The following is a 91,224-nucleotide window of genomic DNA, read 5'->3' on the forward strand; positions in this document are numbered from 1 at the left end:
CCGGTCTCCACCCCCCCCCCCCCGCGGCCCCCGGGGCCCCCCCCCCCCCGCGCCGCCCCCCCCCCCCCCGCCCGGGGGGGGGCCCCCCCCCCCCGGGGGCCCCCCCCCGCGGCCCCGTGGCCGGTTCACACCGGCCACGGGGTTTCCCGTGCCGCGCCCGAGACGAGGTCGCGGGCGCGGGTCCGGCGATCAGGAGTCCGATCAGTCGTCGTCGAACACGAAGCGGCCGTTGGTGTTCCTGTTCGACAGGAAGTTGTTGTTGTTGTTGTGGTTGTTGATCCGTAGCTTGAAGCGCTGGTGGCCGCCGCGGTGGCCCCAACCTCCCCAGCCTCCGCAACCGCCGCCGCCGCAGCCGCAGCGGCGGCCACAGCCACCGCCGCCCCAGGTCGGGAAGGCCGCCGCGGTGATCGCGGCGGTCGACGCGGAGGCGCTCGCGGCGGTGGTCGCCGCCCCTGCGCCGACGACCCCTCCGGTCAGCGCCACGCTGAAGGCGATCCCGGTGATGACACTCTTGAACTTGGGCATTGCTTTTCCCCTCGAAAGGTTCAATTACCCCGATTACCGACATTTCTTGATCAGTCGGAAATCACTAGAGATGGAGACATGTAAGCCATCCCGCTTGTCATACTTTCCTGCCATGTCTGCCCATAAACAGTAATTCAATCCTTTTACGCATCGATTGTCCGTTTATGGCGGTCATTAAACTCTGGCGGATTGTTTTATGGCGAAATGTCCTTTATGTTCCACGAGGGGTTCAACGCCCCTCCGCTGCCGGGCCTCCCGGCTCACGGTCGGCCGGGCCCCCTCCTCTCTCAGGAAGGGCGCGCGTCGATGCCGTAGGCGTGCAGCGCGGAGACCATCCAGCGCGAGAGGCGTACGTGGCCGACGAGGGTGGGGTGGACGCCGTCGGGCAGCACCGCCCCGCGCCCCCAGCCCCGGCCGTGCGGGCCGAGGGCCTCGAACGGGTCGAGGAAGGACACCTCCTGCCGGTCGGCGGCGAGCGCGACGGCCTCCCGCACGCCGTAGGCCCACCGGGGTGCCTTCGTCATCCAGATCGGACCGACCAGCACGATCCTGGTGTGCGGCCACCTCCGCCTGGCCAGCTCCACCAGCCGGACGGCCGCGTTCTCGATCCTCGCGGCCTCGACCCGGCGGTCGTTGCGCCCGCCGGAGATGATGAGCATGTCGGGCTCGGGACGCCAGGAGAGCTCCTTGACGAAGGAGTCCTGGAAGGTCCGGCCCACCCTGCCGGGGTTGACGAAGCCCGTCCCCGCGGCGCCCGCGGTGATCAGTTGCCAGCCCAGCTCCCGCGCGACCCGGGCCGCGTAGCCGTCCCATCCTCGTACCGGACCCGACCCGACCGTGAAGCTGTCACCGACGATCATGACGAGCGGGGCCCGGGACGGCCAGGCGGGCGGGGATTTCGTACCGGCGGTCATCGGCGTGGCCAGACCGCTTCCGGCGCTACATCCCGAAATAAGGGAAGAAATCGCTACAAGGAATGCGGCCGCGAACGCCCACGGTCGGCTACGTACGGGCGCGCGCATACCACCTCAGGAAACGTCAGGCTCCCGACATGATTGCAGATGTCCACCGGTGGCGGGGAGGGGTCAGCTGACATCGGAAGGGCCGACGGACCAGGTGTTGCAGTAGGCGATCCTGGCGTACTTCCAGCCGTGGTCGAGCCAGGCGGCGTAGCGCTCGCCGCTGCCGTGGTCGCGCCGGGCACCGCCGTTCTGGTCGTCACCGCGCCCGTACTCGGTGCGCAGGACCTCCTGCCAGCGTGCGTTGGTGACTCCCAGCGGGACCCGTACGGTGCGGGCGAAGGCTCCGGCGAGGCACTGCGCCTGGAGTTCGCTGCGGCGGGAGTGGGAGTCCTGGGCGGCACGGGACCTGTCGGAGACCTCCCACCACCAGGCTCCGCCGATGCCCGCCATGCTCTGCACGTGGTGCGCGTACTCGTGGGCGAGCACGGTCATGTAGGGCACGTGGTTGGCGGCGGGGTCGAGGTCGCCGCTCTGCTCGATCACATGGCTCAGGCCGATGTACATGCCCCGGTTGGACGGGCAGTAGTAGGCGGAGGCGTTGGCGTCGGGGTACGTCCCGCAGGGCCCTCGCCCCTGACGGGACCAGTAGACCCTGCGGGCCGGGAGGAAGAGCGCGCCGGCCTGGGAGAACTTCGCCGACCACGCCCGGTCCAGGCAGTCGGTGACGGCGTTGAGATAGGAGAGCATCTCGCGGGGCCGGGTCGAGGGCCGCGGGGCACGGCACGAGGTGGGACGCATCAGGCCCGTGCCGTACAGCGGGTTGCGCTTGAGCCGGGCCGCGGTGTCCGAGCGCCGCATCTGGCGGAGGTCGACGGCGGTGCTCCTTCCGGCGGCGTTCCGTTTCGCGGCGACCGGCGTGATCTCGGCGTCGCCCAGCGAGCCGAGGTTCAGCTTCTCCGGCGGGGTGAAGTCCGGCGTGGTGACCTCGCTGTCACCCGTCTGCTGGGGGGCGGCGCTCCTCGTCGCCACCGGGGCGGTCCCCGGCCCGGCGGGAAGCTCGACATCCTTCTCACCGGCCAGGCTCGCGATCACCACGACCGCGGTGAACGCCGTGGCGAGCACCCCGAGCACGCCGAAGGCCAGCGGGTTCGCCCCCCGTGAGCGCATGCGACCGCCCCTCCAAAGAGTTGATCTACGGGCGGCAATCTAGCGGATATAACCACATATAGGTTTATAAGCGGGAAAAAATGGATACGGGGTGGACCGTCACAGGTCGGTGGATCTCGCTAAGCTCCCGGCACATGGCGGCATCTTTCTCGCACCGAGCAGCCGGAACCCTGGCCGCGACGGCGATCCTCGCGCTCACGCTCGGCACGTCCCTCGCCCTCGCGTCCCCCGCCCTGGCGAGCGGCCCGACCGGAGCGGAGTCCTCCCGGACCGTGCGGACCGAGGCGGAGCCCCACTCCTCTCGGACCGAACGGAGCATCCGTGCCGCACGCTCCGCGCAGGCCGTCCGCTCCGCGCAGGACGGCAAGGTGACCAGCACGACCGTCCAGCTGGAGCTCCGGCAGGACGGCGTGCTCCACGTCAGGGAGGAGGTCGTCTTCGAGGGTGACGCGCCGTCGCGCGACCTCGTCGCCCGGACCCGCTACGACGATCGCAGCGACCGCCTCTACCAGGTCACCGGTCTCAAGGGCGACGCCACGCTGACCGGCGAGACCATCACCCTGAAAGGATCGGGAAGCGCCACCCTGGAGTACGACGTCCTGGGCGCCGTCACACCGCTCGCCGACGCCCAGGAACTGCGCTGGTACGCGGTGGGCGCCTGGTCCGTTCCCGTGGAGCAGGCCAGGGTCAGCGTGAGCGGGCCGGCCACGACGCAGAACCTGTCGTGCTTCGCCGGCCCCCTCACCTCGGCGATCGCCTGCACCGAGGCGTCCATGGACCACACGGGCGTCGCCGCCGAGTTCGGGCAGCAGGACCTCGGCGCCGGTGAGGTGCTCACCGTGGTCGTCGGTTACCCCGCCGGCGCCACCAAGGGGGCACCGGTCCTGGAGCGCCGCTTCGAGCTGTCCAACGCCTTCACCCTGAACGCCGTCACCGGCGGCGCGCTGGCCGGCCTGCTCCTGCTGATGCTCGGCGGCCTCGGCCTCCTCTACTGGACCAGGGGCCGCGACGCCCGCGTGGTCGGCCACGAGTCGGGCTCGCTCAGCGGCGTCGAGAACGGTCACTTCGCCCCGCCGGACGGTGTCCGCCCCGGCCAGATCGGCACCCTCATGGACGAGCAGGCCGACGTGATCGACGTGACCGCCACGATCGTCGACCTGGCCGTGCGGGGCTACCTCAGGATCGACGAACAACCCCGGCAGACGTACGAGACCCCCGACTGGAGGCTCGTGCGGATGCCCGCCGCCCAGGTCGCCTCGCTGCTGCCCTACGAGCGGGAGCTCTACGACGCCATCTTCGACGGCCGTGACGCGGTGCTGCTCTCGGAGCTCCAGGGATCGTTCGGCGCCAAGCTGGGCAGGGTCCGCGAGGCGCTCTACCGCGACGTGGTCACGCAGGGCTGGTTCGCCCGCCGCCCCGACACCGTCCGCACACGCTGGACGACCCTCGGGGTGGTCCTCACCGGGCTCGGCGTCCTCGCCACCGTCGGGCTGGCCTGGCTCACCACGTACGGGGTGCTCGGCCTGGCCCTGATCATCGCCGGTGCCGCCCTCGCGGTGGGCGGCCAGTACATGCCCGCCAAGACCGCGAAGGGCGCGGGCGCCCTCGCCCACACCCTCGGCTTCAGGGAGTATCTGTCCAGCGCCGACCTCGGCGGGGACGTCCCCGAGGCCCAGCGGGTGGAGCTGTTCTCCCGCTACCTGCCCTACGCCGTCATCTTCGACAACGTCGACCGCTGGGCCCGCGTGGTCTCCTCGGTCACCGGCAACGGACAGCAGGCCGACAACCTGTACTGGTATCACGGCCCGGCCGAGTGGGACCTGTCCAGGTTCGCCGACTCGATGCGGACCTTCACCATGACCACCTCGGGGGCGATCTCCACCACCCGCCAGTTCCGCTCCCTCTGAGAGCCGCCGTACGCGAGCCCCGGACGGCTACCGCACGCGGACCTCGCCCACCGGACGCCCTCCGCCGAGCACGACCCCGGTGGCGAGTTCGTCGAGTCCCGGGGCCTCGAAGCCGAGGGCGGTCAGGGCCGCGACGGTGACCGGGACGCGGGCGCGCTGGCCACCGTCCTCGATCTTGACGGTTCCCGAGCGCCCGTCGGCGAAGACGAAGGCGTCGAAGGCCTCCGCGCCGGCCTTGACCAGCAGCCCGGGGACCGCCCGCATCAGCCGGGCCTCGGGGCGGGTGGTCCCCGACGTCCACTCGGGGTGGGCGCGGAACGCGTCGGCGACGCGACGCTCCGGGGAGTCGGGATCGGCGAGGACGAGGGCGCGGAACGCCCGGGTCACACCCAGCATCGAGACGAAGAACAGCGGTGCGCCGCAGCCGTCCACCCCGCTCGCGGCGACGCGCTCGCCGGTCAGTTCCTCGATCGTGGCGCGCACGGCCCGCTGCAGCGGATGCGCCGGGTCGAGGTAGGTCTCCAGGGGCCAGCCGTTGGCCACGCAGGTGGCCAGCATCGCCGCGTGCTTGCCCGAGCAGTTCATGTAGACCCTGGCCCGGCCCCCTCCTGAACGCAGCACCTCCTCGCGGGAGGCGACGTCCTCAGGCAGGTCCGCGGGACAGCCGAGCGCGCTCTCCTCCAGCCCCGCCCCGGCCAGGATCCTCCGTACCCCGTCCACGTGGAACGGCTCCCCCACGTGACTCGCGCACGCCAGCGCGAGCAACTCCCCCTCCAGGGGGAGCCCGGCGCGGACCATCCCGAGCGCCTGCAGGGGCTTCATGGACGAACGCGGCGACACCAGGGCGTCCACCGCCCCGTGAACCCTCACCAGCGACCCGTCGGCGGCCACCGCGAGCATCCGCGCCCGATGGGTGGACTCCACGAACCCCGAGCGGACAACCTCGACGAACAATGACTCAGCAGACACCTTTGTCTCCTTTCGCCCGAAGTCTAGGGACGCCCGGGGACACGGGATGATGGGGGTATGCGTGCGGTCGTACAGCGGGTGAGTTCCGCGTCGGTGGTGGTGGACGGCGCGACGGTCGGGGCGATCGACGAACCGGGGCTGCTCGTCCTGGTCGGCGTGACCCATACCGACACGCGCGCCGAGGCGGCCAGGCTCGCCGCCAAGCTCTGGGGCCTGCGGATCCTCTCCGGCGAGAAGTCCTGCTCCGACATCGGCGCGCCACTGCTGGTGGTCAGCCAGTTCACCCTGTACGGCGACGCCCGCAAGGGCCGCCGTCCCACCTGGCAGGCCGCCGCCCCTGGACCGGTCGCCGAGCCGCTGGTGGAGGCGGTCTGCGCCGAACTGCGCGCGCTGGGCGCCCGCGTGGAGACCGGGGTGTTCGGTGCCGACATGAAGGTCGGGCTCACCAACGACGGCCCGATCACCCTGATTCTGGACATCTGACCCCGCCGCGCCCCGGTGACCACGACCGGGGCGCGGCGCCGACGGGCGCCCTCGGGGTCAGCGGATGCGGCGGCGCAGGCTCGGGTCGATCTGGACGTTGCGTCCGGCGTCCGGCGGCACGATGACCTCCTGGGACGCGGCCACCCCCGCGGCCTCCAGCGTGGCGTCCACCGGCACGGTCCGCTTGACCACGGCGAGCGCGACCGGCCCCAGCTCGTGATGGCGCGCCGAACTCCCCACGAAACCGACCTCCGCCCCGTCCAGGGTCACCGGCGCACCGTGCTTGGGCAGGGTGTCGACGCTGCCGTCCAGGTGCAGGAAGACCAGGCGGCGGGGCGGGTGGCCCAGGTTGTGGACGCGGGCCACGGTCTCCTGGCCCTTGTAACAGCCCTTGTTGAGGTGCAGGGCCGAGCCGATCCAGCCCACCTCGTGCGGGATCGTCTTGTGGTCGGTCTCGAAGCCCAGGCGGGGACGGTGCCCCTCGATCCGCAGCGCCTCGTACGCCCAGAGCCCGGCGAGGCCCAGCCCGAGCCGCCCGGCGAGCAGCTCGCGCGGGAGCAGGATGTCCTGCCCCACGGCGACGGCGCCCTCGGGCAGGTCGGGGCGCGCCTCCCCCGCCACGGAGACCACGGCGTAGCGATCCGTCACGTCGGCGACCTCGACCCTGAGCATGAACCGCATCTTGTCGAGGAACGCGGCCACCTCCGCGCCGGTGCCCGGCTCGACGTGCGCCCACACCGCCTCGCCGTCGTCGACGAGGACGAGGTGGTGCTCCACCCTGCCCTGGGCGTCCAGCAGCAGCGTCTCGGTGGGCCGTCCCGGTTTCAGGTCGTCGAGTTTCTGCGAGCTGAGGCTGTTGAGCCAGCTCAGACGATCGGGTCCGGAGATCCGGACGACCTCGCGGTTGCTCCGGTCGACCATCGCCTCCCCGGCGAGCAGCGCGCGCTGCTCGGCGAACGGGTCGCCGTAGTGTCCGGCGACGTCGGCGTCGGGGCTCTCGGCCGCGACCGCGCCGGGAGTGTCCAGCAGAGGGCTTCGCATGAACACAGCCTACGAGGCTCCGCCAAAGAGCACGGCGGCGACTCTTCCCACAGACGGGTCCCGGCCTGCGCGACACACCCCGGCGGCTCGGCTCAGTGGCTCGGCGGCCGAAGCGCGACGAGCCCCGGCCCCGGGGTCCCGCCGGTCCGGCGACGATCTCCCCGGCGGCTCAGCGGCACTTGCGGCAGCGGCCGAAGACCGTCAGATGGTGCACATCGGTGAGGAACCCGAGCTTCTGGTCGAGGTTGGCGACGAAGTCCTCCACCAGGTCGGGGCTCACTTCACTGATCTCCCCGCAACCGCGGCAGACCAGATGAACATGATCGGCCTCGGACGTCAGGTGGTAGGTGGGGGCGCCGTGCCCGAGATGGGAGTGGGTGACCATGCCGAGCTCCTCAAGGAGCTCAAGAGTGCGGTAGACGGTGGATATGTTCACCCCGCGAGCGGTCTCCCGCACCCGGTTGCAGATCTCCTCCGGGGTGGCGTGCTCGCAGGCCTTGACCGCCTCAAGCACCAGTTGGCGCTGCGGAGTGACCCGGTAACCGCGCGCCCGGAGTTCCTCATGCCACGACGTCTCGGTCATATACAGAGTCTATGAGCACCGAGGCTCCCCTCGTCCTCCCACGGCCCGACCGCCTGTACCGGTGGATTCGCCGGTATGGAGGCGGTCAACTCACCGGATAGGTGTCGAGCAGGCCGCACATGCCCAGTCGGCCACGGTCGCGTGGCTCTGCCATCTGGTGGACCTGCGCCTCGGCCAGGTGTGGCGCTTCGCCGCGAGCGAGCGCGTCGAGCTGATGTCCGGTCTCGTCGGCCGCCCGCAACGCGCCGTCGCGCCATTTCCGCCGCCAGTCGTCCACGTGCGGCCGGACGAGGCGGATCGCCGCGGCATGGAACTCGCGCAACGGGGTGAGATCGTCGGCCAACGCGGCGGCCCGCAGCCGCTCGAACCCGCGTACGGCGAGGTCACGCCGAGCATAGGCGGCGGTCACGTCCGCGCCTGGCGCGCCGCCGCCGGGCAGCGCCACGGCGGCGGCGTACGTCGCGGGGTCGGCGAGCAGGTCCGGCGGAAGGGTCAGCACGGCGTCGCCTGCCTCGGGAAGACCGCTGTTCTGCATGAGGACGACGATCTCCAGGCCGCCGTTGTTGACCAGCCGGTGAATCGTGCCCGGAGCGAACCAGACAACGGCCCCCGGACGCAACCGGGTCTCCCGGTATCCGGAAAGCGTGAGCGTCTGCACGAGCCCCGATCCGGATATCACCACGTACGCCTCGGCGCAGGCCAGGTGCAGGTGAGGGGTACCGCCGATCTCGCCGTCCGGAGCGATCGAATCGTAAACGCAGAGCCGGGAGACTCCGACCCCGCCCGGCAGCGGTGTGACTCGCTCCGTCGACATACTCATCGGCATCACCTTTCTCGGAAAGAAATGTCTCAGGAAAGGGCTTTCCAGACTATGGCTCGACGCTATTACCACGCACCGGCACCGTCAACACCGGCCGCCCACTCCCCCGGGCCGCACCGGGTCGCTCATCGAGCCGGTCAAGGTCGCTGCCCGGCCATCGGTCACCGACGGCCACGCCAGAGGTGCGACACGGTGGCCAGCGACGCCAGCGCCAGGCCGGCCACCCCCGCGACCGGGGACCCCGCCACGGTCAACGCGGTCGCGACCAGGCCGGCCGGCAGCCAGGTCCAGGTCGCGACCGGCCGGGGCGACCGGCCGCGCCGACGCCGCCACGCCTCCGTCGCCATCGGGATGATCAGTGGCGGCAGGATCGCCCCGAGCACCGACAACCAGGGCAGCAGCAGGAGGTCGAAGCGGACCGTGGCCAACAGCGCACCGGGTACGGTCACCATCAGCATGGCGGCCGAGTTCGACATCGTCGGACGGACCGCGCGCAGCGCCAGGGCGCCCGAGTAGGTGGTGGTCAGCGCGGGCGCGAAGACCCCGGCCGTGACGAACAGATTGGCGTACGACGAAAGACCGTCGGCGTCCGCCAGCGCCGAGACCACGTCGGTGGAGCCGGTGTGCAACCAGACCCCGGCGCCCGCCGCGATGACCACGACCGCCGGGGCGACCAGCAACAGGACGCACCGGACGAGGTCCCGGCGGGTGGAGAGGCCACGGCTGAAGTCGGGTGCGCGCAGCGCGAAGACCGACACGTAGCCGCCGATGACGGCGATGTCGGCAGCCACGCCCAGGCCGCCCAGCCCACCTGGACCGCCCATCGACAGGGTCACCGGCGGCGTCGCCGGCCGCAGCAGCGCCACGCATACGGTGACCAGGGCGAGTGCCGCCAGCGTGGTGAGCACGGCGATCCGGTTGCCGGCCGCGGGCGAGGCGTAGGACACGGCCAGGACGGCTGCCGCGAGCAGTAGCGCGCCCATCGGTCCGGGGATGCCGAACACCGCGGCCAGGGAGGCGCCGCCCAGCCCGACGTTGAAACCATTCCACCCGATCATCGCGGCGCCGAGCACCCAGCCGAGCAGGAGCCGCCCGGCCGCCGGCAGATACCGGGGCGCGACCTCGGTCAGCGTCCCGCCTTCACCGTACGGCGGCCGTACCCCCAGGGCCCCCTGGCCGAAGAGCAACAGCGCCATCAGCGCGGCGCCCCCGGCCAGGCCGAGCACCGGCACGGCGCCGCCGTGCCGGTGCGCGATCCCGGCGCCCAGGATCAGCGCGGCGGGCGCCGCACCGAGTCCGAGCCACGCCCCGGCGGCGTCGGTCCACCGCCTCGGCGCGTGGCTGTCGATCAGTGGTTGGCTCCCGAGCCGAGGAGTTCGCGGATCTGCGTGGCCAACCGGTCGAACCGTTCGTCGGACATCACCTGCGCGTAGTCCCGGTCGAGGGGCAGGTCGACGGAGAGAGTGCGCACGATGCGGCCCGGACGCGGGCTCATCACCTCGACCCGGGTGCCGAGGAACACCGCCTCGGCGATGGAGTGGGTGACCAGGACGATGGTGGTCCCGGTCTCCTGCCAGATCCGGTTCAACTCGGTGTTGAGCTGCTCGCGGGTCAACGCGTCGAGCGCTCCGAACGGCTCGTCCATGAGGAGCACCGGCGGTTGGTGCAGCAGCGCCCGGCAGAGGGCCACCCGCTGCTGCATGCCGCCCGACAACTCGTGCGGGAGCGCGTTCTCGAAGCCGGTCAGGCCGGTGAGCTCGATCAGTTCGTCGGCCCGGCGGGCAGCCCACGCCCGGTCCAACCCACGCATCTCTGCCTGCAGCAGGATGTTCTTCCGCACACCTCGCCACTCAAGCAGGGCCGCCCGCTGGAAGACGAAGCCGATGTCCTTCTGCGGCTGGGTGACCGGCCGACCGAGGAGGGCGACCGTACCGCTGGTGGGCTTGACCAGACCGGCGATGATTTTGAGCACGGTGGACTTCCCGCACCCGGACGGTCCCACGATCGTGATGAACTCGCCCGCGTCAACCCGTAGGGTGACGTTGTCGACCGCCAGGGTCTGGGATCGTTTCGACTGGAACTGGACGGTCAGGTCGGTGATGTCGATCGCGGTGTCGGTCAGCGTCGCTGCGGCTGTGGTCATCTCCGCCTCACCCGTTGCTGCCGTAGGAGCCGTCCCAGTACTTCGACGGGGCGCCGGGGTCTCCCAGCTCGGCGTACTGGGTCATCAGATTGATGGTTTCGGTCCACTTCGCCTCGGCGTTGACCCCGGGCGTGCCGCCGGCGGCGACGTCGAGCAGCGGCACGGCCAGCGTCAGCTGCTTGACCAGCACGTCCTTCTCAGGCTCGTTCTCGGCCAGTTCGGCCATCGCGTCGACGGCGCCGGGGATGTCCTTGGCCGCCTCGCTCCAGGACCTCTGGGTGGCCCGGACGAACGCCTTCACCATGTCCGGGTCCTTGCTCAGCGTGTTCTCGTTGACCACCAGGCCGGTGCCCAACATGTTCATCCCCCAGTCGGCGTAGAGCAGGTAATCGACGTCCTTGCCGGTTTTGGCCTCGATGGTCGGCGCCTGATCGTGGAAGAAGCCCTGGATGGCGTCGACCTTGCCCTCGGCGAGAGCGGCGATCTTCCCGGCCGCGTCGAGGTTGACCACCTTGACGTCCTGCTCGGAGAGCCCATTGGCCTTGAGCCAGGCGGGGAAGGTGGCGTAGATGGCATCGCCCGGGGTGCCGCCCACGGTCTTTCCCTTGAGATCGGCGGGTGCCTTGATGCCGGTCTCGGCGAGGGATTCGATGGAAGCCGGACCCTTCTGGAGGAACACCCCCACGCTCTTGACCTTCATGCCCGAGGTGATGCCCTTGAGCAGTGGCGGAGTGTCCGCCCAGCCGAAGTCGGTCTGCTCCTGGGCCACCGCCTGGATGGTCTTCCCGGACCCTCCGCCGGGTTTGATCGTCAGCTTGATGCCCTCGGCATCGTAGAAGCCCTTCTTGACCCCGTAGTAGAACGGAGCGTGCTCGCCGTAGGGAACCCAGTTCAGGGTCAGGTTCACCGTTTTGGCGCCGTCGGCGGCGCCTGGCTGTTCGGCGTCGCTGCCGCCGCAGGCGGCCACCGTTCCCACCAGCAGGAGCACGGCGGCGGTATACCCAAGACTTCTCATTGGCGATGCCTCCCGAAGCATCCGGCGGGGGGGTGGGGGTGTGTGGAGCGATTCAGGACGTGGTCAGCGGTACGCCGGTACGACGGCTGGCGTGCCACGGGATGAGCAGGGCCTCCGCCACCTCGACGATGACGAAGAGGACGATGCCGATCAACGACATCAGGAACAGGTCGGCGAAGAGCAACGGGGCGTCCAGATTGCCGTTGGCCAGCAGCAGTACGTAGCCGAGGCCCTCGTCGGCACCGACGAACTCGCCGACGACGGCGCCGACCACCGCCAGGGTCACGGCGACCTTCAACCCGGCCATCAGATGCGGGAGCGCGTTCGGGAATTGGATCTTGCGGAACGTCTTCCACCGGCCGGCGCCCATGGTCGCGGACAGGTCGATCAGCTCCGGATCCGTCGATCGCAGACCGGCCACCCCGGAGATGACAACCGGGAAGAACGCGATGAGAACGGCCAGGACGATCTTCGGCGTGAGCCCGACGCCGAACCAGACCACGAGCAGCGGGGCGATCGCGATCTTCGGAATCACCTGGGCGAAGAGCACGATGGGGTAGATGGCCTTCTCCATCGTGGGTGAGTAGGCGATCAGGACAGCGGTACCCAGACCCAGCAGGCCGGCCAGGATGAAGCCGATGACCGTCTCATACAGCGTCACATACGTGTTCCGCATCAGAAACGCCCAGTCTTCGATCATGGTCTCCCAGACCTGGCCCGGGGTGGGCAGCAGGTAGTTCGGCATCAATCCGAGCTCGGCGACGAGCCACCAGACGGCGAAGACGGCGGCGAGCAGAAGCGCGGGTCGCCAGAGCGCCCCGGCGAAGCGCAGCAGGCGAATGCCAGGACGGTCGGCTCGCCCTGTCGGGGCGGGTGGGCGATTCGCCGGAGCGGTTACCTCGGTGGACGTCCCGGCCCGTGCCCCTGTCGGAGTCGTCGTCGACGCGGACCGGTTCTTCGCATCCAGGTCAATGCCGTGGTCAGCCGCTTGGTTCTGCACAGGCACTCCTTCTCCGGGTCGGATCACCGTGAGGGCGGAAGCTGGGCGCGACCGCCTCGCAGAGCCAGGAAAGGGCTTTCCTAGTCCGATTGCCACGACCGTAACCAGCCGGACACGTACCCGTCAACGGTTCTTTTCACTCGACTCGCCCGAAAAGGAGCACAGTTTCCGAAATGCGCTGGATACGAGCATCCAATCCCTTGCCCGGCCCGCCTCCGCCAACCCTGAGCGACAAAAGGGACATTCACTCGCGAACCACCCTTCGAAGGACCTCTTGACCGCCGCCCTGTCTTCTGTTTACGGTCGAAAGCGCTTTCCTAGGAAAACGCTTACCTGTCCGCTGATCCTGACCGCACGTCCACCCCCCAGCCACTGTGAGGGAAGATGGATCACAGCACGCCCCCGACCACCAGCCGGCCCAGACGCAGGCGACGGTGGTTCGGCGCGGCCGCCACAGCCGCCGCTGCGTTGCTCCTGCCGTTCCTGTCGACGCCACTCCCCGTCCACGCCGTCTCCCAGGCCGACATCCCGCCCCAGGAACCGGGCGTGACGATGCGCGTGTACGACGTGCAGGTCGCCCTGTTCGACTACTGCGTGCTCAAACCAGGCCAGACACCCAACATCGACAAGGTGATGCCGACGATCGACTGGACGACCACCGCGGACTTCGGGTTCGCGAACCAGTTCGTCACCGAAGTGAGCGGCAACCTCAACATCACCACCGCCGGGACCCACGACTTCCGGCTCATCAGCGACGACGGCGCACGGTTCTTCCTCGACGGCACCCAGGTGATCGACCACCCCGGCCGCCACGGCGCCACCCCGAAGGACGGCTCGATCGACCTGACCGCGGGCTACCACGCGCTGCGCATCGAGCACTTCGACGCCCAGTCCACCAAGCGGCTGCGGCTCGAGTGGCGGCCACCGGGCGCGACCGGCTACACCCTCGTGCCGACCTCGGTGCTGAGCACCGACTCCGAGGTCGTGCGGGTCACCTCACCCGGCCGCAAGCAGTGTGAGGGCGTCACCGACGCCCCCGGCGACGGGCTGCCGCTGACCGGTGTGCACCCGGCCTACACGCTGACGAACCTGCGCCCGGACGGCTTCCAGCCGCAGGTCACCGGCATGGACTGGCTGCCGGACGGCCGGCTGGCCATCTCCACCTGGGGCGGTGACCGGGTGACCGTGCTCGGCGAGGTGTACCTGCTCGACGGCGTCACCGGCAACACCGACCCGAGCAAGGTGACCACCAAGCGGATCGCCCACGGCCTGCAGGAACCGATGGGCCTCAAGTACGTCGACGGCACCATCTACGTGTCGGAGAAACACCAGCTGACCGCGCTCGTGGACAAGACAGGCGACGAGGTCACCGACGAGTACCGCAGGATCGCGACCTGGCCGTTCAGCGGCAACTACCACGAGTTCGCGTTCGGCCTGCTGTACAAGGGCGGGTACTTCTACGTCACCACGGGCATCGCGATGGTCCCCGGCGGCGCGACCGCCAACCCGCAGCCCGTTCCCCACCGCGGCAGCACCCTCAAGATCAACAAGAAGACGGGCGAAGTGACCTATGTGGCCAGTGGGCTGCGCACGCCCAACGGCATCGGCTGGGGGCCGGGGAACGACATCTTCGTCACCGACAACCAGGGCATGTGGGTGCCGGCGTCGAAGCTGGTGCGGATCAAGGAGGGCGCCTTCTACAACCACTACGTCAACCCGAGTGGCACGTACGACGACCAGCCGGTGACCGAACCCGTGCTCTGGTTGCCGCACAACGAGATCTCCAACTCGCCGAGCAACCCGATCGTGCTGCCCGACGGCGTGTTCAAGGGCCAGATGGTGTTCGGCGACGTGACCTACGGCGGTCTGCAGCGCGCGTACCTGGAGAAGGTCGCGGGCGAGTACCAGGGCGCCGTGTTCCGCATGACCCAGGGGCTCGAGTCCGGGGTGAGCCGGATCGGCCTCGGCCCGGACAACGCGATCTACACCGGCGGCATCGGCTGGGCGGGCAACTGGGGCCAGGCGGGCAAGCTCAGCTACGGCCTGCAGAAGCTCAGCCTCAACGGCGCCGAGGCGTTCGACATCCGCAAGATGCGGGCCGTCAAGGACGGCTTCGAACTCGAGTACACGCAGCCGCTGTCCGACGAGACCGCGCAGAACCTCGCCGCCAAGTACAAGGTCAAGCAGTGGCGGTACGTGGCGACGCCCCAGTACGGCGGCCCGAAGATCGGTGAGCAGACCCTCGAGGTCACCTCGGCGACCCTGTCGAAGGACCGCAAGAAGGTGACGCTGAAGCTCGCGGGCCTGAAGCCGGGCCACGTGGTGCACGTGCACTCCCCGCGCCCGTTCGACTCGGCGTCCGGTCAGGAACTGTGGAGCACCGAGGCGTGGTACACGCTCAACCGGCTGGCCGACGGCACGACGGCGCCGGCCGAGTACGAGGCGGAGTCCGCGAAGCTGGCCGGTGGGACCGGCTGGAACACCAACCACGCCGGCTACTCGGGCGCCGGTTTCGTCGACCGCAACTGGGAACCGGGCGCCAGCACCACGTTCGCCGTCCGCGCCGACAAGGCCGGCCGCCACGACATCGAACTGCGGTACGCGAACGGCCCCAACTCGATCCCCACCAACCCGCCTTCGAAGTCGATGAGCCTGTACGTCAACGGCAAGAAGGAGAAGCAGATCTGGCTCGCCCCCACCGGGGCCTGGGCCAACTGGGCGACCCAGACGGAGACGGTGACGCTGCGCCCCGGTGCGAACACCATCGCCTACGTCTACGAAGCAACCGACTTTGGACGCGTCAACCTGGACAAGATCACGGTGACGCCGTCGAAGAAGCGGATCACGCTGTTCGACGGCACCAACCTCGACGCGTGGGAGACGACGTCCGGCGGTCCGGCGACGTGGCCCGTGGCGAACGGGTCGATGGAGTCGCTCGGCGGTGACATCCGCACGAAGGAACGGTTCGGCGACTTCCGCATGCACATCGAGTGGTACCAGCCGCACTACCCGCCGGAGGTCACCGGGCAGGCCCGCGGCAACAGCGGCGTGTACATCTACGAGAGCTACGAACTGCAGGTGCTGGAGTCCTACGGGCGACCCCCGGAGCTCAACGGCGCCGGCTCTCTTTATCTGAAGAAGGCGCCGGACGTGAACGCGGCGCGGCCGACCGGTGAGTGGCAGACGTACGACATCGAGTTCCGCGCGGCGCGCTTCGACAACGCGGCCAAGAAGGTGGAGGACGCGCGGATAACCGTGAAGTGGAACGGAAAACTGGTGCACGACAACGTGGCCATCGACGGCCCGACCGGCGCGGGCAGAGCGGAGGACCCCGCCCCGGGCAAGATCAAGCTACAGGACCACGGCGACCCCGGCGACAACCCACGATTCCGCAACGTCTGGATCGAACGGCTCTGACACCACCGAGCCCCTGACCCCGCGATGGTGACCCTCGCGACGCCCGGCGTCGCGAGGGTCACCCTTCACGCATCACCGACGGGGAGACCCGCCTCCCACCGAACAAGGCGCCCGGCACGGGGAAGAGGTGCTACCGCCGCGCCGGGCCGGCGCTCTCCCGGCGGATGAGCTCCGCTCCCACCCGCACGATACGCAGCACGTCATCGCCTTCGGCCGGCTGCAGGGCGAGGATCACGGCGCGGGCGCCCATGTCGGCGAGCGGGAGACGGATGGTGGTGAGCGCGGGGGTGACATCCGACGCGATAGGCATGTCGTCAAAGCCGATCACGCTGACCTCGTCGGGAACAGCGATGCCACGCGAACGCAGCAGCGCGAGGGCGCCGATGGCCATCGAGTCGTTGAGCGCGGCTATGGCGGTCAGCTTCGGCTCAGCGTCGAGCAGCGCCGCGGCGGCGGCCATTCCGCTGGTGCGGTCGAAGTCGCCGTATGCGATACGCCGGGTCGGCAACCTTCGTCCGTGCTCCCGCGCAGCGCGGCGCAGCCCGGCGAGCCGGTCCGTGGTGGTGGTCATCTGCTCAGGACCGGCGATGACCCCGAACCGCCGGTGGCCCAGGGTGTACAGCTCAGCGGCCAGCAGGTAGCCGCCCTTCTCGTTGTCGGGCAAGACGGCGTCGCCGACGTGGTCATGGCGGCCGATGACCACGGTTCGGCCGCCGGTGGCCTGGTAGACGCGCAGCTTGCTGTTCATCTTGGCGGTGAAGGCGTCGTCATGGTAACCGGAGCCGGCGAGAATGATCGCCGCGACCTGATGGGCACGCAGCAGCTCGACGTATTCGAGTTCTCTGTCCGGGTTGCGGTAGCTGTTGCAGGTGATGACGAGTCGCCCGTTTTCGGTAGCGACACGTTGCAGCCCACGGATGATCTCGGCGAAGTACGGGTCTGAGACGTCGTGCACGATGACGCCGATCGCGCTGCGGTGCGAGCGGGCGAGGAGCTGAGCGTGCGCGTTGGGCACGTACTGCAACTCCTCGACGGCGGCCAGCACCCGCTCACGCAGAGCTTCGGCCACGGGCTTGGGGTTGCCGTTGATGATCCGCGACACGGTGGCTGACGATACGCCAGCCAGACGTGCGACATCAGCCAGTGTCGCCACAGATCCAATCCCTCCCCGTGCGGTTTCACCCAGAATAGCCACTCAGGAAAGCCCTTGCCTCAGCGTCGGGAGCGATCAGCGCACCGAGTAAGCGCTTACCTTGCAGCTCGCCGTCCGCGGAGCAAGACGGGTGCCGGTCGGCCGCGACCAGATGAGCCCACAGCGACACACAGGTCTCCCTCGCAGGAAACTCACAATTTTACCTTATATTACATTAAACCCAAATGCACAATAATGTCGTAGCGGCTTTTCGCCACTCACATTTATCGGGAAAGACCGCTTGGGTTCAAGCTGTCGTCGGTCCACGTCGCCAAGGAGATGCGGCTGATGTTCACCTCGCGACCGAGAATTCGTTCGGCCGCTCGCGCCGCGTCGTAGAGCTCGTCCGCGGATCCCACGACGAGAACGTCGATATCACGTGGCGGCGGTCCGGCCTGATTCGCGGATCGAGCAGCCCAGGAGCCGTAAATGTACGCCTCGTCGATGCCGGAGATCGGCTCAAGAAGAGGCGGCGGGACGGCCGCCGGACCGAAGATCACCACCAGTAGATCGGTCAGTGGCCGCGCGACGATCGTGTCAGGATTGGCGCGGACAAGACGAAGGTTGCCGTGTCGCCTCTCCGACGTCAGCCCGGCATCCATGAGCCGGTCCACCTCACGACTCACCGTCGCCCGGGACGAGCCTGTTCGTGCGGTGAGGTCGGTTATCGAATACTCGTTCTCTGGATGCAAATACAGCCAGGCGAGCAACTCCCTTGTGACGTTGGAACGGAGTAGAGGCAGCAGCAGAGGTGGCATTGCCCCATAGATGAATACTGCCATCCACCTGTAGCAAGTAGTTCACTTCAGGCGACCATTCGAACACCTATCGTGGCGATATTCGCACAGGGCGCCGGCGGCGGTCGAACGATCGGCTCCGGCCGCCGTGGCGTCCCGCCAACCCCCTCGCCGAGCCGCATCAGGGCTGGTCAGAGGGCGGGCTCTGGAGGGCAGAGGCGGGTTTGGAAAATTCATTTGCCTCGAGGGCGCGGAGTTTCATAACGTACAGGCACGCCGAAAGGAGGTGGTCCGAACGATGGTTGATCATAGTTGGGCTAGCGAGGTGGCTGTCCGCTAGGACGCCGCGACCGGACTCTGTCCGGGCGTCAGGCGACGTTCGGCGAATCCACGACAATCACCGGAACCCCGGGCCGCCGGAGGCGGGCGATCCCGCCTGTAGTCCACCGGCCCCCCTGCCGAGCAGGGGGAAGTGGCCCGGGGTTCTTCCCTTTCCCGGCTCCTTCTTCTCGATCACCTCTCCCCGTTCAGAAGGAGTCGGTGGGCAAGGTCCACCCGGCGGCGTCACCTCGTACGGCGGGGATCCGACGGTCAGTGCTCGCCGCGTGCGGGGACGCCGAGGGCGGTGCAGGCGTCACGGTAGAGGCGGACGACCTCCGTACGGACCTGGGCGCGTTCGGTCAGCGTGGTGCTCCAGGGAACCCGGACCGTGACGTCCCGCCCGTCGACGACGGCGGCGAACTCGATCGCCTCGGCGTCGACACCGGTCGTCGTCGCGCCGGTGGCCTCGGGTTGCCCGCCGAGGCCCCTGCAGATCAGCAGCGCGTCGTCGGCGTGGTCGTCGTTCATGTGGCGCTTGATCGCCTCGACCACGTCGGGGGTGAAGGGAGTGCTCATGTCCCAGAGCGTAACCAGCGCCCCGCCTCACCCGAGCGCGGGTGCCGGACACTCACCCGAGCGCGGGTGCCGGGCGCCCCGCCTCACGCGCCGTCGGGACGAACCCCACCGGGTGGCCCCACCGAGCGGACCCCATCGGGCCGGCCTCACACCTCGTCGGGCACGAAGTCGCCGACCCTCTTGAGCTCGGCCGAGATGTGGGACTGGAGCGGCTGCCCCATGGAGGCCATGTCGTACGCCCACATCAGGTTGCCGTTGACCAGGCCGTAGAGGCGGTGGCCCGCGGTGTACTCCTTCGCGGTCGCGGTGCGGGCCACCACGTCGGTCTGGAGCTCGATCTTGTTGAAGACCACCTCGCCGACGTAGATCTCCACGATGCCCGTGGGGTGTGACAGGCACACCTCAAGCTGACGGCCGGGAAGCTGGCGCCAGAAACCGGTCTCGGTGCCCAGCGGGCGGACCTTGCCGCCCTCCTCGTCGAGCAGCCAGGTGCGACTGCTGTAGGTCAGGAACGGCTTGCCGTTGTGACCGAAGACGATCTCCTGGCCGAAGTTGAAACTCTCGATCGTCGGATATCCACCGACCCCGGCGCCTTCCCATCGACCCACGAGGAAGGAGATCGGCTCAAGATCGGGATGCAGTTCGGGAACGTCCATGGAAACGAGCCTAGAGCCGCTGCGATATGGTTCGCGCCGGTGATGCCGGGCCGCATAGGCTGCGAACATGGCACGATCACTGGTGATCAAGGTTACCGCGGGCGAAGACTCGCCTGAGCGCTGCAATCAGGCCTTCACCGTGGCCGCGGCGGCGTTGGCGAGCGGCGTTCCCGTCTCGCTCTGGCTGACGGGCGAGTCCGCCTGGTTCGCCCTCCCCGGACGGGCGAAGGAGTTCACCCTCCCGCACGCGGCCCAGCTCGGCGACCTGCTCGACGCGGTGCTCGCGGGCGGCAGGGTGACCCTGTGCACGCAGTGCGCGACCCGACGGGACATCACGGTCGACGACGTGATCGAGGGCATACGCATCGCGGGCGCCTCCACCTTCGTGGAGGAGGTCCTGGAGGAGGGCGTCCAGGCCCTCGTCTACTGAGAGCACCGGAGCACCCGCTGCCGGCGGAGACGCCCCGCCGGCAGGAGCCGCCTGATCAGCGGGGCAGCACCGCGGTGAGGCGCTCCTCGCGAAGCCGGTCGAACCAGGAGTCGTCGATCGGCGGCAGCTGGGCGCCCACCGCCCAGGTGAGCAGCAGGTCGGCGAGGCCGGGGTTGCGGGCGAGCGCGGGACCGTGCAGATAGGTGCCGACGATCTTGCCGGTGTAGCAGCCCTCGGTGCCGTCGCCGTTGCCCGTACCGACCGCCGTCCGGGCCAGCGGCCGGATTCCGGCCCCGAGCCTGGTGACGCCCATGTGGTTCTCGAAGCCGGTGAGCGTGGAGATGCCCAGTGCCGGGTCCGCCTCCCCCGCCAGCTCCCCGACGGCCCGGCCCTGACCGCGCCCGCTGGAGATGTCGATCAGGCCGATGCCGTCGACCGGCTGGCCCTCCTCACCACCGAACGTGGTGCCCATGATCTGGTAGCCCGCGCACACGGCGAGCAGGGCCGCGCCCCGCTGGATGGCCCGGTGCAGGCCGCCGTCGCGCCGGAGCCGCTCGGAGGCGAGGATCTGCGGCCGGTCCTCACCGCCGCCGATGAGGTAGATGTCGCCGCTCTCGGGAACCGGGTCGGCCGAGCGTACGTGCACGGTCTCGACCGGGATGCCCCGGCGCTTGGCGCGCTGCTCCAGGACCAGGACGTTGCCCTGGTCGCCGTACGTGCTCAGTAGGTCCGGATAAATCCAGACAAGGCGCAGGGCGCTGTCAGACTGCACGACCGAACTCCGATCGGATCTGCTGGAAGGCGGTGTAGTTGGCGATCACGTCGACCTTGCCCGACGGTTGCGCGGCGAGCGCCTGCTCGAACGAGTTCGCCAGTTGGAACGGCACGTCGGCCACGTCCAGCCGGAGCGCGAGGTCGAGCCGCCGTTCGCCGGTCACGAAGACCGGCCTGCCGCGCAGCACGCGGTAGTCGACGTCCCACAGCCATGAGGTGTCGCGACCGTCGGGCCCCTGGGCGTTCACCGAGAGGATCACCGGAAGCGAGGCGTCGAGCACGTCGAAGGCCTCCAGCCATCCGGCCGGGTTCTTGGCGAGCAGCAGCCGGGCGTGCCGGCCGTCGCGTTCCACCGTGGTGTATCGGCCGGCGACCGACTTCACCTCGCGCAGCCGGGGCAGCGCCCGCTCGACCGGCAGGCCGAACACCTCCGCGGTGGCGAGCGCGATCGCCGCGTTGGCCCGGTTGGCGCGCCCGGGAAGCTGGATGTCGAGCACCCAGCGCTGCCCGCGCGGGTCGATCACCGCGTCGTCGTCGAGGACCCAGGACGGCTCGGGCCGCCGGAAGGTGCACTCGCGGCAGGCCCAGTCGTTCTCCCCCGCCGTCGAGGCGGCACCGGCGCCGATACTGCCGGGCGGGACGTACTCCATGCCCTTGCGGTCGAGGGGGCCGCCGCACTCGGGGCAGCACCAGGAGTCCTCCTTCCACGGCTGTCCCGCCGACACCCAGGTGACCGAGGCCGCGGTGGAGGCGCCCCAGGTCACCAGCGGGTCGTCCGCGTTGGCGATCACGTGGGTGTTCTTGCCGGCGAGCGCCCGCCGCCATTTCTGGGCGAGCAGCCAGATCTCGCCCGCCCGGTCCATCTGGTCGCGGCTGAGGTTCATCAGGCAGACGACCCCGGCCCCGGTGGTGTCGATCACCTCGGGCAGGTATTTCTCGTCGACCTCCAACACGCCGTACGGGGCGTGCTTGGCCGACGACAGCGCCGAGACGTGCCCGGCGGGCATGTTGGCGCCGAAGGCGTTGGTGGCGACGTCGCCGAGCTCCGACAGCGCGGAGGTGATCAGGCGGGTCGTCGTCGTCTTGCCGTTGGTCGCGCTCACCAGCGCGAGCTTGCGGTCGTGCGCGAGCTTGCGCAGAAGATCGGGCTCCAGGACCAGGCTGACCCTGCCCCCGATCACCGATCCGTCCCCACGCCCGGTGACCCGGGACAGGGTCGCGGCCGTCCGGCCGAGAGCGGTGGCGAGCTGCGCCCGCAGCGGAAGCTGAGTCATACCGTCTCCTCGCTTGGCGACCCGTCACGGGACGACCCGGCGGCCGACCGGCCCGGCCGCGGGACCGGAATCACCGAATCGTTCATGCCGCAGATCTTAGCCCTGCTTCGGCACCGTCACCCCCGGAGGCACGTCACACGCACCCCTCGGTGACGGTGAGATGGGGAAGCCTTCGCACCCGGTGAGAAAGCACCGAAAAAAGCCGACAAACAACACTGTCCTCACCCCTCGGTGAAGACGAGTTCCGCCGACTCCGGCGAATCCTCGTCGAAGGGCTGCACGAACCGGCCTGGCCACGACAGCACACTCTCCAGCCAGCCGGCCCCCATGGCCTGGGACACGTGCCGGAGCCGCTCCGCCGGGTCGAGGCCGATGGTGACCGTGAGGATGTCACGCTCCACGCTCTCGCGGTCGTCGTCACCGAGGATCACCCGCCAGGCCAGCTCCCGGTTCCTCTCCACCTCCATGGACAGCGGGTGGTGGCGCAGCGCCTTGGCCCGGTGGCCGAGCAGCTCGGTGCCCCCGGCCGGACGGTTGAACAGCGCGTACTCCATGACCGGCGCGGAGCCGCGAGGGTTGGGCGCGGGCTGGCCGTGCGGGAAGAGCCTGTCCACCTCGTGCAGCCACCGCACCTGCGGGATCACCCAGGCGGGTCCCGGCCGCTCGCCGGGGTCGCGGTCGGGGCCGAGCAGCCTGGTCGCGACCACGGCGACCTGCTCGGTCAGCGTGGTCGGGTCGTTCACGGTCCGCAGCGACCACGCGCGACGGCCCACGCAGCGTTCCACCGCCGTGGCCAGCAGGCACTCGCGCCGTCGCGGCGGGAGATCCGCCCAGAGGCCGGCGAGCGCCCTGGGCACTCCCGGCAGCGGCCGGTTGGTGCAGAACGCCAGCACCAGCGTGTCGGCCCAGATCCGCAGCCACGCCCAGTCGGAGGCAGCGGCGAGCAGGTCCGCCTCGCGCAGCTCGACCAGCGTGCACGCCCGGCCGGTGCGGCACTCCTGCCCGCAGGCCGCCGAGCGACGGCCACAGATGGGCGGCATCTGGCCGGGGACCGGACGCTCGCGGTCCTCGCCCAGCGGCACCTGGACGCGCAACGGCCGGTCCATGCCGTCGGCGAAGACCGCGGCGACACCGGGAGGGAGCGAGACGACCTGCCGGGACTGCTCCTCGCTCAGGTTCGTCGCCGCGCCGACCAGCTGGCGGTCGTCCTCGGCGGGGAGCCGGTGGATCACCTTCAGCGCGGTGTTCTTCACCACGTCGGAGACGAGCTTCGTGGGGATCTGCTCGGCGACCACGATGCCCTCGCCGTACGCGCGGATCTCGGCGAGCATGCCCGCCAGGAGTTCGACGGCGTGCGTGCTGGCCCGCCCCGCGCCCCGGTCGCGCAGCAGCCGGTGTGCCTCCTCGATCACGATGACGTGCTTGAGCCCGCTGCTGCGCTCCTTCCTGGCCCGCATCCGCAGGTGCTCCACGATCCGGATGATCAAGGTGCCCATCAGGAACGCCTTGTCCTCGTCGTTCGCGACGTCCTCGATCGCGAGCACCACGTTGCGCTGGAGCAGGTCGCCGATGTCGGCGGGGTGCCCGCCCTCGAAGAAGCGGCCCGCGGAGCCCACCCGCAGCGACCGCAGCCGCAGCGAGATGAAGCCCTCCACGTCGGCCTGGACCTCCTTGCCGTAGCCGATCTCCTTGATCACGTCCATCGCGTGCTGCTGGAGCTGTTCGAGGGTCGGCACGGCGGGCCGGACGGCGGCGCCGGGGGCGGCCCAGCCGGTGACCACGTCCCAGCCGTTGGCCTCGTACACCCGCTGCAGGGCGAGCGACATGATCTGCGGGAACGGCTCCTCGGCGTCGAAGGCCGCCATGAACAGGGCTCGGACCATGTCGATGTGCGCCTGGACCGGGTATCCGGGCTCGGGGGCGAGCGGGTTGACGCTGAACGGCACGCTCTCCGGTGCCGACGGGTTGATCACGGTCACCGGGGCGAGGTGCTCGATCCTGCCGCCCATCGAGGCGTACTCGGACTTGGCGGGCTCGATCGCGAGCCACGGGATGCCCGCGCCGGTGAGCTGTTCCAGCAGATGCCTGACGGTCTGCGACTTGCCGGAGCCGGTGGCGCCGGTGATGAACGCGTGCCGGTTGAGGGTGGCCAGCGGGACCTTGAACGAGCCGACCGGCCTGTCCTGGCCGTCGAGGATGGACCCGAGCTCGACGGTGAGCTCGCCGGGCACGGTGTCCGCCTCGCTGGTCACGTCGAAGAAGCCCGCGTCGAGGACCCGTACCCCCGGCACCTCCCGGTGCGGCAGCCCGGCGAGAGCGGCGAGCGCCCCGGCGGTGGCCGCGAACGGGGAGGCCGCGCCGTCCGCCGGGTCCTGCAGGGTGGTCGCGAGCGCCTCGGCGAAGCCGTAGACGGGACCGGACAGCGCGCTGCGCAGGCGGTAGGGGTGGTGGCTCATCTCGGCGGAACCGACGAGCACCGGGGCGATCTGGCGCAGTTCCTCGGGACCCGCGGCGCCGGCGAGCACCCGGACGTTCCAGAGCCCGGCCTCGCGAAAGGCGTCCAGCTCCTGCATGCGCCGCTCGGCCCGTTCCGCGTCGTAGCGGGAACGCTCGGAGGCGTCACCGTACTGCCGCAGCACGTTGAGCTGGGTGCGCAGGTGCGCGACCTCGGCGTCGAGCAGGTCGGTCTGCTCGGCCACCACCAGCCAGGCGAACGGCCGGGACATGAGCGTGACCAGCGTCGACTCGAAAAGCGTGGGCCGCCTGATCTCGTCGGCGTCCGGCTCTCTGCGTCCGCCGAGCGGAGGTGCCTGACGTCCCGGGCAGACGGTCCAGGCGAGGTCGGACAGGTCGCGGAGCCATTCGTCGCCGATCCGGACGCCGCGGGCACCGCTGGGGAAGAGCAGCGGTTCCGGACCGCCCGGGACCTGCTCGGCCTCGGTGGCGGCCCTGCGGGGCGGACGCGGCGGGGTGAGCGGCCCCGCGTTGGTGATCAGCTCCAGCGGGGCGCCCGACCCTCGCGAGAGCCAGCCGACCACGAAGGGCCGGTTGCGCTGGGCCGTGGAGAGCACCGCGGGCAGGACGGTGACGAAGTCCCACTCCGCGGAGGAACTGCGCGAGGGCGCCGTGATCGCCTGGATTCTGTACCAGGGCCCTGTCAGGGCGTTGGGCGGACGGGACACACTTGGCTGCATTTGGTCTCCACCCGGGGGACCCGGCTCCAGGCCGGAGGGTTGACGCTTCACGGATCGCTCCGTTGTACCGGCCGACGCATGATCGAGATCGAGGGTAGGTCACCCCCGCGACCACGGTCGAACCTGACTCGGGGCTCGCACCCTGGTATTGACCATCCCATTACGACATACGGACGCCTCGTTGACGCACCCGGCGAAAACATCGCCGCCCGAACGATCCTCACCCGAGTTCCCACCCCCTGAGCGGGCCCCTCGGCGTGGACCGGAATCTCATCAGCGACGGCGCCAGTCGAGCCGCGCCGGAGGCGGGCCGAGGTTGGGCGGCGCGTCCTCGAACGCGCTCGACGCGCGCGGCTCCGGCTTCTTCTCCTGCGCCTGTTCCAGCGCGGCCTCCTTGATCTCGTCGAACTCGCCCAGCGTCGTCTTGGGGAAGGTCAGTATGGCCGGGTTGGCGTCGGCGAGGCGGACCCTGCGGCCCTCGGCGGTGGCGTCGGTGACGATCACCGAGGTGGTGGGGAGCTGCTGGAGCTGATGGGGCTCGACGAGGAACTCCCTGGAGCGGTGCAACACCCGCTCGGTCTCCCCCATCGCCTTGGTCGCACGGCGGCCCCACTCGGTGGACTCGGTGATGTCCTCCTTGAGGTCCGTGTGGTTCACGTCGCGCTCCTCGTCGCCCTCGTCCGCCTGGCCGACCGTGGAGACGTAACCGCCGTCCATCCCCGCCCCCGCGGCACTGATCGTCTCGGTGAGCTGGGCGAGCTCCAGGCGGTGCTCGGTGCCGACGTGCTCGCTGGCGATCCGGGCGTCCTCGGCGTTGCCGAGCCGCATGAACGTCACCGCCGCGTGCCCGCGCCCGAGCCGCTCCCGTACGGTCGGGGTGAGCGCGCGGTAGGTGAGCACGAGGCCGGTCCTTGAGGTCTCGCAGGCGTCCATCAGCCGGTCGAGCACGTCGCCACGGAGTTTGTCCGCGCCGGCGACGATGATCGTGTGGTACCACGGCCGCTCGGAGGCGGGCGACTGGCGCAGGATGTGGGTGAGCGCGGTCGCGACGTACGTGCCGAGGACCCGGTTGCCGAACACGCCCGCCTGCCGGTCCATCGACACGACCCGCAGGCGCGCGGGCGGCAGGCGCACCGCCTCGGAGCCGAGGGTCTCCAGCTTGCGCAGCTGCGACTCCAGCGCCCACGCCCGCTCGATCACCACCCGGTCGCTCACGCCCCGGCCGAACAGCGTGCCGATCCGCTCCAGCTGGGTGGCGGTGATCAGGCCGAACCGCAGGTCCTCGCGGGGGTCGCCGACCTGGGCGAGGGCACGCAGGGCGGCGGTGACCTGGTTGATCGTGGCACTCTCGCCGAGGACCTCCAGGACCCGCTCCAGGATGGCGTTGTCGAACGACAGATCCCTCGTCGTACGGTGCTCCTCGCTCACGCTCACGACGTGGGCGAGAACGTCGGCGAAGGCCTCCGGGGCGAGCGTGGCGCCCAGGTCGAGCCGGGGCAGGTCGACCGGCAGCACCCAGACCAGCGGGTCGTCGCCACCCCTGCGCGCGAGTTCGATCAGGTCCTTGGCGATCGCACCCTCGGACAGGTCGAGCACGGTCAGGTGGCCGCCGCTGTAGAGACGGGTCGCGCCGAGCAGGGTGATCAACGCCGACCAGCCGGGCAGGGTGCCTCCGGCCACGTCGATCCGGTCGATCTCGTCGGGCACGGCCACGGCGTACCAGGTCAGCTGGCGATCGTGGCGCTCCTTCTTCTCCGCCCACTCCCGGTATCGGGCGGCGTGCTCCTCCTGGGCGAGGAAGAGCTCCCGCTCACGTTCCTCCCGCAGCCGGTCACCCGCCACCTCGCGCTCCTTGATGCGCTGGCGTACCGCCCGGTCGCCCTGGTAGACGGCGTAGCTGCAGAACGCCGCGATGCCACCGGCGGCGATCACCCCGACGGCGGCGAACGACCAGCTGAGCATCTCGGTGAGTCCGAGGACGAGGATCAGGGTGGCGAGCGCGGCCATGAACCCACGGACGATCTTGACCGGCCGGTTCAGCAGGTCCTCGTTGAGGCGTTCCCTGCGCACCCACTCGGGGTCGAGCGGCTCGGGAGGATTCTCGACGGGCGAGGGTCGCTTAGGAGCCGGACCCGGATCAGGGTGCAACAAGGCGTACTGCCAGCCCAGGTAGATCCGGTCCGCCTGGAGCTGCGCATGCTCGGGATGCACGTCCGCCACGGAACCTCCGCCATCGGGCTCATCGAAAGCCTCGGAGACAGCGTAAGAGTTCGCCATCGTATTCGGGCAGCGTTCCCGTCAATCCGCTCCATTTTCCCCAGGTTTACCTGTACTTAAGGGACAGACGGGGCAGATGGGGCGGACATCAGCGTTTAACATCGTTTCTCATGACTGCCCCTCCCGAGGGTCCCACCGGACGGCGCCCCATCGCGGTCCCGCTCGCCGCTCTGGTGACGGTCACCGGTCTGGCAGTCACCACCGTCCTCGGCGGCTTCGCCACCGCCCCGGAGAAGCCTCCCAAGCGGCTGGGCCAGGGCTCGACCGTGGATCAGGAACAGTTCACGACCACGTTCGTCGGCTCCCGCACCGTGAGCGAGCCCGGCCTGTTCGGCGGCCCGGCCAAGCGCCTCCTGGAGATCGAGCTCCTCGTCGTCAACAAGGGCGAGGAGACCGCCGGTACGGGAGTGCCCTACCAGGAAGGTCATGGTGGTGGGTCCTTCGGGACGTCCCTGCTCAAGGTCAGCCCGGAGATAAAGGGCAAGTACGGCGCGTCGGTGTTCACCCCCACGGGAGGGGGCGAAAGCAGTCAACTGCACCCGGCCCTGCCGACCAGCGTCGTGGTCCGGTACGAACTGGAGGACGGACAGCGGCCTCCCAGGCAGCTCACGATCGACGTCGGCACGTACGAGTGGCGCGAAGGGATCACCCTCGCGCCGGGCTGGTTCCTGGTCACGAAGGACGGCGAGGGTGACGAGGGCGGGGAGAAGCCCGTGGTGACGGCCCAGGTCACGCTGCCCGTCATGCCGGGGGGAACGCGTTCGTGAACGTCTCCTTCCAGCACCGGCCCGAGACCCCTCCGCGGTCGGAAACACACTCCCTTCCCGGGGCGCCCACCCCCCACAGGGCCACCGCGCGGCCGAGCCGGTGGCGCACCGCCGGTGCCGTACTGGCCGGGATCACGCTCGCGGCCTCCGCCGTGGGACTGCAGGCCTTCGGCTCGGAGGCCGCCGACCACGACGCGCCCCTCACCTCGACCGGCGCCTTCAACGAGGAGGTCACCGGCTCCCGGATCTCCGCGCGGGTCAAGGCGGTCTACGCGGCCAAGGCCATCGCGACCAGGAAGGCGAGCGGCGAGCAGGAACGCGTGACCGCCAAGGGGATCTTCGTCATCGTCGAGGTGGGCGCCACCGCGACCTGGGAGCCGCAGCGGTTCGGGCCTCCCCGGCTGCTCACGGCCGGCGGGCGCCGTTACGTGGCCTCCGACAGGGTGGACCAGACGCTGACCGTCACCCACCCCTACCTCCAGCCGGGCTGGTGGACCGAGGGCGTGACGGTCTTCGAGATCCCGCCCGGGGAACTCCCTGACTCCCGGATCCTGCTCGCCCCCTCATCGGGTTTCATCGTCGAGCCGAACGGACCCCAGATCGAGATAGACCTGGGCCTGGACGAGACGGCCGCGCGGCAACTCACCTCCACCGCGAAGGACGTCTACGAGTTGGCGAGCAGGACCTGATGAGGACGCCACACCGGAGAGGCCCCGAGGACGATCAGGACCGCGCCTGGTCCGCCTCACGGGAGGAGTGGCCCGCGCACGAGGAACGGCACGCGCGAGAAGATCGGCACGCGTGGGAGAGCCCCACGACGGGAAACCCGCCCATGATGGACAACCGGCCCGCACGGGAGAACCGGCCCGCACGACAGGAGCGGCCCGCCCAGGAAGGTCGCCCTTCCGCACCGTCTCACGACCCCTACCGAGGCAACCCCTGGCCCACCGCCCTCGGCACCTGGCCGGTGTCCCCCGCCGACCGGCAAGCGCGTACCGGACAGCCCCAGGAACCTCCGGCCACGCCCCCGGCCCCCGCCCGGAGCCGTCCCACCCCACCTCAGCGTCGGCAACCTCCGGGCGACGGCCAGTGGACTCCCGCTCCCCTGCGGATATTTCCTGACGAACAGGTCTGGCCTCCCAAGCCACCCGAGGAAGAGCCTGCGGAGGTCTCGACCCAGCCGTTCCCCTCCATCTCCGCTCTTCCGCTCCCCCGACCCTCCGTCACGGGAACGGGAACGGGAACGGGAACGGCTGCAGCCGTCGCCGTACCGGCCGACGACGTGCCCGCCCAAGAACCGTCCGCACCGAAGACCCCGCCGAGGCGGGGCCGCCGTACGGCACTGCGGGTCGGTGGGGCGATCGTGGCCGTCGGGCTCGGCATCGCGGCCTCCACGTGGAGCGGTTACACCGTCTACCGGACCGGCAACCCCGCCGACAGGATCCACACCGTCGCCGCCGGAGATGCCATGACGCTGATGCACGTGTCGTGGAAGGCCTCGGTCGAGCAGGTGGACGACCTGCCCGGCCAGAAGCCCCTCCCGCCCGACCGCCAGTGGCTGAAGATCAAGGTGACGAGGACCGCGCTGGACGCCGAGGGCGTCAGCCTGCGGGGTGATCCCGAGGTCGAGGTGCGGCATTCCGACGGTCGCGTGTGGAAGGTCCTCCCCGAGAGCGACGACATCCCCGACGAGGTCAAGGACCACCGGGTCGGCACCGCCTACTCCTACGACATGATCAGCGTGGTGCCCCGGCATCTGGCCGGGCAGGTCGAGGTCCACGTCCGTCCCGCCACGTTCCACGTGGTGGAGAACCAGCCCGTGGAGGACATCCTCAAGAAGGCGGCGGCACAGAAGGACCCCGTCCAGGACCAGGTGCTGCGCTTCAGGCGGTGAGCGTCCTCCCCGCCTCACGGCCGCGCGTGGCCGCGATGTCGAACGTGGCCGCCAGCAGGCAGACGGTCAGCGTCAGCACCACCAGCTCCCTGACGAACTCGACCGGCCCGGCCAGCGCCACCCAGACGAACGGGTCCTCGTTGCCGATCAGCATCCGCACCCCCCGATCCGCGTAGTCGGTCACCACGCGGATCGCGACGTAGCAGAGGCACAGGGCGCCGAACAGCACGGGACCGCCCTTCGCCGCGAGCCGGAAGGCGTTCGCCGGGGGAACCCAGCGCTCCTGGAATCCGGCCGTGGCGTGGGACATCGTGCTCCGGGTGAGATCGTGGGTCCGCTCCACCCTGGTGGCCACGCCGTCGAGCCTGGTTCCCCGTACGACGGCCCGGGTGTCCTCGGCGAACGCGCCGTAGACGAGCGAGGCGACCGTGAGCCAGGTGAGCGGGACGATCAGCCCGTCGACCACATGGGGCCAGGTGTCCCCGACCGCGTTCCAGAAGGGCTTCCACCACGGCAGGGCCTCACCCGCCGCCTCGGCCCATTCCTTGAACGTCACCACGACGACCCGCTGGTCCAGCCAGTCCGCCCGCGCCTCCGCGAAGGCGAGGAGGGCGTTGATGCTGTAGAAGGCGAAGGCCAGCTCGAAGAAGGTCGCGAGCACGCCGCTGCCCCTGCCCCTGCCGTTGACGTGCCACCGGGCGAACAGCATCCTGAGCAGGTACGCGACCACGGCGACCCCGATGGAGACCCGAACGTCCAGCGTGGAGAGCCCGGTGCCGCCCTCTATCTCGTTCCCCGCGAGGCTCGACGCGAAGTCCTGGTCGACCCGCCTCGCGGTGTCGACGGCGATGAACTCCCTGGCGTCCGCGGCGTGGAAACCCCAGGCGAGGTAGATGGTGGCGAAGACCAGGGTGGCCCGGTTCAGCGCGCCGAACATGCTCTCGTCCGCCTCGCCCGCCTCCCGCCGCGCCCGGATCTCCCGGAGCGCGCCGCGCACCGAGTGCAGCATGCCGACCATCACCACGAGTTCGGTCAGCACGATCAACGTGAAGACGAACATCGTGACGACGAGCCGCACCTGCCGGTGGTCCCCGTGGGAGACCTCGCTGGCGGCCACCATCAGCAGTTCCCTGACCACCCTGCCCACCGAGAACCAGAGGATCAACGTGAGGGCACAGGCGCCGAAGATCTTGAGTGTGTGCAGGGGCAGCGAGGCCGCGGAGAGCGAGGCGGGCCTCCGGTCGACTGCCGGCGACTGTGTGGGCATGACAGGCGTTTCAGGCACCGAGGCATGCTAACGACTCCCCTGCCGGAACGCAGCCCGGCCGGCGAGGCCGAGAGGCCGGTCGAATAAACGACCGCCCCCGTTTGTTGCAGCGGCAATGAAGCGCATGGAAGTCTGGGCCGACATGGCCTGCGCGTGGGCCTACATCGGCAAGCGACGCCTGGAGCAGGCGCGACTCGGCGAGGACGTGGAGATCGTCTGGCGCCCGTACGTCATCGATCCGATGGCTCCGGTGCCGTCGGAGCCGCTGGAGGAGGAGTTTCGCGACCAGGTCGCCGAGGGCGCCCTGCGAGCCCTCACCCCGCCCGCGAACCCGGGCCCACCCTCGCTCTCGCCCCTGACCTCGGCTTCCACCCCGGCTCCGGCTTCCGCCCCGACCGCGACACCGACTCCGGTCCTGGCAGGGAACCGGCCCGGTGACGGCGGGCGACGGGGCGCCGTGTGGCGGGCGAACACGTTCGACGCCCACCGGGTGGTCGCCCTCGCCTACGGGCGGGGCGGCGCCGCGCTCCAGGACACGGTCGTGGAGCGGATCCTGCGCGCCCACTTCGTCGAGGGTTCCGACATCGGGGACCGCGCCACCCTGGCGGCGCTCGCCGCCGAGGCCGGTCTGGACGGTATGGCCGAGGCCCTCGACCGCGGCGACGGCGCGGACGAGGTTCGTTCCTGGCTGCTGCGCGGCAAGGCCGAGGGCGTCACCACCTCGCCGACCTTCGTGGTCGGCGACACGGCGGTCACGGGCGCGCAGCCGCCGGAGGTCCTCGCCGATCTGGTACGGCACGCCGCTCCCCGGCGGGAACTCCCCGACGAGGTCAGGTGGCTGCGCCAGGCCGAGGCCCTGCTGGATGCGCGGGACCCCCTCGGCGCCCTGCGAACCCTGCGTCCGCTGCTGGCCGATCACGGCGACGACCCCGCCGTCCGGCTGCTGGCGGCCCGCGCCTACTTCGGCTCCGCCCAGTTGGGCAGGGCGAGGGAGACGCTGGAGGCGCTGCTGGAGCGCACCCCCGGTGACCACTACGCCCGGTTCCTGCTCGGCAGGACCCTCGAACGCGCCAACCGGCACCCCGAGGCCCTGCCGCACCTGCGTCTGGCCGCGGCCATGTCCCCGGATCCCGACTACGTCGACGCCGTCGACCGCGTCGAGAGCCGCCTCACCGTCTGACGCGAAAAAGCGGAGGTTCGCCCTCTTCCCCGAGGGCGAACCTCCGGGAACAACCGCCCGACACGATCCCCGGGGACGAACCTCCAGGAACAACCACCTGACGCGATCCCCGGGGACGAATCTCCGGGAACATCGGCCCCGGAACGGGCGACCCTCCGGAACAGCCGGTCCGCGGAACCCGCGGACCGCCGGGGACGGCGGGCCTTCGCGCGTCCGGCGCAGCGAAAAGGACCGGCCCTCCCGAGGGAACGCCGGTCCTTTCAACGTGCTGGTTCTTGCTGTTCTCGCTGGTCGAGCAACGTACTGGTTCTCGCTGTGGCGAGGCCGGACCCGAAGGGTCAGACGGCCACGGCGAGCTGGGTGACCTCACCCAGGCGGGCCTGGGCCGGGATGTCCTTGGTGACCCCGCCGCCCGCGATGATGCGGACGGTCCAGTCACCGGGGGCGGCGAAGAAGCGGAAGACTCCCTCCTCGGACACCACGACCTCACCGGTGAACTCACCGGCGTTGTCGAGCAGACGGGCGTAGGCCGTGCCCGCGCCCGTGACCACACCCTGGATGACGGCCTGGTTCGCAAGATCGATCCCGGCCGGAAGGGCAACCGTCTGTTCCGGAGCAGCGCATCCCTGAGTCATTATCGGGCCTCTCCCAGTTCGATCGGCACGCCGACCAGCGAGCCGTACTCAACCCATGAACCGTCGTAGTTCTTGACACCGGCCTGGTCGAGGAGCTCGTGCAGCACGAACCACGTGTGAGCCGAGCGCTCCCCGATGCGGCAGTAGGCGATGATGTCCTTGCTGAAGTCGACGCCCGCGCCCTCGTAGAGGGACTTGAGCTCTTCGTCGGACTTGAAGGTGCCGTCGTCGTTGGCAGCCTTGGACCACGGGATGTTGCGGGCGGTGGGCACGTGGCCGACACGCTGCGCCTGCTCCTGCGGGAGGTGCGCGGGGGCGAGCAGCTTGCCGGTGAACTCGTCGGGCGAGCGCACGTCGACCAGGCTGAGCTTGCCGATCGCGGCGACGACCTCATCGCGGGAGGCACGCAGGGACCGGTCCTGCTCCTTGGCCTTGTAGGTCGTGGCGGGGCGGCTGGGCACCTCCTTGACCAGCTCGCGGGACTCAAGCTCCCACTTCTTGCGGCCACCGTCGAGAAGCCTGATGTTCTCGTGGCCGTACAGCTTGAAGTACCAGTACGCGTAGGCGGCGAACCAGTTGTTGTTGCCACCGTAGAGAACCACGGTGTCGTCGTTCGCGATGCCCCGGGCGGACAGCAGCGCCTCGAAGCCCTCGCGGTCGACGAAGTCACGGCGGACCGGGTCCTGCAGGTCCTGCTTCCAGTCGACCTTCACGGCGCCACGGATGTGGCCCTTGTCATATGCGCTGGCGTCCTCGTCCACTTCAACGAGAACGACACCGGGGGTGTCGAGGTTGGCCTCGACCCAGTCGGCGTCGACCAGGACGGCGGAGCGGCTCATGGTGATCCTCCAGGATCATCGTGCGGCGGGTAGTAAACGGCGAATGATCAAAAACATCTCGCAGCCGAGACAGAAACCAAAACCGGCATTGAGAAAAGCGGCGAAAAGTGCCGCTGCGACGGCGCCGAGGGCCAGCGGCGTTATCTGTGCGACGTATCCGACCAAGCCCACCAGTGCGAAAGCGAGGCCGATCCCCTGCGCGAAGCGCGGTGGGGCTGCGTCCTCGAGTTCCTTCGGCGGACTCTTCACTATCCCTTTGAAAATCATCCCGTACGGCGAGGTGCCGAGAACGCCCTGCGCGAACACGACGGCCTGCGCGACCAGCAGCCATGCGTTCCCCGTCACGAGGACGAGTGCGAGCACAACGGTGGTCACAGCCGCGGAGAAACGGAGAGCTCGGGAATCAACCTGCATCGCTTGATGCTCCTGAAGGGTTGTGCAGATCGGTGCGGCTCGACGGCCGCTTGAGATCGCCCTTAGGAAATGCGACAGAGCGCGGTGGTCACGCGGCAGAAATCAACCGCGCGCCGCTTCGTGAGCAGCTCTGTCGTGGAGTTCATGTCCATGACATTACCCCGGCGTCCCGCCATCTGTCACATCCCTGTCCAATTTCTGAGACATGATCGTTCAATGGCCGATAGGGTGCCCCGCTCATTCGCCCACCGCCAGACCGAGGGCGCCGATGACGTCGGCTTTCCTGGGCTGGCCCGAGGCCCGCTTGACGACCTGACCGGACGCGTCGAGGACGAGGACGGTGGGGGTGCGCAGGATGTTCAGTGATCGGACCAGGTCGAGGCGGGACTCCGCGTCGATCTCCACGTGCGCGACGCCGGGCACCATCTCGGCCACCTCACCGAGGATCCGCCGGGTCGCCCGGCACGGCTGGCAGAAGGAGGTGGAGAACTGCACGAGCGTGGCCCGCTCCCCCAGCTCCGCGTGGATGTCGCCGGACGTGAGCCGCTCCACCTCGCCCTTCACCTCTCGCGCCACGCCGTCTCGCCGCCGCATCGCCACGCCCGTGAGCGTGCCGAGGGCGAGGGTGACGACCACCACCGTCAAACCTGTCACGGAACACGACAACAGACGCACGTCCCAGGCCATTCCCTCGCCGCCCCAACGGTTTCGGCCGGTGGGGGGCCGTGAGCGCCGCCCCGGCAGGCTCGGCGGGCGGAAACCGTGAGCAGCACGCCAACGGGCTCGACGGCGAGGGGGATCGCGAGCGCGACCCCCGGCAGGCTCGGCGGGTGGAGATCCCGAACGCGACCCCGGCACGTTCAGCGGGTGGGGATCGTGAGCAGCACCCGTCCGTCGGCGGTGGTGATCTCGAACGCCGTGATCCGTTCCGGCGGGATCGTGGTGGTGGCCGAGAAAGAGCCCGACCTGTCATAGGCGGCCCGGTTGACGACCCAGTTGCCCGCCGTCTCCCTCAGTCCGCCTTCCCCGATCACCTCCAGCCGGCAGCGCGTCCCCTTGGCCACCCCGGTGAGCACGACCTTGATCGTGGTCGCCCCCTCGCCCGCGGACGCGGTCACCACCGCCCGGACCGTCCCCGTGTCGTCCGCCCCCTCGAACCGCAGCTCGCTCGGGGCGAGCAGGATCTCCGGCGCGGGGCTGGACACCGGGGAACGGGAGGCCTTCGCCCTGGCGTTGCCGTCGGGCGCGGCCGAGTCCGAGAAGGATTGGGCGCTCTCCTGGCTGCCGGCGGCGTCGGCCGGAGCCCCGCCCTCGGTGTCCTCGGTGTCCTCGGCGCCTCCGGCGTCTCCCGCGTCCCTGGCCGACGACGACTGGGGCGCCGACGCGGTGGTGGCCTCCGGAGGTGACTGGGTGACGGCCCACAGGGTCCCGCCGCCGAGCCCGACCACCAGGACCGAGGCGGCGAGCGAGAGCATCAGGCGGTTCGTACGGTGCCGTCTGACCTTCGCGCTGAGCAGCCGGTCGAGCACCACCGTGGGCGGGCTCGCCACCTGCGCCACGTCGCCCTCGGACACCCTGCCGAGGAACGTCGCCACCCCGGCCAGCTCCTCCAGCTCGGCCCGGCACTCGGCGCACTCGGCGAGATGGGCCTCGACGAGCACCCGCTCGTCCGGCTCCAGGGCACCGAGCGTGTAGACGCCGAGCGATATCCGTACTTCTTCACAGGTCATCATGGCGCGAGCCCCCGCTCCTCCAGCGCCAGCTTGAGCGCCCGAAGCGCGTAATACGTGCGCGATTTAACCGTCCCGGCGGGAATGCCGAGCGACTCTGCGGCCTCCTTCACGGATTTCCCCTGGTAGTAGACCTCGGCCAGCACCTCGCGGTGCTCGGGCCTCAGCGCGGCCAGCGCCTCGGCGATCGCCCACGACTCGACGGCCCGCTCCAGCTCGTCGTCGGCGGGCACCACGGCGAGCGCCTCGTCACCCGTCTCCGGGGGGCGCGCCTTGCGCGCGCGGTGCTGGTCGACGACGAGGTTGCGTGCCACCGTGAACAGCCACGCGCGGATGGAGCGGCCGGCGAACGCGTCGGGATGGCGCCAGGCCCGCAACAGCGTTTCCTGCACGACATCCTCCGCTCTCCCCGAGTCGCCCGTCAGCCGCAACACGTAGCCGTACAGTGGCCCGCCGTGCTCGTCGAAGAGCGCCCTCACGAGTTGCTCGTCGGCGGTTCCGGCTTGGCTCACATCCTCACGACGTACGGCGGGACGATCCGGTTCAGGCACGGGCCACGTTCAGCCTCGAAGGGGTACGTCGGAGGCCTCGCCCGAGATGCGCAGCCCTTCCGGAACGACCTTCACCTCGGTCAGCTTGAGGTTGTACGGCAGCTTCCCGATCGGGATGCGGTAGTTGATGAACCGCTCGGGGTTGGGGACGGGGATACCGCCGCCCAGGGTCACCTTCCCCGGGGTGAGCTGCAGGCCGCCCTCGGCGATCTCGACCTTGAGATCGGCCTTCACCGGCACCTTCTGCCCCAGTACGGTGATCTCCCCGCTGATGTTGAGCGCGTCACCCGCGACCTCGACCTTGATCCCGCGAGGTGCCTTCTGGTTGATCGTCTCCACCGGGACGACGACCACCCCCTCCACGCGCTCGGCGCGCATGTCCACCTGTCGTGGACGGAGCACCAGGTCCTCCAGCGGGGCCGTGACGCCGTGCAGGGTGAAGTCGACGCTCGACAGGCGGATACCCGAGACGGTCATCGCGCCCGCGGCGACGTTCACCTCCTCGTAGCGCCCGGCGATCGCCTGGGTGAGAAAGGGGATGCCCTCGATCGTGACCTCGGGCGGGGCCGAGAGGTCGTACTTGGCCGTCGCCTGCGTGGCGATCTCGCGCTGGACACCCGCGACGGCGACCCTGTCGAGGATCACCACGAGAACGAGAAGTACGAGGAGAAAACCGATCAGCTTCCGCATTCGACTCCCTTTTCGTTCTCCGCCCCAAGGGGTGCCATTGGCGTGACCTCCCCCGGCAATCCTGTCCGAAACGCCGCGCCAGCGGTAGCTTCCACCCCCTCAGCCGCCCGCGAACGGGGGAAGCACCTCGACCGTCGCCCCGTCCGTCAGGATGATCGTCTCGTGGGCTCTCCTGCCCACCGGATCCCCGTTCACCAGGAACGACGACAAGGTCAGCACGCGAGCCAGCCTGTCACGGTTCGATGTGATTTTCGTCATCAACTCGGCAAGGTTCGCGGCCTCGGAACGCTCCTCGGCGACCCCCGCCGCTTCCTTTGCCGCGGCCCAATATCTGACAACGACCGACGCCATCCGTGAATCAACTCCCCAAACACACGTAGGGTTACCGCACCATTACGGCGAATTCACCTGGAGAACGGGTGTTCACCAGGTGGACGTTCGCTGGACGCTACGGCCTTGTGGGTTATCCTCACCTACTACGGGACCTGGGCAACGTAGCCCCCGGGTCCTTACGTGTTTGTACGGCTATCGCCGACATGACGCGGGAAGGAGGCATCGTGAGCAATCTCCTGCTGCTCACCAACGCCCTTGAGCCCTCGACTGAGGTGCTTCCGGCGCTGGGGCTACTGCTGCACTCGGTACGGGTCGCGCCCGCGGAGGCATCCGCCCTGCTCGACGCCCCGCCCGCCGACGCGATTCTGGTGGACGCGCGCCGCGAGCTCGTCCAGGCCAAAAGCCTGTGCCGGCTGCTGCGCACCACGGGCGTCGCCTGCCCCCTGGTGGTGATCGTCACAGAGGGCGGTCTCGCCGGGCTGACCGCGGAGTGGGGCGCCGACGACGTCATCCTCGACACCGCCGGACCCGCCGAGGTCGAGGCGCGGCTCAGGATGGCCGTGGGCAAGCTCAACCTGTCCGCCGCCGAGGAGGTGCCGGACGAGATCCGTAACGGTGACCTGTCGATCGACGAGGCCACCTACACCGCGAGGCTCCGCGGCCGCGCGCTGGATCTGACCTTCAAGGAGTTCGAGCTCCTGAAGTATCTGGCGCAGCACCCCGGCAGGGTGTTCACCCGAGCCCAGCTCCTCCAGGAGGTCTGGGGATACGACTACTTCGGCGGCACCCGCACCGTGGACGTCCACGTCCGGCGGCTCCGCGCCAAGCTCGGCGCCGAGTACGAGGCGCTGATCGGCACGGTACGCAACGTCGGCTACCGGTTCGTCCCCGAGCGCGGCAACGAGGCCGTCGAGGAGCGCGAGCCCGTCCGCCACTAGGGATCCCGTTCTCCCCTGGAGCTCCCAGGACTTCCAGGAGTCACCGGGAACGGCGCCGGCACGTTCCCGCCCCCGCGACGGCTCTCGCGAGGGCGGGATTCAGGTGTCCCCGCGCCCGGCTGCCCCGGCCTTGCCCGGTGTGACGAGTCCGGACTCGTAGGCGAGGACGACGAGTTGCGCGCGGTCACGCGCCCCGAGCTTGGTCATCGACCGGCTGACGTGTGTCTTCACGGTGGCGTGGCTGATGGCCAGGTGATCGGCCATCTCCGCGTTGGACATGCCGGTGGCGACAAGGGCGAGGATCTCCAGCTCACGGCCGGTGAGGCGTTCCAGGTCCGGTCCCGCCACGGGCCTGGGCGGGGTGGACACGTACTCCTCGATCAGCCGCCGGGTCACCGAGGGTGAGAGCAGCGCGTCACCGGCGGCGGCCACCCGCACCGACCTCAGCAGTTCGGCCGGTTCGATGTCCTTGAGCAGGAATCCCCCGGCCCCGGCGCGCAGCGCGGCGAAGACGTACTCGTCGAGGGCGTAGTTGGTCAGGATCACCACACGCACCGCGTCGAGCTCGGGGTCGGCGCCGATCCTCCTGGTGGCCTGGATCCCGTCGAGCAGCGGCATCCTCACGTCCAGCAGCGCCACGTCGGGCCGCAGCGCGCGGGACATCTCGACGGCCTCGACGCCGTTGCCCGCCTCACCGACGACGGTGATGTCGCCGGCCAGGTCGAGCAGGGCGCGGAAGCCCGCGCGGATCAACGCCTGGTCGTCGGCGAGCAGCACCCTGATCACGGCCGCCCCGCCAGGGGCAGCTCGGCCCGTACGGCGAACCCGCCCTGCGGGCGCGGTCCCGCGGTGAGCGATCCTCCCGCGGCGACCGCGCGCTCACGCATCCCGATCAGTCCCATTCCGTACCTCGTGACCTCGGCGGACGACTCCCCGTCGTCCTCGACGCGCAACACGATCGTCTCAGGCCGGTACTCGGTCGTCAGCGTGATCGACGCGGGCCCGGCGTGACGGAGCACGTTGGTGAACGCCTCCTGCGCGATGCGGTAGGCCGCCCGGTCGACGTCCTGGGCGAGTTCCCCGCGCTCTCCGACGACGAGGACCTTCACCGGCAGCCCCACCGCCTCCGCCCTCGCGACCAGCCGGGGCAGCCGGTCCAGCCCCGCCTCCGGGCCGTCGGGATCGGACTGCCTCAGCACGCCCAGCGAGGCGCGCAGTTCCCGCATCGCCTCGCGTCCCGACTCCTTGATCACGGCCAGTGCCTCACGGGACAGCCCGGGGTCCCGGTCGAGCAGGTGCATCGCGACGGACGCCTGGACGTTGATGACCGAGATGTTGTGGGTGAGGGTGTCGTGCAGTTCCTGGGCGATCCACAGCCGCTCCTCGTCGGCCCGGCGCAGCGCCGCCTCCTCGCGGGTGCGCTCGGCCTCGACCGCCCGTCTCTCGACCTCGTCGAGGTACGCGCGGCGGCTCCTGGTCGTCTCGCCCAGGATGACCGTCGCGACCAGCCAGCCGCTGAGCAGGGTGAAACCGCCGTCGGGGGCGGGGTCGACGTCGGACAGCGCGATGAGGCCGTAGACCCCCACGCCCATCGCGACGGCGAGCCAGATCGCGAGGCGACGCCGTCCGAGCGACGCCGCCGTGTAGATCGACATCAGGGCGGGCGCCGCGGCGAAGATCCCCGGATACCGCCCGGCGTAGTAGGCCACGACGCAGGCCACCGTGATCGCTCCCGCCTGCGTCGGCGCGCTCCGCCGGAACGCGAGCGCCAGCGACGCCACCGTGATCAACGCCAGGCCGAACGTGTCCAGCGGGCGCTCGGGGGACCCCGAACTGGACAAACCACCATAGGTGCCCCCGACGATCCCGGCCAGCACCCCGGCCGCCGCCAGCGCGTCGGCCCTCCTGATCCTCACCCTGACACGGTAGGTCACCGCATCCGCCTCGCCGACCCCCGCGAGGAGGAGGTCCCCCGTACATCCCCTGACGTACGTCGGCCTGACGCACGAGCGCGGATACCGCTCCTGCGGAGGCAGGTGTACGGCGACACCGCCGAGGCGGCGTGACATGAGGCGGGGCACGGTCGGGCGCCTCGAACGGACCGGGCACGCGGAGGCCGTCGGGCACCCCGAACGAGTCGGGTACACGGGACGTCGCGGGTAGCCCCGAACGAGTCGTGCACCTCGAACGAGAGGCCCACCGGACGCGTCCGGTGGGCCTCTCTCGCGTGTCACACCTTCGCGGATGCGTCACGCGTCACGACATACCGCGACCTCCGCGGCGCGGCGCGCCTTTCGCCCGCGTTACGGTTCGCACCCGCGTCAGGGAACGACCGTGATGTGGTTGGGCACCGGGGGCGTGATCGACGGGTTCGCCGCGAAGTAGGCGGCGAAGGCGTCGATGTCCAGCGGGCCGCTCCACAGGTCGGTGCCGTCCCTGAAGGCGAGGAACGCGTCACCGCCGCCGACGAGGAAGTTGTTGGCCGCGACCCTGATCGTCTGGGTGTCCGTCACCGCGACACCGTCGATCTTCATGTCGGAGACCTTCGAACCCCACGGCGCGCTCGTGCTGTAGGTGTAGGTGAAGTTCGACGACGGCTGCAGGATCTTGGTGAAGGCCTGGGCGTTGGGACCGCCGACGAACTGCTGCTCCAGAACGGTCTTGAGCTGCGCGCCGGTGAGCGTGACCACCTGCATGAGGTTGTTGAACGGCTGGACGGTGAACGCCTCGCCGTACGTCACCACGCCGTCCCCCTCACCCGCGGGCGAGCCCGCGTAGTTGAGGCTGGCCCGCACGCCGCCCGGGTTCATCAGCGCGATCTCGGCGTTGCCGCCGGTCCTGGTCGAGACGAGCTGGGCGTCCGCGATGAGGTTGCCGAGGGAGGACTCCCCCGACGCCACGGCGGTGTTGGTGATGTCCGCGGTGATCCTGCCGATCGGCCTGTTCGCCACCGTCGCGACGCGGTCCTTCCACGTCTGGACGAACGTGGCGATCTCCGGGTCGGGGGTGACCGTCCTGGTCACGACCTGGTTGTCGGCCACGACCGTGGAGCGCACGACGTCGCGGGTCTTGACGTCCACCTGGAAGTCGACCTTGGTGATGACCCGGCCGAAGGAGCCGCCCTGGCTGTAGAGACGGGTGCCGCCCTTGGGGTCGGTCACATTGCACAGGTACGCCTGGTGGGAGTGACCGCTGAGGATCATGTCGATCTCGGCGTCGACCTGCGTGGCGATCCGGTTGCCCGCGCCGGGCTGGGCGCTGCACGCGTCGGGCGACTGGCCCGCGGTGACCTGGTCGCCCTCGTGCACGAGCACGACCTGGGCCTTGATGCCGACGATCTGGAGAAGCTTGGACGCGACGTTCGCGGCCTTCACCTCGTCGATGAACTCAAGATCCTTGATGCCCTCGGAGGTGACGATGTCCGGGGTGGTCTTGGTGACGAGACCGATGAAGCCGATCGGCACGCCGTTCATCCAGCGGATCGCGACCGGGGGCAGCGCGGGGATGCCGTACTCCTTGAGGAGGTTGCGCAGCGAGGCGCTGTTCGTCCCGCCGAGCGCCTCCAGCGCCTGCTTCTCCGCGCCCTTCTCCGGCCGCTTGAAGATGACGTTCGCACCGATGTAGCTGTACTTCGCGCCCTTCCACCTACCGGCGGGCGAACAGCCGTCCACCGGGTGGCAGCCGCCGTTCATGATGCGCTTGAGCTCGGCGTACCCCTCGTCGAACTCGTGGTTGCCCACCGCGGAGGCGGTGACGCCGACCTTGCCGAGGAACTCCACGGAAGGCTCGTCGTGATACGCCGCGGAGATCAGGGGGGTGGCGCCGATCAGGTCGCCCTGGGCTACCTTCAGCGTGTTCTTGTCGGAGAGCTGCTTGAGGTGGGTGGCGACGTACGCGGCACCACCCGCGTCGACCGTCGCACCGGTCTCGTCGACCATGCGGCCGGATGAACCGGTCGGTGGCTCAAGGTTGCCGTGGAAGTCGTTGAGGGAGAGCAGGCGGACCGGCACCGTCTTGGCGGGCTTGGCGGGCTTGTTGCCCGCCTCTGCCGGTCCAATCGCGAGCACGAGACTGGTCCCGGCGAGCACACCCGCCATGACCAACCGCTGGAAGGAACGAGACGTCATGGACCACGACACTAAAGGGACTATCTGTGCAAGGAATGGCCTAGAGGTAACGATTCACCCGGCGAGCGCATGGCGCCTTTTGCCAGTCCCCGGTGAGCTCGGGAAGGACCTGCCCGCTTAGAGTCCACAGCATGAACGTGCGTGTGGAGTACCGGGGAGCGCTCGGCGACCAGGAAGTGTCCGGCGTTCTCTCGGTGGTGGAGGCGGCCACCGAGGCCGACAAGGTCAGACCGCTCAACGAACATGTCATGCTGCACCTGCGCTACGGCGGCGACGAGCGGGCCGGAGCCGTGCTGCTGTACGTCGGGGACGACCTCGCGGGCTACGCCCACGTCGACCCGACCGACCCCGTGGAGGGACCCAGCGGGGAGCTGGTCGTCCACCCGGCGTTCCGTGGGAGGGGATACGGGCGCCGGCTGCTGGAGTCCGTGCTCGACCACACCGGCGGGCACCTGCGCCTGTGGGCGCACGGCGGGCATCCGGCCGCCGAGGCCCTCGCCCGGTCGGCGGGTTTCGACAGGGTCAGGTCCCTGTGGCGGATGCGCCGCTCCCTGTCCTCCGACATCCCCGGCTTCGAGTTTCCCGAGGGGGTGCGGCTGCGCACGTTCGAGCCCGGCACCTCCGACCGGGAGGCGTGGGTGGCGCTCAACGCCAGGGCGTTCGCCCAGCACCCCGAGCAGGGGGCGTGGACGATCGAGGATCTGGAGCGGCGCGAGCGGGAACCCTGGTTCGACCCGGCCGGATTCTTCCTCGCCGTACGTCCGACCGGCGACGGCGACCGGCTGGTGGGCTTTCACTGGACCAAGGTCCACGGCGACGGCGACCACGCGCACGACCCGCTCGGCGAGGTGTACGTCGTCGGCGTCGACCCCGCGGAGCGGGGAGGCGGCCTGGGCAGATCGCTCACCCTCGCGGGCCTGACCTACCTGCGGTCGCGGGGCCTGAGCCAGGTGATGCTGTACGTGGACGAGAGCAACCCCGCGGCGATCCGCCTGTACGAGGGGCTGGGCTTCACCCGCTGGGACGTCGACGTGATGTACCGGAAGTAGGGACATCCCTCGCGTGACACCCGGGGGACGGAGACATCCCCCGGGTACCTGAGGGTGACCCCGGAGGCCCTGTGGCCGAGGGGTGCCCTCGGAGGCAGGACGCGCCGGACCGGGGGCACCCCGGTCCGGCGCGGTCGCCCGAGGACTACTCGATCATCCAGTGGAGCACGAAGTAGGACAGCGCGGCGACGAACGCGGCGGCCGGGATCGTGAGGACCCAGGCGGTCACGATGTTGCCGGCGACGCCCCAGCGCACGGCCGACAGGCGCTTGGTGGCGCCGACGCCCATGATCGCGCTGGTGATCGTGTGGGTGGTCGAGATCGGGGCGCCGAAGCCGATGGCCGCCGTGTAGAGCACGGTCGCGGCGGCCGCCTCCGCGGCGAACCCCTGCGGCGGGTCGAGCGCGATGATCCGGCGCCCCAGCGTCCGCATGATCCGCCAGCCACCCGCGTACGTGCCGAGCGAGATGGCCGTGGCGGCGGCGAGGATGACCCACTGGGGGATCGGGTCACCGTCGTTCTGGTAGCCGCCGACCACGAGGGCGAGGAAGATGACCCCCATGGTCTTCTGTGCGTCCTGGAGACCGTGGCCCAGCGCCATCGCCGCCGCGGACACGGTCTGCGCGTGCCGGAAGCCCCGGTTCGCCTTCGTGGGCTGGGCACGCCGGAACCCCCACAGAATCCCGATCATGATCAGCCCGGCGAGGCTGAAGCCGACCAGCGGCGACAGGATCATCGGGATGACGACCTTCTCCACCACCCCGTCCCAGTGGACGACGCTCGCCGAGGCGAGCGCGGCACCGACGAGGCCGCCGATCAGCGCGTGACTGCTCGAGGAGGGAAGGCCGAAGTACCACGTGACCATGTTCCAGGTGATCGCGCCGATCAGACCGGAACCGACGATGACGAGACCGTGGCTCCCCTGCGGGGCGTCGATGATGCCCTTGCCGACGGTCGCGGCCACCTGCGTACCGAGATGCGCACCCAGGAAGTTCATCGCCGCGGCCATGAACAGCGCGGCCCTCGGCGTCAGCGCCCGCGTCGAGACGGAGGTCGCGATCGCGTTCGCGGCGTCGTGAAAGCCGTTGGTGTAGTCGAACACCAACGCCACGACCACCACGCTGATGACGAGTGCGAGCGTGAGATCCACTTAGCTTTCCTTGACCGCGATCGACTCGATCGTGTTGGCCACGTGCTCGAAGGCGTCGGCGGCCATCTCGAGCTGATCGATGACCTCCTTCATCTTGAGGACGGTCAACGCGTCGTACTCCCCGCCGAAGAGCTTGGCGAGAAGACGGCGGTAGACCTGGTCGGCCTGGTTCTCCAGCCGGTTGATCTCGATCCAGTACTCGTTGAGGTTCTTCATCGAACGCAGCCGCGGCATCGCCTCGGCGGTGAGCTCCGCGGCGCGCTCCAGCACCTCGACCTGTCGGACGACCTCCTTGGGGAGGTGGTCGATCTGGTACAGGACGATGAGGTCGGCGGCCGCCTCCATGTAGTCCATGACGTCGTCGAGGTTCGAGGCGAGGCGATAGATGTCCTCGCGGTCGAAGGGGGTGATGAAGCTCTCGTTGAGTCGATTCATGATCGCGTGAGTACGCTCGTCGCCGGCGTGCTCACATGCGCGCATCTTCTCAGCCAGGGCTTCCCTGTCCGATCCGTCACTGATGATCTCTACCAGCAGGCGGGACGCTGTGACGAGGTTGTTCGCCGAGTCGGCGAACAAGTCGTAGTAGCTGTCCTCACTAGGTGTGAGACGCAGACGCACGTCGTTCTCCAGATGTGCGGGGATGGTCCGCAGAGAAGGGTAAGGGTTACCAGCGGAAATACGAACTTCACCCGCTAGACATGCACTCTTCCCGATGTCGCTACCCAGCGACACGCGGCTTGAGGCAGCCTTGAGGGCATCTTTCCGATGACCGTTTTTACTGGTTTTCGGCCACAGTATGACGAAGACAGGCCAAGTATGGGACTTCTCCGCCCCTGAACGCCATCTGGCATCTTCCCCAGGTTCACGTCGGAAACCTCCGCTTCTGACGTACTTCCCGGGCGGTTCACCGAGATCACCAGAGGCCGTCGCCCCGTCGAGAAACCCCGGAGTGATTTCCGTCACGGCCACCCGCCGAACCGCGTCGTCGCTGGTCACGGCAACCTCGCCCGCGTGTCCGCCCCTTCGGCCTCTCGCCGTCGCGAGCCCCGGGGCCGTCCACCTCCCGACAGGTTCACCCCGTCAGGGCAGCCCGGACCGACAGGAAAGTTCATTTTGAATTCACTGTTAGTTCATCTTTGTCGGGAGTCCGCCCCGAGGCCTCAGATCGGTGTCCGGTGGAAGTTGAGGTAGGAACGGCTCGGGGTCGGGCCCCGCTGACCCTGGTAGCGGGATCCGTACTTCTCCGACCCGTAGGGATACTCGGCCGGAGAGCTGAGCCTGAACATGCAGAGCTGACCGATCTTCATACCGGGCCAGAGCTTGATCGGCAGTGTCGCGACATTGGAGAGTTCCAGCGTGACGTGCCCGCTGAACCCCGGGTCGATGAACCCGGCCGTCGAGTGCGTCAGCAGCCCGAGCCTGCCCAGCGAGCTCTTGCCCTCCAGCCGCGAGGCGATGTCGTCCGGCAGCGTGACGACCTCGTACGTGCTCGCCAGCACGAACTCCCCCGGATGCAGAATGAACGGCTCGTCCTTGTCCGGCTCGACCATCCGCGTCAGATCGGGCTGCTCGACCGCCGGATCGATGTGCGGGTATCGATGGTTCTCGAAGACCCGGAAGTAGCGGTCCAGGCGCACGTCGACGCTGGAGGGCTGAATCATCTCAGGCTGGAAGGGATCGATCCTCACCCTCCCGGCCTTGATCTCAGCGGTGATGTCACGATCGGAAAGCAGCACGTGTTGGAACCTACCAACTCGGAACCCGCCGACGCCGGAGCCGTGAAGCCCGTCCTGCGAATCTTGCTCCCCTTCAGGGGCGAGAGCCGCCCAACTTTCCGCTAGAGTGGTGACGCGCGGTACGCCGCACGCGGGTGTAGTTCAATGGCAGAACATCAGCTTCCCAAGCTGACAGCGCGGGTTCGATTCCCGTCACCCGCTCCACGCTCGAAGGCCCAGGTCAGGATGCGAATCCGAACCGGGGCCTTAGTTGTTTTCGGAGCCTCTTCGATCTTCCGTGCCCGTTACGTGCCCGATGCCGGTGGATCCTCTTTCTTGAGAGCCGCTTCGGCGAGCTTCCCCATGCCGTCCGCGATCATCTGATCCCGCCCGTTCTCGGTGTGCAGATAGATCAGCGCGGCCCGCGTGGTCGAGTGCCCCATCCGGTTCATCAGCTCCCGCAACGTCGCACCCGACTGCGAGGCGAACGTGTTGCCCGTATGGCGAAGGTCGTGGAAGTGGACGCCGGAAAGGTTCGCCTCCTTCAGAGCCCTGGCCCAGATCCGGCTGAAGGCCGGCCGCCGCAGCATCGCGCCCTTCGCACCGAGGAAGACGAACGCCTCGTCATGCTCCTCGGTGTACGTGGCGAGGTGCGCGCGAAGCTCCGAGACCACCACCTCGGGAAGAGCGACCGTCCGCGTACCGGCCACGGACTTGGGCAGGCCGACGGTCACCGATCCGTCCTTGAGTTCGGTGGTGGAGGCCACGACCCGGACCGTCCGGGCGTCCAGGTCAAGCGGCGGCGCGCCGCGCCGCCGTACCCGGCCCTCTGCCGCACGCCGCCCGGGCGTGCGGCCTGGGGGCCGATCCCGGCCAGCGGCGCCCCGGGCCGTAGCCGCACCACGCACCCGCCGTACCCAACCCACGCGCCGACTTCAACGGCGCACCGCCGCTCATAGTCGTTCCGGCCAGCAGCCCCAAGCGCTACACGGGGTCTACGGCGCCGTTCAGATCAGCGCCAGCCGTCCCGCTCTCATCCCGCGTAGAAAGCCGATCAGGGTGCCACGGCATCCACTTCCGCTCGACTTCCGCCTCCAGATCGACTCCGTGATGTCGTGCCATCAGCAGGACCTGAGACAAAACATCCGCCAGCTCGGCTCGGAAGCCCAATTCCAGCTCATCTGGAGAGCATCCCTTATCTCTGGCCTGTCCAGAGCGCATGAGGAACGCCTGCGTCAGCTCACCGACTTCTTCCTGAAGCTTCAGCAGGAACCAGGTCTCATCCCGGGTTATCCCATGCTTGCGGGCATAGGCGCTCGATACCGCTTCGACCTTGTCTGTGAGCTGCCGCAGATCCATGCCGGAAGTGTAAGAGGCAAGGGCGGAAGCCGGAGGCGTCCCAGCTGGGCAGCCAACGAAAAGGGCAGGTACCACCCTCACGATCGCCTGGCGGTGGCTGATCTTCATACAGGGCTGGGGGCGATCGACGGTCCGGGGTTTCGTTCCTCAACCCCGGCCCATCGAGCATCAGGGCGACGAAGGCCCAGAGGTTCCCGTGCTCCCCGCATGCCCGTTGCGTGCCCGTCAGGAGGGTGATCAAGGGGGACTCACGGGAAATCACGGTCGTTCGCCCCGCTCCCCCGCAGGTCAGCGTCTTCCCAGCTCAGCGGCCAGACACGGTAGAGACTTCCCAAGCTGACAGCGCGGGTTCGATTCCCGTCACCCGCTCCTTGGGCGAGCCCTGCTCGGCGCTTTGGCGCCTTCACGGGGTTTTTTGCTTTCTGGGGGCGACCCAATACCCCCGCCGTGAAAGGGCTTCGCCCCCTCACCTCCCCCGGTCCGCTGTCGCGTCCCCGTCATCGCTTTCGCTCTGGGTCGTTTCGCCCCTCGCGAGGGCGCTCCGCCCCTCGTGCTCTCTGGCAGGGCCTCGCTTCGCTTGGACTGCAGCTCGCTTCGCTCGTTGCGTCCATTTTCCGTTACGGCTTCGCATGGCTGGCCGCCCGACTAGCTCTGCCCCCCTCCTGCAGGTCACACCTGCGGAGACTACTGCCGGATCTGCTCCTAGCGACTCGGCGAGCAGCAGTGACGTAGTCACTGGCCAGACATCAACACGGCCCGGAGGCAGTGTCGCCTATATTCGGGCGCCTGCACAGATCAAGCCAACTTGGGTGCTGTTCTCTTAGAAGAGGTGATGGGAGCGCGAAAAATTCCCCTCTTTTCAGTCCATAGGGCATCTTTCCCTCATTCGACACATTTGCGTCATTCTGGCTCGGTTAATGGAACCCATGCCGAAGGACCTGAACCAGATGCGGAGCATCCTGTGGCGACTCTTCAACTGGAAGTGCTCACCCTTTTGCATTTCAGTCGCATGCATCCCCCATTTTCGCGAACATACATGTGCGCAACCACCTACGCTCACACATATAGGTGCGAACTGGTCACCAGCCGCGGAGGCTGGCGAACGGAAGTATGGCCTGCCGAAGGGGCGAGCAATGATCAATCGGTCAACCGCTGAGTTCGACGCTTCGTTGACTCTGCTCGATGGTGACTTGGCCCAACGCGCGGAAGATCTGCGCGCCTACGCGCTGACCGCCTCGAATTGTGCCGGCTGCCGGAGTGTGCGGGAGTCGGTGTGGTTTGCGTTTGACGCCGCGTTCGTCGGCGACCAGGTCTCGGCGGGGCGGATGCTGGCTTCGGCGGAGGAAGCCTCCGGGCATGCACATGTCGGCCCGCCACTCGGCGATGTGAAACCGCGTGTCAGCATCGTTCCTGGATACAAGGGACACGGACCGCTGGTCGCCGCATCGGATGCGGCTTACAAAGGCCGGTACGGCGGTTTGGGGTTCATCGTCAGTAACGGCCATTACGGGATGAAGCAGTGGTTCCCTGACACTGGCCTGCGATTGCTCGACCCGAGCGGCCAATCGAAGGTCTTGGTGGCAGAGTTGCGCGCCGCTGCCATGGCGATTAGAGCTCTCGGCGATCGCGCGGGCAAAGCCTCACTTCTCCTGGACAGCTTGGGGGCCATCAGTTATTTGCGCGCCTGGCAAGGGGGCAACGTCGAGCGTATGCCTAATGGGTACAGCCTCCGGCCTCGTACGAGCGGCGCCCTGCCGACGCTGGTAGGGCTCGCAGCCCAGGTCGCGAAGTTGCCAAGTCTCCGCATTGAGCACGTGAAAGCGCATGCGGGGCATTCGCTGAACGAGGCAGCGGACGCGCTCGCGGATATCGCCATGCGGAATCCCGGAGACAAGCGCGACCGGGCGGAGCGTATCGTCGATGCGTTCCTCAAGACATGGCATGCCAGCGCAAGCGCACGGCCCGCTGATTCTCGATGACCTGCTGTAGAGTCCGGCGACTCGCTAGGATCCGTCAGCATGCATGACCAACACCGAGGCTTCTGCCCACCCTGTCATTAGCGTGCCAATAAGACGGGCGACGAGGAGGCAGCCACGGTCACCCAGGACCGGCCAGCCGCCCGGCTCATGACATCGGGATAACTGCCCGCAGTGCCGACTTCGAGCTATGCGCTCGCAAGCTGTCGGTGATGCACCGTTAACGGCTCGATTTCAGTGGTGTCGTCGACGACGAGCTCGACACGGAACCGAACCCCCATTGCCGCACCAAGGCGCAGCAGTGTCGCTATATCCGGAATGCCACCACCCCCCTCGATGCGAGACAAGGCGGGCTGGGACATCCCGGAGCGCTCCGCTACGACCTTCTGCGACAAGCCCCGGCGCTTACGGATCTCACGCAACTGATCTCCAAGCTCCAGGTCACGGCCCGCCTGCTCGTACTCGGAGTGGGGCTGCGCATCCGCCTCCATCTCGCGCAGACGCTTCGCCTTGCAGGTCTCCCAAAGGCTGTGCCCCATCATGCGCTCCTTTTGAACACGTGCGTGGTGGTTAGCCTCACACCGCTTCTTGGCGGCGATCGCTCGGGCGATGTCGGCGGTCTGCGTCCTCTACTGCGTCTTACGGAAAGAGGTCAAGGGGATCCGCCTGTGTGGTGGTTCGCCGTCTTGGTTAAGCCATCGCCATGGTAGGTGGAGACTTCACCGATCACTCTGGCGCATGCCCCCGTGCCCCTTGCGTGCCCGAGGGCTTCGACGCCTCTTCAACGGATCAGCTCGCCTCACGCAACGGCTGGAACTGGACACTGAGCCGCAGCTCCAATGCCTCCGCAAGCCGCTCCAGCATCGGAATCGTCGGCATCGTCCCGCCTGTCTCGAACCGCGCCACCGCAGGCTGCTTCAACCCAGCGCGCTCGGCCAGCTCACTCTGGGTCAGACCGAGCTGCTCACGGCGCAGCCGTACCGCCTCCCCTAGCTCAAACCGGATCCTGGCGGCCTCATACGCCGCTCCGGCCCCCGGACGGCTCATGACCTCGGCCCGCTTGGCACCCCAGCTCTTACGCTCACCCATACCGCTCACTCCTCATCCGCCGTGTGAGCCTCGGCGATACACCGCTGCATGGCCCGCCACGCCCGCTCGATCTCAGCGGACTCGCGCATCCGCTGCTTGCGGAACACCGTCAGCATGATGATCCGCCGACCCGGTGCGATCCAGTAGGTGATCCGTACCGCCTCCCGGTCGAGGTGGAAACGCAGCTCACGTAACTTGCCGCGGAGCTGACGAGTGTAAGGGTCATCCAGCAGGACACCACGCTTGGCCAGCAGGTCGACATAGAACGCCGTCGTCTCCTGCCCCTCCTGATCAAGCGTGTCGAACCACTCATCGACCTCTGACTCCAGCTCCACCTCTCCCCAATTCATAACACGGACGTTATAGCGACGGCAAGTATCACGTCCTGGAAACGCTCCTGTTCTTCCTGTCGGGAAAGGTCCGCACCGGGACGCTCCCCAGCACACTCCGCCCCAAGGGCAGTCGTCCGGCTTCCCACGCAACGTTGATCACGTGCCAGATCCATGCCAGAACAGGCGGGGAACCACGGTCACTCACGGGGAACCACGGGAACTCGCCCCGCCCTGACCTGCACCCCTGTTTTCCCAGCTCAGGGCGACAAGGTCAGTAGATGATTCCCAAGCTGACAGCGCGGGTTCGATTCCCGTCACCCGCTCCACGCTCGAAGGCCCAGGTCAGAGGTTAGTGCTCGACCCGGGCCTTGATTGTTTCGTAGGTGGTTCCGATCTTCTCGGGCCATCCACGGGCCATTAGCTCGTGATCAGCCCGCAGGGACCATTGCCCCGGCCATACCGTCCCCCTCCTCGTCCTCTCGCTCTCCGAGCCGCCTGTCGATCGCGTCCGTGATCGCCTTGTCGGCCCCGCGTACGGCGTGCTGGTAGATCATGGCCGCTCGGACGTTGTCGTGCCCCATCCGGGCCATCAGATCCTTGAGCCCCGCGCCGGACTCCGCGGCGAGCATGTTGCCCGTGTGGCGAAGGTCGTGGAAGTGCAGGCCAGGCAGCCCCATCTCCTTGACCACATCAACCCAACGGGTACGGGTGTTGAAACCGCTACGGCGCAGCGGGCCGCCCTTCGCTCCCGGGAACATCAGCGCGTCGGGTCCGTCCTTGACGTAGATCTTCAGATGATCGCGCAGCGCCGGAACGATCGCCTTAGGGATGCCCACAGTGCGACGGCCGGCCTTGGACTTGGGAGGACCCAGAACGAGCCCGCCCGTCGAACGCTCGATGAAGGCCGCCCGGATGCGAACCGTCCCGGCGTCGAGATCGACATCCGTACGACGAAGTGCGCTCACCTCTCCCCATCGCAGGCTGGCGAAGATGGCGAGGAGCACCAGGGCGCGGAACCGTCGATCCTGCGTGCAGTCGGCCCGGCCGTCCATGCCCAACTTCCACAGCGCACCATCCGCCGCACCTCGCGTGGCGAAGGTCTCGGGATGCGTACGCATCTCGCCGTTCCGCTGGTATCGCAGACGGTAAGAGCCGGTGCTGAGCACGTCGAGGGCGACCAGATCAAGCGCATCTGGGGGTACGCAATCCCGACAAGCTCCGTCCGTGGACGGCGGCGCCCGAGCGAGCGGCCGGCAGGTGATGGCCTTCGCGGGGGTCGTCCGAATGGGTCGACTGGTTCAACAACCAGCGGCTTCATAGCGCGATCGAAACATTTCCTTCAGCGAGGACGAAGCCATCTACCACGCTCAGCACCCCGACCGGGCGCCGGCAGTCAAGTAACAGAGCCGCTATCGAACCACGTGCGGGCGTACTTGACGTGAAACGGCACGTCGTCGCGGTGGAGGTCGCATTCCTCGATGTGCTGGCGGCCCCTGCTTGCCGTGGTCGTCCGACGCCGCTCCGCCCGTCCGGGTCGGCCTGGGCGGGTGATGCGGCGAGCAGCAGGCGGCCGGCACCGGCGGTAAAAACCACACGTGACCTGGTAATTCCCGTCCCTATGGTCGCTTTGATGCTTGCGGAGTGCTGACAAGGACGAGACGTTCATCCAGAACTCGCATGACTTTCGTCGGTTCACGCAAAGGTTTGGGTGCAATTGAGGCTATCTTTCGCCGGGACTGGCGGTTAGTGTCTGCATTCGAGACCCGGACATTTGTGATATTTAGCCCCGTCGCCCCCAGTTCACACCATCCCCCCACATCTCACAGCGAGGTGAACCTTTGTCTGTGCTGCCCTCGTCTCGTCGGAGCGCTCAAGCAGGCCTGATCACGCTAGGCCTCGCCGACGCGCTGACCATCCATTCGGGCTTCGCCTCTCCCGCGAGTGCGGTCGCCCCCGCCCCGAACGGGGCCGTGCCCCACGCGTCCGCAGCGACCGGAGTAAGGAGGATCACGTGAGATTGCGACAGCAAAGGTCGCGCCACCGGCTGATCCGGAAGGGGAGAGGTGTCGCGGGCCTGGCCCTGGGCGCGCTTCTCTCCGTCTCGTTGGCAGCGACACCCTCCCACGCTGCCGACGAGCAGCTCAACGAGGGGCTGGTGCACCACTTCGCCCTCGACGAGACCAGTGGGACGACGCTGGTCAACTCGGGTAGCGCGGGCTCGGCGGCGAACGCCACGCTCGTCAATCCGGAGAAGGCGACCTTGACCGGCAACGGAGTCAGGTTCAACCCCGACTCCTACGCGAGCGCCCTCGACGGTGCGTACGTGGCGCTGCCGAAGGACATCACCGCCGGCATGTCGAACCTCACGGTCGACTATGACGTATGGATCGACCCGGCGAACGTCGGCGAGCACCAGATGTGGGGCTTCGGCAGGAAGTCCGGCTCGTGCGACGTCGACACCGGCGCCCAGGGCTCCATCTTCGCGTCGAACACCCAGCGGTTCCGCGTCGCGGTGGGCTCGGCGAACCTCCAGCAGAACCGGGTCCGCATGACCGAGGGAGCCTGGACGCACGTCACCTACACCCAGTCCCTGAACGCGAACGGCACGAGCTGGACCGGCACGCTTTACCTCGACGGCGTGCAGCACGCGACGTCAACGAACCTGACCACGCCGCCGTCGGTGAACGCCGCGGGGACCAACTGTAACTTCCTCGCTCGCTCACAGACGTCGGGCCACTACTCATTCCGCGGAACGCTCCGGGACTTCCGGGTCTACGACAGGACAGTGAGCCCCGAAGAGACACTCGCCCTGGCGAAAAAGACCGTCTCCAATGGCGTTAGCGCCGACGCCGCCGCCATCGACCTCGGCCTGACCAGTGCGATCGTACGCGACATCGTTCTGCCCAAGGTGGGCTCCGTGGCGGGCTCGGCCATCACGTGGACGAGTTCGGACCCGTCGGTCGTCGAGGTCTACACCCCGCCGGCCGTCCCCAGCGCACGCAAGGTCGCGGTGACCGGCAAGATCACCCGACCCGCGCAGGGGCAGCCCGACGCGACGGCCACGCTCACGGCGACCGTCCGCAAGGGCGCCCAAGAGGTCACCACACGGGAGATCCCCATTGTGGTGAAGGCCGAGTTCGACGACGCGCAGGCGGTCGACCGTGACGCGTTCGACCTGGCCCTGTACGCCACCGACGACGTGCGCGGAAACATCAACCTTCCGGCCGGCGGCGAGTTCGGATCCACGATCACCTGGAAGTCGACCACCGACCTCGTCACCCCGACGGGTGAGGTGACCCGTCCGGCCTTCGGCCGTGCGGATGTCACCGCCACCCTGACGGCGACCATCACCAAGGGTTCGGCCTCGAAGACGAAGTCGTTCCCGGTGACCATCACCGCGAAGCCCCGTTCCGAGAAGCACGAGCGGTACTTCATGGGGTACTTCAAGGGCGAGGGGATCGCCGACGGCGAGCAGATCATGTTCGCGACGTCCAACGGAAACACCGCTCTGGACTGGACCGGTCTGACCGGGGGCTGGCCGTCGCTCGTCTCCCAGCTGGGCGACCAGGGGCTTCGTGACCCGCACATCGTCCGCTCGCCCGACGGCGACACGTTCTACATGATCGCCACCGACCTGAACTGGTACGACCAGGGCGGATACGCGATCAACGACACCCAGTACATCGAGGTGTTCGAATCGCACGACCTGGTGAACTGGACTCCTCAGCGGCACGTGAAGGTCGCGCCCGACAACGCGGGCAACGCCTTCGCACCCGAGTCGCTGTGGGTCGAGGAGATCGGCGCCTACGCCGTGTTCTGGGCGCAGTCGCTGTGGAACGACCCCGTGAACCGCACCGGTCAGGGGAACGCGCAGATGTGGTACGCCACGACGCGCGACTTCCAGACGTTCTCCGCTCCCAAGGTCTGGCAGGACCCGGCCCCGCTGTCGCGGATCGACACGACCGCGATCCGGGTCGGTGACCACTACTACCGTGTGACCAAGAACGAGGCCGGCAACCAGGGTTCGGACATCTTCTCGGAGAAGCACACCGACTTCCTGGACAGCAACATCAACAACTGGACGTTGCTCGCTCCGGCTCTGGGGCGCACGACGTGGGTCGCCAACCAGGGGTACGAGGGACCGGTCATCTTCAAGGCCAACCCCGGTGACACCTCCTGCCCCGGCCAGTTCTACCTCTGGGGTGACCGGTACACCAACGGTGGTGGGTACCAGGCCGCGTGCCACGAGAACATCGAGGCTCCGACCTGGAACGCCAAGCCGCTCACGATGACCAACGCGGGCGTCGTCCGTCCGCGTCACGGCACCGTGATCCCGCTCACCGTCCGTGAGTGGAACGACATCCGCGGGATCCCGAACAGCGACGTCACGACCACCACCAAGGTGGCCGTCGAGCCGTACGCGAGCGGGGCCCAGACGACCACGGCCACCGCCACCGTCGAGGCCGCCGACGGGTTCGAGACCGGCGGTCAGGTGCGGTTCAGCATCGGCTCGTGGTCGGAGCTCGCCCACCTGAAGGACGGCGCGGCCACGGTCACGCTGCCGGAGGGTCTGCCTGCGGGTACCCGGACGGTCAAGGCCGAGTACCTCGGCTTCGACTATCTGAAGGCGTCGGAAGCTGCGGCGTCGTTCACGGTGCCGGGCGCTCCGGAGCTCGCGCTGACCGTGACCGCCACCGCCCGCTGCGTGGGCACCACGGCGTACGTGGCCGTGACCGCGGTCAACGACGCCGCCGTGCCGGTGAACGTGACGCTGACCACCCCCTACGGTTCGAAGGCCGTGGCCGACGTCGCCCAAGGCAAGCAGGCCTACCAGTCCTTCAGCACCAGGGCCGGGCAGATCGCCACGGGCAGTGCGACCGTGACGGCGACCGCGACGATCGATGGCCGACAGGTCACCTCGACCTATAACCCCTCCTACACCGCCATCAACTGCGCCTAACCCGACCGGCCACGGCGCATTCCCGCTACTGAACCGGGGCCGGTCGCATACCGGTCGGCCCCGTCCCCATAGATCGATGTCGCATGAAGACCCGGTGACCGGAACAATCCACACCGATCACCGGGTCGCGACGATCCCCCATAGCGCGTCGCAGCAGAGCGGCGTCGCAGACATCCGCAGAGCTCCCGATCATGCCGCGTTGCTGGAACTCATCGGCAACCAATGACTCCAGGCGAGCAGGCGCGATGGGCGCCCAGACCAGCGGTCCATCACGCCGCTGCACGAGCAAGCGTTCCGCGAACTGCCAGTCTGGCGCCAAATGGCAGCAACTGGCAGCCCGCCCACCCTCCGCGAGTGGAACGACATCCGCGGGATCCCGAACAGCGACGTCACGACCACCACCAAGGTGGCCGTCGAGCCGTACGCGAGCGGGGCCCAGACGACCACGGCCACCGCCACCGTCGAGGCCGCCGACGGGTTCGAGACCGGCGGTCAGGTGCGGTTCAGCGTCGGCCCGTGGTCGGAGCTCGCCCACCTAGCGGCCACGGTCACGCTGCCGGAGGGTCTGCCTGCGGGTACCGGGACGGTCAAGGCCGAGTACCTCGGCTTCGACCACCTGAAGGCGTCGGAAGGTACGGCGTCGTTCGAGGTGCCCTCCGGCCCGAACGCCGTCAAGGTCAAGGCGAAGGCCGCGCCGGCGTCGGTCGTCCGCAGGGACACGTTCACGCTGAACGTGACCGTTGGGCCGGCGCGCGGGCAGAAGCAGCACGCTACGTCCCGGCAGCTCCACCCGAAAACGGCCGCTGATCAACATGAGTAGCGCCGTACGCTTCTCACCGGTGACCCATTGCGCACGCTCATCGCCACGCGGATGCACGCCCCACTTGATCTCAACACCGTCACTGTGCCGAACATCATCAGTCGGCTTGAAGTGCCCGAGCTGTTGCCCCTCCGGGGTGGGACGAGGCAGACGGGAAGATCCGGCGGGCGCGGTGCGCGCAGTGTGCGAGAAACACCAATTTGCCCAGCTCAATGTGAACCGCTGATCTCAGGACAGCCTGGCGGCTCCGCGATCTCAACGCCGAAGGGCGCCACACTCCCCATCTTCACATCAGGTGTGTAACCGTCGGCCGTCATCCAGAGCAAGGGGGAGCTGGTCGGGAGGACTTCCTCTACTCGCAGCTCTTCCTCCTGCCATTCAAGGAACGACTCATCCAGCGCGAGGTACTCGGCATCTGTGAGTGGCCGCACTCGACAATCCAGCGGGGAGGCGGTGCTGAGCGTCGGCACAGCCGCCAATGCCATGATCAGCAACAAGGCCGTGCTCTTCCTCTTCATGCGCCATTACTCCCAACCGCTCACCACCAGGACCAACGAAGTCAGCAGCATGAAGCATCTTGATCACGAATGGAAGGGTGCCGATGATTAGGAACCGATTCCGCGTGTGCGGACGGTGAGGTGGGGAGCCACCTCGGGAACCACCCGAACAGACGATCACGAACCAAGCCGGACGGACCTGAACGGCCGGAGTCCCGACGAGCAGCAGGACGAACGACTCTGAATGGTCCTGAACACCGTTCGGGGACCTACGAATTAGAAGGTCACGTCGTGCCCGTTGCGTGCCCGTCAGGAGGGTGAACAAGGGGGAACCACGGGTACTCGGCCCGCTCCCCCGCAGGTCAGTGCTTCGCCGGCTCAGGAGCCAAGTGCGTTAGAGACTTCCCAAGCCAATAATGCAGGTCGCTCTATTCCATGCCAGTTTTCCTGGATCATTCAGGGTTCAGCCAACATTGAAAGGATGAACTCGTTGATTTGAGCACGGTAGGATAACATGGCGGCTCAGGCCAGATCTGCAGAAAGTAATGATCACCTGGGTCGACCCAGTTCTCTTCGTCCATTCCTCTGATGTGGTATCGCAAACGATATGCTCCGGGACCGGCGGGCAGCGGAGGAAGGGAATGCGTCCTCCCTCCTCCCCACTCCTGCAGTGAAAGCCGGCCCGATGGGGACTCGTAGCTGATCTCGACGATGTCTTCGTAGCCATCGAGGTCGGCACCCGGATCCCGATCGGCGACAGCCACCGTGAACTCCACCGTTCCCGACTGAGGGCCCACGATCAAGATGGCCTTGCCTGTCTCCACTCGGATGATTCCCACAGGGTGGCCTGGTACGTCGTCGAACCGGCCGGACGTATCACACCCCTCATCCACGAGATAAGCCTGGCTGTAATCCACCCCCACATCCATCTGTTTGATCTGCACGACAGGAGCCTCGTCTCTGGTCATGGACGGGAAGCATAAACTCCGCCACCGACAAGATCAGCTATCAGCGGCAGCGCAACCAGACTGCCGTCAAGGGATGGACGACGAGCGAGTTTCCCGTGCCAGATGCGTGCCAGAACAGGCGGGGAACCACGGTCATTCACGGGGAATCACGGGGACTCGACCCACCCTGACCTGCACTCCTTTTTTCCCGGCTCAGGGCAGCAAGGTCAATAGATGATTCCCAAGCTGCCAGCGTAGGTTCGATTCCCGTCACCCGCTCCACACTTGTCAGGCCAGGTCAGCCAAGCACTTTCGGTAGAAGCGTGAACGCCGGCACATGCTGAGGTCAGATCAAAGTGAAGTCACGTCGGTCCAGCGTCGCGATCTGATGTTCCCCCTTAGCCCCGGACACCGGCGGTGTGTCATCAGGTTCAGTAGGCCCGGCTCAGGACCGGCTCTGGCGGACTCCGCCCCGCCATATCTCCACGATTACCGGGGAGCGGCGATGTCCGTGAGCGGGTCGCCCTCCACCAGCACCAGGTCGCCCCGGAGCCCGGGCGCCGCCGCCCCTTTCAGGAGAGATCTCGCAGCCAGGAGGCGATGGCCGCCCCGATTTGATCGGGAGCGTCTTCTTGAACCATGTGGCCACCCGTGATCGTGATGTGTGCCTGATTCGGCCACGACCGGGCGATGGCCCGGTGTGTTTCAAACATCGTTCCTGGAACCGCCTCGATGAACAGCTTGGGAACCGAAGAATTAGCGAGCCATTTCGCATAACGCGTGACGACATCGTGAACGTCGCGTGGTTCGCCCGCAACGGGAACCTCGCGCGGCCAGGTCAGCGTCGGTCTGCGTGACTCGCCCGGTTCCGTGTAGGGACGACGGTAGACGGCCATCTCCGCCTCCGACAGCCCTCGCAGCACCTCTGCAGGCAAGACGTCATCGACGAAGAAGTTTTGATCGAGGACCATCTCTTCACCCGCAGTGGAGCGGATCGCCTGGAAGAGCGCAACCGCAGGCTCCGGCCAGTCGCTCCACGAGGGGATCGGAGCCACGAACGCCTCCATATAGGCGATACCCCGGAGTGCGGAAGGCTGACGGTACGCCCAATCGAAACCCAGGGCCGAACCCCAGTCCTGCAGCACCATGACCACCCGCTCACGTACGCCGAGGGCCTGAAGGAACGCATCGAGATAGCGGCGATGCTCGACGAAGCGGTATGAGCCCGGCCCGCTGGCCGGAAGTTTCGCGGAATCGCCCATCCCGATCAGGTCCGGGGCGATGCAGCGCCCTTTGTCCGCCAGATACGGGATTACATTCCGCCACACGTACGACGAAGTCGGGTTGCCATGAAGAAAGACGATCGGATCACCTTCTCCCTCCTCGACGTATGCCATTTCAAGACCATCGATCTCAATACGACGCTTCCGATATTGTTCCTCAGTCGAGATCATGACTCTCCTCATTTCCGCGGGTTCTTGCTTCGGTCGGAGATTCTGCAGCACGACCCGGGTCTTGCCACAAGCCCCCCGGTGCGTCATAGTGTGCGACCGCTGTCAGCCTTGGCCTCACGAGGACCCGGCGACCTTCGAGGCACTGTTCCAGGCCGCGGCCGGCGACGTGTACCGCGAGGAGTTCCTGCGCGACGTCTTCGAGCACGCCCTGGAGTCGGGCGACCGCGCGACCGGACAGGAGTGCGACCGGCATCGCGTTCTTCGCCCCCCACCTGCTCCAGGCTGGGATCGACGCCTCGATCGGCAGCGTCGGCGATGCCCTGGACAACGTTTGATGGAGTCGCAGATCGGCTTGTTCAAGACCGAGCTGATCAAACCACGAGGGCCCTGGAAGGGCCTGGCCGATGTCGAACCGGCCACGGCCGAGTGGGTCGACTGGTTCAACCGCCAGCGCCTGCATACCGCGATCGGGAACATCCCACCCGCTGAACACAAGGCCCTCTACTACGCTCAGCACCAGCCCGAACCGGCAGCTGGAGTCACACCGGAGTCTCCACTGATCCCGGAGCGCTTCAGACCTCTTAGTACCGTCGCGAGTACCACCGCGACCTGGAACTCGGCGCACACTACTTCCGGGGCGCCGGCGCCGGTTACGCCCTGCGCGTCGCCTCGGAGCAGGGCTGGAACCTCCACCCGGTGCTGCGCTCGCACCCCCGGCGTCGGCTCCGGCTGCGTCACAACGGCCGGCCACGGCCGGAGCTCAGGGCAGGATGACCTGCCCGCCTTCACCGATCGGCTCTTCGAGCTGGTGAAGTATCGGTTCGGTGTTTCCGCCGAGACGGTGACCGCCGGCGTGGCCACGACATCGTCCAGGCGGCCGGCCTGGAGCATGTCGAGGCGGGCCGCGTCCCGCCGCGACCTCAGCTGCGCGCGCGGATCAGCATGACCAGCCCGGCAATGAACGATCCGAGCAGGACCGGCGACAGGACCGCGAGGCCGCCCCACACGACGATGCCGAAATAGCCGAACGCGGACGAACTGTGTGTCGGGTCGGCATCAGCTGCTGCGAACAACCCCAGGCCGAGGATGACACCGACCACCGTGATCGCGATCGGCGTCCACAGGAGCACGTGAGCCCACACACGGTACCTTCGGCTGTAGGCCCGCCGGGTCGGCCGCACGTTCGGCTGTGGGGGATAGCCGGCGAGTTCGCTCATGCCGTATTTGTACCAGCCCGCGTACCCCGTACCGCAGGGTCGGCCGTGGCGTGTAGAGGTTCGGCGTGTGGCGATCCAGGCAACAAGGAGGAGAAGGTGTTCACGCGGAAGGGCATCCGCGACCTTCTCGACAGCCGCCACCCCGGTGAGGAGATCGCCGACATCCTTCGGTTCACCGGCCCGGCTGACCAGGCGACGTCGCAGGAACGCCTTGCTCTTCGGGGTGATACCCAGCAGGACGGCGACCCGGTTGGGCACGGCCGGCACCGCCGCTTCCAGCACCTCGCCATCGGAGGCACTCTCGGGACCGGCCAGGTACGCCTGTCCGGGGCGAGGCTGTTCCATCGAGGTCCATCCCGCCGGACGGCTACGTACGAAGCGCCCCTTGCCCTGCTGGGAGTCGATCCAGCCCTGTTCGCGTAGCACGCGCAGTGCCGCGGCCACGGTTGACCGGGTGATGCTCTCCAGCATCCTCCGTGCTGGAGAGCACCGCCCCGTCGCGTCCGCCTATCGACCGGCGTAGTCCGGCCAGAACCTTGGCCGCGCCCGTCACATCGTTGAGACGAAGAGTCTTTTAGCCTTGCTTTCATTCAGTCGCCTGGCTGGTTCTTCGAGCTGTTCCTGCATGCCCTGCCGCGACCGAATGAGCTTGTGGTCGGCTCAGATTATTTGATATCCGACCGATATCGGCCACGAGGTGCTGCTGCATTTGGCATTTGATTTAACCGAATTGGCGACCCAAGGGCCGTAAACCGTGGTGTAGCTACCGCCACTGTTCTGACAGAAGAGCACGACCTGCGTCTGAGTCACTCCGGTACCGCTGCACAGCGCCCAGCCAGTGCCGCCGACAATGCCGATCTGCGCGCTAGTGCTGCAGGTCGGCGCCTGGGCGAGTGCGGTCGGTGACATTAGAGTTGTCGCGGCGGTGATCGCGGCCACCGCAGCCGCCGAAACACCGAACTTCTTGATACGGCTCATTAGTCATCTCTTTCGGGTCGATGTTTGCCTCTCGATGGTAGTCACAGCTTTGGCGGATATCCATAGGGGATGGTATGCAATTTGAGTGAACGGTTTACGGGCTGGCCATAGGGCCGCAGATTGAAGTCCAAAACAGGATGGTCGCTGATGGCGGCTAATCCCTGCAAAGGGCTGGGGGCGACCGACGATCCGGTACCTCGTTCCCATCAGAGGGCGTGCGTACACGTGCTCTATCCCTTTGTCCGCCGCATCAATGGGATGCTCATCCCATGAGTGAACAAAAAGATCCTGCCGCACGTCAGGGGAAGACGACTGACGGCACCCAACCAGTGGACGGGTGGGGAAACGCAATGCTTGCCCTGAGTGCAGCAGTTCCCATCCTTGGCTTCATCATCGAAGAAGAGCTCACCACTAACGCTCTCCTTGGAACGCTCATCTTCGCGACCGTCGGAGTCGGGCTACGTATCGAGGCAGCGATCAAGAGTCGTAGGTGACGTACCAATCGTGTGCCGATACAACCGGGGAACAGGGGAGAATCACGGGGAGTCACGGACACGGGAAGGCCGTTCTCTCACCCGCATCGCAGCAGTTCAGGGAGCCGTATACCGAAATCTTTCAAAGCTGAGAGAAATCGGCGGATCAAGCAGACCTCCAACGCCGTTCGGGCGGTAGTTCACCCACCGGTGCAACGGTGTGCGTCCCGCTGCCTGTACAGCTCCACACGGCGATCCCGTCTTCCAATTCGGCGCGCAAGCCCCGGTTGTGCACCGGACAGACGGGCCACGCCCTCCAGAGCACCTCCATGACCACTTCCTGGGTGGCGTCGGCCACGGCCCAGAGCGGCTCAGCCCTGGGACTGATGCCGTTGCCCTGGCAGATGCCCTCGAACTCCACCCATGCCATGCCCATACTGTCCCAGTCAGGGACGATCATCCGAAGAGTCCCGGTGATCCCCGAAGCACGGACGTCCCGCTCCACGTCCTTCAGTGCCTCCTCCAGCGACACCAACAGACTCGGCTCCAGAGCGAAGCTCGGCATGAAGCCGATCCCGCCGAGAAGGGCCTCACCCAGCCGGGCAAGGTCGGCGGCCGTCAACTCGGTAGCGAGACGTTCGAGGAGCTCCCGCGTGACAGGAGTGGACACACCCCAATCCTCCATCAGGCAGGCCAGCTCGATGAGGGGGTCGGCGTCGAGACCACCGTCGCGCAACGCCGTGTAGATGCGGACGCCCAACCCGTCGACGGCCCGGCGGAGCTCATCGGTCTGCTCGTAGGGATGCATGCCGCAGTGTCTCCTTCCTCAAAGACCCCGGCAAGCGAGATTTCACCCGTCATCGATGGACGTTCGAGGGCATGGCCGCGTTCGACATCGACCGCCGCTCCCTCACCGACCTTGTCAAGCGGCCCTCGGACCTCGACCGCGTCATCCGACGGCACCATCGCCGCGAAGCTCTGGCCGAGGAATTCCACAAGCGATGCATCACAGCCCGCAGAGCCCTTACGACACATCACTCCGGGCTACCCGACTAACAGCTCCGTGAGGTCTTACCAGTCTCCGGAGAAGGGTTCTTCGGAATCAGTAACCACCATGCTGCGATAAGGCACCCCATCATGGGAATCACAAACATCGCGCCTAGATCAGGCGACCAGCCCATCACCTTCTGGCCCAACACCAGGAGAAATACGAAGGCCGCCCTCAGCAACACCCCCCACCCGTAGCGACGAGGCTCGTAACGATCACGCCGGTAAACAGGAAGCAAAGGAGGAAGCCGATTGGCCGTCAGCGCGTAGACACCTATCGCGAGGTTGAAAAATCCCAGTGTTAGTACGAATCCCTGAAGTACCGCAAGACTCATTCAGGTCAGCTCCTCCGTCATCTGGAAGAGATCATCCCATGAACACAGCTTGCCGAACCGTTCTCCTGGGTTACCAAGGCTATGCCGCGGCGTGCCCGCTATCCGGGCATGCAGCCTGGGACGGTCCCGAACGGCGGATTCGGAGCCGAGCACCGCACCCAACCACCCCGCCGCGCTGGGACCGCAGCATCGCCCAAGTATCGTCCCCGCGCTCTCCCGGCTTCGGTTGGTCTCATTCGTCATCGAGTAATCGAGGCGATCGACGAGCCGGTACTTCGTCCCTGATGAGGGTGCCTTGGCTCGGCCGGGAGGGCGCCGGCCCTGTTCGTCAGGGAAGCCTTCCCCTTGATCCACTATACGGTGATTCCCATGACCATCCCGTGCGCTTTCCGATTCACCGAAGCCGATGATCTGGACTTTCTCGAAAACATGTTGGTGGAGGCGGTCAACTGGCTCCCGGAAAGAAACCTCTCTCGGGAGCGGATCCTCTCCGATCCCGAACTCGCACATTATGTGGTCGGCTGGCCACGACCCGATGACCTTGGTGTGATCGCGGTCGGTGCGGACAAACAACCGCTTGGCGCGGCCTGGTTGCGACAATTCACCGCCGAGGACCCGGGCTACGGCTATGTGGCGGACGACGTTCCCGAGCTGACAATCGGTGTGCTCGCGGAGTGGCGCGGTCGCGGGATCGGGCGGGCTCTACTGCGCGAGCTCATCCGGGTGGCAGGCAAGCGTGGAATCAGCCGGGTATCTCTCAGCGTCGAGCGGGCGAACCATGCGGCCATGCTGTACACCGACGAAGGATTCACCATCGTCAAGCAGTTCGAGGACTCGGACACGATGCTTTTCAAGGTGAAGTAGCGGCGGTGAAGGCCGGATTTCACCTGCCGTCGATACCGTTACACGCCGCCATTCTCCCCCTGTCAGCTCGACGCTTCATCCGCCCGCCAGGCAGGCAGTGGTGATCCACGATCCGGTGGAACTCGCCGCCGCCCTCATGCGCTCGGGTTTTGTGAGGTGATCCTTTCCAGGAGAGAGCCCTCCCCCGCACTCCGCGCGGCTCAGACCTTGACGACGGTGACGCATCCGCCACACAGTCCTCCGGGGCGGAGGTGAGAACCGTGACGGGGCCGGGGGCATCAAGATCGATGGTCAGGTCTGCTTCAGGAACCCGCCGTCCACGGCGAAGTCCGCGCCGGTCGTGCTGGCCGAGCGAGGTGAGGCGAGCAGGGCGATCACGTCGGCGATCTCCTGGGGCTCGACCAGACGGCCGGTCGACAGCTTCATCATTTCCGGTGCCACCTGGTCGATGACGTTGTCGCGGTCCGTTCCGACCTGGGCGGCGAGGATGTCGGCCGCTCCGCCGCTCTCCGTCCACCATGCCGTACGCACCGGCCCCGGGGAGATGGTGTTCACCCGGATGCCCTGGGGTGCGAACTCCTCGGAGAGAGCCTTGGTCAGGTTGTTGAGACCCGCCTTGGCCGCGCTGTAGTCGACGTTCATGGGAGCGGGCAGGCGGGCGCTGCCCGAGGAGACGTTGACGATCGAGCCTCCGCCTCGGGCGAGCATCGGCGGAATGGCCGCCCGAATGGTACGCACGACCGAGAACAGGTTGAACTCGAACATCACCCGCCAGTCTTCGTCGGTGGGGGTCAGGAACGAGAAGCGCGGCAGGGCCACGCCGGGCGGCGGTCCCCCGGCGTTGTTCACCAGGAGGTCGAGCCCACCGAACTCCGACACGGCCTGTTCCACGATCCTCGCGGGAGCCTCGGCGTCCATCAGGTCCGCCTGAACATGGATCAGGTCACCGCCGAGCGCCTCCAACTCGGGGGTGCTCTTCCGCGAAGCCGCCACGACACGGACGCCTTCGGCGAGGAGGGTGCGAGTGACGGCCAGGCCGATGCCCTTGGAAGCACCGGTGACGACCGCGACCCGACCGGAAAGCTGGAGATCCATATCGTCTTCCCTCGTTTTGGTTTCCATCCGACAAAGCGGATGGTTCTCGTCGCCGAACACGTTACGAGTGGTCATGTGACGAGGGACGGCGTAATTCGGACGAGCAATTCCGGCGGAAATCAGACGCGGCATTCATGTATTCGCGCGTGCTTTACGAGCAGACGCATGCCCCATCGTCCGGAGACCACCCCGAGTGTGGCCCCCCGGGAGTCGTTGGCGACGAACCGCGATAGCTGCTCCCGCTCATTTCCAAGGCCATCGGCCGAGCTTGCTCAGTCCCGCGGTTTGCGCCAGACGATGCTGTAGCGCCACAGAAGGTGACGGCGATACCGGGAGCCGGGCAGGATCTCGGCGGCCAAGGCGCGCATCTGCGGGTATGTCACCGGCGGTGGCCACACTATGGGGGACGGATGTTCCCAGTGCCCCTTCACGGCGCGGTGGAAGGCACCGACGGCGACACCGGCCAGGTCGCGCGGCAGGTCGTTGGGCATGACGCTACGGGCGAGGCCGACGACGGCCAGGACACCGCCGGGGCGCAGCAGCTCGCGCATGCGGGCCAACCCGGCGGCGGCGTCCATGTGGTGCAGGGTGGCCACGGACGCGATGACATCGAAAGAGGCGGGCTCGAAGGGGTGGGTGAGGAAGTCACCGAGGATGTAGTCGACGTCGTCGGGGTGCTCGCGGGCCTGGTCGAGGCCGGCCGCGTGGAGGTCGATCGCGGTGACGCGCGGCACGGTCCGCCGCAGTTCGCGGGCGAGCATGCCCTCGCCGCAACCGACGTCGAGGGCACGCCGGGCACCGTCAGGGATCGCGCGCAGGATGCGGGGGTGGTAATGGATGTTGTGGTTCCATCGCCTGCGGCTCTTCACCGTCATGTGTTCATCCTGCCGAACAGCCGTCGACGGATCCGCTGAGACGAGACGATTCCAGAGCGGCGCCGTTGATCGTGCCTTCGCGGAAGCGGTCGTGATTCAGGGCGAGGTGGGCTCGTTCGGAGGGCTCGTCCGGTCGCGGGCCGCGACGGCCAGGGCGATGAAATCGCGGAAGCGCGCGAACTCCGCCTGATCCATCTTCAGCCTCACCCCGCCCACCACCTGGCCGTCGTCCCGCCTGGCGCCGAGCCGAACCTTGAACCCGTCGCCGTGCGGCTGGACGTCCACCCCGAGAAACGCCACGTGGTAGCGGCTGCTCTCGGACAGGCCCCGGTGAAAGATTTCGAGGGTCCTGTCGTCCTGCACCATGATGTGATCGCCGACCTGAAACTCCGCCGCCATAGCTCCCACTTCGAAACCGGGTAGACCACCGGGTGGACAACAGTGCCCCGACTGTCCCACACGGTCGATGGCCCATGCCGGGTTCGTGGCGTACGTATCGGCTCGTCCTCGACAGGCTCGGGGTCCCAGGGGCGACTTCGGCTAACCGCGCGGGGCGTACATGATGACCAGTACGCCGAGTATGCATATGGCGGCCCCGATGACGTCCCAGCGATCGGGCTGGAACCTGTCCACCACCATGCCCCATCCCAGCGAGCCCGCGACGAACACGCCGCCGTAGGCGGCGAGGATACGGCCGAAGTTGGCATCCGGCTGGAAGGTGGCCACGAGCCCGTACAGGCCCAGGGCGATGAATCCGGCGCCGATCCACAACAACCCACGTTGTTCTCGCACGCCCTGCCAGACCAACCAGGCCCCGCCGATCTCGGCGAGCGCGGCCACCACGAACAGGAGAAGAGAACGTGCGACAGTCACGACTGCGAATGTAGAGGATCGCCTTCGGCTCCTCGGCGCCCCCCTTCGCCCTGGCAGCCGCAGCCGGTTCCGCCCGCGCATCCGCCGGCCTGCTTTCTCCCGCGCAGGAACCACACCAGCCCCCAGGCCGACGCGGCCACGCCCGCCAGGATCAGGGCCACCGTCGGCATGACGCCGGTGAGCGCGACGGCCCCGGTGCCCCCGATCACTCCGGCGGCGAGCAGCAGGGGCAGCGCGCAACACGCGGCACAGGCCACCGCGGCCAAGCCCGTCAGGCCGGCCGGGAACAAGCGCTTACGACGGCCGGGATCAGTCGAGGTCGGCATGTCGGCTCCTGTCCGCCAAGAGGTCGGCATGTCGGCTCCCGTTCGTCAAGACATCGGCATGTCGGCTCCCGTTCCTCAAGACATCGGCATTCCGGCCCTCGTCCGCCAGACCGGGGAACGGCAGCGGGCAGCGCGAACTTTCCGCGCACGCCACCAGGTCGTCGCATCCGGCGTCCATCGCCTGGATGAGTGTCTCGCGGATCGTCCCAAGGTCTGCGATCTTCTGTTCCACCTCGGCGAGCTTGGCCGTCGCCCGTGCCCGCAGACCGCCGTCCGGTCTGCCGTGACGGTGGGCGGTCGCCTCGACCAGGTCGGCCACCTCGTCCAGGGTGAAGCCCAGCCGTTGCGCCACCTTGATCACGCGCAGGACGGTCACGGTCTCCGGTGGATAGAGCCGGTGCCCTCCGTTGCTGCGTCGCGGCTCGCGCAGCAGGCCCCGCCGGTGGTAGTAGCGCAGCGTCTGGGTGTTGACCCCGGCCGCTTCCGCGACCTCTCCGGTGCGGAGCCATTCCCCGTTCACGACGCGATCCGGTTGGACATCTCGGTCGCCCGGACCACCAGGCCGTCGAGCACCTTCGTGTGGACCTCGGGGACCTCGACGTCCACGGCCAGTCCCTCACGGCCGGGAGTGAGGGTGAAGGTGAAGAAGGCGCAGCAACCCGTCTCCCGGGCCGTCAGGTCACGCGCGGTCTCCTCCACCCGTGCTCCGGCATCGAGTGTGAGCCGTAGGTGAGTCGGCCCCACCCGTTCCAGTCCTCGCAGTGCGGAGGCGAACAGTTCGTCGAACTCCGCCACCCTCAGCGGTCGTTCCTCGGTCGGAAGCGTGCATTCGGCCGGTGCCCATTCCATGAGCCCTCCACGTATCGGGAGCGATCCCTACCGATCCGACGGTAAGCCTGTACCCCGGTACAGGATGCAACCCCGAACGGGCGCCCCTTCCCCACCGCCCACCCCGGGAGGCCGCGTGCTACTCTCGGCGCCCCCGTTGATCGATCATGAAGATGCCGAGAACGGGGGCGGTGTCACCGTCCGTCACACCGACACGAGGAGGGCGGAACATGACCGTCGTGAGGGACGTCGAGGCCCGCGGCACGCAGCACTGCGAGACGACGGCGCTGGGAGTGCTGCTGCGGCACGAGGGGCTCGATCTTTCCGAGCCGATGCTGTTCGGGCTGGGCTCCGGCCTGTCCTTCATCTACTGGGACAGCAAGGCCATGGCGTTCCCCTTCCTCGGAGGCCGCGTCAAGCCTTTCGAACTCACCAGGAACCTGGCCGCCAGGCTGGGGCTGACGTTGACGGTCGAGGAGACCACCTCGGCGCGCAAGGCGTGGGAGAACGTGGCCGCCCCCATCGACGCCGGTCGTCCGGTCGGCCTCCAGCTCGACTGCTACCACCTGGACTATTTCCGGTCCAGGGTGCACTTCGGCGGTCATGTCGTCGCGATGTACGGCTACGACGAGCACGACGCCTATCTCGTGGACACCGACCAGCAGGGAGGAGCGGTGCGCAACAGCCGGGCCGGCCTCGCCAGGGCGCGTGCCGAACGTGGCCCGATGACCGCCAGGAATCGGTCCTTCACCATCGCCACGCCGGCTCGTCCGCTCTCCTGGCAGGAGCAGATCATCCCCGCCGTCAGGGACTGCGCCGACGCCTTTCTCTCCGCCCCCATCTCGAACGTGGGGCATCGCGGTATCGAGAAGGCCGGCAAAAAGGTGCCCGGATGGCTGCTACGGGCCGGGGAGCCGAAGCAGGATCTGCCGCAGGTCGCCCTCCTCATGGAGAAGGGCGGCACCGGCGGCGCCCTGTTTCGCGCCCTTTATCGCGACTTCCTCGACGAATGCACCCGGCTGATCGACAACGACGACCTCCGCACCGGTCACCGGCTGTACGCCGAGGCCGCCGTCCTGTGGACGGACGTGGCCACCTTGATCACGAAGGCCGGAGAGAGCGGCGACGCGGAACACCTCAGGCAGGCCGGCGTCATCCTCCACGATCTTTCGCGCATCGAGAAGGACGCCATGCGGGTCCTGCGTCGCCTGTAGCCGAAAACGGCTCATGGCGCACCCGCGGGAACCGGTCCTCGGCATACCTGGCAGGGCCCCGGCACGTTGAGGGCCTACGGAGCTCATCGGCCTGCTCATCGGCCTGCTCGTAGGGATGCATGCCGCAGTGTCCGGACTACTGGAAAAGCTCGGACCGGTCCGATCGCGATCACGAACCTGTGTACAACCGCTCCAGCCCCACCAACTGCACCCGTCCACCGCTGCGCGCCGCCGCGTCCTGCAACGCCGGCATGAACCCCATCCCGCTGAACAGCAGCAGCCGCCCCGGCGCCTCGCCCTTGGCCGCGAGGAGCGCCGCCACCCGCTCAAGCCTCTCCAGGTGCCCAAGCCCTACGACGTCCCCCCACTTGGCCTCCCCGATGGCCAGTAGTGCGCCGTCAGGGCTGTGGACAGCGACGTCCACCTCATGGCCTGTACGGCTGGTGACATCGTGAACAACCCCCGACTGGACACTTCCCGCCATATCACCCAGCGTCTCCTCGGACGCGAAGTCTTCACACCACACCCGACACATTCGCTCGTACACCGGCCCCGCGACGTTACTGCGAAAGCGGGGCTGAGCGGCACGCCAAATCCGCTCGGTACGCCCCTCCCGCGCCCTTTCCAGCTGCGCCCAGTAGGGGCGCATGATCGCGTGATAGAAGCGGACGAGCGGCTCGGTGATCCGATACTCGGAGCGGTTCCGGCGGAAGGCGTCCGGGTCGGCCACGAGGAGGCCGGCGTCCTCCAGAACGGTCAGGTGATGAGAAATGTCGACGGCTTTGCGCTCGATTCTGCTCGCGATACCACTGCGGGTCGCATTGCCCTCGGCGACCGCGGCCAGAACCGTGTGATAAAGGCCGGTGTCGCGCAGCGCCGGGTCCTCGGCCAGCAGGAAACGCACCTCGCGGAAAAGAGGGCTGGCCGGGTTGAGAACGTACTCCACGACCCAGCGGTCGAAGTCGGCCAGACCCGCCGGGGCGATCCCGGCCAGATATTCGGTGCGGTAGGCGGGGGTGCCGCCGACGACGAAGTAGACCAGGGCCGCCAGTCGAGGCTCGGCCGTCAGCCCCCAGAACTCGGCGGCCAACCGAAAGTTGAAGGTGGGCACCACCAGTTCCAACCCGGCCCTCCCGCGCAGCGGCGCCTGCCCGGAGAGCAGGCCGCCCATGAAGGAGATCGACGACCCGCACAGCAGCAGACGCGACCGTGACGCCCCCCGCTGCTTGCGGCGCGGCGACAGAGCCTTCTGGATGACCGAAGGCAGGTCCTTGGCATCACGCACCAGGTAGGGGAACTCGTCGAGAACGACGGGAACGGTCCGTTCATCCCCCAAGGAGAGCAGGCCGTCGATTCCCTCCTCCCAGTTTTCGAACCTGACCCGTCCCGGTGTCCCGGCGAACGCGGAGACGGCCTCCCCGAGTTGGCGCAGCGCCTCCGCCCTGGGCACGGCCTCGGTGGCGGCGTAGTAGAAACCACCGGTCGCCTCACAGACGGCTTCCAGCAGGAACGTCTTGCCCTGCCGGCGTCGTCCGGAGACCACCCCGAGTGTGGCCCCCCGGGAGTCGTTGGCGACGAACCGCGAGAGCTGCTCCCACTCCCACTCGCGGTCGAACATGTCCGACGGCCGCGGCAGTGACATCTTGACCTTCTCCTTTTAGGAGTACAGTACTTAAAAGTGTACTCCTAAAAACGCGCGCGCACGGGCACCATGCGGTTGACACACTTCCCAAGCCGACAGGCGCGGGCTCGATCCCCGTCACTCGCTCCGGGCGCGAAGGGCCAGACGCGAAGGGCCGGGCCAGAGGTCATGTCTCTGCCGAGACCCCATCATTTCCAAGGCCATCGGCTGAGCCTGCCCAGCCCTGCGGTTTGCGCCAGAGGATGCTGTAGTGCACCAGAAGGTGACGGCGACACCGGGGCCACAGATGAATTGGGGGCCGACGCGGAAACGCATTCGGGGACCGAGGCCGCCGTCCTGTGGACGGACGTGACCACCTTGAACACGAAGGCCGGAGAGGACGGCGACGCGGAACACCTCAGGCAGGCCGGCGTCATCCTCCACGATCTTTCGCGCATCGAGAAGGACGCCATGCGGGTCCTGCGTCGCCTGTGGCCGAAAACGGCTCATGGCGCACCCGCCGGAAACGCTCCTCGGCACACCCGGCGGCAGACCCTTCGCGACCCCGTCCCCGACATCGCTCGCCCTCCCCTGGGAGGACGAGCGATGTCGCCGCACAGCGCGACAGGGGAAAAGCCTTCACGGCGAATCGCACCCACTTCCCACACACCTGAATTCAAAAAAGAATATGACAATGGCACGGCAGGCACATTTCGCCGACCGACAGATAATGTCCGATATGCATTGATGTGGGAACTCGGCTTTATTTACAATAAGGAAGGTTCTTCCGTTCGTCCTGGCGGAGTTTTCCGCGGGGTCCCGGCGGAGTTCGATTTCCAAGGCATGGAGAGTGGCATGACGGCTTCATCCGGCACCCGCGGCGGGCTCGACCTGAGCGGGCGGGCCTGCATCGTCACCGGGGCCGCGCGGGGCATCGGGGCGGCCGAGGCCCGGCTGCTGGCGCGGCGCGGGGCGGCGGTGCTGTGCGCGGACCTCGCGGACAGCGGGCCGCTGGCCGAGGAGATCCGGGACGCGGGCGGCACCGCCGTGGCCTGGCGGGGGGACCTCGCGGAGAAGGGCGCGGCCGAGGACGTGCTGGACGCGGCGGAGGGGTTCGGGGTGCCGGTGTCGGTTCTGGTGAACAACGCCGGGATCGTCAGGGACCGGATGGTCTTCAATCTGGACGACGACGACTGGGAGGCGGTGCTCGCGGTCAACCTGACCGCACCCTTCCGGCTGTGCCGGGCGCTCGCCCGACACTGGCGGGCGAACCCGGGGGGCGGGCGCCGGATCGTGAACACGAGCAGCGAGTCGGGCCTGTACGGCAACGCGGGGCAGGGCAACTACGCGGCGGCCAAGGCCGGGCTGGCCTCGCTCACCCTGACCATGGCGGCCGAGCTGGGCCGGTACGGGGTGTGCGTCAACGCGATCGCGCCTCGGGCGCGGACCCCGATGAGCGAGGCGGCGTTCGGCGGTCTGCCCGACGGCGCGCTGCCCGCCGAACGCATCGCGACCGTGGTGGCCTGGCTCGCCGGTCCCGAGAGCGAGGACGTGACGGGACAGGTCTTCGTCGTCGCCGGGAACACGGTGCGGCGGATGCGAACCTGGTCGCCGGTGCGCACGGCCCCGCAACCGGCCGACTGGTCGGCGGAGTCCGCCGCGCGGTTCCGTGACGGGCTGTTCGCGGGGGACGAGACCCGGTACGTGCCCGCTCCGATCGGCGCCCTGTTCACCGAGGGGACCGGCGAAGGGCTCGGCTGAGCGGGCACCGGGGCATGCGAAAGGCTCGGCCGGGCGGGTATCGAGGCATGTGAAGGGCTCGGCTGAGCGGATACCGGGGCATGAGGTCTTCCCGCCGGTCACGGCTGCCCGGAGGCCGGCAGGGGCGGGAAGGAGCGGGCGTCGACCGCGGCGAGCGACTCCAGGGCGAGCCCGTGCGCCAAGCCGAATTGCAGCTCGCGCCGGATCAGCATCGTCAGGCAGGCGCGGGTGTAGCGCAGGGTGAGGGTGGTGTTGCCGGCGAGCTGCCGGGCGAGCTCCCAGGCGCGCTCCAGCAGCCGCTCCCGCGGCAGCACCTCGGCGACCAGGCCGAGTTCCAGCGCCTCGTGGGCGTCGATGGTCCGGCCGGTGAGCAGAAAGTGCCTCGCCCTGTTCATCCCGAGCAGCCAGGGCCAGACGATGTGCACGCCGTCGCCCGGCACCACCCCGGCGACCACGTGCTGGTGGTCGGCGAAGGCGGCCGTCTCGGAGGCGAGCACGATGTCGGAGAGCAGCGCGAGTTCGGCGTGCTCGGTGGCGGGGCCGTTCACCGCGGCGATCACCGGGACCTCGATGTCGAGCAGGTCGAAGAGCATGTGCCGCCCCTCGTGGGCGATCCGGTCCCAGCCCAGCGGGGTGGTGTTGCGCCGCTCGAACGCCATCTCGGTCAGGAAGTCGGGTCCGGTGCCGGTCAGGATGACCACCCGGTTTTCCGGGTCCGTGGCGATCTGCCGGAACGCCTCCGGCAGTTCGCGGTGTGCCCGCTCGCTCCACTTCAGCGATCCGCCGTCGGTGTGCAGCGAGACCTGCAGGATGCCGTCGTGCCGTTCCATCGCGACGTCGGCGAACCGGTCGCGATACTCCTCGAACCCGCTCACCGGCCCGGCACCCCCGCCTCGCGCCCCTCAGGGCGGCGGCCGTCGGGTGCCCAGGGCCGGTAGCCCGGCTCCAGCGGCACCTGGAAGGTGGCCATCAGGGTGGTGAGGGCGCGCCAGATCGCGATCACGTAGCAGATCTCGACGACCTCGCCGTCGTTCGCCAGCCCCGACCTCAGGTCGCCCAGGGTCTCCGGGGAGATCCGGTCGTCGCGCACCATCTCGTCCACCGCGCGCATCACGGCGCGCTCGACGGCCCCGAACTCCGGGTGGTCCGCGCCCTCGCGGACGCCGAGCACGTCGGAGGGGCGCTTGCCCGGCAGGTCGACGTCGACCGTCGGGGAGTAGTGGTGTGCCCACAGGTACTCGGAGCCGGTGGCCCAGGCCACCCGCATGATCGCGAGTTCGCGCAGCCGGGTGGCCTCCGGGCGGACGGTGAGCCGCCCCTCCCACAGGATCCGGTCGTTGATCTCGTTCTCCACCCGGGCGGACTGCGGAGAGTTCATCAGCAGGCGGTAGAAGTGGATCCGCGACATCTCCTCGCGCATCCCCACCTCGACCGCGATCCGCGCGGCCTCCTCCACGGGGAGCATCGGAATGAGCCCCTGGGGTTCGTCGGTCGGCATGGCCGCCCCTTTCTGATCTCCTCGCCGGAATCCGGAATCCGGAATTCCGAATCCGGGATGCCGCGGTGCCCCGACCTCACCCCGGCTGCCGTTATCCCCGCCGTTACCAGGTGGGGGTGACGGGCAGGACGAGCGCCGAAGGATGCTCGGCGTCGTGCAGGATCGTCTGCATCGCGACCCGCAGGTCCCGGTGCGAGGCGGCCGTGCCGTCGGCGGTGTTGGGATGCCGGTCGTACTTGGGGAACGAACTGCTGGAGACCTCCAGCCGGATCCGGTGTCCCGGCAGGAAGACGTTCCCCGTGGCGATCAGGTCCACCTCGACCCGGATCGGGCCGTCCCCCGCCGCCGTGACCTCCGCCGCGGTGATCCGCCGGATGCCGTCGCAGAGCAGGTACGCCCGGCCGTCGGGATGGACGTCCACCAGCTTGGCGGTCACGTCGGTGGCCGGGGCGGTGGTACGCAGGTACAGCACGGCGTGCACCGGGCCGATCACCTCGACCGGCTCGCTCAGCGGGTCTCCGCTGTAGACCAGGACGTCGTCGCGGTCCTCGACCGCGCTCTGGTCCATCGGGCCGGAGTTGGCGGCCGGGTTGGGCAGGTAGACGGCGCCGCCTCGGGTGGGTACCGGGTGGCGCGGGTCGTACAGGAAGGCGTCGTGCGGCTCGTCGCCGCGCGGCGGCTCGGTGCTCAGCCGGCCGTCCCCGTGCCGGGAGTTGGCCGTCCCGCCGCCGCGCAGGTACCACTCGGTGGGGCGGGCGCGGGCGAGCGGCCACTCCTGCTCGTCGCGCCACTCGTCGGCGCCCATCACGAACACGCGCACCGGCGGCAGGTCGGGGCCCGGGCCGTCGGCGAGGTGCCGCCCGAACCAGGCGAGCTGGATCCCCTCCAGGTCCATCCCGACGGGGAAGCGCCGCTCAGGGCCGCAGGAGTCGCCGAACAACGCGGGCGCCCACTGGGTCCACGGGCCGATGACGAGGCGCTGCGCCTCGGCGGCCGGGCCGCCCGCGTCCTTGATCGCCTGGTAGGCGGCGAGGTTGCCGTCCAGGTGCACGTTGTACCAGCCGGCCACGTGCAGCACGGGGAGGTCGGTCTCCGCCAGCGCCTCGCGGGCACTGAGCCGGTCCCAGTACGGGTCGCCCGGCGGGTGGGCGAGCCACTCCCCGTAGTGCGGGGCGACGCCGTCCAGGGCGGGCACGTCGGAGAGCGGGAGGGCGCGGAAGGCGGCGTCCGGGTCGCGCAGGGCGCGCGCCAGGGCGCCGGAGGCCGTCCGGTGGGCGTCCGCGCCGTCACGGACGACGGCGCGGCGGAGTTGGTCGGGGGCGAGGTTGGCGAGGCTCCACCAGAGGTTGAAACCGAGCTGGAACGCGCCGCCGCGCCAGACCCAGCCGCCGTCGAACTCGGACGCGGTGAAGTGCGGCACGATCGTCCGCAGCCCGGGCGGCCGGCGCCGGAGCGCCTGCCACTGCGGGACGCCGTTGTTCGACGCCCCGTACATACCGACCCTGCCGTTGGACCACGGCTGCGCGGCGGCCCACTCCACACAGGCGGCGGCGTCCGCGCCCGAGCCCTCGAACGGGCGGAACGGCTCGTCGCCGCCGGAGCGGAACCGGCCGCGCGCGTCCACCACCACGACGGCGAACCCCTCGTCCACCGCACGCTCGGGGTTGATCACACCGTAGACCGAGGCCCAGTTCGACTTGTCGTAGGCGGTGTACTGGAGCAGCACCGGCCGCGGGCCGAAAGCCGGGTCGCGGTAGACGTCGGCGCGCAGCATCACCCCGTCGGGCAGCGGGATCCGTACGTCCCGCTCGCGCAGGACCGGGGGCCGCATCAGTCCTCGCCCACGGTGGCCCGCACCACGCGGGTCTCCAGCGCGCCGAGCCCGTCGATCTCCAGCCGGACCACGTCGTCCGGCCTGATCCAGCGGTCGATCTCGATTCCCGCGCCGGTGCCGACCGTGCCGGAGCCGAGCAGGTCGCCCGGCAGCAGGGTCTCCCCCGCCGACGCGTGCGCGACGATCTGCTCGATCGACCAGTGGATCGTCGCGGCGGAGCCCTCCGACCACAGCTCGCCGTTGACGAAGGCCCGCATCCCCGCGCCGAAAGGGCGGGGGATCTCGTCGGCGGTGACGAGGTACGGGCCGGTGGCACAGCCCCGGTCGAAGCCCTTGGTCTTGGCCGGTCCGACCCGGGTGCCCATCTCGCGGCCCTGCACGTCGCGGCAGGACAGGTCGTTGAAGATGGTGAGCCCGGCGATGTGCTCCCAGGCCCGCTCCGGCGGGATGTCCCGGCCGCGGCGGCCGATCACGATCGCGAACTCCAGCTCGTAGTCGAGCTTCTCGGTGTAGGCGGGCCACTGGCCGGGCTCGTCGGGGCCGAACACCGAGGCGCTGCGCGTCACGTAGTGCGACGGGGCCTCGTACCACTCCTGCGGGACCTCGCGGCCGAGGTTGCGCAGGGCGTTGACCATGTGGTCCTCGAAGGCGAAGAAGTCGCGCACGGTCGGCGGCCGGTCGACGGGGGCGAGCAGGCGGACCGCGTCGCGCCGGTAGGCGTGCGCGCCGAGCGGGCCCGACCGTCCCAGCGCGGCCTCGGCGTCGCCCAGCGCGTCGAGCAGCCGCCGCGCCTCGTCCTCGGCGCGCCCGCCCGACCCCAGCAGGGCGACGGTGCTTCCGGGAAAGGTCGCACGGGCGAGCTCGGAGGCGCGGCCGGCCTCTCCGCCGTCGGCGAGGATCTCCGAGGCGAGGAGCGCGGCGAGGTCGACGACGATCGGGGCGTCGAGTGCTCCGACCGCGGCTCCCGCGCGTACCTCGGCGTCCGGCCAGCCATGCGGTGTGAAGCGGCAAATCCTCATGGGAACCCTCCGTCGATCGCGACCGAATGGCCGTTCCGTTGTGAAGTGCGGTTTATTGCGGGAGCCGTTAATCCGTCGTTACGGATCACGGAGAACAGCCAGGTAACTGGCCGTCCCGTTCGATATCGGCAGTGGATTCGGTCTGTGACTGCTGAGGAGTGGGACTGTGGGCGTCAAGGCGATCGTTCAGCTGTATCCGGTCATCCCGGTCGAGGGCGGGGCCTCCGGTCGCGCGGCCCGGCGACCGCTGGGGCGCGACCGCGACGAGTTTCAGAAGGTCATGCGGGACTGGGCGAGAATCGCCAAGGCCGCGGAGGACCTGGGGTACTGGGGCATCGCCGGCATCGAGCACCATTTCCACTCCGAGGGGTACGAGATCTCCCCGTCCCCCGGAGTGGTCAACGCCTGGCTGGGCGCGCACACCAGCCGGATCAACATCGGCACCAACGGCTACGTGCTGGGCACCCAGGACGCCATCCGGGTGGCCGAGGAGTGCGCCATGCTCGACCACATGCTCGAAGGCCGCTTCTGGACCGGGGTGAGCCGCGGCTACCAGTCGCGCTGGACCGACGTGCTCGGCCAGCACCTGGGCACCCAGGCCACGCTGTCGGACGGCGGCGCGGCCGACAAGGCGAACCGGGGGATCTTCGAGGAGCAGGTCGACCTGATGCTCAAGGCCTGGACCCAGGACTCCTTCGACTTCAACGGCTCCCGGGTCCAGGTGCCGTTCCCCTACGACACCGGTATCGCCGGCTACCCGGCCGCCGACACCGCGTCGCTGATGGGCGCGGTGGACGAGATCGACGGGGACGGGGTGATCCGGAAGATCTCCGTCACCCCGGCGCCGTACCAGCGTCCGCACCCGCCGGTGTTCGTGGCGTCCTCCAGCTCGGAGGAGTCGATCCGGTACTGCGCGCGCAACGGCTTCGTGGTGTGCAGTTTCTCCCCCTCCTCCCGCACCGAGGAGTTCGCCCGCGTGTACGCGGAGGAGGCGGCCGCGGTCGGCCACCCGCTGCCGCTGGGCGCCAACCAGGCCCCGGTGCGGTGGCCGCACATCACCGACTCCCCCGCGGCGTTCGACAAGGCCCTGCTGGACTACGACGCCGACATCTTCGAGCACTTCTACGCGAAGTTCTTCAAGAAGAAGATGGCGATGGGCGACGACGTGGTGCAGGCCGTCAAGGACTCCGGCCTGTTCCTGGGCGGCACCGTCGACCAGGCGCGGGCCCAGTTCTCCGCGGAGTGGGAGCGGGTCCCCTACGAGTACTCGGTGCTGATCTGGCACTGGGCGCAGCAGCCCGCCGACGACGTGATCCGCGAGATGGAACTGATGGCCACCAAGGTCTACCCGGAGATCGGCGGCATGGCCGGTCCGGAGGAGCGTCCGCTGGCGCAGTGGGCCACGACCTGACCCGGCGCCCGCGTACGACCGCCGCCCTCGACCCGGGGCGGCGGCACGGTGCGCCCGCCGTCCGGTGACGGCGGGCGCACCGGGTAACGCCACCCGTAATGCGGTGGCGCTATCAATATGAACCTCAACCACCAATCTCAGATGCCAGCGGACGAGGGCACATCCGCACGCGTGCGCGTCCGCCGCCCGTCTCGCCGTTTCGCGAGGAGTCGTCGTGTTCGAGTTCTTCCCAGGCGACCATGCCTGGTCGTCAACGGTGAACCTGGCCCTGATGGCCGGCGGTTCACTCGGCGACATGGAGTGCTGGCTGGGCCCGCTCCGCGACCTGCCGGCGGCGGACCCCTCGGCGGCGGACCCGCCCCTGACGAGGTTGGAGGTCTGGGCCGCCGCCTGGGCGGGGATGGCGCACCGGCAGGAGGAACTCGCCGCCCGGGACCTGAAGGCCGGGTACCCGGCGACGGCGGGGGCACGCTACCTGCGCGCCTCGGTGTACCACGCGAGCGGGCAGCGGGAGATCCCGCTGGGGCCCGCGAAGTCGGAGAGCTACGCCGCGGCCCTGCAGGCGTTCGGGAACGCGATGGAGTGCGCGGCCCTGCCGCTCGAGCGTGTCCACATCGACTCCCCCGACGGCATGATGCCCGGCTACCTGATCGCGCCGGACGCCGGCGACCCGCGGCCGGTGGTGATCGTCTACGGCGGCCTGGACCTGACCAAGGAACTGATGTACGCCGTGATGGGCACCGCGTTCGCCCGCCGGGGCGTCACCTGCCTGGTCGTCGACACCCCCGGCACCGGGGAGATGGTCCGGCTGCGCGGCGTGCCCTCGCGCCCGGACTACGAGGTGCCCACCGCGGCGATCATCGACTATCTGGAGACCCGGCGTGACGTGGACGCCCGGCGCGTGGCCGTGCTCGGCATCAGCTTCGGCGGGTACTACGCGGCCCGCGCGGCGGCGTTCGAGCCGCGGGTCTCGGCCTGCGTCTCGTGGGCCGGCAACTGGGACTGCGGCGCGGTGTGGAGACGACGCTGGGACGACCGCTCCGGCTACGAGCCGGCGTCGTGGTTCCTGCCCTGGGTGCTCGGCACACCGAGCGTGGAGCGGGCCCTGGAACGGTTGGAGGAGTGGACGCTCGCGACCGTGTGGCCGCGGGTGACCCAGCCCCTGCTCATCGTGCACGGGGAGGACGACCGGGAGATCCCGGTCGCCGACGCGCGCCGCGCCTTCGAGGCGGCCGGGTCGGAGGACAAGACGCTGCGCGTGTTCGCCTCCGGGGAGAGCGGCGCCGAGCACATGCAGACCGACGACCCGGACCCGACCCTGCGGCTGATCGCCGAGTGGCTGTCGCTGCGGATACCGGCGGAGGCGAGCCTGCCGCCGGAGGCGGGCGACCTGCCCGGGGGGACGAACCTGCGGGCACCCTCGCCGCAGGCGGTCTGACCCCCGGCTCTGTGCCCCGGCCTCTGGCCCGGGGCACCGGAACCGGCCCGAGGCACAGGAACACGGACGATCTCGGGCAGAGGAACACCGACGGCCTCTGACCCCGGGCACCGGAAACACCGACGGAGAAGCGCCCCGCCACCTCGGGGCGCTTCTCCGTCTGTCCGGCCGGGTCTGCGTCGGCCGGGTCCTCACCGGTCGGACACACGCCGACCGAGGTCTGTACCTGTGGGGTTCGCGCCGCCGGCCCGCGCCGACCAGGTCTTCACCCGTCGGTCCGTGGGTCGGCCCCGCTCCGGCCGGGGTACGCCCCCCGGCCGGGTGTGTCGCGTGAGCGGAGTCCGCGTCGGTCGTGTCAGTTCGCGTCAGTCCGCGGGGCGCCAGAACGGCAGGGACGCCTCATCGTTCAGCGGGACGAAGCCGACCTCGACCCGCATCCCGATCCGGACCTCGTCCACCTCGCAGCCGATCACGTTGCCCATGATCCGCGGCCCCTCGTCGAGTTCGACCACGGCGACCGCGTACGGGGTCCACTGGTTGAAGGGGAACGCCCCGTTCTGCCGCACCACGGAGAAGGTGTGCACGACGCCCCTGCCCGCGGTGGTCAGCCAGCCGGGCACGGCGCCGCACTCGACGCAGATCTGCCGGGGGTAGAACTGCCGGTGGGAGCATTCGGGGCACTCCTGCACCAGCAACTCGCCGCGCAGCGTGGCCTCCCAGTACGGCCGGGTGGAGGCGTCGAGCAGCGGTACCGGGCGGCCCTCCATCGGGGGCGCGTCAGCGGGGGTGGTGGCGTTCGTCATGCCTTGTCCTTTCCGAGGATCACGGTGCCCATCGCCGACAGCCAGCCGCCCGAGCCGCACGCCAGGGCGACCTCGGCGCCCTCGACCTGCGCCTCGCCCCCCTGGCCGCGCAGCTGCCTGGTGGCCTCGATGAGCAGGAAGATGCCGCGCATGCCGGGGTGGCAGGAGCTGAGCGCGCCGCCGTCGGTGTTCAGCGGCAGGGCGCCGCCGAGCTGCAGCGCGCCGGAGGCCGCGAACGGGCCTCCCTCGCCCTTCTTGCAGAACCCGAGGTCCTCCAGCATGAGCAGTGCGGTGATGGTGAAGCTGTCGTAGAGCTGCACCGTGTCGACGTCGTCGGGGGTGAGGCCCGCCTGGGCGAAGGCCTCCTTCCCGCTGCGCTCCGCGGCGGTGCGGGTGTAGTCGGGCATCTGGCTGATGTTCCAGTGCGTCTGCGCGGACGCGGCGCCCAGCACGTACACCGGCGGCTGGCGCAGGTCGCGGGCCCGCTCGGCGGTGGTCACGATCACCGCGCCGCCGCCGTCGGAGACCACGCAGCAGTCCAGCAGGTGCAGCGGGTCGGCGATCATGCGGGAGTTGACCACGTCCTCGACCGTCATCGGCTTGCGGTACTGCGCGTTCGGGTTGAGCGCGGCGTGCGTGCGGCAGGCCACCGCGATCGCGGCCAGCTGCTCGGAGGTGGTGCCGTACTCGTGCATGTGCCGCTGCGCGGCCATCGCGTAGGCGCCGATCAGCGAGTTGCCCCAGGGCGACTCGAACTGCAGGACGCCGGGGACCGCCTCGCCGGGCTTCTTGGCGCCGAAGCCGGGGTTGGTGCCCGACTTGGTGTACAGGTCGGAGCCGTAGACGATGAGCACGTTGTCGCACAGGCCGGCCCGGATCGCGGCGGCCGCGTGCTGGACGTGCAGCTCGAAGCTGGAGCCGCCGACGGCGGTGCCGTCGAAGTAGCGCGGGTTGATGCCCAGGATCTCGGCCATGGTGCCGGCGTTGTCGGGCTGCGCGAAGTCCCCCTGGGCGCACATGAACCCGTCGATCTCGCTCTTGGCGAGGCCGCAGTCGGCGAGTGCCCGCTGCGTGGCGAGCACGTGGTGTCCGACCGCGTCGAGATGCGGGGCCTTGGGGTAGTCACTCAGGCCGATCCCGGCGATGACTGGCGTGCGGTCAACCATGGGTGTGGTCTCTCCTCGTGAGGGTGGTCAGCGGTTGGGAGCCGGCTCGCGCGGGAGGCCGAGGATGCGCTCGGCCATGATGTTGCGCATGATCTCGTCGGTGCCTCCGGCGAGGCGCAGGGACGGCGCGCTCAGCATGAGCTCGGCCCAGACGTAGGTGCCCCACTCGCCGGTGTCGGCGGTCATGCGGGCTCCGAGGACGCGGCCGGCGAGCGCGCCGATGGCGCGTACGTTCTCCGAGTCCATCAGCTTGATGATCGAGGCCTCGGCGCCGGGTTCGCCCCCCGCGGCGCGGGCGGCGGCGCGCGCGGCGGTCCACCGGATGATGTCGCGCCGGATCGCGATCCGCGCGAACTCCGACCGGATGCCGGTGTCGCCTTCGAGGCCGAAGTGCCGGATCAGGCCGAGCAGCCGCTCGACCGGGTCGGAGGCGGGCGGGGAGGTCCGGTAGCCCATGGACGCCCGCTCGTTGCCGAGCGTGGTCATCGCCACCTTCCAGCCGTCGCCGGGCTTGCCGAGCACGTGGCTGTCGGGGACGAACACGTCGTCCACGAACACCTCGTTGAACGCCTCGCCGCCGGTCATCTGGCGCAGCGGGCGGACCTCCACGCCGGGGTCGTGCATGTCGATCATCAGCATGGTGAGGCCGCCGTGCTTGGAAGCCTCGGGGTCGGTGCGGACCAGCATCTCGCCGATGTCGCTGTAGTGGGCGCCGGAGGTCCACACCTTCTGCCCGCTCACCCGCCAGCCGTCGCCGTCGCGGACGCCTCGGCTGCGGACCCCGGCCAGGTCGGAGCCGGCCTCGGGCTCGGAGAAGAGCTGGCAGGCGAGCAGGTCGGCCCGGTACAGCGCGCGGAGGTATCGCTCCTTCACCTCCGGGGTGCCCCAGGCGAGCAGGGTCGGCGCGACGATGTGGTGGCCGACGACGAAGCAGGCCTCGGAGGGCAGCTCGTAGTCGGCGGCCACCTCGTCGAACAGCTCCTGGAAGCGCGCCTCCCGGCCGCCGCCGCCGTACTCGGCAGGGCCGGTGAGCCAGCCGAAGCCGGCGTCGAAGAGCTCGCGGCGGAAGGCCGTGGCGGCCTCCACCATCCGCAGTTCCTCCTCGCGGGTCGGCTCGGCGCCGGAGCTCAGCTCGTCGGAGCCGACGCCCCAGCCTTCCTGCGCCTCGGGGAGCGGCTTGGCGTGCGCGTCGAGGAACGCCCGGACGGCGTCCTGGAACGCGGCCTCGCCGGTGGGTGGATTTTCTGTCTGGTCGCTCACGCTTGCTCCCGCAGCAGACGGTGGAGCACCTTGCCGCTCGCGTTCTTGGGCAGGGTGCCGGTGTGGATTCGGATCTCGTCGGGCACCTTGTACTTCGCGAGGCGGTCCCTGCAGAAGCCCTGGATGCCCTCGGGCGTGGCCTCGGCCGCGGCCGTCTCGGTGAGGACGACGTGGGCTCGCACGGTCTGGCCCCAGTGCGGGTCGGGGACGCCGACGACGGCGCACTCGACCACGCCGGGGTAGGCGGACAGGACCGTCTCGATCTCGATCGGGTAGACGTTCTCGCCACCACGGATGATCATGTCGTCCTTGCGGCCCGCGAGGTACAGGTAGCCCTCCTCGTCGAGGTAGCCGAGGTCGCCGCCCTTGAACCAGCCGTTCACCACCACCTCGGCGGTCTTCTCCGGGCGGCCGTGGTAGCCGCTCATCACCATGTCGCTGCGGGTGACGATCTGGCCGACCTCTCCGATCGGCACCTCCCGGTCCTCGGCGTCCCAGATCCGCAGGTCGATGTTGTAGCCGGGGCGCCCCACCGACTTCAGCAGGTGCGGGTGCCCGTTCAGCGCGCGCAGGTGGTCCTCGGGGGTGAGCACGCTCTGCATGCCCGCCTCGGTTCCGGCGCCGAAGCCGTTGTAGAAGTCGCAGTCCATCACCGCCATCGCCCGCACCAGCAGGTCGGGCGACATCGGCGCGGCGCCGTAGAAGACCGAGCGCAGCGCGGCGAAGTCGGCCGGGGCCACGTCCGGCTCCCGCAGCAGCGCGCTGATCATGGTCGGCACCAGGAACACGTCGGTGAGGCCCTTGCGGCACCACCTCAGCAGCTCCGCCGGGTCCCACTGCGGAACGATCAGTGAGGTCGAGCTTCGCTGGATCGCGTTGAGCACCAGGCCGAGCCCGGCGACGTGGTACAGCGGGGAGGCCGAGTAGCGGAACTCGTCCCGCAGGAAGCGGTACTCCAGGACCGCGTTGGAGACCATCGTCTTCCACATGCGGTGCGACTGCATCACGCCCTTGGGCAGGCCGGTCGTGCCGCTGGTGAAGGCGAGCGCGACCACGTCCTCGTCCTCGACCGCGGCCGGTGTCGGGTCGCCGGCCGCGCCGAGCTCCAGGATCTCCTCCAGCGGGACGGTCCCCTCGACCGCCGTGCCGCGGCCGATCACGTGCGCCAGCTGCGGCAGCTCCGGCCGGGACCGCAGCACGTCGGGTGCGTACCGTTCGCCGACGAAGATCCAGGACGCCTCGGCGGTGCGCAGCAGGGTGGTGATCTCGGCGGGCGACAGCCGGTAGTTCAGCGGCACCGCCACCGCGCCGAGCTTGAACAGGGCGAGGAGGATCTCCACGTACTCCGGCGAGTCGGTGTCCAGGATCGCGACCCGCTCGCCCTGCCGCAGGCCCGTCTCCTGCATGCCGCGGGCGAGCCGGTGCACCCGGTCGCGGACCTCGGCGAAGGTGCGTGAGCCTTCCGCGGTGACGAAGCACTCCCGGTTCGGGGAGCGCCGCGCGGCCATGTCGATCCACTCCCCGATCCGGATCCCCGACAGGCGCTGCCCGGTCAGCGGGACCGGGCGGGTGCGCTGCTCGGTCATCTCACTTCCCCAGCATCTCGGCGAGGAGCTCCATCTCGGCCATGCTGTTGCCCGGCACCTGGTAGCCGGTGTCGTCGAAGATCTCGGTCAGGTGGTCGCGGACGTCCTCGGCGCTGAGGGAGTCGTCGACGTAGCCGCGGGTCATGCCGACGAACACCCTGGCCACCCGTCCGGCGCCCGCGCTGAGCACCTCGCCGGACAGCTCGCACGAGTCGTGGCACAGGTAGGCGACCACGGACGAGACCAGCGCGGGGTCCATCTTGTCGGCGATCGGGTTCTCGAAGCCCTCGGTCATCCGGGTGAGCGCCACCGGGCCGATCGCGTTCGCCTTGATGTCGTACTTGCGGCCCTCGATCGCGAGGACCTTGATGAGCCCGATCAGGCCCATCTTGGCCGAGGCGTACGACGCCTGGCCGAAGTTGCCGTAGAAGCCGGCCGAGGACGAGGTCACCACGACGCGTCCGAAGCCCTGCTCGCGGAAGACCCGCCAGGCCGGGCGGGTGACGTTGAAGGCGCCCTTCAGGTGCACGTCCAGCACCGGGTCCACGTCGTCGGGGCCGGTGTTGTGGAAGGTCTTGTCGCGCAGGATGCCGGCGTTGTTCACCACGACGTCCACCTGCCCGAACGCGGAGAGCGCGGTCTGGATCAGGGCCTCGCCGCCCTCGGGGGTGGCGACGGAGTTGACGTCGGCCACCGCGGTGCCGCCGAGCGCCTCGATCTCCTTCACCACGATCGCCGCCCGGCCGCTCTCGACGCCGTCCCCCGACAGGGACGTGCCCATGTCGTTGACGACGACCCTCGCGCCGCGGCGCCCCAGTTCGAGAGCGTGGGCCCGGCCGAGCCCTCCGCCCGCTCCCGTGACCACGGCGACCCGGCCGTCGAAGCTAAGATCCACGGTGACTTCCTCCTCTGGCTGTGGCCCCATACCGGTGTCGGCTCGGCATCGGTAGGAACGATCGCCCATGGGGAGTTACTGTGGGCGTTACGGCTCTCGCCGCTCATGCCGAGTGCACATCCCCCTTCTAACGTCCTGGCCATGAGCGGACTTCAACAACTGGCCGACGCGACCGCGGCGTTCACCGGCCTCGCCGAGGAGCACGAGGAGTTCCGGGACAGCGTGCGGTCGTTCGTGGAGCAGGTCTCCCCGGAATCACAGGTACGCCGCCTGATGGACACCGAGCCGGGTTACGACCCGCGGGTGTGGCGGCAGATGGCCGAACAGCTCGGCCTGCAGGGAATCGCGATCCCCGAGCGCTTCGGCGGCTCGGGGGCCTCCTTCCTCGAACTGGGCGTGGTGCTCGAGGAGACGGGCCGTGCCCTGCTGGGCGGGCCGTTCTTCGCCACCGTGGTGCTCGCCGCCAACGCCCTGCTCCTGTCCGGCGACAAGCGGGCGCAGCAGGACTTCCTGCCGGGGATCGCCGCCGGTGACACGATCGCCTCGGTGGCGATCACCGAGTCGTCCGGGTCCTGGTCGCCCGGCGACATCGCGCTGCGGGCGTCGCACGAGGACGACGTCTGGCGGCTGTCGGGAACCAAGTCGTTCGTACTGGACGGGCACACGGCCGATCTGCTGCTGGTCTTCGCCGGAACCGACGCCGGGCTCTCGCTGTTCGCCGTCTTCGGGGAGGCGTCCCGGCTGACCAGGACACAGCTGCCGACGATGGACAGGACGCGCCGGCAGGCGGTGCTGGAGTTCGACCGGACCCCGGCCCGGCTGATCGGCGAGGAGGGCGCCGCGGGTCCCGTGCTGGAGCGTCTGCTGGACCTGGCCGCGGTCGGCCTCGCCGCCGAGCAGGTCGGCGGCGCCCAGCGGTGCCTGGAGATGGCGGTCGAGTACGCCAAGGTGCGCAGCCAGTTCGGCCGGCTGATCGGCTCCTTCCAGGCGATCAAGCACCGGTGCGCGGACATGCTGACGGCGGTCGAGTCGGCCCGGTCGGCGGCGCACTACGCGATGTACGCGGCCGGGGAGGACCTGCCGGAGCTCCCGGTGGTCGCCGCCCTGGCCAAGTCCTACTGCTCGGAGGCCTACACCATGGTGGCGGGCGAGAACATCCACGTGCACGGGGGCATCGGGTTCACCTGGGAGCACCCGGCACACCTGTACTTCAAACGGGCGGCGTCCTCGGCGCTGCTCTTCGGCGACCCCGACCATCACCGGGCCAGGTACGCCGAAGGGGTGGGACTGTGAGCGCGCAGCCGGTCATCGCGGGCGACGACCTGCGCGGTGTGATGGCCTGCTTCGCCACCGGGGTGGTCGTGGTGACCGCGTCGGGGACGGACGGCCCGGTGGGGATGGCGGTGAACTCGTTCGTCTCGGTGTCGCTCGACCCGCCGCTGGTGCTGTTCTGCGCGGCGCGCACCTCGACCACCTGGCCGGCGATCCAGGCCGCCGGGCACTTCTGCGCCAACGTGCTCACGGCCGACCAGGAAGGGCTGGCCAGGCAGTTCGCCCGCCGCGGCGACCGGTTCGCGGGTGTGCCGCACAGCCCGGGCAGGACCGGCGCCCCCGTGCTGAGGGACGTGCACGCGCACGTGGAGTGCACGATCGTCGAAACCTACGAGGCCGGCGACCACACCCTGGTGCTCGGGCGGGTGCTGGAGCTCGCCGCCGACGACGAGGCCGCGCCGCTGCTCTTCTACCGCAGCGCCTACCGGCTGTTCTGACCACGATCCCGATGGACTCGACGAAGGAGTGACAAGTGGTTGCCGCGATCCGCAATGCCGAGTGGTGTGCCTGGTTCCCCGAGGACTACCGGTGGTCGTACAACGTGATGCTGGTGTTCGCCGTGGTGCCGACCGGTGGTGCCGAGGTCGGTGAGATCGACCGGGTCTGCCGGCGGCTCGCCGGTCACGTGGGTGACGACGAGCGCTGGTTCCGCGAGTGGGGCGCGATGGGCGACCACGTCCGGGGCCTCGCGGAGAAGGCCGAGGCGCGGGGCGACCGCCGCGCGGCCCTCGCGCACTACCGCCGGGCCACCAGCTACTACTTCGCCGCCGAGCGGTTCCGTTTTCCCAAGGACGAGGAGGCACTGACCTCCTACCGGGCGATGACGGACTGCTTCCGGCGCGCCGCCGAGCTGGACGACCGGTACACGATCGAGCACGTGGAGATCCCGTACGAGGACACCGCGCTGCCCGCGATCTTCATCTCCGCCGCCTCCTCGCCCGACGACCGGCGGCCCGCGGTGCTGTTCATGAGCGGGTTCGACGGCAACAAGGAGCACAACTGGTTCCTCGGCGCCGAGGACCTGATCGCCCGCGGCGTCTCGGTGCTGTCGCTGGACAGTCCCGGCGTCGGCGAGGCCGTACGCTTCCGCGGCATTCCGCTGCGGCACGACTACGAGGTGGCCGGCGGCGCGGCGATCGACTGGCTGGAGGGCCGCTCGGACGTGGACGCCGACCGGATCGGCGTGATGGCGCTCAGCCTGGGCGGCTACTACGCCTCGCGCTGCGCCAGCATGGAGCCCCGGTTCAAGGCCTGCGTCGCCTGGGGCGCGATCTGGGACTACCACCGGATCTGGCGCGAGCGGATCGAGGCGGCGTACGCCAAGCAGCTGCCGGTCCCCGGCGAGCACCTGGTCTGGTCCACCGGGACCTCCTCCAACGAGGAGGCTCTACGGCTGCTGGAGGACTTCCGGCTGGCCGACGTGGTGCCCCGGATGACCTGCCCGTTCCTGCTCGCGCACGGCGAGGACGACCAGCAGGTGCCGGTGTCGGACGCCCACCTGCTGTACGACGCCTGCGGCTCCGCGGACAAGACACTGCGGATCTTCACCAACGAGGAGGGGGCCGCGCAGCACTGCCACATGGACAACCTGTCGATCGCGGTGCCCGAGATCAACGGCTGGCTCGCCGACCGGCTCGGCGCCTCCGCCGGATAACGGCCCTGCGAAGGCGCAGGTTCGGATAACGACCGGCTTAACGGCGGGCGGCCTAGCGTGCTCCTGTCGGAGAGCGGTCGCTCCACCCACGATTCACCACGACCGCCGTGCCCGGCACGACCCATCTGGAGATTTCGATGACCACTGGTAAGCCCCGCCCGCTCATCTCGGTCGACTCCCACGTCGTGGAGCCGAAGGACCTCTGGCTCAAGCGGCTGCCGCAGCGCTTCCAGCACCAGGCACCCCAGGTCCAGTCCACCGACAAGGGCGACTTCTTCATCGTGCCCAACACCGGGATGTCGCCCAAGCCGGTCGGCACCGAGGGCGCCATGATCAACACAAAGATCAACAGTGTGATCACCAAGCCCACCGGCTACCGCTTCGAGGACCAGCGGCCCGGCGCGTACGACCCGGTCGCCCGGCTGGAGGACCAGGACAGTCAGGGCATCCTCGCCGAGATCGTCTACCCGGGCTGGCTGATCGTGCACAGCATCCCCGACTTCGAGCTCAAGGTCGCCTGCGTGCGCGCGTACAACGACTGGCTGTTCGAGGAGTTCTGCTCGCACAACCCCGACCGGCTGATCGGCGCGGTCGCGCTCCCGGTCGGCCCCGGCCCCGTCGAGCCCGCGATCGAGGAGGCGAGGCGCTGGGCCGAGCGCGGTGCCAAGACCTTCCTGCTCCCGCAGGCGGTCCCCGGCATGGCCTGGGGCGACGACCACTGGGAGCCGCTGTGGTCGGTGCTGGAGGAGATCGGGCTGCCCGTCGGGTTCCACCAGGCCGCCGGCCAGGTGGCCATGTTCAACGACAAGACCACCCCCGGCGTGTTCTGGACCACCGCCGTCGGCAACAAGATCAGCCTGGGCTGGGTGTTCATGCAGCTGGTCTACGGCGCGGTCCCCGAACGCCACCCGAACCTGCGGTTCATCCTGGTCGAGGGCGGCATCGGCTGGATCGCCTTCCAGCTCAACACCATGGACCACCTGTTCAACGACCACCACCGCTGGACGATCCCCGAGCTGGCGATGAAGCCCAGCGACTACTTCAACCGCAACTTCTGGGCCACCTTCGAGGACGACCGGCCGGGCATCCTCACCCTGCCCATGCTGGACGAGAAGCGGCTGATGTGGGCCGGGGACTATCCGCACACCGAGGGCAACTTCCCCTACTCGCAGGAGCAGGTCGCGCACGACTTCCAGGGCATCGACGAGTCGGTGGTCTCCGCGATCACCCACGACAACGCGATCGACCTGTTCGGCCTCTCGCTGCCGAGGCTCGTCAAGGCCTGACGGTGGTGCCCCGGGCCGTCAGGGCCTGGCGGTGCCCCTGTTCGTCAGGGCCTGACGGCGCTCCTCGCTCGTCAATCCCTGACGGCGTTCCTCGCTCCGTCGAGGCCTGACGGTCTCCCGGCCCTCGATGGCCCCCTCGACGGCTCTCGATGTCCGACGGGCTCCCGGCCCGTCGAGATCCGACGGGCGCGTCCGGATCCGGGGGGGGGGGGGGGGGCCCCCCCCCCCCCCCCCCCCCCCCCCCCCGCCCCCCCCCCCCCGCCCCCCCCCCCCCCCCCGGGCCGCCCCCCCCCCCCCCCCCCCCCCCCCCCCCCCCCCCCCCCCCCCCGCGGAAAAAAAAAGGACCCCCCCACCAAACG

General features: G+C 68.9%; 88 protein-coding genes, 1 tRNA gene and 1 pseudogene. 26 read left to right on the forward strand and 64 right to left on the reverse strand.

The genetic code is table 11. The features are described from left to right. Window positions 1–201 precede the first annotated feature (201 nt). From ACFY3D_RS08305 to ACFY3D_RS08315, 3 genes are all read right to left on the reverse strand, one after another. A complete protein-coding gene (locus ACFY3D_RS08305) occupies window positions 202–525 on the reverse strand; it encodes a hypothetical protein (protein WP_389976397.1) in 324 nt (107 codons plus the stop codon). Between the two features lie 287 nt (window positions 526–812). Then, window positions 813–1,439, reverse strand: a complete 627-nt coding sequence (locus ACFY3D_RS08310) for an SGNH/GDSL hydrolase family protein (RefSeq protein ID WP_350943126.1) — start codon at window positions 1,437–1,439, stop codon at window positions 813–815. A 171-nt stretch (window positions 1,440–1,610) separates the two neighbouring features. Then, window positions 1,611–2,654: a neutral zinc metallopeptidase gene (locus tag ACFY3D_RS08315; RefSeq protein WP_389976400.1), complete on the reverse strand. Its 1,044-nt coding sequence runs from the start codon at window positions 2,652–2,654 to the stop codon at window positions 1,611–1,613. A gap of 134 nt (window positions 2,655–2,788) precedes the next feature. Between ACFY3D_RS08315 and ACFY3D_RS08320 the strand changes: the two genes are divergently transcribed. Beyond that, window positions 2,789–4,561 carry a DUF2207 domain-containing protein gene (locus ACFY3D_RS08320; protein ID WP_389976402.1) on the forward strand — a complete coding sequence of 591 codons (1,773 nt, stop codon included), beginning with the start codon at window positions 2,789–2,791 and terminating at the stop codon, window positions 4,559–4,561. A gap of 27 nt (window positions 4,562–4,588) precedes the next feature. On the opposite strand, the gene ACFY3D_RS08325 is transcribed toward ACFY3D_RS08320, so the two are convergent. Then, on the reverse strand, window positions 4,589–5,530 hold the full coding sequence (locus ACFY3D_RS08325; RefSeq protein ID WP_389976405.1) for an asparaginase: 942 nt from the start codon (window positions 5,528–5,530) through the stop codon (window positions 4,589–4,591). Window positions 5,531–5,587: 57 nt separating this feature from the next. Here ACFY3D_RS08325 and dtd point away from each other — a divergent pair, with 57 nt between their 5' ends. Next, window positions 5,588–6,013, forward strand: a complete 426-nt coding sequence (gene dtd / locus ACFY3D_RS08330) for a D-aminoacyl-tRNA deacylase (protein WP_350943120.1) — start codon at window positions 5,588–5,590, stop codon at window positions 6,011–6,013. Between the two features lie 57 nt (window positions 6,014–6,070). Here dtd and ACFY3D_RS08335 read toward each other — a convergent pair whose 3' ends face one another. The 7 genes from ACFY3D_RS08335 to ACFY3D_RS08365 form a co-directional block, all read right to left on the reverse strand. Beyond that, window positions 6,071–7,054: a YgfZ/GcvT domain-containing protein gene (locus ACFY3D_RS08335; RefSeq protein WP_389976408.1), complete on the reverse strand. Its 984-nt coding sequence runs from the start codon at window positions 7,052–7,054 to the stop codon at window positions 6,071–6,073. A 169-nt stretch (window positions 7,055–7,223) separates the two neighbouring features. Beyond that, window positions 7,224–7,637, reverse strand: a complete 414-nt coding sequence (locus ACFY3D_RS08340) for a Fur family transcriptional regulator (protein ID WP_350943118.1) — start codon at window positions 7,635–7,637, stop codon at window positions 7,224–7,226. A gap of 85 nt (window positions 7,638–7,722) precedes the next feature. Further along, window positions 7,723–8,457: a cupin domain-containing protein gene (locus ACFY3D_RS08345; RefSeq protein ID WP_362906788.1), complete on the reverse strand. Its 735-nt coding sequence runs from the start codon at window positions 8,455–8,457 to the stop codon at window positions 7,723–7,725. A 161-nt stretch (window positions 8,458–8,618) separates the two neighbouring features. Then, window positions 8,619–9,689, reverse strand: coding sequence for a hypothetical protein (locus ACFY3D_RS08350; protein WP_350943114.1), 1,071 nt, complete (start codon window positions 9,687–9,689; stop codon window positions 8,619–8,621). Window positions 9,690–9,805: 116 nt separating this feature from the next. Further along, the gene (locus tag ACFY3D_RS08355) at window positions 9,806–10,600 is read right to left on the reverse strand and encodes an ABC transporter ATP-binding protein (protein ID WP_389976411.1); all 795 of its coding nucleotides are present in this window, start codon (window positions 10,598–10,600) and stop codon (window positions 9,806–9,808) included. Between the two features lie 7 nt (window positions 10,601–10,607). Beyond that, a complete protein-coding gene (locus ACFY3D_RS08360) occupies window positions 10,608–11,615 on the reverse strand; it encodes an ABC transporter substrate-binding protein (RefSeq protein ID WP_389976414.1) in 1,008 nt (335 codons plus the stop codon). 52 nt (window positions 11,616–11,667) lie between these two features. After that, the gene (locus ACFY3D_RS08365) at window positions 11,668–12,615 is read right to left on the reverse strand and encodes an ABC transporter permease (RefSeq protein WP_389976417.1); all 948 of its coding nucleotides are present in this window, start codon (window positions 12,613–12,615) and stop codon (window positions 11,668–11,670) included. Between the two features lie 384 nt (window positions 12,616–12,999). On the opposite strand from ACFY3D_RS08365, the gene ACFY3D_RS08370 reads away from it, so the two are divergent. After that, on the forward strand, window positions 13,000–16,032 hold the full coding sequence (locus ACFY3D_RS08370) for a family 16 glycoside hydrolase (RefSeq protein WP_389976420.1): 3,033 nt from the start codon (window positions 13,000–13,002) through the stop codon (window positions 16,030–16,032). Between the two features lie 130 nt (window positions 16,033–16,162). Here ACFY3D_RS08370 and ACFY3D_RS08375 read toward each other — a convergent pair whose 3' ends face one another. The 4 genes from ACFY3D_RS08375 to ACFY3D_RS08390 all read right to left on the reverse strand — a co-directional run bounded on the left by ACFY3D_RS08375 (window position 16,163) and on the right by ACFY3D_RS08390 (window position 19,514). Beyond that, window positions 16,163–17,185, reverse strand: coding sequence for a LacI family DNA-binding transcriptional regulator (locus ACFY3D_RS08375; protein WP_389976423.1), 1,023 nt, complete (start codon window positions 17,183–17,185; stop codon window positions 16,163–16,165). A gap of 263 nt (window positions 17,186–17,448) precedes the next feature. Further along, entirely contained in the window at window positions 17,449–17,934 is a 486-nt protein-coding gene (locus ACFY3D_RS08380) for a hypothetical protein (protein ID WP_389976426.1), read from the reverse strand. A 618-nt stretch (window positions 17,935–18,552) separates the two neighbouring features. Beyond that, entirely contained in the window at window positions 18,553–18,858 is a 306-nt protein-coding gene (locus ACFY3D_RS08385) for a DUF2470 domain-containing protein (protein WP_350943100.1), read from the reverse strand. Window positions 18,859–19,004: 146 nt separating this feature from the next. Next, complete coding sequence (locus tag ACFY3D_RS08390; protein WP_350943099.1) at window positions 19,005–19,514, reverse strand: FABP family protein; 510 nt, start codon at window positions 19,512–19,514, stop codon at window positions 19,005–19,007. A 67-nt stretch (window positions 19,515–19,581) separates the two neighbouring features. Here ACFY3D_RS08390 and ACFY3D_RS08395 point away from each other — a divergent pair, with 67 nt between their 5' ends. Then, complete coding sequence (locus tag ACFY3D_RS08395) at window positions 19,582–19,944, forward strand: DsrE family protein (RefSeq protein WP_350943097.1); 363 nt, start codon at window positions 19,582–19,584, stop codon at window positions 19,942–19,944. A 55-nt stretch (window positions 19,945–19,999) separates the two neighbouring features. On the opposite strand, the gene ACFY3D_RS08400 is transcribed toward ACFY3D_RS08395, so the two are convergent. The 4 genes from ACFY3D_RS08400 to ACFY3D_RS08415 form a co-directional block, all read right to left on the reverse strand. After that, entirely contained in the window at window positions 20,000–20,716 is a 717-nt protein-coding gene (locus tag ACFY3D_RS08400; protein ID WP_389976430.1) for a type 1 glutamine amidotransferase, read from the reverse strand. Then, window positions 20,706–21,992 carry a MurT ligase domain-containing protein gene (locus ACFY3D_RS08405; protein ID WP_386208520.1) on the reverse strand — a complete coding sequence of 429 codons (1,287 nt, stop codon included), beginning with the start codon at window positions 21,990–21,992 and terminating at the stop codon, window positions 20,706–20,708. The genes ACFY3D_RS08400 and ACFY3D_RS08405 overlap by 11 nt, the downstream gene beginning before the upstream one ends. A gap of 221 nt (window positions 21,993–22,213) precedes the next feature. Continuing rightward, a complete protein-coding gene (locus ACFY3D_RS08410; RefSeq protein WP_350943093.1) occupies window positions 22,214–25,186 on the reverse strand; it encodes an ATP-binding protein in 2,973 nt (990 codons plus the stop codon). A gap of 273 nt (window positions 25,187–25,459) precedes the next feature. Then, window positions 25,460–27,406 carry a hypothetical protein gene (locus ACFY3D_RS08415; protein ID WP_389976434.1) on the reverse strand — a complete coding sequence of 649 codons (1,947 nt, stop codon included), beginning with the start codon at window positions 27,404–27,406 and terminating at the stop codon, window positions 25,460–25,462. Window positions 27,407–27,573: 167 nt separating this feature from the next. On the opposite strand from ACFY3D_RS08415, the gene ACFY3D_RS08420 reads away from it, so the two are divergent. Genes ACFY3D_RS08420 through ACFY3D_RS08430 form a run of 3 tightly spaced genes read left to right on the forward strand, consistent with a single transcriptional unit; the run spans window position 27,574 to window position 30,124 of the window. Beyond that, a complete protein-coding gene (locus ACFY3D_RS08420) occupies window positions 27,574–28,230 on the forward strand; it encodes a hypothetical protein (RefSeq protein ID WP_350943090.1) in 657 nt (218 codons plus the stop codon). Further along, complete coding sequence (locus tag ACFY3D_RS08425) at window positions 28,227–28,919, forward strand: hypothetical protein (protein ID WP_389976437.1); 693 nt, start codon at window positions 28,227–28,229, stop codon at window positions 28,917–28,919. Before ACFY3D_RS08420 ends, ACFY3D_RS08425 begins: the two co-directional genes overlap by 4 nt. Next, the gene (locus tag ACFY3D_RS08430) at window positions 28,919–30,124 is read left to right on the forward strand and encodes a hypothetical protein (RefSeq protein WP_389976440.1); all 1,206 of its coding nucleotides are present in this window, start codon (window positions 28,919–28,921) and stop codon (window positions 30,122–30,124) included. The genes ACFY3D_RS08425 and ACFY3D_RS08430 overlap by 1 nt, the downstream gene beginning before the upstream one ends. On the opposite strand, the gene ACFY3D_RS08435 is transcribed toward ACFY3D_RS08430, so the two are convergent. Next, window positions 30,114–31,409 (reverse strand): hypothetical protein, encoded by a 1,296-nt coding sequence (locus tag ACFY3D_RS08435; protein ID WP_389976443.1) that lies wholly within the window; start codon window positions 31,407–31,409, stop codon window positions 30,114–30,116. The genes ACFY3D_RS08430 and ACFY3D_RS08435 overlap by 11 nt on opposite strands. 97 nt (window positions 31,410–31,506) lie before the next feature. Here ACFY3D_RS08435 and ACFY3D_RS08440 point away from each other — a divergent pair, with 97 nt between their 5' ends. Next, the gene (locus tag ACFY3D_RS08440) at window positions 31,507–32,571 is read left to right on the forward strand and encodes a DsbA family protein (RefSeq protein ID WP_389976446.1); all 1,065 of its coding nucleotides are present in this window, start codon (window positions 31,507–31,509) and stop codon (window positions 32,569–32,571) included. 338 nt (window positions 32,572–32,909) lie between these two features. Here ACFY3D_RS08440 and ACFY3D_RS08445 read toward each other — a convergent pair whose 3' ends face one another. The 9 genes from ACFY3D_RS08445 to ACFY3D_RS08485 form a co-directional block, all read right to left on the reverse strand. After that, a complete protein-coding gene (locus ACFY3D_RS08445; protein WP_350943081.1) occupies window positions 32,910–33,206 on the reverse strand; it encodes a DUF1416 domain-containing protein in 297 nt (98 codons plus the stop codon). Continuing rightward, complete coding sequence (locus ACFY3D_RS08450; RefSeq protein WP_350943079.1) at window positions 33,206–34,045, reverse strand: sulfurtransferase; 840 nt, start codon at window positions 34,043–34,045, stop codon at window positions 33,206–33,208. Before ACFY3D_RS08450 ends, ACFY3D_RS08445 begins: the two co-directional genes overlap by 1 nt. A gap of 15 nt (window positions 34,046–34,060) precedes the next feature. Then, complete coding sequence (locus ACFY3D_RS08455; RefSeq protein WP_389976448.1) at window positions 34,061–34,459, reverse strand: DUF4395 domain-containing protein; 399 nt, start codon at window positions 34,457–34,459, stop codon at window positions 34,061–34,063. Window positions 34,460–34,521: 62 nt separating this feature from the next. Beyond that, window positions 34,522–34,635, reverse strand: coding sequence for a putative leader peptide (locus tag ACFY3D_RS08460; protein WP_362503376.1), 114 nt, complete (start codon window positions 34,633–34,635; stop codon window positions 34,522–34,524). 61 nt (window positions 34,636–34,696) lie between these two features. Then, window positions 34,697–35,053 (reverse strand): thioredoxin family protein, encoded by a 357-nt coding sequence (locus tag ACFY3D_RS08465; RefSeq protein WP_350943562.1) that lies wholly within the window; start codon window positions 35,051–35,053, stop codon window positions 34,697–34,699. Window positions 35,054–35,319: 266 nt separating this feature from the next. Then, a complete protein-coding gene (locus tag ACFY3D_RS08470) occupies window positions 35,320–36,192 on the reverse strand; it encodes an anti-sigma factor family protein (RefSeq protein ID WP_389976453.1) in 873 nt (290 codons plus the stop codon). After that, window positions 36,189–36,701: a sigma-70 family RNA polymerase sigma factor gene (locus ACFY3D_RS08475; protein ID WP_350943074.1), complete on the reverse strand. Its 513-nt coding sequence runs from the start codon at window positions 36,699–36,701 to the stop codon at window positions 36,189–36,191. The genes ACFY3D_RS08470 and ACFY3D_RS08475 overlap by 4 nt, the downstream gene beginning before the upstream one ends. Before the next feature lie 48 nt (window positions 36,702–36,749). Further along, on the reverse strand, window positions 36,750–37,430 hold the full coding sequence (locus ACFY3D_RS08480) for a DUF2993 domain-containing protein (RefSeq protein WP_389976456.1): 681 nt from the start codon (window positions 37,428–37,430) through the stop codon (window positions 36,750–36,752). A gap of 99 nt (window positions 37,431–37,529) precedes the next feature. After that, a complete protein-coding gene (locus tag ACFY3D_RS08485; RefSeq protein ID WP_389976459.1) occupies window positions 37,530–37,781 on the reverse strand; it encodes a MoaD/ThiS family protein in 252 nt (83 codons plus the stop codon). 206 nt (window positions 37,782–37,987) lie between these two features. Between ACFY3D_RS08485 and ACFY3D_RS08490 the strand changes: the two genes are divergently transcribed. Continuing rightward, the gene (locus tag ACFY3D_RS08490; protein ID WP_350943069.1) at window positions 37,988–38,701 is read left to right on the forward strand and encodes a response regulator transcription factor; all 714 of its coding nucleotides are present in this window, start codon (window positions 37,988–37,990) and stop codon (window positions 38,699–38,701) included. Between the two features lie 99 nt (window positions 38,702–38,800). Here the strand turns inward: ACFY3D_RS08490 and ACFY3D_RS08495 are convergent, their stop codons facing one another. The 3 genes from ACFY3D_RS08495 to ACFY3D_RS08505 all read right to left on the reverse strand — a co-directional run bounded on the left by ACFY3D_RS08495 (window position 38,801) and on the right by ACFY3D_RS08505 (window position 42,828). Further along, complete coding sequence (locus ACFY3D_RS08495; RefSeq protein ID WP_389976462.1) at window positions 38,801–39,487, reverse strand: response regulator; 687 nt, start codon at window positions 39,485–39,487, stop codon at window positions 38,801–38,803. Next, on the reverse strand, window positions 39,484–40,617 hold the full coding sequence (locus tag ACFY3D_RS08500) for a sensor histidine kinase (protein WP_389976465.1): 1,134 nt from the start codon (window positions 40,615–40,617) through the stop codon (window positions 39,484–39,486). Before ACFY3D_RS08500 ends, ACFY3D_RS08495 begins: the two co-directional genes overlap by 4 nt. 405 nt (window positions 40,618–41,022) lie before the next feature. After that, window positions 41,023–42,828 (reverse strand): bifunctional metallophosphatase/5'-nucleotidase, encoded by a 1,806-nt coding sequence (locus tag ACFY3D_RS08505; protein ID WP_389976468.1) that lies wholly within the window; start codon window positions 42,826–42,828, stop codon window positions 41,023–41,025. A 131-nt stretch (window positions 42,829–42,959) separates the two neighbouring features. On the opposite strand from ACFY3D_RS08505, the gene mshD reads away from it, so the two are divergent. Then, a complete protein-coding gene (gene mshD / locus ACFY3D_RS08510) occupies window positions 42,960–43,877 on the forward strand; it encodes a mycothiol synthase (RefSeq protein WP_389976471.1) in 918 nt (305 codons plus the stop codon). 145 nt (window positions 43,878–44,022) lie between these two features. Here the strand turns inward: mshD and ACFY3D_RS08515 are convergent, their stop codons facing one another. From ACFY3D_RS08515 to dcd, 3 genes are all read right to left on the reverse strand, one after another. Further along, entirely contained in the window at window positions 44,023–45,027 is a 1,005-nt protein-coding gene (locus tag ACFY3D_RS08515) for an inorganic phosphate transporter (protein WP_350943060.1), read from the reverse strand. Continuing rightward, window positions 45,028–45,645, reverse strand: a complete 618-nt coding sequence (locus ACFY3D_RS08520) for a DUF47 domain-containing protein (RefSeq protein ID WP_030924556.1) — start codon at window positions 45,643–45,645, stop codon at window positions 45,028–45,030. It lies immediately after the preceding gene. Between the two features lie 542 nt (window positions 45,646–46,187). Further along, window positions 46,188–46,763, reverse strand: a complete 576-nt coding sequence (dcd, locus tag ACFY3D_RS08525; RefSeq protein WP_350943058.1) for a dCTP deaminase — start codon at window positions 46,761–46,763, stop codon at window positions 46,188–46,190. Between the two features lie 130 nt (window positions 46,764–46,893). Between dcd and ACFY3D_RS08530 the strand changes: the two genes are divergently transcribed. Further along, a tRNA-Gly gene (locus ACFY3D_RS08530) sits at window positions 46,894–46,967 on the forward strand. An 80-nt stretch (window positions 46,968–47,047) separates the two neighbouring features. Here ACFY3D_RS08530 and ACFY3D_RS08535 read toward each other — a convergent pair. Beyond that, on the reverse strand, window positions 47,048–47,509 hold the full coding sequence (locus ACFY3D_RS08535; protein WP_389976474.1) for a tyrosine-type recombinase/integrase: 462 nt from the start codon (window positions 47,507–47,509) through the stop codon (window positions 47,048–47,050). 217 nt (window positions 47,510–47,726) lie between these two features. Further along, on the reverse strand, window positions 47,727–48,101 hold the full coding sequence (locus ACFY3D_RS08540; protein WP_389976477.1) for a pyrophosphatase: 375 nt from the start codon (window positions 48,099–48,101) through the stop codon (window positions 47,727–47,729). A 1,133-nt stretch (window positions 48,102–49,234) separates the two neighbouring features. Between ACFY3D_RS08540 and ACFY3D_RS08545 the strand changes: the two genes are divergently transcribed. After that, window positions 49,235–50,080 carry a ribonuclease HI gene (locus ACFY3D_RS08545; RefSeq protein ID WP_389976480.1) on the forward strand — a complete coding sequence of 282 codons (846 nt, stop codon included), beginning with the start codon at window positions 49,235–49,237 and terminating at the stop codon, window positions 50,078–50,080. 185 nt (window positions 50,081–50,265) lie between these two features. Here ACFY3D_RS08545 and ACFY3D_RS08550 read toward each other — a convergent pair whose 3' ends face one another. The 4 genes from ACFY3D_RS08550 to ACFY3D_RS08565 form a co-directional block, all read right to left on the reverse strand. Beyond that, entirely contained in the window at window positions 50,266–50,619 is a 354-nt protein-coding gene (locus ACFY3D_RS08550) for a helix-turn-helix domain-containing protein (RefSeq protein WP_389976484.1), read from the reverse strand. Window positions 50,620–50,866: 247 nt separating this feature from the next. After that, complete coding sequence (locus tag ACFY3D_RS08555) at window positions 50,867–51,166, reverse strand: helix-turn-helix domain-containing protein (protein ID WP_389976487.1); 300 nt, start codon at window positions 51,164–51,166, stop codon at window positions 50,867–50,869. 5 nt (window positions 51,167–51,171) lie between these two features. Continuing rightward, window positions 51,172–51,516, reverse strand: a complete 345-nt coding sequence (locus ACFY3D_RS08560; RefSeq protein WP_389976489.1) for a type II toxin-antitoxin system RelE/ParE family toxin — start codon at window positions 51,514–51,516, stop codon at window positions 51,172–51,174. Between the two features lie 410 nt (window positions 51,517–51,926). Next, entirely contained in the window at window positions 51,927–52,616 is a 690-nt protein-coding gene (locus tag ACFY3D_RS08565) for a site-specific integrase (RefSeq protein ID WP_389976492.1), read from the reverse strand. 893 nt (window positions 52,617–53,509) lie between these two features. On the opposite strand from ACFY3D_RS08565, the gene ACFY3D_RS08570 reads away from it, so the two are divergent. The 3 genes from ACFY3D_RS08570 to ACFY3D_RS08580 all read left to right on the forward strand — a co-directional run bounded on the left by ACFY3D_RS08570 (window position 53,510) and on the right by ACFY3D_RS08580 (window position 57,278). Continuing rightward, the gene (locus ACFY3D_RS08570; RefSeq protein ID WP_389976495.1) at window positions 53,510–56,458 is read left to right on the forward strand and encodes an immunoglobulin-like domain-containing protein; all 2,949 of its coding nucleotides are present in this window, start codon (window positions 53,510–53,512) and stop codon (window positions 56,456–56,458) included. A gap of 76 nt (window positions 56,459–56,534) precedes the next feature. Next, window positions 56,535–56,684 carry a hypothetical protein gene (locus tag ACFY3D_RS08575; RefSeq protein ID WP_362503502.1) on the forward strand — a complete coding sequence of 50 codons (150 nt, stop codon included), beginning with the start codon at window positions 56,535–56,537 and terminating at the stop codon, window positions 56,682–56,684. A gap of 93 nt (window positions 56,685–56,777) precedes the next feature. Further along, on the forward strand, window positions 56,778–57,278 hold the full coding sequence (locus tag ACFY3D_RS08580; RefSeq protein ID WP_389976498.1) for a hypothetical protein: 501 nt from the start codon (window positions 56,778–56,780) through the stop codon (window positions 57,276–57,278). Window positions 57,279–57,487: 209 nt separating this feature from the next. On the opposite strand, the gene ACFY3D_RS08585 is transcribed toward ACFY3D_RS08580, so the two are convergent. The 3 genes from ACFY3D_RS08585 to ACFY3D_RS08595 all read right to left on the reverse strand — a co-directional run bounded on the left by ACFY3D_RS08585 (window position 57,488) and on the right by ACFY3D_RS08595 (window position 60,176). Continuing rightward, window positions 57,488–57,796, reverse strand: a complete 309-nt coding sequence (locus ACFY3D_RS08585; RefSeq protein ID WP_389976501.1) for a hypothetical protein — start codon at window positions 57,794–57,796, stop codon at window positions 57,488–57,490. Window positions 57,797–58,227: 431 nt separating this feature from the next. Next, window positions 58,228–58,743, reverse strand: a complete 516-nt coding sequence (locus tag ACFY3D_RS08590) for a hypothetical protein (RefSeq protein WP_389976504.1) — start codon at window positions 58,741–58,743, stop codon at window positions 58,228–58,230. Window positions 58,744–59,294: 551 nt separating this feature from the next. Further along, window positions 59,295–60,176 (reverse strand): haloalkane dehalogenase, encoded by an 882-nt coding sequence (locus ACFY3D_RS08595; protein WP_389976507.1) that lies wholly within the window; start codon window positions 60,174–60,176, stop codon window positions 59,295–59,297. Window positions 60,177–60,448: 272 nt separating this feature from the next. Here ACFY3D_RS08595 and ACFY3D_RS08600 point away from each other — a divergent pair. Next, window positions 60,449–60,687, forward strand: a pseudogene (locus tag ACFY3D_RS08600) (integrase core domain-containing protein); the annotation flags it as partial. Between the two features lie 409 nt (window positions 60,688–61,096). Here ACFY3D_RS08600 and ACFY3D_RS08605 read toward each other — a convergent pair. Next, entirely contained in the window at window positions 61,097–61,864 is a 768-nt protein-coding gene (locus ACFY3D_RS08605; protein ID WP_389976510.1) for a hypothetical protein, read from the reverse strand. Between the two features lie 189 nt (window positions 61,865–62,053). Further along, window positions 62,054–62,371: a hypothetical protein gene (locus ACFY3D_RS08610; protein ID WP_389976513.1), complete on the reverse strand. Its 318-nt coding sequence runs from the start codon at window positions 62,369–62,371 to the stop codon at window positions 62,054–62,056. A gap of 269 nt (window positions 62,372–62,640) precedes the next feature. Between ACFY3D_RS08610 and ACFY3D_RS08615 the strand changes: the two genes are divergently transcribed. Further along, the gene (locus ACFY3D_RS08615) at window positions 62,641–62,865 is read left to right on the forward strand and encodes a hypothetical protein (RefSeq protein WP_389976515.1); all 225 of its coding nucleotides are present in this window, start codon (window positions 62,641–62,643) and stop codon (window positions 62,863–62,865) included. A 145-nt stretch (window positions 62,866–63,010) separates the two neighbouring features. Here ACFY3D_RS08615 and ACFY3D_RS08620 read toward each other — a convergent pair whose 3' ends face one another. Then, window positions 63,011–63,652, reverse strand: coding sequence for a hypothetical protein (locus tag ACFY3D_RS08620; protein ID WP_389976518.1), 642 nt, complete (start codon window positions 63,650–63,652; stop codon window positions 63,011–63,013). A gap of 943 nt (window positions 63,653–64,595) precedes the next feature. Here ACFY3D_RS08620 and ACFY3D_RS08625 point away from each other — a divergent pair. Next, window positions 64,596–65,090, forward strand: a complete 495-nt coding sequence (locus tag ACFY3D_RS08625; RefSeq protein ID WP_389976521.1) for a GNAT family N-acetyltransferase — start codon at window positions 64,596–64,598, stop codon at window positions 65,088–65,090. A 291-nt stretch (window positions 65,091–65,381) separates the two neighbouring features. Here the strand turns inward: ACFY3D_RS08625 and ACFY3D_RS08630 are convergent, their stop codons facing one another. The 7 genes from ACFY3D_RS08630 to ACFY3D_RS08660 form a co-directional block, all read right to left on the reverse strand. Beyond that, the gene (locus tag ACFY3D_RS08630; RefSeq protein ID WP_389976524.1) at window positions 65,382–66,185 is read right to left on the reverse strand and encodes an SDR family NAD(P)-dependent oxidoreductase; all 804 of its coding nucleotides are present in this window, start codon (window positions 66,183–66,185) and stop codon (window positions 65,382–65,384) included. A 272-nt stretch (window positions 66,186–66,457) separates the two neighbouring features. Then, entirely contained in the window at window positions 66,458–67,060 is a 603-nt protein-coding gene (locus tag ACFY3D_RS08635; protein WP_389976527.1) for a class I SAM-dependent methyltransferase, read from the reverse strand. A 96-nt stretch (window positions 67,061–67,156) separates the two neighbouring features. Next, a complete protein-coding gene (locus tag ACFY3D_RS08640; protein WP_389976530.1) occupies window positions 67,157–67,459 on the reverse strand; it encodes a hypothetical protein in 303 nt (100 codons plus the stop codon). Between the two features lie 141 nt (window positions 67,460–67,600). Beyond that, entirely contained in the window at window positions 67,601–67,933 is a 333-nt protein-coding gene (locus tag ACFY3D_RS08645) for a YnfA family protein (protein ID WP_350942990.1), read from the reverse strand. Next, on the reverse strand, window positions 67,930–68,259 hold the full coding sequence (locus ACFY3D_RS08650) for a hypothetical protein (protein WP_389976533.1): 330 nt from the start codon (window positions 68,257–68,259) through the stop codon (window positions 67,930–67,932). The genes ACFY3D_RS08645 and ACFY3D_RS08650 overlap by 4 nt, the downstream gene beginning before the upstream one ends. Further along, entirely contained in the window at window positions 68,243–68,779 is a 537-nt protein-coding gene (locus ACFY3D_RS08655) for a MerR family transcriptional regulator (protein WP_389976536.1), read from the reverse strand. The genes ACFY3D_RS08650 and ACFY3D_RS08655 overlap by 17 nt, the downstream gene beginning before the upstream one ends. After that, a complete protein-coding gene (locus ACFY3D_RS08660; protein ID WP_389976539.1) occupies window positions 68,776–69,108 on the reverse strand; it encodes a hypothetical protein in 333 nt (110 codons plus the stop codon). The genes ACFY3D_RS08655 and ACFY3D_RS08660 overlap by 4 nt, the downstream gene beginning before the upstream one ends. 209 nt (window positions 69,109–69,317) lie before the next feature. Between ACFY3D_RS08660 and ACFY3D_RS08665 the strand changes: the two genes are divergently transcribed. Next, entirely contained in the window at window positions 69,318–70,301 is a 984-nt protein-coding gene (locus ACFY3D_RS08665) for a BtrH N-terminal domain-containing protein (RefSeq protein WP_389976542.1), read from the forward strand. Window positions 70,302–70,470: 169 nt separating this feature from the next. Here the strand turns inward: ACFY3D_RS08665 and ACFY3D_RS08670 are convergent, their stop codons facing one another. After that, window positions 70,471–71,943 carry an ATP-binding protein gene (locus ACFY3D_RS08670; RefSeq protein WP_389976545.1) on the reverse strand — a complete coding sequence of 491 codons (1,473 nt, stop codon included), beginning with the start codon at window positions 71,941–71,943 and terminating at the stop codon, window positions 70,471–70,473. Between the two features lie 834 nt (window positions 71,944–72,777). Here ACFY3D_RS08670 and ACFY3D_RS08675 point away from each other — a divergent pair. Next, window positions 72,778–73,683, forward strand: coding sequence for an SDR family NAD(P)-dependent oxidoreductase (locus ACFY3D_RS08675; protein WP_389976549.1), 906 nt, complete (start codon window positions 72,778–72,780; stop codon window positions 73,681–73,683). 98 nt (window positions 73,684–73,781) lie between these two features. Here the strand turns inward: ACFY3D_RS08675 and ACFY3D_RS08680 are convergent, their stop codons facing one another. From ACFY3D_RS08680 to ACFY3D_RS08695, 4 genes are all read right to left on the reverse strand, one after another. Further along, a complete protein-coding gene (locus ACFY3D_RS08680) occupies window positions 73,782–74,558 on the reverse strand; it encodes an enoyl-CoA hydratase/isomerase family protein (RefSeq protein ID WP_389976552.1) in 777 nt (258 codons plus the stop codon). Further along, window positions 74,555–75,181, reverse strand: coding sequence for a carboxymuconolactone decarboxylase family protein (locus ACFY3D_RS08685; protein WP_389976555.1), 627 nt, complete (start codon window positions 75,179–75,181; stop codon window positions 74,555–74,557). Before ACFY3D_RS08685 ends, ACFY3D_RS08680 begins: the two co-directional genes overlap by 4 nt. 103 nt (window positions 75,182–75,284) lie before the next feature. After that, window positions 75,285–77,012 carry a CocE/NonD family hydrolase gene (locus tag ACFY3D_RS08690; protein ID WP_389976558.1) on the reverse strand — a complete coding sequence of 576 codons (1,728 nt, stop codon included), beginning with the start codon at window positions 77,010–77,012 and terminating at the stop codon, window positions 75,285–75,287. Beyond that, entirely contained in the window at window positions 77,012–78,034 is a 1,023-nt protein-coding gene (locus ACFY3D_RS08695; RefSeq protein WP_389976561.1) for a fumarylacetoacetate hydrolase family protein, read from the reverse strand. Before ACFY3D_RS08695 ends, ACFY3D_RS08690 begins: the two co-directional genes overlap by 1 nt. A gap of 166 nt (window positions 78,035–78,200) precedes the next feature. Here ACFY3D_RS08695 and ACFY3D_RS08700 point away from each other — a divergent pair, with 166 nt between their 5' ends. Together ACFY3D_RS08700 and ACFY3D_RS08705 are read left to right on the forward strand one after the other, a co-directional pair. After that, window positions 78,201–79,445, forward strand: coding sequence for an LLM class flavin-dependent oxidoreductase (locus ACFY3D_RS08700; protein ID WP_362896488.1), 1,245 nt, complete (start codon window positions 78,201–78,203; stop codon window positions 79,443–79,445). 214 nt (window positions 79,446–79,659) lie between these two features. Further along, window positions 79,660–80,883: an alpha/beta hydrolase family protein gene (locus ACFY3D_RS08705; RefSeq protein WP_389976564.1), complete on the forward strand. Its 1,224-nt coding sequence runs from the start codon at window positions 79,660–79,662 to the stop codon at window positions 80,881–80,883. Between the two features lie 365 nt (window positions 80,884–81,248). Here the strand turns inward: ACFY3D_RS08705 and ACFY3D_RS08710 are convergent, their stop codons facing one another. Genes ACFY3D_RS08710 through ACFY3D_RS08730 form a run of 5 tightly spaced genes read right to left on the reverse strand, consistent with a single transcriptional unit; the run spans window position 81,249 to window position 86,593 of the window. Beyond that, a complete protein-coding gene (locus tag ACFY3D_RS08710) occupies window positions 81,249–81,686 on the reverse strand; it encodes a Zn-ribbon domain-containing OB-fold protein (RefSeq protein WP_389976567.1) in 438 nt (145 codons plus the stop codon). Beyond that, window positions 81,683–82,852, reverse strand: a complete 1,170-nt coding sequence (locus ACFY3D_RS08715) for an acetyl-CoA acetyltransferase (protein WP_362896492.1) — start codon at window positions 82,850–82,852, stop codon at window positions 81,683–81,685. The genes ACFY3D_RS08710 and ACFY3D_RS08715 overlap by 4 nt, the downstream gene beginning before the upstream one ends. Before the next feature lie 27 nt (window positions 82,853–82,879). Next, window positions 82,880–84,112, reverse strand: a complete 1,233-nt coding sequence (locus tag ACFY3D_RS08720) for an acyl-CoA dehydrogenase family protein (protein WP_362896494.1) — start codon at window positions 84,110–84,112, stop codon at window positions 82,880–82,882. After that, complete coding sequence (locus tag ACFY3D_RS08725; RefSeq protein ID WP_389976569.1) at window positions 84,109–85,698, reverse strand: class I adenylate-forming enzyme family protein; 1,590 nt, start codon at window positions 85,696–85,698, stop codon at window positions 84,109–84,111. The genes ACFY3D_RS08720 and ACFY3D_RS08725 overlap by 4 nt, the downstream gene beginning before the upstream one ends. Window position 85,699: 1 nt before the next feature. Further along, a complete protein-coding gene (locus tag ACFY3D_RS08730; RefSeq protein ID WP_389976572.1) occupies window positions 85,700–86,593 on the reverse strand; it encodes an SDR family NAD(P)-dependent oxidoreductase in 894 nt (297 codons plus the stop codon). 141 nt (window positions 86,594–86,734) lie between these two features. Here ACFY3D_RS08730 and ACFY3D_RS08735 point away from each other — a divergent pair, with 141 nt between their 5' ends. The 4 genes from ACFY3D_RS08735 (at window position 86,735) to ACFY3D_RS08750 (ending at window position 90,865) form a co-directional block, all read left to right on the forward strand. Further along, the gene (locus tag ACFY3D_RS08735) at window positions 86,735–87,886 is read left to right on the forward strand and encodes an acyl-CoA dehydrogenase family protein (RefSeq protein WP_389976575.1); all 1,152 of its coding nucleotides are present in this window, start codon (window positions 86,735–86,737) and stop codon (window positions 87,884–87,886) included. Further along, window positions 87,883–88,362 (forward strand): flavin reductase family protein, encoded by a 480-nt coding sequence (locus ACFY3D_RS08740; protein ID WP_350942961.1) that lies wholly within the window; start codon window positions 87,883–87,885, stop codon window positions 88,360–88,362. Before ACFY3D_RS08735 ends, ACFY3D_RS08740 begins: the two co-directional genes overlap by 4 nt. A gap of 35 nt (window positions 88,363–88,397) precedes the next feature. Beyond that, window positions 88,398–89,579, forward strand: coding sequence for an alpha/beta hydrolase family protein (locus ACFY3D_RS08745; protein ID WP_389976578.1), 1,182 nt, complete (start codon window positions 88,398–88,400; stop codon window positions 89,577–89,579). Window positions 89,580–89,716: 137 nt separating this feature from the next. After that, a complete protein-coding gene (locus tag ACFY3D_RS08750; RefSeq protein ID WP_389976581.1) occupies window positions 89,717–90,865 on the forward strand; it encodes an amidohydrolase family protein in 1,149 nt (382 codons plus the stop codon). The last annotated feature ends 359 nt before the right edge of the window (window positions 90,866–91,224 follow it).

Origin of the sequence: Streptosporangium sp. NPDC000509 (assembly GCF_042898365.1) — a bacterium.
In the GTDB taxonomy this organism is placed as follows: Bacteria; Actinomycetota; Actinomycetes; order Streptosporangiales; family Streptosporangiaceae; genus Streptosporangium.

What these genes read in the sequence shown, in the direction of transcription:
- ACFY3D_RS08305 (WP_389976397.1), bottom strand. Translation starts at nt 525, where the DNA reads ATGCCCAAGTTCAAGAGTGTCATCACCGGGATCGCCTTCAGCGTGGCG.
- ACFY3D_RS08310 (WP_350943126.1), bottom strand. Translation starts at nt 1,439, where the DNA reads ATGACCGCCGGTACGAAATCCCCGCCCGCCTGGCCGTCCCGGGCCCCG.
- ACFY3D_RS08315 (WP_389976400.1), bottom strand. Translation starts at nt 2,654, where the DNA reads ATGCGCTCACGGGGGGCGAACCCGCTGGCCTTCGGCGTGCTCGGGGTG.
- ACFY3D_RS08320 (WP_389976402.1), top strand. Translation starts at nt 2,789, where the DNA reads ATGGCGGCATCTTTCTCGCACCGAGCAGCCGGAACCCTGGCCGCGACG.
- dtd (WP_350943120.1), top strand. Translation starts at nt 5,588, where the DNA reads ATGCGTGCGGTCGTACAGCGGGTGAGTTCCGCGTCGGTGGTGGTGGAC.
- ACFY3D_RS08335 (WP_389976408.1), bottom strand. Translation starts at nt 7,054, where the DNA reads ATGCGAAGCCCTCTGCTGGACACTCCCGGCGCGGTCGCGGCCGAGAGC.
- ACFY3D_RS08340 (WP_350943118.1), bottom strand. Translation starts at nt 7,637, where the DNA reads ATGACCGAGACGTCGTGGCATGAGGAACTCCGGGCGCGCGGTTACCGG.
- ACFY3D_RS08345 (WP_362906788.1), bottom strand. Translation starts at nt 8,457, where the DNA reads ATGAGTATGTCGACGGAGCGAGTCACACCGCTGCCGGGCGGGGTCGGA.
- ACFY3D_RS08355 (WP_389976411.1), bottom strand. Translation starts at nt 10,600, where the DNA reads ATGACCACAGCCGCAGCGACGCTGACCGACACCGCGATCGACATCACC.
- ACFY3D_RS08360 (WP_389976414.1), bottom strand. Translation starts at nt 11,615, where the DNA reads ATGAGAAGTCTTGGGTATACCGCCGCCGTGCTCCTGCTGGTGGGAACG.
- ACFY3D_RS08370 (WP_389976420.1), top strand. Translation starts at nt 13,000, where the DNA reads ATGGATCACAGCACGCCCCCGACCACCAGCCGGCCCAGACGCAGGCGA.
- ACFY3D_RS08385 (WP_350943100.1), bottom strand. Translation starts at nt 18,858, where the DNA reads ATGAGCACTCCCTTCACCCCCGACGTGGTCGAGGCGATCAAGCGCCAC.
- ACFY3D_RS08390 (WP_350943099.1), bottom strand. Translation starts at nt 19,514, where the DNA reads ATGGACGTTCCCGAACTGCATCCCGATCTTGAGCCGATCTCCTTCCTC.
- ACFY3D_RS08395 (WP_350943097.1), top strand. Translation starts at nt 19,582, where the DNA reads ATGGCACGATCACTGGTGATCAAGGTTACCGCGGGCGAAGACTCGCCT.
- ACFY3D_RS08405 (WP_386208520.1), bottom strand. Translation starts at nt 21,992, where the DNA reads ATGACTCAGCTTCCGCTGCGGGCGCAGCTCGCCACCGCTCTCGGCCGG.
- ACFY3D_RS08410 (WP_350943093.1), bottom strand. Translation starts at nt 25,186, where the DNA reads ATGCAGCCAAGTGTGTCCCGTCCGCCCAACGCCCTGACAGGGCCCTGG.
- ACFY3D_RS08420 (WP_350943090.1), top strand. Translation starts at nt 27,574, where the DNA reads ATGACTGCCCCTCCCGAGGGTCCCACCGGACGGCGCCCCATCGCGGTC.
- ACFY3D_RS08430 (WP_389976440.1), top strand. Translation starts at nt 28,919, where the DNA reads ATGAGGACGCCACACCGGAGAGGCCCCGAGGACGATCAGGACCGCGCC.
- ACFY3D_RS08440 (WP_389976446.1), top strand. Translation starts at nt 31,507, where the DNA reads ATGAAGCGCATGGAAGTCTGGGCCGACATGGCCTGCGCGTGGGCCTAC.
- ACFY3D_RS08445 (WP_350943081.1), bottom strand. Translation starts at nt 33,206, where the DNA reads ATGACTCAGGGATGCGCTGCTCCGGAACAGACGGTTGCCCTTCCGGCC.
- ACFY3D_RS08450 (WP_350943079.1), bottom strand. Translation starts at nt 34,045, where the DNA reads ATGAGCCGCTCCGCCGTCCTGGTCGACGCCGACTGGGTCGAGGCCAAC.
- ACFY3D_RS08455 (WP_389976448.1), bottom strand. Translation starts at nt 34,459, where the DNA reads ATGCAGGTTGATTCCCGAGCTCTCCGTTTCTCCGCGGCTGTGACCACC.
- ACFY3D_RS08460 (WP_362503376.1), bottom strand. Translation starts at nt 34,635, where the DNA reads ATGGCGGGACGCCGGGGTAATGTCATGGACATGAACTCCACGACAGAG.
- ACFY3D_RS08465 (WP_350943562.1), bottom strand. Translation starts at nt 35,053, where the DNA reads ATGCGGCGGCGAGACGGCGTGGCGCGAGAGGTGAAGGGCGAGGTGGAG.
- ACFY3D_RS08470 (WP_389976453.1), bottom strand. Translation starts at nt 36,192, where the DNA reads ATGATGACCTGTGAAGAAGTACGGATATCGCTCGGCGTCTACACGCTC.
- ACFY3D_RS08480 (WP_389976456.1), bottom strand. Translation starts at nt 37,430, where the DNA reads ATGCGGAAGCTGATCGGTTTTCTCCTCGTACTTCTCGTTCTCGTGGTG.
- ACFY3D_RS08485 (WP_389976459.1), bottom strand. Translation starts at nt 37,781, where the DNA reads ATGGCGTCGGTCGTTGTCAGATATTGGGCCGCGGCAAAGGAAGCGGCG.
- ACFY3D_RS08505 (WP_389976468.1), bottom strand. Translation starts at nt 42,828, where the DNA reads ATGACGTCTCGTTCCTTCCAGCGGTTGGTCATGGCGGGTGTGCTCGCC.
- mshD (WP_389976471.1), top strand. Translation starts at nt 42,960, where the DNA reads ATGAACGTGCGTGTGGAGTACCGGGGAGCGCTCGGCGACCAGGAAGTG.
- ACFY3D_RS08540 (WP_389976477.1), bottom strand. Translation starts at nt 48,101, where the DNA reads ATGGATCTGCGGCAGCTCACAGACAAGGTCGAAGCGGTATCGAGCGCC.
- ACFY3D_RS08545 (WP_389976480.1), top strand. Translation starts at nt 49,235, where the DNA reads ATGATCAATCGGTCAACCGCTGAGTTCGACGCTTCGTTGACTCTGCTC.
- ACFY3D_RS08550 (WP_389976484.1), bottom strand. Translation starts at nt 50,619, where the DNA reads ATGATGGGGCACAGCCTTTGGGAGACCTGCAAGGCGAAGCGTCTGCGC.
- ACFY3D_RS08555 (WP_389976487.1), bottom strand. Translation starts at nt 51,166, where the DNA reads ATGGGTGAGCGTAAGAGCTGGGGTGCCAAGCGGGCCGAGGTCATGAGC.
- ACFY3D_RS08560 (WP_389976489.1), bottom strand. Translation starts at nt 51,516, where the DNA reads ATGAATTGGGGAGAGGTGGAGCTGGAGTCAGAGGTCGATGAGTGGTTC.
- ACFY3D_RS08565 (WP_389976492.1), bottom strand. Translation starts at nt 52,616, where the DNA reads ATGCGTACGCATCCCGAGACCTTCGCCACGCGAGGTGCGGCGGATGGT.
- ACFY3D_RS08575 (WP_362503502.1), top strand. Translation starts at nt 56,535, where the DNA reads ATGTCGCATGAAGACCCGGTGACCGGAACAATCCACACCGATCACCGG.
- ACFY3D_RS08580 (WP_389976498.1), top strand. Translation starts at nt 56,778, where the DNA reads ATGGCAGCAACTGGCAGCCCGCCCACCCTCCGCGAGTGGAACGACATC.
- ACFY3D_RS08585 (WP_389976501.1), bottom strand. Translation starts at nt 57,796, where the DNA reads ATGAAGAGGAAGAGCACGGCCTTGTTGCTGATCATGGCATTGGCGGCT.
- ACFY3D_RS08590 (WP_389976504.1), bottom strand. Translation starts at nt 58,743, where the DNA reads ATGACCAGAGACGAGGCTCCTGTCGTGCAGATCAAACAGATGGATGTG.
- ACFY3D_RS08595 (WP_389976507.1), bottom strand. Translation starts at nt 60,176, where the DNA reads ATGATCTCGACTGAGGAACAATATCGGAAGCGTCGTATTGAGATCGAT.
- ACFY3D_RS08605 (WP_389976510.1), bottom strand. Translation starts at nt 61,864, where the DNA reads ATGCTGGAGAGCATCACCCGGTCAACCGTGGCCGCGGCACTGCGCGTG.
- ACFY3D_RS08610 (WP_389976513.1), bottom strand. Translation starts at nt 62,371, where the DNA reads ATGAGCCGTATCAAGAAGTTCGGTGTTTCGGCGGCTGCGGTGGCCGCG.
- ACFY3D_RS08615 (WP_389976515.1), top strand. Translation starts at nt 62,641, where the DNA reads ATGAGTGAACAAAAAGATCCTGCCGCACGTCAGGGGAAGACGACTGAC.
- ACFY3D_RS08620 (WP_389976518.1), bottom strand. Translation starts at nt 63,652, where the DNA reads ATGCATCCCTACGAGCAGACCGATGAGCTCCGCCGGGCCGTCGACGGG.
- ACFY3D_RS08625 (WP_389976521.1), top strand. Translation starts at nt 64,596, where the DNA reads ATGACCATCCCGTGCGCTTTCCGATTCACCGAAGCCGATGATCTGGAC.
- ACFY3D_RS08630 (WP_389976524.1), bottom strand. Translation starts at nt 66,185, where the DNA reads ATGGATCTCCAGCTTTCCGGTCGGGTCGCGGTCGTCACCGGTGCTTCC.
- ACFY3D_RS08635 (WP_389976527.1), bottom strand. Translation starts at nt 67,060, where the DNA reads ATGACGGTGAAGAGCCGCAGGCGATGGAACCACAACATCCATTACCAC.
- ACFY3D_RS08640 (WP_389976530.1), bottom strand. Translation starts at nt 67,459, where the DNA reads ATGGCGGCGGAGTTTCAGGTCGGCGATCACATCATGGTGCAGGACGAC.
- ACFY3D_RS08650 (WP_389976533.1), bottom strand. Translation starts at nt 68,259, where the DNA reads ATGCCGACCTCGACTGATCCCGGCCGTCGTAAGCGCTTGTTCCCGGCC.
- ACFY3D_RS08660 (WP_389976539.1), bottom strand. Translation starts at nt 69,108, where the DNA reads ATGGAATGGGCACCGGCCGAATGCACGCTTCCGACCGAGGAACGACCG.
- ACFY3D_RS08665 (WP_389976542.1), top strand. Translation starts at nt 69,318, where the DNA reads ATGACCGTCGTGAGGGACGTCGAGGCCCGCGGCACGCAGCACTGCGAG.
- ACFY3D_RS08670 (WP_389976545.1), bottom strand. Translation starts at nt 71,943, where the DNA reads ATGTCACTGCCGCGGCCGTCGGACATGTTCGACCGCGAGTGGGAGTGG.
- ACFY3D_RS08675 (WP_389976549.1), top strand. Translation starts at nt 72,778, where the DNA reads ATGACGGCTTCATCCGGCACCCGCGGCGGGCTCGACCTGAGCGGGCGG.
- ACFY3D_RS08685 (WP_389976555.1), bottom strand. Translation starts at nt 75,181, where the DNA reads ATGCCGACCGACGAACCCCAGGGGCTCATTCCGATGCTCCCCGTGGAG.
- ACFY3D_RS08690 (WP_389976558.1), bottom strand. Translation starts at nt 77,012, where the DNA reads ATGCGGCCCCCGGTCCTGCGCGAGCGGGACGTACGGATCCCGCTGCCC.
- ACFY3D_RS08695 (WP_389976561.1), bottom strand. Translation starts at nt 78,034, where the DNA reads ATGAGGATTTGCCGCTTCACACCGCATGGCTGGCCGGACGCCGAGGTA.
- ACFY3D_RS08710 (WP_389976567.1), bottom strand. Translation starts at nt 81,686, where the DNA reads ATGACGAACGCCACCACCCCCGCTGACGCGCCCCCGATGGAGGGCCGC.
- ACFY3D_RS08715 (WP_362896492.1), bottom strand. Translation starts at nt 82,852, where the DNA reads ATGGTTGACCGCACGCCAGTCATCGCCGGGATCGGCCTGAGTGACTAC.
- ACFY3D_RS08725 (WP_389976569.1), bottom strand. Translation starts at nt 85,698, where the DNA reads ATGACCGAGCAGCGCACCCGCCCGGTCCCGCTGACCGGGCAGCGCCTG.
- ACFY3D_RS08735 (WP_389976575.1), top strand. Translation starts at nt 86,735, where the DNA reads ATGAGCGGACTTCAACAACTGGCCGACGCGACCGCGGCGTTCACCGGC.
- ACFY3D_RS08750 (WP_389976581.1), top strand. Translation starts at nt 89,717, where the DNA reads ATGACCACTGGTAAGCCCCGCCCGCTCATCTCGGTCGACTCCCACGTC.